118 protein-coding genes, 6 tRNA genes and 1 riboswitch (2 of these 125 only partly in view) are annotated in these 114,047 nt (G+C 48.3%); of the genes, 101 read left to right on the top strand and 23 right to left on the bottom strand.

Features of this window, described 5'->3' with window-relative positions; genetic code table 11:
* The 30 genes from lepA to Q0757_RS12710 form a co-directional block, all read left to right on the top strand.
* Positions 1-104, top strand: the end of a protein-coding gene (lepA, locus tag Q0757_RS12855; RefSeq protein ID WP_298787966.1) for a translation elongation factor 4. The gene continues 1,720 nt to the left of window position 1, outside the view; only the last 104 of its 1,824 coding nucleotides appear in the window; its start codon lies off the left edge, out of view; its stop codon occupies positions 102-104.
* Between the two features lie 59 nt (positions 105-163).
* A complete protein-coding gene (gene hemW, locus Q0757_RS12850; protein WP_298787963.1) occupies positions 164-1,306 on the top strand; it encodes a radical SAM family heme chaperone HemW in 1,143 nt (380 codons plus the stop codon).
* A gap of 79 nt (positions 1,307-1,385) precedes the next feature.
* Positions 1,386-2,420, top strand: coding sequence for a heat-inducible transcriptional repressor HrcA (gene hrcA / locus Q0757_RS12845; RefSeq protein WP_298787961.1), 1,035 nt, complete (start codon positions 1,386-1,388; stop codon positions 2,418-2,420).
* Between the two features lie 79 nt (positions 2,421-2,499).
* Complete coding sequence (gene grpE / locus Q0757_RS12840; RefSeq protein WP_298787959.1) at positions 2,500-3,099, top strand: nucleotide exchange factor GrpE; 600 nt, start codon at positions 2,500-2,502, stop codon at positions 3,097-3,099.
* A gap of 37 nt (positions 3,100-3,136) precedes the next feature.
* Complete coding sequence (dnaK, locus tag Q0757_RS12835) at positions 3,137-4,984, top strand: molecular chaperone DnaK (RefSeq protein ID WP_298787958.1); 1,848 nt, start codon at positions 3,137-3,139, stop codon at positions 4,982-4,984.
* 171 nt (positions 4,985-5,155) lie between these two features.
* Positions 5,156-6,277, top strand: coding sequence for a molecular chaperone DnaJ (gene dnaJ / locus Q0757_RS12830; RefSeq protein WP_298787956.1), 1,122 nt, complete (start codon positions 5,156-5,158; stop codon positions 6,275-6,277).
* Positions 6,278-6,295: 18 nt separating this feature from the next.
* A complete protein-coding gene (prmA, locus tag Q0757_RS12825) occupies positions 6,296-7,240 on the top strand; it encodes a 50S ribosomal protein L11 methyltransferase (RefSeq protein WP_298787954.1) in 945 nt (314 codons plus the stop codon).
* Positions 7,241-7,251: 11 nt separating this feature from the next.
* Positions 7,252-8,010, top strand: a complete 759-nt coding sequence (locus Q0757_RS12820) for a 16S rRNA (uracil(1498)-N(3))-methyltransferase (RefSeq protein WP_298787951.1) — start codon at positions 7,252-7,254, stop codon at positions 8,008-8,010.
* On the top strand, positions 8,007-9,341 hold the full coding sequence (gene mtaB, locus Q0757_RS12815; protein ID WP_298787949.1) for a tRNA (N(6)-L-threonylcarbamoyladenosine(37)-C(2))-methylthiotransferase MtaB: 1,335 nt from the start codon (positions 8,007-8,009) through the stop codon (positions 9,339-9,341). Before Q0757_RS12820 ends, mtaB begins: the two co-directional genes overlap by 4 nt.
* A gap of 28 nt (positions 9,342-9,369) precedes the next feature.
* Positions 9,370-10,038 carry a deoxyribose-phosphate aldolase gene (gene deoC, locus Q0757_RS12810; protein WP_298787947.1) on the top strand — a complete coding sequence of 223 codons (669 nt, stop codon included), beginning with the start codon at positions 9,370-9,372 and terminating at the stop codon, positions 10,036-10,038.
* 130 nt (positions 10,039-10,168) lie between these two features.
* On the top strand, positions 10,169-10,342 hold the full coding sequence (gene rpsU, locus Q0757_RS12805; RefSeq protein WP_022794945.1) for a 30S ribosomal protein S21: 174 nt from the start codon (positions 10,169-10,171) through the stop codon (positions 10,340-10,342).
* A 20-nt stretch (positions 10,343-10,362) separates the two neighbouring features.
* Positions 10,363-10,809, top strand: a complete 447-nt coding sequence (locus tag Q0757_RS12800; RefSeq protein WP_298787943.1) for a GatB/YqeY domain-containing protein — start codon at positions 10,363-10,365, stop codon at positions 10,807-10,809.
* A gap of 171 nt (positions 10,810-10,980) precedes the next feature.
* Entirely contained in the window at positions 10,981-12,333 is a 1,353-nt protein-coding gene (locus Q0757_RS12795) for a nodulation protein NfeD (protein WP_298787941.1), read from the top strand.
* Between the two features lie 7 nt (positions 12,334-12,340).
* Positions 12,341-13,345, top strand: coding sequence for a flotillin-like protein FloA (gene floA / locus Q0757_RS12790; protein ID WP_027847459.1), 1,005 nt, complete (start codon positions 12,341-12,343; stop codon positions 13,343-13,345).
* A gap of 22 nt (positions 13,346-13,367) precedes the next feature.
* On the top strand, positions 13,368-14,006 hold the full coding sequence (locus Q0757_RS12785; protein ID WP_298787940.1) for a hypothetical protein: 639 nt from the start codon (positions 13,368-13,370) through the stop codon (positions 14,004-14,006).
* Positions 14,007-14,166: 160 nt separating this feature from the next.
* Positions 14,167-15,171 (top strand): PhoH family protein, encoded by a 1,005-nt coding sequence (locus Q0757_RS12780; RefSeq protein WP_298787938.1) that lies wholly within the window; start codon positions 14,167-14,169, stop codon positions 15,169-15,171.
* Positions 15,172-15,187: 16 nt separating this feature from the next.
* Positions 15,188-15,649, top strand: coding sequence for an rRNA maturation RNase YbeY (gene ybeY, locus Q0757_RS12775; RefSeq protein ID WP_298787936.1), 462 nt, complete (start codon positions 15,188-15,190; stop codon positions 15,647-15,649).
* Positions 15,633-16,016, top strand: a complete 384-nt coding sequence (locus tag Q0757_RS12770) for a diacylglycerol kinase family protein (protein WP_022794952.1) — start codon at positions 15,633-15,635, stop codon at positions 16,014-16,016. Before ybeY ends, Q0757_RS12770 begins: the two co-directional genes overlap by 17 nt.
* Positions 16,017-16,038: 22 nt before the next feature.
* Positions 16,039-16,428 carry a cytidine deaminase gene (locus tag Q0757_RS12765; protein WP_298788188.1) on the top strand — a complete coding sequence of 130 codons (390 nt, stop codon included), beginning with the start codon at positions 16,039-16,041 and terminating at the stop codon, positions 16,426-16,428.
* Positions 16,429-16,457: 29 nt separating this feature from the next.
* Positions 16,458-17,360, top strand: coding sequence for a GTPase Era (gene era, locus Q0757_RS12760; protein ID WP_298787933.1), 903 nt, complete (start codon positions 16,458-16,460; stop codon positions 17,358-17,360).
* Between the two features lie 27 nt (positions 17,361-17,387).
* The gene (recO, locus tag Q0757_RS12755) at positions 17,388-18,137 is read left to right on the top strand and encodes a DNA repair protein RecO (RefSeq protein WP_298787931.1); all 750 of its coding nucleotides are present in this window, start codon (positions 17,388-17,390) and stop codon (positions 18,135-18,137) included.
* Positions 18,138-18,435: 298 nt separating this feature from the next.
* Complete coding sequence (glyQ, locus tag Q0757_RS12750; protein ID WP_298788186.1) at positions 18,436-19,326, top strand: glycine--tRNA ligase subunit alpha; 891 nt, start codon at positions 18,436-18,438, stop codon at positions 19,324-19,326.
* The gene (glyS, locus tag Q0757_RS12745) at positions 19,316-21,400 is read left to right on the top strand and encodes a glycine--tRNA ligase subunit beta (protein ID WP_298787929.1); all 2,085 of its coding nucleotides are present in this window, start codon (positions 19,316-19,318) and stop codon (positions 21,398-21,400) included. Before glyQ ends, glyS begins: the two co-directional genes overlap by 11 nt.
* Before the next feature lie 43 nt (positions 21,401-21,443).
* Positions 21,444-22,076: a helix-turn-helix transcriptional regulator gene (locus Q0757_RS12740; protein ID WP_298788184.1), complete on the top strand. Its 633-nt coding sequence runs from the start codon at positions 21,444-21,446 to the stop codon at positions 22,074-22,076.
* Positions 22,077-22,091: 15 nt separating this feature from the next.
* Complete coding sequence (locus Q0757_RS12735) at positions 22,092-22,907, top strand: pyruvate, water dikinase regulatory protein (RefSeq protein ID WP_298787927.1); 816 nt, start codon at positions 22,092-22,094, stop codon at positions 22,905-22,907.
* A 12-nt stretch (positions 22,908-22,919) separates the two neighbouring features.
* Positions 22,920-23,387 carry a DUF188 domain-containing protein gene (locus tag Q0757_RS12730; protein WP_298787925.1) on the top strand — a complete coding sequence of 156 codons (468 nt, stop codon included), beginning with the start codon at positions 22,920-22,922 and terminating at the stop codon, positions 23,385-23,387.
* 24 nt (positions 23,388-23,411) lie between these two features.
* On the top strand, positions 23,412-25,238 hold the full coding sequence (gene dnaG / locus Q0757_RS12725; RefSeq protein WP_298787923.1) for a DNA primase: 1,827 nt from the start codon (positions 23,412-23,414) through the stop codon (positions 25,236-25,238).
* Positions 25,239-25,460: 222 nt separating this feature from the next.
* The gene (gene rpoD, locus Q0757_RS12720; RefSeq protein ID WP_022794962.1) at positions 25,461-26,576 is read left to right on the top strand and encodes an RNA polymerase sigma factor RpoD; all 1,116 of its coding nucleotides are present in this window, start codon (positions 25,461-25,463) and stop codon (positions 26,574-26,576) included.
* An 86-nt stretch (positions 26,577-26,662) separates the two neighbouring features.
* On the top strand, positions 26,663-27,382 hold the full coding sequence (locus tag Q0757_RS12715) for a tRNA (adenine(22)-N(1))-methyltransferase TrmK (RefSeq protein ID WP_298787919.1): 720 nt from the start codon (positions 26,663-26,665) through the stop codon (positions 27,380-27,382).
* Positions 27,379-28,488, top strand: coding sequence for a Nif3-like dinuclear metal center hexameric protein (locus tag Q0757_RS12710; RefSeq protein WP_298787917.1), 1,110 nt, complete (start codon positions 27,379-27,381; stop codon positions 28,486-28,488). The genes Q0757_RS12715 and Q0757_RS12710 overlap by 4 nt, the downstream gene beginning before the upstream one ends.
* A gap of 38 nt (positions 28,489-28,526) precedes the next feature.
* On the opposite strand, the gene Q0757_RS12705 is transcribed toward Q0757_RS12710, so the two are convergent.
* On the bottom strand, positions 28,527-29,471 hold the full coding sequence (locus Q0757_RS12705; protein ID WP_298787915.1) for a 4-hydroxy-3-methylbut-2-enyl diphosphate reductase: 945 nt from the start codon (positions 29,469-29,471) through the stop codon (positions 28,527-28,529).
* Positions 29,472-29,728: 257 nt separating this feature from the next.
* On the opposite strand from Q0757_RS12705, the gene Q0757_RS12700 reads away from it, so the two are divergent.
* Together Q0757_RS12700 and Q0757_RS12695 are read left to right on the top strand one after the other, a co-directional pair.
* The gene (locus tag Q0757_RS12700; RefSeq protein WP_298787913.1) at positions 29,729-31,018 is read left to right on the top strand and encodes a DEAD/DEAH box helicase; all 1,290 of its coding nucleotides are present in this window, start codon (positions 29,729-29,731) and stop codon (positions 31,016-31,018) included.
* An 11-nt stretch (positions 31,019-31,029) separates the two neighbouring features.
* Positions 31,030-31,932: a deoxyribonuclease IV gene (locus Q0757_RS12695; protein ID WP_298787911.1), complete on the top strand. Its 903-nt coding sequence runs from the start codon at positions 31,030-31,032 to the stop codon at positions 31,930-31,932.
* A gap of 123 nt (positions 31,933-32,055) precedes the next feature.
* Here Q0757_RS12695 and Q0757_RS12690 read toward each other — a convergent pair whose 3' ends face one another.
* Together Q0757_RS12690 and ppx are read right to left on the bottom strand one after the other, a co-directional pair.
* The gene (locus Q0757_RS12690) at positions 32,056-34,164 is read right to left on the bottom strand and encodes an RNA degradosome polyphosphate kinase (protein ID WP_298787910.1); all 2,109 of its coding nucleotides are present in this window, start codon (positions 34,162-34,164) and stop codon (positions 32,056-32,058) included.
* 96 nt (positions 34,165-34,260) lie between these two features.
* Positions 34,261-35,838, bottom strand: a complete 1,578-nt coding sequence (gene ppx / locus Q0757_RS12685) for an exopolyphosphatase (RefSeq protein WP_298787908.1) — start codon at positions 35,836-35,838, stop codon at positions 34,261-34,263.
* A 192-nt stretch (positions 35,839-36,030) separates the two neighbouring features.
* Between ppx and Q0757_RS12680 the strand changes: the two genes are divergently transcribed.
* Genes Q0757_RS12680 through Q0757_RS12665 form a run of 4 tightly spaced genes read left to right on the top strand, consistent with a single transcriptional unit; the run spans position 36,031 to position 39,015 of the window.
* The gene (locus Q0757_RS12680; protein ID WP_298787906.1) at positions 36,031-36,807 is read left to right on the top strand and encodes a metal ABC transporter ATP-binding protein; all 777 of its coding nucleotides are present in this window, start codon (positions 36,031-36,033) and stop codon (positions 36,805-36,807) included.
* Positions 36,807-37,685: a metal ABC transporter permease gene (locus Q0757_RS12675; RefSeq protein ID WP_298787904.1), complete on the top strand. Its 879-nt coding sequence runs from the start codon at positions 36,807-36,809 to the stop codon at positions 37,683-37,685. The genes Q0757_RS12680 and Q0757_RS12675 overlap by 1 nt, the downstream gene beginning before the upstream one ends.
* Positions 37,686-37,733: 48 nt before the next feature.
* Complete coding sequence (locus Q0757_RS12670; RefSeq protein WP_298787902.1) at positions 37,734-38,594, top strand: metal ABC transporter permease; 861 nt, start codon at positions 37,734-37,736, stop codon at positions 38,592-38,594.
* On the top strand, positions 38,572-39,015 hold the full coding sequence (locus tag Q0757_RS12665; protein ID WP_298787898.1) for a Fur family transcriptional regulator: 444 nt from the start codon (positions 38,572-38,574) through the stop codon (positions 39,013-39,015). The genes Q0757_RS12670 and Q0757_RS12665 overlap by 23 nt, the downstream gene beginning before the upstream one ends.
* 77 nt (positions 39,016-39,092) lie before the next feature.
* On the opposite strand, the gene ispG is transcribed toward Q0757_RS12665, so the two are convergent.
* Complete coding sequence (gene ispG, locus Q0757_RS12660) at positions 39,093-40,220, bottom strand: flavodoxin-dependent (E)-4-hydroxy-3-methylbut-2-enyl-diphosphate synthase (RefSeq protein WP_298787896.1); 1,128 nt, start codon at positions 40,218-40,220, stop codon at positions 39,093-39,095.
* A gap of 315 nt (positions 40,221-40,535) precedes the next feature.
* Here ispG and Q0757_RS12655 point away from each other — a divergent pair, with 315 nt between their 5' ends.
* The 20 genes from Q0757_RS12655 to Q0757_RS12560 all read left to right on the top strand — a co-directional run bounded on the left by Q0757_RS12655 (position 40,536) and on the right by Q0757_RS12560 (position 55,909).
* A complete protein-coding gene (locus Q0757_RS12655) occupies positions 40,536-41,435 on the top strand; it encodes a DUF1002 domain-containing protein (protein ID WP_298787894.1) in 900 nt (299 codons plus the stop codon).
* A 195-nt stretch (positions 41,436-41,630) separates the two neighbouring features.
* Positions 41,631-42,278: an NfeD family protein gene (locus tag Q0757_RS12650; RefSeq protein WP_298787892.1), complete on the top strand. Its 648-nt coding sequence runs from the start codon at positions 41,631-41,633 to the stop codon at positions 42,276-42,278.
* Between the two features lie 195 nt (positions 42,279-42,473).
* Positions 42,474-44,105 carry a Na/Pi cotransporter family protein gene (locus Q0757_RS12645; RefSeq protein ID WP_298787890.1) on the top strand — a complete coding sequence of 544 codons (1,632 nt, stop codon included), beginning with the start codon at positions 42,474-42,476 and terminating at the stop codon, positions 44,103-44,105.
* A gap of 92 nt (positions 44,106-44,197) precedes the next feature.
* A complete protein-coding gene (locus tag Q0757_RS12640; protein WP_298787888.1) occupies positions 44,198-44,680 on the top strand; it encodes a DUF456 domain-containing protein in 483 nt (160 codons plus the stop codon).
* Positions 44,681-44,758: 78 nt separating this feature from the next.
* Positions 44,759-44,833: transfer RNA gene (locus tag Q0757_RS12635), tRNA-Asn, on the top strand.
* 1 nt (position 44,834) lies between these two features.
* Positions 44,835-44,911: transfer RNA gene (locus tag Q0757_RS12630), tRNA-Met, on the top strand.
* A gap of 21 nt (positions 44,912-44,932) precedes the next feature.
* Positions 44,933-45,008 (top strand) — tRNA-His (locus Q0757_RS12625).
* A gap of 24 nt (positions 45,009-45,032) precedes the next feature.
* Positions 45,033-45,109 (top strand) — tRNA-Ile (locus Q0757_RS12620).
* 30 nt (positions 45,110-45,139) lie between these two features.
* Positions 45,140-45,232 (top strand) — tRNA-Ser (locus Q0757_RS12615).
* Between the two features lie 365 nt (positions 45,233-45,597).
* Complete coding sequence (locus Q0757_RS12610) at positions 45,598-46,209, top strand: superoxide dismutase (RefSeq protein ID WP_298787886.1); 612 nt, start codon at positions 45,598-45,600, stop codon at positions 46,207-46,209.
* 143 nt (positions 46,210-46,352) lie between these two features.
* A complete protein-coding gene (locus tag Q0757_RS12605; protein WP_298787884.1) occupies positions 46,353-48,458 on the top strand; it encodes a penicillin-binding protein 2 in 2,106 nt (701 codons plus the stop codon).
* A 184-nt stretch (positions 48,459-48,642) separates the two neighbouring features.
* Entirely contained in the window at positions 48,643-48,792 is a 150-nt protein-coding gene (gene rpmG, locus Q0757_RS12600; protein ID WP_298787882.1) for a 50S ribosomal protein L33, read from the top strand.
* A gap of 85 nt (positions 48,793-48,877) precedes the next feature.
* The gene (locus Q0757_RS12595; RefSeq protein WP_298787880.1) at positions 48,878-49,441 is read left to right on the top strand and encodes a 5-formyltetrahydrofolate cyclo-ligase; all 564 of its coding nucleotides are present in this window, start codon (positions 48,878-48,880) and stop codon (positions 49,439-49,441) included.
* Positions 49,431-50,201, top strand: a complete 771-nt coding sequence (locus Q0757_RS12590; RefSeq protein WP_298787878.1) for a DUF92 domain-containing protein — start codon at positions 49,431-49,433, stop codon at positions 50,199-50,201. The genes Q0757_RS12595 and Q0757_RS12590 overlap by 11 nt, the downstream gene beginning before the upstream one ends.
* Before the next feature lie 55 nt (positions 50,202-50,256).
* Positions 50,257-51,012, top strand: coding sequence for an HAD family hydrolase (locus tag Q0757_RS12585; RefSeq protein ID WP_298787877.1), 756 nt, complete (start codon positions 50,257-50,259; stop codon positions 51,010-51,012).
* The gene (locus Q0757_RS12580; protein ID WP_298787875.1) at positions 51,005-52,186 is read left to right on the top strand and encodes a rhomboid family intramembrane serine protease; all 1,182 of its coding nucleotides are present in this window, start codon (positions 51,005-51,007) and stop codon (positions 52,184-52,186) included. The genes Q0757_RS12585 and Q0757_RS12580 overlap by 8 nt, the downstream gene beginning before the upstream one ends.
* A gap of 60 nt (positions 52,187-52,246) precedes the next feature.
* Positions 52,247-52,447: a YqgQ family protein gene (locus tag Q0757_RS12575; protein ID WP_298787873.1), complete on the top strand. Its 201-nt coding sequence runs from the start codon at positions 52,247-52,249 to the stop codon at positions 52,445-52,447.
* 4 nt (positions 52,448-52,451) lie between these two features.
* Positions 52,452-53,423, top strand: a complete 972-nt coding sequence (locus tag Q0757_RS12570) for an ROK family glucokinase (protein ID WP_298787871.1) — start codon at positions 52,452-52,454, stop codon at positions 53,421-53,423.
* Between the two features lie 36 nt (positions 53,424-53,459).
* Positions 53,460-54,878, top strand: coding sequence for an aspartate ammonia-lyase (gene aspA / locus Q0757_RS12565; protein WP_298787869.1), 1,419 nt, complete (start codon positions 53,460-53,462; stop codon positions 54,876-54,878).
* 8 nt (positions 54,879-54,886) lie between these two features.
* Positions 54,887-55,909, top strand: coding sequence for an MTH1187 family thiamine-binding protein (locus Q0757_RS12560; protein ID WP_298787868.1), 1,023 nt, complete (start codon positions 54,887-54,889; stop codon positions 55,907-55,909).
* 36 nt (positions 55,910-55,945) lie between these two features.
* Here the strand turns inward: Q0757_RS12560 and Q0757_RS12555 are convergent, their stop codons facing one another.
* Genes Q0757_RS12555 through comGA form a run of 8 tightly spaced genes read right to left on the bottom strand, consistent with a single transcriptional unit; the run spans position 55,946 to position 59,967 of the window.
* The gene (locus Q0757_RS12555; protein WP_298787866.1) at positions 55,946-56,320 is read right to left on the bottom strand and encodes a hypothetical protein; all 375 of its coding nucleotides are present in this window, start codon (positions 56,318-56,320) and stop codon (positions 55,946-55,948) included.
* Complete coding sequence (locus tag Q0757_RS12550) at positions 56,289-56,717, bottom strand: competence type IV pilus minor pilin ComGF (RefSeq protein ID WP_298787864.1); 429 nt, start codon at positions 56,715-56,717, stop codon at positions 56,289-56,291. Before Q0757_RS12550 ends, Q0757_RS12555 begins: the two co-directional genes overlap by 32 nt.
* Complete coding sequence (locus Q0757_RS12545) at positions 56,704-57,033, bottom strand: hypothetical protein (RefSeq protein WP_298787862.1); 330 nt, start codon at positions 57,031-57,033, stop codon at positions 56,704-56,706. Before Q0757_RS12545 ends, Q0757_RS12550 begins: the two co-directional genes overlap by 14 nt.
* Positions 57,014-57,466, bottom strand: coding sequence for a competence type IV pilus minor pilin ComGD (comGD, locus tag Q0757_RS12540; protein ID WP_298787861.1), 453 nt, complete (start codon positions 57,464-57,466; stop codon positions 57,014-57,016). The genes Q0757_RS12545 and comGD overlap by 20 nt, the downstream gene beginning before the upstream one ends.
* A complete protein-coding gene (comGC, locus tag Q0757_RS12535) occupies positions 57,466-57,765 on the bottom strand; it encodes a competence type IV pilus major pilin ComGC (RefSeq protein WP_298787859.1) in 300 nt (99 codons plus the stop codon). Before comGC ends, comGD begins: the two co-directional genes overlap by 1 nt.
* Complete coding sequence (locus Q0757_RS12530) at positions 57,758-57,910, bottom strand: hypothetical protein (RefSeq protein ID WP_298787857.1); 153 nt, start codon at positions 57,908-57,910, stop codon at positions 57,758-57,760. Before Q0757_RS12530 ends, comGC begins: the two co-directional genes overlap by 8 nt.
* 15 nt (positions 57,911-57,925) lie before the next feature.
* Entirely contained in the window at positions 57,926-58,966 is a 1,041-nt protein-coding gene (gene comGB / locus Q0757_RS12525) for a competence type IV pilus assembly protein ComGB (RefSeq protein ID WP_298787854.1), read from the bottom strand.
* Positions 58,963-59,967, bottom strand: coding sequence for a competence type IV pilus ATPase ComGA (comGA, locus tag Q0757_RS12520; protein WP_298787852.1), 1,005 nt, complete (start codon positions 59,965-59,967; stop codon positions 58,963-58,965). Before comGA ends, comGB begins: the two co-directional genes overlap by 4 nt.
* 307 nt (positions 59,968-60,274) lie before the next feature.
* Between comGA and Q0757_RS12515 the strand changes: the two genes are divergently transcribed.
* The 5 genes from Q0757_RS12515 to Q0757_RS12495 all read left to right on the top strand — a co-directional run bounded on the left by Q0757_RS12515 (position 60,275) and on the right by Q0757_RS12495 (position 66,977).
* Entirely contained in the window at positions 60,275-62,125 is a 1,851-nt protein-coding gene (locus Q0757_RS12515; RefSeq protein ID WP_298787850.1) for an assimilatory sulfite reductase (NADPH) flavoprotein subunit, read from the top strand.
* 27 nt (positions 62,126-62,152) lie between these two features.
* Positions 62,153-63,871: an assimilatory sulfite reductase (NADPH) hemoprotein subunit gene (gene cysI / locus Q0757_RS12510; protein WP_298787848.1), complete on the top strand. Its 1,719-nt coding sequence runs from the start codon at positions 62,153-62,155 to the stop codon at positions 63,869-63,871.
* 172 nt (positions 63,872-64,043) lie between these two features.
* Positions 64,044-64,496, top strand: a complete 453-nt coding sequence (locus Q0757_RS12505) for a GNAT family N-acetyltransferase (RefSeq protein ID WP_298787846.1) — start codon at positions 64,044-64,046, stop codon at positions 64,494-64,496.
* A gap of 127 nt (positions 64,497-64,623) precedes the next feature.
* Positions 64,624-65,931, top strand: coding sequence for a Na+/H+ antiporter family protein (locus Q0757_RS12500; protein ID WP_298787844.1), 1,308 nt, complete (start codon positions 64,624-64,626; stop codon positions 65,929-65,931).
* Positions 65,932-66,281: 350 nt separating this feature from the next.
* Positions 66,282-66,977 (top strand): Na-translocating system protein MpsC family protein, encoded by a 696-nt coding sequence (locus Q0757_RS12495; RefSeq protein ID WP_298787842.1) that lies wholly within the window; start codon positions 66,282-66,284, stop codon positions 66,975-66,977.
* Positions 66,978-67,012: 35 nt separating this feature from the next.
* Here Q0757_RS12495 and Q0757_RS12490 read toward each other — a convergent pair whose 3' ends face one another.
* Complete coding sequence (locus Q0757_RS12490; RefSeq protein WP_298787840.1) at positions 67,013-67,864, bottom strand: glycosyltransferase family 8 protein; 852 nt, start codon at positions 67,862-67,864, stop codon at positions 67,013-67,015.
* A 385-nt stretch (positions 67,865-68,249) separates the two neighbouring features.
* Here Q0757_RS12490 and cynS point away from each other — a divergent pair, with 385 nt between their 5' ends.
* The gene (cynS, locus tag Q0757_RS12485) at positions 68,250-68,696 is read left to right on the top strand and encodes a cyanase (protein ID WP_298787838.1); all 447 of its coding nucleotides are present in this window, start codon (positions 68,250-68,252) and stop codon (positions 68,694-68,696) included.
* 73 nt (positions 68,697-68,769) lie between these two features.
* Here cynS and Q0757_RS12480 read toward each other — a convergent pair whose 3' ends face one another.
* The 4 genes from Q0757_RS12480 to Q0757_RS12465 form a co-directional block, all read right to left on the bottom strand.
* Positions 68,770-69,468 carry a 3D domain-containing protein gene (locus Q0757_RS12480; protein WP_298787836.1) on the bottom strand — a complete coding sequence of 233 codons (699 nt, stop codon included), beginning with the start codon at positions 69,466-69,468 and terminating at the stop codon, positions 68,770-68,772.
* Positions 69,469-69,985: 517 nt separating this feature from the next.
* Positions 69,986-70,348 (bottom strand): DUF2513 domain-containing protein, encoded by a 363-nt coding sequence (locus Q0757_RS12475; RefSeq protein ID WP_298787834.1) that lies wholly within the window; start codon positions 70,346-70,348, stop codon positions 69,986-69,988.
* A gap of 157 nt (positions 70,349-70,505) precedes the next feature.
* Entirely contained in the window at positions 70,506-71,636 is a 1,131-nt protein-coding gene (locus Q0757_RS12470) for a 5-methyltetrahydropteroyltriglutamate--homocysteine S-methyltransferase (protein WP_298787832.1), read from the bottom strand.
* A gap of 178 nt (positions 71,637-71,814) precedes the next feature.
* Positions 71,815-72,147 (bottom strand): hypothetical protein, encoded by a 333-nt coding sequence (locus Q0757_RS12465; protein WP_298787830.1) that lies wholly within the window; start codon positions 72,145-72,147, stop codon positions 71,815-71,817.
* A 109-nt stretch (positions 72,148-72,256) separates the two neighbouring features.
* Between Q0757_RS12465 and Q0757_RS12460 the strand changes: the two genes are divergently transcribed.
* Positions 72,257-72,772 carry a hypothetical protein gene (locus Q0757_RS12460; RefSeq protein ID WP_298787828.1) on the top strand — a complete coding sequence of 172 codons (516 nt, stop codon included), beginning with the start codon at positions 72,257-72,259 and terminating at the stop codon, positions 72,770-72,772.
* A gap of 94 nt (positions 72,773-72,866) precedes the next feature.
* On the top strand, positions 72,867-74,000 hold the full coding sequence (locus tag Q0757_RS12455; protein WP_298787826.1) for a CapA family protein: 1,134 nt from the start codon (positions 72,867-72,869) through the stop codon (positions 73,998-74,000).
* Between the two features lie 115 nt (positions 74,001-74,115).
* Here Q0757_RS12455 and Q0757_RS12450 read toward each other — a convergent pair whose 3' ends face one another.
* Positions 74,116-74,757 (bottom strand): MBL fold metallo-hydrolase, encoded by a 642-nt coding sequence (locus tag Q0757_RS12450; RefSeq protein ID WP_298787824.1) that lies wholly within the window; start codon positions 74,755-74,757, stop codon positions 74,116-74,118.
* A gap of 193 nt (positions 74,758-74,950) precedes the next feature.
* A riboswitch (glycine riboswitch) is annotated at positions 74,951-75,039 on the top strand.
* Between the two features lie 155 nt (positions 75,040-75,194).
* On the opposite strand from Q0757_RS12450, the gene gcvT reads away from it, so the two are divergent.
* From gcvT to gcvPB, 3 genes are read left to right on the top strand one after another with little or no spacing between them, the layout of a single operon-like run.
* Positions 75,195-76,319, top strand: coding sequence for a glycine cleavage system aminomethyltransferase GcvT (gcvT, locus tag Q0757_RS12445; RefSeq protein WP_298787822.1), 1,125 nt, complete (start codon positions 75,195-75,197; stop codon positions 76,317-76,319).
* A gap of 17 nt (positions 76,320-76,336) precedes the next feature.
* Positions 76,337-77,698, top strand: coding sequence for an aminomethyl-transferring glycine dehydrogenase subunit GcvPA (gcvPA, locus tag Q0757_RS12440; protein WP_298787820.1), 1,362 nt, complete (start codon positions 76,337-76,339; stop codon positions 77,696-77,698).
* A complete protein-coding gene (gene gcvPB, locus Q0757_RS12435; RefSeq protein WP_298787818.1) occupies positions 77,685-79,166 on the top strand; it encodes an aminomethyl-transferring glycine dehydrogenase subunit GcvPB in 1,482 nt (493 codons plus the stop codon). The genes gcvPA and gcvPB overlap by 14 nt, the downstream gene beginning before the upstream one ends.
* 70 nt (positions 79,167-79,236) lie before the next feature.
* On the opposite strand, the gene Q0757_RS12430 is transcribed toward gcvPB, so the two are convergent.
* Entirely contained in the window at positions 79,237-79,629 is a 393-nt protein-coding gene (locus tag Q0757_RS12430; RefSeq protein WP_022793593.1) for a rhodanese-like domain-containing protein, read from the bottom strand.
* Between the two features lie 164 nt (positions 79,630-79,793).
* Here Q0757_RS12430 and Q0757_RS12425 point away from each other — a divergent pair, with 164 nt between their 5' ends.
* Positions 79,794-80,630 carry a biotin/lipoate A/B protein ligase family protein gene (locus Q0757_RS12425; RefSeq protein ID WP_298787815.1) on the top strand — a complete coding sequence of 279 codons (837 nt, stop codon included), beginning with the start codon at positions 79,794-79,796 and terminating at the stop codon, positions 80,628-80,630.
* A gap of 77 nt (positions 80,631-80,707) precedes the next feature.
* On the opposite strand, the gene dat is transcribed toward Q0757_RS12425, so the two are convergent.
* Positions 80,708-81,583: a D-amino-acid transaminase gene (gene dat / locus Q0757_RS12420; protein WP_298787813.1), complete on the bottom strand. Its 876-nt coding sequence runs from the start codon at positions 81,581-81,583 to the stop codon at positions 80,708-80,710.
* 235 nt (positions 81,584-81,818) lie between these two features.
* On the opposite strand from dat, the gene mntR reads away from it, so the two are divergent.
* Entirely contained in the window at positions 81,819-82,235 is a 417-nt protein-coding gene (gene mntR, locus Q0757_RS12415; RefSeq protein WP_298787811.1) for a transcriptional regulator MntR, read from the top strand.
* 18 nt (positions 82,236-82,253) lie between these two features.
* On the opposite strand, the gene Q0757_RS12410 is transcribed toward mntR, so the two are convergent.
* Entirely contained in the window at positions 82,254-82,625 is a 372-nt protein-coding gene (locus Q0757_RS12410) for a hypothetical protein (RefSeq protein WP_298787809.1), read from the bottom strand.
* Positions 82,626-83,089: 464 nt separating this feature from the next.
* Here Q0757_RS12410 and Q0757_RS12405 point away from each other — a divergent pair, with 464 nt between their 5' ends.
* The 22 genes from Q0757_RS12405 (at position 83,090) to Q0757_RS12300 (ending at position 104,728) form a co-directional block, all read left to right on the top strand.
* Complete coding sequence (locus Q0757_RS12405; RefSeq protein ID WP_298787807.1) at positions 83,090-84,160, top strand: Xaa-Pro peptidase family protein; 1,071 nt, start codon at positions 83,090-83,092, stop codon at positions 84,158-84,160.
* Between the two features lie 74 nt (positions 84,161-84,234).
* Positions 84,235-84,792, top strand: a complete 558-nt coding sequence (gene efp / locus Q0757_RS12400) for an elongation factor P (protein WP_298787805.1) — start codon at positions 84,235-84,237, stop codon at positions 84,790-84,792.
* Between the two features lie 139 nt (positions 84,793-84,931).
* A complete protein-coding gene (locus Q0757_RS12395) occupies positions 84,932-85,315 on the top strand; it encodes a hypothetical protein (protein WP_298787803.1) in 384 nt (127 codons plus the stop codon).
* A 30-nt stretch (positions 85,316-85,345) separates the two neighbouring features.
* The gene (locus Q0757_RS12390) at positions 85,346-85,750 is read left to right on the top strand and encodes an Asp23/Gls24 family envelope stress response protein (protein WP_298787801.1); all 405 of its coding nucleotides are present in this window, start codon (positions 85,346-85,348) and stop codon (positions 85,748-85,750) included.
* A 97-nt stretch (positions 85,751-85,847) separates the two neighbouring features.
* Positions 85,848-86,261 carry a transcription antitermination factor NusB gene (gene nusB / locus Q0757_RS12385; RefSeq protein ID WP_022793584.1) on the top strand — a complete coding sequence of 138 codons (414 nt, stop codon included), beginning with the start codon at positions 85,848-85,850 and terminating at the stop codon, positions 86,259-86,261.
* Entirely contained in the window at positions 86,258-87,118 is an 861-nt protein-coding gene (folD, locus tag Q0757_RS12380; RefSeq protein WP_298787798.1) for a bifunctional methylenetetrahydrofolate dehydrogenase/methenyltetrahydrofolate cyclohydrolase FolD, read from the top strand. The genes nusB and folD overlap by 4 nt, the downstream gene beginning before the upstream one ends.
* 4 nt (positions 87,119-87,122) lie before the next feature.
* On the top strand, positions 87,123-88,508 hold the full coding sequence (gene xseA, locus Q0757_RS12375; protein WP_298787796.1) for an exodeoxyribonuclease VII large subunit: 1,386 nt from the start codon (positions 87,123-87,125) through the stop codon (positions 88,506-88,508).
* The gene (gene xseB, locus Q0757_RS12370; protein WP_298788182.1) at positions 88,508-88,744 is read left to right on the top strand and encodes an exodeoxyribonuclease VII small subunit; all 237 of its coding nucleotides are present in this window, start codon (positions 88,508-88,510) and stop codon (positions 88,742-88,744) included. The genes xseA and xseB overlap by 1 nt, the downstream gene beginning before the upstream one ends.
* A complete protein-coding gene (locus tag Q0757_RS12365) occupies positions 88,741-89,628 on the top strand; it encodes a polyprenyl synthetase family protein (RefSeq protein WP_298787794.1) in 888 nt (295 codons plus the stop codon). Before xseB ends, Q0757_RS12365 begins: the two co-directional genes overlap by 4 nt.
* 860 nt (positions 89,629-90,488) lie before the next feature.
* Complete coding sequence (locus Q0757_RS12360) at positions 90,489-91,100, top strand: hypothetical protein (RefSeq protein ID WP_298787792.1); 612 nt, start codon at positions 90,489-90,491, stop codon at positions 91,098-91,100.
* Between the two features lie 10 nt (positions 91,101-91,110).
* A complete protein-coding gene (dxs, locus tag Q0757_RS12355; protein ID WP_298787790.1) occupies positions 91,111-93,009 on the top strand; it encodes a 1-deoxy-D-xylulose-5-phosphate synthase in 1,899 nt (632 codons plus the stop codon).
* Complete coding sequence (locus Q0757_RS12350; protein ID WP_298787788.1) at positions 93,006-93,833, top strand: TlyA family RNA methyltransferase; 828 nt, start codon at positions 93,006-93,008, stop codon at positions 93,831-93,833. Before dxs ends, Q0757_RS12350 begins: the two co-directional genes overlap by 4 nt.
* 143 nt (positions 93,834-93,976) lie before the next feature.
* The gene (argR, locus tag Q0757_RS12345) at positions 93,977-94,426 is read left to right on the top strand and encodes a transcriptional regulator AhrC/ArgR (protein WP_091611696.1); all 450 of its coding nucleotides are present in this window, start codon (positions 93,977-93,979) and stop codon (positions 94,424-94,426) included.
* A gap of 25 nt (positions 94,427-94,451) precedes the next feature.
* Positions 94,452-96,176, top strand: a complete 1,725-nt coding sequence (gene recN / locus Q0757_RS12340) for a DNA repair protein RecN (protein WP_298787782.1) — start codon at positions 94,452-94,454, stop codon at positions 96,174-96,176.
* Positions 96,177-96,309: 133 nt separating this feature from the next.
* Positions 96,310-97,080 carry a sporulation transcription factor Spo0A gene (gene spo0A, locus Q0757_RS12335; RefSeq protein WP_298787780.1) on the top strand — a complete coding sequence of 257 codons (771 nt, stop codon included), beginning with the start codon at positions 96,310-96,312 and terminating at the stop codon, positions 97,078-97,080.
* Positions 97,081-97,110: 30 nt separating this feature from the next.
* The gene (locus tag Q0757_RS12330) at positions 97,111-98,211 is read left to right on the top strand and encodes a Glu/Leu/Phe/Val dehydrogenase (RefSeq protein ID WP_298787778.1); all 1,101 of its coding nucleotides are present in this window, start codon (positions 97,111-97,113) and stop codon (positions 98,209-98,211) included.
* A gap of 203 nt (positions 98,212-98,414) precedes the next feature.
* Positions 98,415-99,830: a dihydrolipoyl dehydrogenase gene (lpdA, locus tag Q0757_RS12325; RefSeq protein WP_298787776.1), complete on the top strand. Its 1,416-nt coding sequence runs from the start codon at positions 98,415-98,417 to the stop codon at positions 99,828-99,830.
* Positions 99,831-99,850: 20 nt separating this feature from the next.
* Positions 99,851-100,858, top strand: coding sequence for a thiamine pyrophosphate-dependent dehydrogenase E1 component subunit alpha (locus tag Q0757_RS12320; RefSeq protein WP_298787774.1), 1,008 nt, complete (start codon positions 99,851-99,853; stop codon positions 100,856-100,858).
* A gap of 1 nt (position 100,859) precedes the next feature.
* Entirely contained in the window at positions 100,860-101,843 is a 984-nt protein-coding gene (locus tag Q0757_RS12315) for an alpha-ketoacid dehydrogenase subunit beta (protein ID WP_298787772.1), read from the top strand.
* A gap of 13 nt (positions 101,844-101,856) precedes the next feature.
* Positions 101,857-103,104 carry a dihydrolipoamide acetyltransferase family protein gene (locus tag Q0757_RS12310; RefSeq protein WP_298787770.1) on the top strand — a complete coding sequence of 416 codons (1,248 nt, stop codon included), beginning with the start codon at positions 101,857-101,859 and terminating at the stop codon, positions 103,102-103,104.
* A 128-nt stretch (positions 103,105-103,232) separates the two neighbouring features.
* Positions 103,233-104,219: a metal ABC transporter solute-binding protein, Zn/Mn family gene (locus tag Q0757_RS12305; RefSeq protein WP_298787767.1), complete on the top strand. Its 987-nt coding sequence runs from the start codon at positions 103,233-103,235 to the stop codon at positions 104,217-104,219.
* 80 nt (positions 104,220-104,299) lie between these two features.
* Entirely contained in the window at positions 104,300-104,728 is a 429-nt protein-coding gene (locus Q0757_RS12300; RefSeq protein ID WP_298787765.1) for a BrxA/BrxB family bacilliredoxin, read from the top strand.
* Between the two features lie 69 nt (positions 104,729-104,797).
* Here Q0757_RS12300 and Q0757_RS12295 read toward each other — a convergent pair whose 3' ends face one another.
* Positions 104,798-105,034: a hypothetical protein gene (locus Q0757_RS12295; protein ID WP_022793565.1), complete on the bottom strand. Its 237-nt coding sequence runs from the start codon at positions 105,032-105,034 to the stop codon at positions 104,798-104,800.
* Between the two features lie 169 nt (positions 105,035-105,203).
* On the opposite strand from Q0757_RS12295, the gene Q0757_RS12290 reads away from it, so the two are divergent.
* From Q0757_RS12290 to Q0757_RS12280, 3 genes are all read left to right on the top strand, one after another.
* Positions 105,204-105,566: a hypothetical protein gene (locus Q0757_RS12290; protein ID WP_298787762.1), complete on the top strand. Its 363-nt coding sequence runs from the start codon at positions 105,204-105,206 to the stop codon at positions 105,564-105,566.
* 73 nt (positions 105,567-105,639) lie between these two features.
* A tRNA-Arg gene (locus Q0757_RS12285) sits at positions 105,640-105,714 on the top strand.
* 170 nt (positions 105,715-105,884) lie between these two features.
* Positions 105,885-106,901, top strand: a complete 1,017-nt coding sequence (locus tag Q0757_RS12280; protein WP_298787760.1) for an aromatic acid exporter family protein — start codon at positions 105,885-105,887, stop codon at positions 106,899-106,901.
* A gap of 71 nt (positions 106,902-106,972) precedes the next feature.
* Here the strand turns inward: Q0757_RS12280 and prli42 are convergent, their stop codons facing one another.
* The gene (prli42, locus tag Q0757_RS12275; protein ID WP_156847924.1) at positions 106,973-107,053 is read right to left on the bottom strand and encodes a stressosome-associated protein Prli42; all 81 of its coding nucleotides are present in this window, start codon (positions 107,051-107,053) and stop codon (positions 106,973-106,975) included.
* A gap of 101 nt (positions 107,054-107,154) precedes the next feature.
* Between prli42 and Q0757_RS12270 the strand changes: the two genes are divergently transcribed.
* The 7 genes from Q0757_RS12270 to Q0757_RS12240 all read left to right on the top strand — a co-directional run.
* On the top strand, positions 107,155-108,279 hold the full coding sequence (locus tag Q0757_RS12270; protein ID WP_298787758.1) for a M20/M25/M40 family metallo-hydrolase: 1,125 nt from the start codon (positions 107,155-107,157) through the stop codon (positions 108,277-108,279).
* A 17-nt stretch (positions 108,280-108,296) separates the two neighbouring features.
* Positions 108,297-108,734 (top strand): YaaR family protein, encoded by a 438-nt coding sequence (locus Q0757_RS12265; protein WP_298787756.1) that lies wholly within the window; start codon positions 108,297-108,299, stop codon positions 108,732-108,734.
* Between the two features lie 12 nt (positions 108,735-108,746).
* On the top strand, positions 108,747-109,214 hold the full coding sequence (locus Q0757_RS12260; protein WP_298787754.1) for a low molecular weight protein-tyrosine-phosphatase: 468 nt from the start codon (positions 108,747-108,749) through the stop codon (positions 109,212-109,214).
* Entirely contained in the window at positions 109,214-110,068 is an 855-nt protein-coding gene (locus Q0757_RS12255) for a fructosamine kinase family protein (RefSeq protein ID WP_298787752.1), read from the top strand. Before Q0757_RS12260 ends, Q0757_RS12255 begins: the two co-directional genes overlap by 1 nt.
* A gap of 145 nt (positions 110,069-110,213) precedes the next feature.
* Positions 110,214-111,710 carry an NAD(P)/FAD-dependent oxidoreductase gene (gene crtI, locus Q0757_RS12250; RefSeq protein WP_298787750.1) on the top strand — a complete coding sequence of 499 codons (1,497 nt, stop codon included), beginning with the start codon at positions 110,214-110,216 and terminating at the stop codon, positions 111,708-111,710.
* Positions 111,707-113,155: an NAD(P)/FAD-dependent oxidoreductase gene (crtI, locus tag Q0757_RS12245; protein ID WP_298787748.1), complete on the top strand. Its 1,449-nt coding sequence runs from the start codon at positions 111,707-111,709 to the stop codon at positions 113,153-113,155. Before crtI (Q0757_RS12250) ends, crtI (Q0757_RS12245) begins: the two co-directional genes overlap by 4 nt.
* Before the next feature lie 64 nt (positions 113,156-113,219).
* A protein-coding gene (locus Q0757_RS12240; RefSeq protein WP_298787746.1) for a phytoene/squalene synthase family protein crosses the window boundary here: on the top strand, positions 113,220-114,047 show its 5' portion. 15 nt of this gene lie beyond the right edge of the window; the window shows 828 of its 843 coding nt (coding positions 1-828); the start codon lies at positions 113,220-113,222; its stop codon lies off the right edge, out of view.

The following is a 114,047-nucleotide window of genomic DNA, read 5'->3' as shown; positions in this document are numbered from 1 at the left end:
TGCTTGAAAAGCAGAAGGAAGGTAAAAAGCGGATGAAAAGCGTTGGTAAAGTAGATGTTCCGCAGGAAGCATTTATGTCTGTATTAAAGATGGATAAAGACTAAGCAAAGCGGGCTGCCTTCCGGGCGGCCTTTGCTTTTTCCATAAAGAAGGAGAGAAAAGCGTGGCCAAAGGATTGTACGTCCACATCCCTTTTTGCGAATACATTTGTTATTATTGTGATTTTAATAAATTTCTCATTAACAATCAGCCGGTGGATGAATATTTAGAAGCGCTGGAACGGGAGCTCGATTCCTATACGATGGACCAGCTGCAGACGGTTTATATCGGAGGCGGCACACCTACGGCTCTTTCGGCCGTTCAGGTGGAAAAGCTGATGCAGATCATGGACCGGCACGTTCCGGTGGCACAGCTCAAGGAATATACTGTGGAGGTAAATCCGGGAGATGTGGGGGAAGAGAAGCTTTCGTTGCTGAAGGCAGGTGGAGTTGACCGGCTGAGCATTGGTGTTCAGACGTTTCACGATTCCCAGTTAAACAGTATCGGCCGGGGGCATTCGGCGGACGAAGCAAAAGAAACAGTCCAGGCTGCCAGACAGGCTGGCTTTGATAATATTTCGATTGATCTAATGTTCGGGCTGCCGGGCCAGACGATGAAGGACTGGGAAGAGACGCTTGATGAAGCGATGGCGCTTGAGCCCCCGCATGTGTCTGCTTATTCCCTGAAAATCGAAAAGCAGACCCGGTTTTATAACTGGTGGAGGGAAGGAAAGATTGCTCCGCTGCCGGAGGAAGAGGAAGCGGACATGTATGAGCTGCTTGTGGAACGTCTCGAAAGCCATGGTCTTCATGCTTATGAAATCAGCAATTTTGCACGTGCCGGGCACAGCAGCCGTCACAACCGGATATACTGGCAGAATGAAGAATATATCGGTGCTGGGGCCGGCGCTCACGGTTACACCGACGGCGTGCGATATGCCAACATTAAACCGTTGAACCACTACATCCAGGCGGTTCAGGAAAAAGGGGACCCGGTCCAGACGACGCATCCGGTAACGAGAAAAGAACAGATCGAAGAGGAGATGTTTCTCGGGCTTCGTTTATATGAAGGTGTATCTACGGAGCGTTTTTATCAGAAATACGGCTGTGCCGTGGAAGACATCTACCCGGAAAGCATTCAGGAAGCGAAGCAGAAGGAGTGGCTCACAGAAGCAGACGGCCGCTTGTTTCTAACAGAGGAAGGGAAGCTGCTCGGTAATGAAGTATTTGCTTTATTTTTATTGGATGATGAGCCTGAAAACAATTGACAAAGCAAAAATCCTTTGATAGCTTATAAAATAGATTTAGCACTCGGATAAAACGAGTGCTAACAGAGGAGAATGTGTAATGCTTACCGATCGACAATTACTCATTTTGCAATCGATCATTGAAGATTATATTCAATCGGCCGAACCTGTAGGTTCAAGAAGCATCTCCAAAAAAAACAGCATTACGTTCAGTCCGGCCACCATCCGTAACGATATGGCGGATTTGGAGGAGCTCGGTTTTCTCGAAAAAACCCACAGCTCGTCCGGACGCATTCCTTCCCAGAAAGCTTACCGGCTGTATGTGGACCATCTGCTGCTGCCGTACCGTTTCAGTGAACCTGAGATGAATAACATTCAATCGCTTTTTGCCGGTAAAATACTCGAGGCTGAAGAAGCTGTAAAAGAAACAGCCGGCATTTTGTCTGAATTGACGAGCTATGCCTCTATTGTGCTCGGCCCGGAAATGTTTGAATCAAGACTCAGACAGATTCAAATTGTTCCTATCGGAAAAGAAGCAGCTGTAGCCGTCATCGTGACGGATACAGGATATGTGGAAAACCATACGGTGGCTCTTCCGCCAACGCTTGAAGCAGGGGAACTCGAACAAATTACGAACATTTTAAACGAGCGGCTGCGGGGGATTCCACTTTATCAGCTGCAGCGGGCCCTGTTTTCTGAAGTAAGAGATGTTTTAAAAAGATACGTGCTCAACTACGAAGCCGCTCTTTCGTTTACCGAGGAGGCTCTTCGAAAGTCACGGCATGAAAAGATCTTTTACGGAGGCAAAACTAACTTGCTCAACCAGCCGGAATTCAAAGACGTAGACCGTGTGCGGGCACTGCTCGAATTAATGGAGGAGGAGCATTTGATTCATGAGCTCTTAAAACCAACCATTAACGGCATGACAATTAGAATTGGCCAGGAAAACACGAATGAAGCGTTTGAGCACTGCAGCATCATTTCTGCTACGTACTCTCTGGCCGGTAAGCCGGTTGGGACCATTGGCATTGTTGGGCCCACAAGAATGGAATATCAAAAAGTCATCAGCCTGGTTAATCATCTTTCCTACGGACTTTCAAATGTGTTGGATGACTTGTACCGGAGAGACTCTTAATGATAGTATTTGTTATTGGTTGATGAACTTAATAAAGAGTCCGGTAAAATATGGCTTTTAAACGATAGCAACAGCATTTATGGAGGTGGCGCAGGTGAGCGAAAAGAACAAGCAGCAGGAAGAGGAAAAAAAAGAACAGCAGGCACCAAATGAAGAAGAATTAACCGAAGAAGACGTTGAAATTCTCGGGCCGGAAGATGTTGAAGAGGATGAACTTGAAGAGGAATCAGGCTCGCGCGAAGCAGAGCTTGAAAAAGAAATAGAAGAATGGAAAAACCGTGCTTTGCGTACCCAGGCAGACTTGGAAAATGTGCGCCGCAGAGCGAAAGCGGAAAAAGAAGAGGATGCCAAATACCGGGTCCAGCCTCTCGCCGAGGATCTTCTGCCGGTAATGGATAACTTTGAAAGAGCGATGCAGACCCAGCCGGATAACGAAAGTGCCCAGTCATTTATTGACGGTATGGCCATGGTCTACAATCAGTTCAGATCCGCACTCGAACAGCAGGGTGTGGAAGAAATCCCGGCACAGGGCGAATACTTTGACCCAACCATTCATCAGGCTGTCATGCAGGCTGACGAAGAAGGGTTTGAGTCCAATCAGATTGTGGAAGAAATGCAGAAGGGATACAGACTGAAAGATCGTGTGCTGCGCCCTTCAATGGTAAAAGTGAACAACTAATAATTCAGATATAGAGTACTGTATAGGAGGAAGAAAAATGAGTAGAACAATTGGTATTGACTTAGGTACAACAAACTCTTGTGTAGCCGTTATGGAAGGCGGCGAGGCACAGGTTATTCCGAACCCGGAAGGTAACCGCACAACTCCTTCAGTTGTAGCATTCAAAGACGGGGAACGCCAGGTTGGGGAAGTGGCAAAGCGCCAGTCCATCACAAACCCTAACACGATCAGTTCCATCAAGCGTCATATGGGTACAGATTACACTGTGGAAATCGAAGGCAAAGAATACAATCCGCAGGAAGTTTCTGCGATTATTCTCCAGAAATTAAAGTCGGACGCTGAAAGCTATCTTGGCGAGACCGTTACAAACGCAGTTATCACAGTACCGGCGTACTTTAACGACTCCCAGCGTCAGGCAACAAAAGACGCCGGCCGCGTTGCAGGTCTTGAAGTAGACCGTATTGTAAACGAGCCGACCGCAGCAGCACTTGCGTACGGTCTTGAAAAAGAAGAGGACCAGACGATCCTCGTATTTGACCTCGGCGGCGGTACGTTTGACGTTTCCATTCTTGAGCTTGGCGACGGCTTTTTTGAAGTACGTTCCACATCCGGCGACAACAAGCTTGGCGGCGACGACTTCGACCAGGTAATCATCGATCATTTGGTGGATGAGTTCCGCAAGGAAAACGGCATTGACCTTTCACAGGACAAAATGGCTGTGCAGCGCTTGAAGGATGCAGCAGAGAAAGCGAAGAAGGACCTTTCCGGCGTAACGCAGACCCAGATTTCTCTTCCGTTTATTACAGCAGACCAAAGCGGACCGAAGCACCTTGAGCTTACACTGACACGTGCTAAGTTTGATGAGCTTTCCTCGAAGCTGGTTGAACGTACAATGGGACCTACAAGACAGGCAATGAAAGACGCCGGTCTCAGCGCTTCTGAAGTGGATAAGGTTATCCTTGTTGGTGGTTCCACACGTATTCCGGCTGTACAGGAAGGTATTAAAAACTTAACCGGTAAAGAACCACACAAAGGTGTTAACCCGGACGAAGTGGTAGCCGTAGGTGCTGCTGTTCAGGCCGGCGTACTCACTGGCGATGTAAAAGACGTGGTACTGCTTGACGTTACACCACTTTCTCTTGGTATCGAAACCATGGGCGGCGTAACAACCAAATTAATTGACCGGAATACAACAATTCCGACAAGTAAATCCCAAACATTCTCAACAGCGGCTGACAACCAGCCTTCTGTGGACATTCATGTGCTGCAGGGCGAGCGTGAAATGGCCGCAGACAACAAAACGCTCGGCCGTTTTCAGCTGACGGATATTCCACCAGCTCCGCGCGGCGTACCTCAAATCGAAGTAACCTTCGATATTGATGCCAACGGTATTGTAAATGTGCGTGCGAAGGATCTTGGCACAAACAAAGAGCAGTCCATTACCATCACTTCTTCTTCCGGTCTCTCTGAAGAAGACATTGAACAAATGGTCAAAGACGCTGAAGAGAACGCTGAAGCAGACAAAAAGCGTAAGGAAGAAGTAGAAGTGCGCAATGAAGCGGATCAGCTTGTCTTCACTACAGAAAAAACGTTGAACGACCTCGGCGAAAATGTAACAGAAGAAGAAAAGCAGCAGGCTGAGGACGCAAAAGAAAAAGTGAAAACAGCACTTGAGGGCGAGGATATTGAAGCCATCCGTACAGCGAAGGACGAGCTTCAGGAAATCGTTCAGCAGCTGACAACAAAAATGTATGAACAGGCAGCGCAGCAGGCTCAGCAGGAGCAGGGCGAAGCCGGCGGCGAAAGCAGTGACGATACTGTAGACGCTGACTATGAAGACGTTAAAGATGACAATGATAACAGTGATAACAACAAAAACAGCTAACGATCTGTAGCGCTGATGAATGGGGCTGTCCCGAATAGTGGTCACTTGACTGCTTCTATTCAAGGGGATGGCCCCTTCTTTCTGTAATGAATATGTTTTTCAGATTGAAGCGTCTTCTTGTAAAATGATAAGATAACACGTATGGACAAGAGCGAGGAGTGAAGATGAACGATGAGTAAACGCGATTATTATGACGTGCTTGGCGTCAGCAAAGACGCAGATGAGCAGGAAATAAAAAAAGCATATAGAAAACTGGCACGCCAGTATCACCCGGACGTCAACAAAGAAGATGACGCCGAAGAAAAATTTATTGAAATCAAAGATGCCTACGATACATTAAGTGATCCTCAAAAGCGTTCGAATTACGATCGTTTCGGTCACGAAGATCCGAACCAGGGATTTGGCGGCGGCGGAGCCGGAGCTGGCGGCTTCGGCGGCTTTGGCGATATTTTCGATATGTTTTTCGGTGGCGGTGCTTCAAGAGATCCGAACGCTCCGAGACAGGGCGCGGATCTGCAGTATACGATGACGCTTACCTTCAAAGAAGCAGCCTTCGGTAAAGATACAGAAATCGAAATTCCAAAAGAAGAAAACTGTGAGACATGCGGGGGCGACGGTGCAAAGCCGGGTACAGAAAAAAGAACGTGCCGCCAGTGTGGCGGGCAGGGCCAGATGAACGTAGAACAGAATACACCGTTTGGCCGTGTCGTGAATCGGCGCGTATGTGACCGCTGCAGCGGCTCCGGTGTTGAAGTGGAAGAAAAATGTCCTACGTGTAACGGAAACGGACGCATCCGCCGGAACAAAAAGATCAATATCCACATTCCGGAAGGCGTCGACCACGGTCAGCAGATCCGCGTGAGCGGTCAGGGTGAACCCGGCGCAAACGGTGGACCCCCGGGCGATCTGTTCGTTGTTTTCAACGTACAGCCGCATGAATTCTTTGAACGTGACGGAGATGACGTCTACTGCGAAATGCCGCTTACATTTGTGCAGGTAACACTTGGTGATGAAATCGAAGTGCCGACACTGCGCGGTAAAGTCAAATTGAAAATACCGGCTGGTACCCAGTCCGGGACAAAATTCCGTCTCCGCAATAAAGGTATTAATAACGTACACGGACGAGGCCAGGGCGATCAGCACGTCAAAGTTCAGGTTGTGACACCGAAGAAATTGACGGACCGCCAGAAGGAACTGCTGCGGGAATTCGCAGAAATCAGCGGTGATGAAGAAACCGATGAACAGCACGGAAACTTCTTTGACCGGGTGAAACGGGCGTTTCGTGGAGAGTAAAAAGAGAGGAGCAGGTATATGAATTGGATTGAAATTTCTGTCCACACCACCCAGGAGGCGATTGACCCTGTATCATTTGTACTTCAGGAAGCAGGTGCGAGCGGGGTTGTGATTGAAGATTCGGCCGATCTGGAGCGGGAATGGGAGGAGGCAGAAGACGAATGGTTCATGCTTTCTGAAGATAATTATCCGGATGAAGGCACGCTTGTAAAAGCCTATCTCCCGATGACAAGCTACGTCACCGATACTGTGGAGGAAATTAAGCAATCCATTAATGAACTGCTCCTTTACGATATTGATTTAGGACGAAACCAGGTGGTGCTCAAAGAGATTGCCGAGGAGGACTGGGCAGAGGCCTGGAAAAAGTACTACAAGCCTGTCCAGATCACGAACAAGGTCACTATTGTGCCCTCCTGGGAAGAGTACGAAAAAAAGAGCAGTGAAAAAATCATTACACTTGATCCGGGCATGGCTTTTGGCACCGGCACGCACCCGACAACCGTGCTCAGCATGCAGGCGCTGGAAGAGTACGTTCGTCCAGGTCATGCAGTGCTGGATGTGGGCACCGGGTCCGGCGTGCTCGCTATAGGCGCATCCCTGTTCGAAGCAGGAGAAATTCTTGCGCTCGACCTCGATGAAGTAGCCGTCAGAAGCGCTAAAGAAAATATCAGCCGAAACGGGATGGCAGAAAAAATTACTGTGGCCCAATCGGACCTGCTGGAATACCAGTCGATGCAGGCAGATATTATTGTGGCTAATATTTTAGCTCCGATTATTATCCGCCTTGCGGAAGACGCGTTTAATTCCCTTCAGCCGGATGGTGTGTTTATAACTTCAGGCATCATTGAAAGCAAACGTACGGATGTTGAACAGGCTCTGACAGAAGCGGGATTTGTTATTGAGGATGTGCGCGCAGTCGAAGACTGGCTGTGCATTATCGCCCGCCGGCCACAGACACTGTAAAGGAGAGGAATATGCAGCATTATTTTGTGGATCCCTCCTCCATACAGCATGAATATATAGAAATCACGGGTAATGATGCAAAGCACATTGCCCGTGTTATGCGTATGGGCCCAGGAGAAGAAATTATATGTAAAGACAACCAGGGACGTGCCTTTGTAACTAAAATTGAAAGCGTGGGGGAAAAAAGTATTCACGTGAAAATAATCAGCGAATGGACAGGTGGAGCAGAGCTTCCTGTAAACATCATCGCGGCTCAGGCGCTGATTAAAGGCGAAAAAATGGACACCGTCGTGCAAAAAGCAACAGAACTGGGAGCCGCGGCGATTTATTTTTATGAAGGGGACCATTCTGTGGTAAAATGGGATGCGAATAAACGGCAAAAGAAAATTGATCGTTTAAACCGAATTGCTAAAGAAGCAGCAGAGCAGTCAGAGCGGATGTATATACCGGAAGTTGTTTATTTTTCCTCAGCACGTAAGGTTATAGAAGGCACGGCTTCCATTGAGAACCGGGTCGTTTTATCGGAAGCAGAGGCAAGGACGGAACAGCCCGCAAAGCTCCCTGACGTGTTCAGCCGGCGTCCGGAAACGCTGCTTGCATTTATCGGGCCGGAGGGCGGGTTTTCCCGTAACGAGCTTGCCCTGTTTGAGGAACAGAGCATTCCGTCGACGTCCCTGGGAAAGAGAATTGTCCGAAGTGAAACCGCTTCTCTGCTGCTGCTTGGAGCAGTGACATATTATTATGAAATTCAGGAGGGGAACATACAATGAGAGCAGTGGCGTTTCATACTCTTGGCTGTAAAGTAAACCATTACGAAACGGAAGCCATATGGCAGTTGTTTAAAAATGACGGCTATGAAAGAAAGGAATTCGATCAGACCGCAGACGTCTATGTCATCAACACCTGTACGGTGACCAACACCGGAGATAAAAAAAGCCGTCAGGTGATCCGGCGCGCGGTGCGTAAAAATCCGGATGCGATCATATGCGTCACCGGCTGCTATGCCCAGACCTCCCCGGGAGAGATCATGGATATCCCCGGCGTCGACATTGTTGTCGGCACGCAGGACCGCAAAAAAATGCTCGACTATATTGAAGAATACACGGTCTCCCGGGAACCGATTAACGGTGTAAGCAACATTATGAAAAACCGTGTGTACGAAGAACTCGATGTACCGGAGTTTACCGATCGCACGAGAGCGTCGCTGAAAATTCAGGAAGGGTGCAATAATTTCTGTACCTTCTGCATCATCCCGTGGGCCCGCGGCCTGCTCCGTTCGAGAAATCCGGAAGAGGTCATGCACCAGGCGGAACAGCTGGTTGACAAAGGCTACAAGGAACTGGTGCTTACAGGCATTCATACAGGCGGCTACGGTGAAGATTTGAAAGACTACAATCTCGCAGGGCTGCTCCGGGACCTTGAAACTATTGATGGATTAAAACGGATCCGTATTTCTTCCATAGAAGCAAGTCAGATTACCGATGAAGTAATTGACGTGCTCCGAAGCTCGAACAAAGTAGTAAATCATCTGCACGTGCCGCTTCAGGCTGGCTCGAATACCGTGCTTAAAAGAATGAGAAGAAAATACAGCGTGGAATTTTATGCGGAGCGTCTGGAAAAACTGCGCGAAGCCCTGCCGGAATGCGCCATCACCACAGATGTGATTGTAGGCTTCCCGGGAGAAACGAAGGAAGAATTTCAGCAGACATACGATTTTATCCGGGACCAGCGTTTCTCAGAGCTGCACGTGTTTCCGTATTCGAAACGTACCGGCACCCCGGCTGCTAAAATGAGTGATCAGGTTGAGGATGAAGAAAAAAATGACCGGGTGCACCGTCTGATTGAGCTTTCCAATCAACTCGCAAAAGAGTATGCTTCGCGTTTTGAAAATGAAGTTGTGGAAGTAATCCCGGAAGAAGAAGACAAAGAAAAACCTGGCTACTTTGTCGGCTATTCGACGAATTATATAAAGGTACGTTTCCCTGCGAATCCGGAATGGCGTGGTGAAATTGTGCGTGTGAAAATTACGAACGCAGGCTATCCATTGAACGAAGGGGAGTTTGTACGCGTGCTCGACCATGATACAGCAACGCTTGTATAACTATAACAGTTGAACTGGAGGAGAAAGTATGGCTGATCTCGCGCAATATATTGATCACACCCTGCTGAAGCCGGAAACCACATTTGAAGATATAAAACGTATCACTACGGAAGCCAAAGATAATCATTTCAAGTCTGTATGCATTAACCCGGCGATGGTGCCGTTTGCAGCTAAAGAGCTGGAAGGCTCCGAGGTGCTTGTCTGCACAGTGATTGGTTTTCCGCTCGGTGCCACAAATCCTGAAACAAAAGCATTTGAAGTGAAAAATGCCATCGCCAACGGAGCGAAGGAAGTTGATATGGTTATTAACATTGGCGCCTTAAAAAGCGGGGAAGATGATCTGGTCCGGGCAGACATTGAAGCGGTCGTACAGGCTGCAAATCAGGAGGCGCTGGTGAAAGTGATAATAGAAACAGCGCTGTTAACGGATGAAGAGAAGAAGACGGCCTGCAGCCTTGCCGTTGAAGCCGGAGCGGATTTTGTGAAAACATCCACCGGGTTCAACGGGGGAGGAGCTACGATTGAAGATGTGCGTCTGATGAAAGAGACGGTAGGCGACCGTGCCGGCGTAAAAGCGAGCGGTGGAGTCAGGGACCGCCAGACTGCTCTTGCATTAATTGAGGCCGGAGCTTCCCGGCTCGGTGCAAGCTCTGGGGTGAAAATCCTGCAGGGCGAAACCTCAAGTGAAAACTACTGACAATCTCTGCCTGCGCGCTCGTTGATTTTTTGGCATAGATGCTTTATACTATTTACCAAATGGCTAGTATTTGAGTAATAGTCTTTATTCATATATTAGTTAGATTGGTTGTTCGGAGGGAGGGAATCACATGGCAGAGACAAGAAAGAAAAAGAATGAAGATATTGATGCCGCTCTTCGCCGTTTTAAGCGTAGCCTTTCCAAAGAAGGGACAATGGCTGAAGTGAAAAAACGCAAACACTACGAAAAACCTAGTGTTCGTCGTAAGAAGAAAAGCGAAGAAGCTAGAAAACGTAAGTTTTAAGTAAAGAAGGTGCTGCATCCTTGGAACTCATGGATCGTTTAAGCAGTGACATGAAGTCAGCAATGAAAAACAAGGAAAAACAGCGTTTAAATGTCATCAGAGGCCTGCGGGCATCGATGCAGAATGAAGCCATCAAGCTCAATAAAGAGCTTGATGAAAGCGAAGCAACAGCGGTTTTAAACCGCGAAATGAAACAAAGAAAAGATTCCCTCCATGAGTTTGAAAGCGCAGGACGGGAAGATTTAGCAGAACAGACCAGGTTCGAAATGGACGTCATATCTGAATATCTTCCTGCTCCTTTATCGAATGAAGAACTGGAATCGATTGTGAAAGAAACCATTCAGGAGGAGAATGCATCTTCGATGAAAGATATGGGAACGGTGATGTCTGCGGTGATGCCTAAAATCAGCGGAAAAGCGGACGGTTCCCAGGTAAATCAATTAGTGAAAAAGCATTTATCTTCTTGATAATAAGAAAGCTAGAGATCGAATCAGGGTTTAGTTCCGGTTCGGTCTCTTTTTTTAAACATAAGCGAGTCTTCCTGCTGAAATAAACGGGAAAAAATTGAAACGCTTTTATCTTTATCCTCGTACATAAGAGTATAGACATATAACTAATGAACGGGAGGGGGGATAGAGGTGGAGCAAAGAAAAAGCAGATGGTTGTCCGTTTTTCTTGCCGTGCTTTTCATGACAGCTGCCTGGCTTCCCGCGTCTGTGGAGGGGGCCGGTGAAAATCAAACCGTATATGTTATCCCGGTTGAACAGACTGTGGAGCAGGGAATGGCTGCATTTTTGGAACGGTCGGTTCAGGAGGCGGAAGAAGCTGATGCCGATAGGATTATTTTTGAACTGGACACACCTGGAGGCGCAGTGGATGCCGCAGGGGAGATTGCTTCAATTATCAACGGCACATCTATTCCAACTACAGCATATGTAACGGATCAGGCCATGTCAGCAGGAGCGTTTCTGGCCTTGAGCGCTGACGAAATTGCCATGGCGCCTGAAACAGAAATGGGAGCTGCCCAGGTTATTGACGGATCAGGGAATGCAGCATCCGACAAGGCTCAGTCGGCCTGGGTGTCTAATATGGTCAATGCAGCTGAATCAAATGACAGAGACCCGGTGTATGCAGAAGCAATGGCGGATCCTGGAGTTAAACTGCCGGATTATCGTGCCGGAGAAGGTGAACTGTTAACGCTTACGGCATCGGAAGCAGCCTCTGATGAGGTGGGCTATGCGGAGTACATTGCCGACAGCAGGGATGATCTTCTCAGTCAGATGAACCTGGGCGGTGCTGCAGTGGAAGAAGCAGATATCAGCGCAGCCGAGCAGGTCGCAAGGTGGGTGACGAGTCCTTACGTGATTCCGATTTTACTCAGCGTTGGCATGATCGGCCTAATACTTGAAGTATTTTCACCGGGATTTGGAATTTTCGGAGGTATCGGTCTCGCATCCTTAGGACTTTTCTTTTTCGGTCATATGATTGCCGGCTTTGCTGGTTTCGAAGGCCTGCTGTTGTTTGGCGTCGGCCTGCTCCTGCTGCTGATAGAATTCTTTGTTCCTGGTTTTGGAATTTTTGGTATATTAGGTATAGGGGCAGTCGTTGGCAGCCTGTTTATGTCCTCGTTTTCTATTTCCGTCATGGCGATTTCCGTTGTACTGGCAGCTGTAGCCGCCATCATCGCAGCAGCAGTCATGGTGGTGGGCTTTGGAAAACGGGGGCCGATGAAAAAGCTGGTGCTGCAGGACACTTTTTCTTCAAAGGATGGATATGTATCAAATGAAGGCAGAACGGACTTATTGGGCAGAGAAGGAACGGCATTAACCCCATTGCATCCGACCGGTGCGGCAGAAATTGACGGGGAAAAAATTGATGTTGTTTCAGACGGCCGCTACCTCGACCGCGGAGACGCTGTGCAGGTAGTGCGTGTAGAAGGCACGCGTGTTGTAGTAAAGCCTTATTCTAACAAAGAAAGAAGGGAATCATGACATGGGAATTGATATAGGCCTCGTTATTGTATTAGCTATTATTTTAATAGCGCTCGTTATTTTATTCACCTTTGTTCCGGTTGCGCTTTGGATTTCGGCGCTTGCCGCAGGGGTGAAAGTAGGTATTTTCCAGCTTGTCGGTATGCGGCTCCGGAGGGTTATTCCGTCGAGAGTAGTAAATCCGATGATCAAAGCAGAAAAAGCCGGACTCGATATTGAGTTGAACAAGCTTGAAGGCCACTATCTGGCTGGCGGTAACGTAGACCGTGTGGTCAACGCACTAATCGCTGCCCAGCGTGCCAATATTGAACTTACATTTGAGCGTTGTGCGGCTATTGACCTTGCCGGGCGTGATGTATTGGAAGCTGTACAGATGAGTGTTAACCCGAAAGTTATTGAAACACCGTTTATTGCCGGTGTCGCAATGGACGGCATTGAAGTAAAAGCAAAAGCAAGAATCACCGTGCGGGCAAACATAGACCGCCTGGTCGGGGGTGCCGGTGAAGATACCGTTATCGCCCGTGTAGGTGAAGGTATTGTTTCGACGATTGGTTCTTCTCAAAACCATAAAAAAGTGTTGGAAAATCCGGATAGCATCTCGCAGACAGTGCTTTCCAAAGGCCTGGATTCAGGTACGGCCTTTGAGATTTTATCCATCGATATTGCCGATATTGACATTGGCAAAAACATTGGTGCAGAACTGCAGACAGACCAGGCGGAAGCAGACAAAAACATCGCCCAGGCGAAGGCCGAAGAACGCCGTGCCATGGCTGTAGCCCAGGAACAGGAAATGAAAGCACGCGTAGAAGAAATGCGTGCGAAAGTTACCGAGTCCGAAGCAGAAGTGCCAATGGCAATGGCAGAAGCACTGCGCTCCGGAAACCTTGGGGTCATGGATTATATGAATATCCAGAACGTAATGTCTGATACGGATATGCGTGAGTCGATCAGTAAATCCGGTAAAGACGACGATCAAAACGGGCCTTACAACCGTCCACACACCGATAAATAAGGGACTTTGTCCGTAGAAGAAGGTGAATGAAGCGATGGAGCAGCTGTTTGAACTAGTGTTTAATAACCTGTGGATTTTACTGCTGCTCTTCGGTGGTTTGATTACGTTTCTCGGCCGGGGGGACAGCAGCCAGCAGCAGGAGGGCAGCGACAGCGATTCGAGACGGCGCGGAGCGTTCGGAAAGCTTGAGGACCTGTTTGAAGAGTTTGAAAATGCCCGCAAGGAAAACACGCCGAATCGTCCTCAGAATGATCCCTCCGAAAGCCCTGGCAATCATCCAACGCGCCGGGTGCCGGAAGCAGAGTCAGAGCTGTACAAGGAAGAGTCAGATGAGCCTCAGAATAAAAGCAGTGCTTTAAAGGAATATGAAAAGCGCCGTGAAGAGCTTCAAAAGCAAAAGAAAAATGCAAGTCAGCGTCTTGAGCGTGCTTCGCGGCAGTCTGCTGAACGTGGAAGCATCACGTCAGACGGAGAAATTGGCGGAGCGCGGAGAAACCCGCGGTCGATAAACAAAAAAGAAGCAGCCAACGGGCTCGTATGGGCAGAGGTACTAAGCCCACCGGTCACAAGGCGCAGCGGTTATCCTTACCAGCGGCAGTCAACAATGTCGCGTGAGAGAATTGAGCCGCATCGTTCCACTAAAAAAAGCAGTAATGAGTGAGCCTGATCTTCGGATCAGGTTCTTTTTTTGCCTTAAATGTTTAAAATGTCTGCTATTTTTTGCAACACCCTCAGCGTGGTGGTAGAGTAGAATTAGCATACTAACGAAAAAACTGATAACAGCAAGGATATGATATTATACTCAAGGAGACTGAGCTATATTGACCGAAAAGAAAACGCTAGAATTACAAGTGAATGAAATGAATGACATACAGCAGCTGTTTGGTCCGAATGATGTGCACATTGAGCGGCTTGAAGAAAAGCTGGACGTTTCGATCATTACCAGAGGCGGCTCACTGATCGTGGAAGGAAATGAAAAGCAGGCAGCACTGGTGGAAGAAGTGATTGAGGCTTTGGCCAGGCTTTTGAAAAAACGGGTGCGGATCTCTGAACGGGACGTTGTCTATGCAGCGCAGCTGGCCGAAGAAGGAAAGCTTGAAAAGCTTGAAGATTTATTCCAGGAGCAGATTGCTGTAAACGCCGAAGGCAAGCCGGTCATGATTAAAACCTTAGGGCAGAAGGAATATATCGACCAGATCCGCCGTAAAGATATGATATTTGGCGTTGGTCCGGCAGGTACAGGTAAAACCTATCTGGCAGTTGTGATGGCGGTCAATGCTTTAAAGGAGGGACGGGTAAAGCGGATTGTGCTGACCCGTCCAGCGGTAGAGGCTGGAGAAAGCCTCGGGTTTCTTCCGGGCGACCTGAAAGAAAAAGTGGACCCATACCTGCGTCCGCTGTATGACGCTCTGCATAATATTTTTGGGGCGGAGCATACACAGCGGCTCATGGAGAGAGGCACGATCGAAGTAGCTCCCCTTGCCTATATGAGAGGCCGGACGCTCGACGATGCTTTTGTTATTCTTGATGAAGCACAGAATACGACGAAAGAACAAATTAAGATGTTTTTAACACGGCTCGGGTTTGGTTCAAAAATGATCGTTAATGGGGATCTTACCCAGATTGATCTTCCAAAAGGCCAGCAGTCAGGTCTGAAGGTGGCGGCGCGTATATTAAAAAACATCGATCATATTGGATTCGTTTACCTGGAGGCCACGGATGTTGTGCGGCATACACTGGTGCAGCAGATTCTTGATGCGTACGAACAGGAGGAAGGCGATCCAAAGCGTACGTTGAACCGGCCGGACAAACCAACAAACAACTAGTCAGGGGTGGACAGGCGTGAGTATTGAAGTGGATATGGTAGACGAAACGGAACAAGTGGAACCGAAGCATTGGGAGCTGGTGCAGAACATCCTGCAGTTCGCATGTGAAGAAGAAGGAGTCGTAGACGGCTCGGAGGTATCTGTGAGTTTTGTGGACAACGAGATGATTCAGGCGGTCAACAGGGAATACCGGGAAATCGACCGGCCGACTGATGTGATTTCATTTGCGTTGAATGACGATGAGATTCAGCCGCAGGCCGAAGGCATTCCGAATCTGCTCGGAGACATTATTATAAGCGTTCCTAAAGCCCGGGAGCAGGCAGAGGAGTATGGTCATTCGTTTGAAAGAGAGCTGGGCTTTCTGGCCGTTCACGGCCTGCTGCATCTGCTTGGTTATGATCATATGAATAAAGAAGAAGAACAAACAATGTTTTCGCGTCAGGAAAGGATCCTGGAAGCGTATGGATTACCGCGATAAATCGCTGCCCAGGCGCTGGAGGGACGGGTTTGTGTTTGCCGGAAAAGGCATCCGCCTTGCCTTTCGGGAGGAGCGTCATATGCGCTTCCATGTCTTTTTTGGCCTCGCAGCTGTCCTTCTGGGCTGGCTGTGCGGGCTCGCTTTATGGCAGTGGACCGTTCTATTGCTGGCAATTGCCGGCATGCTCGTACTCGAAATGGTCAATTCCGCGCTCGAGCGCCTGGTAAATCTGGTGTCTCCGGAATGGAATAAAACCGCGGGAGAAGTCAAGGACATTGCTGCCGGCGCGGTGCTCATTTATGCTGTATTTGCTGTTATCATCGGTGTGATGATTTTTATGCCTTTCCTATGGGAATGGCTGAGCTGACAAAGGGGGAAATACATTGGCTATAGAAAACGAACTGCTTGAACGGGCTAAACAGGCGAGAGAACAAGCGTACGTCCCGTATTCCAACTTTCCGGTAGGAGCGGTCTTTGTAGGAGAGGACGGTGAGTGGTACGAAGGATGTAATATTGAGAACTCCTCGTATGGGTTAAGCAACTGTGCAGAACGGACAGCCGTATTCAGTGCGCTGCGTACAGGCATGCGAAGCGGAAAAATGGTAGCTGTCATCGCCGATACGAAAGGACCGGTCGCTCCGTGCGGCGCCTGCCGGCAGGTGCTTTCTGAGTTTCTGCCGAAGGACGCCCGGATTGTTTTAGGTAACCTGCAGGGGGACATAAAAGTAACGACGATGGAAGAGCTGCTCCCGGGAGCATTCGGCCCGGATGATTTATAGTATGAAAGCAGGAAAGAAGAGGGAAAATAATGAGTGAAGAGTATCATTCCGGTTTTGCCGCCCTAATCGGGCGGCCCAATGCGGGAAAGTCCACATTAATGAATCAGGTGCTTGGCCAAAAGATTGCGATCATGAGTGATAAAGCACAGACAACAAGAAATAAAATCCAGGGAGTCTACACGACAGAAGATTCCCAGATTGTTTTTATCGATACTCCGGGCATTCATAAACCAAAGCACAAGCTGGGCGATTTTATGGTTCGTGCTGCTCTGCAGACACTGAACGATGTTGATATTATTTTATACCTGATCGATGCGTCAGAATCATATGGCCCCGGTGAGGAATATATTATTGAAAAACTGAAGCGGACAGACACGCCGGTATTTTTAATCGTTAATAAAATCGATAAAGTCCATCCGGACGAGCTGCTCAAGGTGATTGCAAGCTATTCCGAACGGTATAATTTTGCCGAGGTCGTGCCAGTTTCTGCGTTGAACGGAAATAACGTGACGACGCTTCTCGAAGAACTTACCAAATACCTCGAGGAGGGACCGCAGTTTTATCCGGAAGATCAGGTCACCGATCACCCGGAACGGTTTATCGTGAGTGAACTGATCCGCGAAAAAGCCCTGCAGCTGACTCGCGAAGAAGTTCCGCATTCGCTCGCCGTCGTTATCGATGAAATGAAGGAACGGGAAAACGGTGCGGTGTATGTGGCAGCTACTATTGTTGTTGAACGCCCGACTCAAAAAGGCATTATTATCGGCAAGCAGGGGTCGATGCTCAAGGAAATCGGGCAGCGGGCCCGGGCAGATATTGAGTCAATGCTTGGCTCAAAGGTGTTTGTAGAGCTTTGGGTGAAGGTGGAAAAAGACTGGAGAAACAGTGCGTATCTGCTTCGGGAGAACGGATATCGCGAGGACGAATATTAAGAAATCGCCTGTGAGCGGAGGAACAGCATGATTCAGAAAACAGAAGGAATTGTTTTGCGGACTGCTTCCTACGGGGAATCCAACGTAGTGTTAACGGTGTATACAAGAGAGCACGGGAAAATGGCGATGATGGCCAAAGGGGCAAAGAAACCAAGCAGCCGCCTGCGCTCGATCTCCCAGCCCTTTGTTTACGGAACGTTTGTGTACTATCCGGGCAAAGGAATGAGAACGCTCAGCCAGGGGGATGTCACAGATTCATTCCGCAGTGTGCGTGAAGATATCGTTCTCACTTCCTACGCCTCCTATTTGTCCGAGCTTCTTGATAAAGTGACGGTGGACCAGGAACGAAATCCTTATTTATTTGAGCTGTTCTGGCAGCTTCTGCGGCGCATTGACGAAGGGGAGGACGCTGAAGTGCTCATCCGGCTCTTTGAAGTGAAAATGACTGCCGTGGCAGGCATTCAGCCTGTGATCGACCGCTGTGTGAACTGCGGCCGGCAGGAGGGCACCTTTCATTTTTCCATCCGCGAAGCGGGATTTCTCTGTCATCTGTGCTGGGAGATGGATCCGTACCGGTTCCGCATTCAGCCGAAAACGGTGCGGCTCTTACGGACGTTTTTCTATATTGATGTGCACCGGATCGGTTCTGTTTCTGTATCAGCCGAAACGAAAAAAGAGCTGAAGGATGTCCTGAACAGCTATTATGATTCGTACGCGGGTATTCATTTAAAGGCGAGGCGTTTTTTGGAGCAGATGGAAAAGTGGAACGTCGAATGAGTACTTGACACACTCGCAAATGTTAAGTACTATTTCAATACAATCATAACGATGCGCAGGGAAGGAAAGTAGTAGCAATCTTCTTCAGTCTTAGCGAGTGCAGGATAGTGAGAGCTGCACGCTGACCGGTTGTGAAGGCGTTCTGGAGCGCGGAATGGATAAAGCGGCTTTTCGGCTATAGTGCCCAAAAAGCAAGTAGGGTGGAACCGCGGTGATAACCGTCCCTATACCTGAGTGACAGGTATAGGGACTTTTTTAATGAAATAAACGAAAAGCAGAAGGGGTGTTTAACATGGCAATGAATATACAGGAAATGATTTTAACATTGCAGAACTACTGGGCTGATCAGAATTGTATTATTATGCAGGCCTACGACGTGGAAAAGGGAGCGGGCACGATGAACCCGATGACGTTTCTGCGCAGCATCGGGCCAGAGCCGTGGAACGCAGCATATGTAGAGCCGTCGAGGCGGCCGGGGGACGGACGCTACGGGGAGAACCCGAACCGTTTGTATCAGCACCATCAGTTTCAGGTAGTTATGAAGCCGTCGCCGGACAACATCCAGGAGCTTTATTTAAAAAGCCTGGAAGCGATAGGCATTGACCCGCTTGCCCACGACATCCGCTTTGTGGAGGACAATTGGGAAGCTCCGACGCTGAGTGCCTGGGGCCTCGGATGGGAAGTCTGGATTGACGGCATGGAAATCACCCAGTTCACATATTTCCAGCACGTCGGCGGCATGGACGCCCACCCGGTGACAGCTGAGATTACATACGGCATCGAACGGCTGGCGTCGTATATTCAGGATAAAGAAAATGTGTTTGACCTGGAATGGGTGCAGGGCGTTTCGTACGGCGATATGTTTTTACAGGCGGAATACGAGCATTCGAAGTATTCCTTTGAAATTGCGGATAAAGAGCTGCTGTTGAATCAGTTTGCCGCAAGCGAAAAGGAAGCAGAGCGGGCCATTGAAGAAAAGCTCGTGCTGCCTGCCTACGATCACGTGTTAAAATGCTCGCATTTGTTTAATCTGCTCGATGCCCGCGGGGCGATTTCAGTGACGGAGAGAACCGGATATATTGCGCGGGTGCGCAATCTGGCAAGAAAGTGCGGGAAGGCGTATTACGAAGAACGGGAAAAACTAGGATTTCCGCTACAGAAGCAGGAGGCGATGAATTATGGCAGCTAATCACTTTTTACTTGAAATCGGCGTGGAAGAAATGCCAGCCCGTTTTGTGGAGGGGGCAGTCAAGCAGCTGAAGGAAAAAACGGAAACCTGGCTGCAGGAGCAGCGCTTAAGCTATAGCGCTGTTCATATGTTTTCCACTCCGAGACGGCTTGCACTCCGGGTGGAGGATCTGGCTGATTATCAGGAGGATATGGTGGAGGAGGCCCGCGGCCCAGCTAAAAAGATCGCTCTCACAGACGACGGGGAATGGAGCAAGGCTGCTTTAGGCTTTGCCAGAGGCCAGCAGGTCGAGGCCCAGGAGTTGTACTTTAAAGAGGTGAAAGGCACCGAGTACGTTTTTGTGGAAAAAGAACACAAGGGTCGGCCGACTTCAGAAATGCTCCAGGAGATGAAAGCAATTATTACATCGCTCACTTTTCCGAAAAACATGCGCTGGGGAAGTCACGAGCTTCGCTTTGTGCGACCGATCCAATGGCTTGTGGCATTGTACGGAGAAACAGTGATCCCCTTTACGATTACAGACCGGACAGCCGGAAATATTTCCTATGGACACCGGTTTTTGGGAAATGCCATTACGATTCATAAGCCGGAAACGTATGAGCAGCAGCTGAAAGAAGAGTACGTGATTGCAGACGCTTCTGAAAGAACTGAACTGATTCGCAGCCAGATTGAAGAGATTGAAGCAGAGAACAGCTGGCATATTCCGATTGACCAGGGGCTGCTTGCTGAAGTGAATCAGCTCGTGGAATACCCAACCGCGCTGCATGGATCATTTGATGAAGCGTATTTGGACATTCCGCGGGAGGTGCTTGTTACCTCGATGAAAGAACACCAGCGGTATTTCCCGGTGGAAAATGACGAAGGCAGTCTTCTTTCGTATTTTATTACAGTACGTAACGGTAATGCTCGGCACCTTGACCAGGTGCGAAAAGGGAATGAGAAGGTGCTTCGTGCCCGTCTGGCAGATGCCCAGTTTTTCTATGACGAAGACCGGAAAATATCGCCGGACGAAGCAGTGGAAAAATTAAATCACGTTATTTATCAGGAAAACCTCGGCACAGTCGGTGAAAAGGTAATGCGGGTGGAGGCTGTCAGCACCCGGCTTGCAGAATATCTGCAGCTCGACAGTGCGAAGGTGCAAAATGTTAAGCGAGCTGCTCACATTTCCAAATTCGACCTCGTGACATTAATGGTGGACGAATTCACCGAGCTCCAGGGAATTATGGGAAGAGAATATGCCCGTATGGCAGGAGAAAACACCGAAGTTGCCGAAGCTATTGCAGAACATTATAAACCAAAGTCCGCCGGGGATACTCCTGCGGAAAATGTTGAGGGCGCGGTTATCAGCGTAGTGGATAAAATGGACACTATTGTTTCGAGCTTTGGTGTAGGCATGGTTCCTACCGGATCGCAGGACCCTCACGGATTGAGAAGACAGGCAGCAGGTATTGTTCAGACAATCACCGGGCACCGGTTCCCGCTGACTATTCAGCAGCTGATCGCTCTGGTGATGGATGAAATCAACGAGCGTTCACTTCTTCAGCGGGAAGAAGCGGATGTCCTGAAGGACCTCGAAGAATTCTTTACCCAGCGTGTCCGCCAAAAGCTGCATGATGAAGGTATCCGTCATGACATCGCGGATGCCGTGCTGCTTCACCTTGGAGAAAGAATTGACGTAGTGACAGAAAAAGCTGTATTTATTCAGGCACGTGCCGAGGAAGCAGACTTTAAAGAAACGGTGGAGGCACTCAGCCGGGTGACCAATATCGCAAAAAACACAGACAGTGGTTCGGATATTCAGACAGAGCTTTTCCAGGCTGAAGAGGAAAGAGAGCTTTACGAAAAAAGCAAAACCTTGAATCAGCAACTCGATGAAACGCTGGTGCAGGCGGAGGTTGCCGGTGCGTACCAAGCGCTTCAGGCAGTTACGCCGGCTATCAATGCCTACTTTGATCATGTCATGGTCATGGCTGAGGACGAGCAGGTAAAGCAGAACAGGCTGCAGCAGATGGCACTGTTATCCAGGGAAATTGAACGGTTCGCCCGCTTTCGGAGCATTGTTTTTTCATCGTAAATAATGCCTCCGTGCGAAGCGCCGATGAAGGTGGGGAGTCACTATCGAATTAACAGAGCGTCAGGAAACTATCCTGCAGATTGTTAAAGACAACGGGCCGATCACCGGGGAGCACATTGCAGACAGACTTTCACTGACGAGAGCCACTCTGCGCCCGGATCTGGCCATTCTCACAATGTCAGGATTTTTAGAAGCAAGACCGAGAGTAGGATATTATTATACCGGAAAAACGGATACCGAAGAGCTGAATAATCAGCTGCAGAAGTTAACGGTCAAACATTACCAGTCGATCGCAGTGGTAGTCTCTGAATCGGACAGTGTGTACGATGCCATCTGCACCATGTTTCTTGAAGATGTCGGTACTCTCTTTGTGGTGGATAAACAAAGCCACCTGGCCGGCGTCCTTTCAAGAAAAGATCTGCTTCGGGCGAGCCTCGGCCGCCAGGATACCGAAGTAATCCCTGTAAGTATTATTATGACAAGGATGCCTAACATCACGATCTGCAAAAAAGAGGATCTGGTTGTTTATGCAGCGACCAAGCTGATCGAGCGTCAGATTGACGCGCTGCCGGTAGTGAAAGACGCCGGCGGCGGAAAGTATGAGGTGGTCGGAAGGGTCACAAAGACAAATATTACTAAAGTATTGGTGGATCTGGCCAATAACCAATTATTTTAACCCGAGGAGGCAGACATGACCACAAAACAAGAGCGCCCAGTAGTATACGTAGTGTCCGATTCGGTAGGAGAAACAGCTGAACTGGTAGTAAAAGCCGCTGCGAGTCAGTTTGGGGAGGACGGGATGGAAGTACGCCGTATTCCGTACGTTGAAGATGAGGGCACGGTCGAAGAGGTCATTCAGCTCGCCAAGGAAGCCAAGGCAATGATTGCGTTCACGCTGGTAATCCCCGAAATCAATCAGTATCTCCGGGAGCATGCGGAAGAGGCAGGTGTGGATTCCGTTGACATTATGGGACCTGTACTCGATAAAATGGTGACGCTCACGAACCAGCAGCCAAGATATGAGCCTGGTCTTGTGTACCGCCTTGATGAGGATTATTTCCGTAAGGTGGAGGCGATCGAATTTGCGGTTAAATACGATGACGGCCGTGACCCGAGAGGCATTGTCCGGGCGGACATTGTGCTGATCGGTGTCTCGCGAACCTCGAAAACACCTCTTTCCCAGTACCTGGCCCATAAGCGTCTGAAGGTGGCAAACGTGCCGCTCGTGCCGGAAGTGGACCCGCCGGAGGAATTGTTTAATATTCCGAGTGAGAAATGCATCGGGCTTCGGATCAGCGCCGATAAATTAAACCGGATCCGTTCCGAGCGGCTGAAGGCGCTTGGGCTGAGGCCGGAAGCAAACTATGCGAGTATGGAGCGTATCCAGGAAGAGCTCGACTACTCGGAAGAGCTGATGAATAAAATTGGCTGTACGGTGATTGATGTGTCCAATAAAGCTGTTGAGGAAACAGCCAATATTATCTCCAATATGTTTCAGCAGCGCTAGGAGAGAATAAGCATGGCAAAAAAAGAAGCCACAGTGTATGTGGACGCGGACGCATGCCCGCACAAAGAAACGATCGACACGTGGGGGACAGACAAAAGCGTGCGGGTCGTTTTTGTGGCGAGCAGCGCCCACGTTTCAAATAAACTGTATGAAGCAGAAACCGTGATGGTGGAAAATGAACCCGAAGCGGCGGATATGTATATTTGGAACCATGTTTCTGCCGGTGATCTGGTCATCGCCGATGATCATGGCCTGGCAGCGATTGCTCTGGAAAAAGGAGCAGCGGTTCTTTCTTTCCGGGGAAAGCGCTGGAAAAAAGGCGACGAGGAGTGGCTGCTTGCCGGCCGGTATGCCGGCGTGCTGGCCAAACAGGGGAAGCACAGAGTTAAAGGCCCTAAAGCAATATCACTTGAAGAGCGCCAACGTTTTTTTGAGGGCCTGGAGATTTTTGAAGCAGGCGGCAGTGAGTCCAATTGGTAATAGGCCCATCAGGGAGGAAACAAAGTGGCAGCGTTTATTCCAGAAGAAAAAGTTGCTGAGGTTCGGGAAAAGACAGATATTGTTGAAGTCATCAATGATTACGTACAGCTGAAAAAACAGGGCAGGCATTATCTTGGCCTGTGTCCTTTTCATGGGGAGAACACCCCGTCATTTTCTGTTTCACCGGAGCGGCAGCTGTATCACTGTTTTGGCTGCGGTGCAGGCGGCAATGCCATAACTTTTTTGATGGAGCACGACGGCCTGACATTTGTGGAAGCCATCCAGTCCCTTGCAGCCAAAACGGGTACAGAGCTGCCCGAGCTCGAAGATCAATACCCAGGCGAACGGGAACAGCACCAGGCCAAAAAGGATGCGCATCAAATGGCGGCCAAGTTTTATCATCATCTGCTGATGAATACGGAACAGGGGAAAGAAGCGTATGATTATTTAACCGCCCGGGGCATCAGTGAAGAGATTATTGAAGAATTTCAGCTTGGTTACGCACCCGAGAGAAACAACATGCTCGTCCAGCTTCTTGAAAAAAGGGATTACGACCTTGAAGAAATGGAAGAAGCCGGCCTGATTCTCCGCCAGGAATCCAGCTGGCAGTGGAATGACCGTTTTCGGGGGCGGGTGATGTTTCCTATTCATAATCAGCGCGGTCAGATTATTGCCTTTGGTGGCCGCGCGCTTGGGGAAGGTGCGCCGAAATACTTAAACAGCCCGGAAACGCCCATCTTTTTAAAGCATGAAACGCTCTACTCGTTTTCCAAAGCCCGCCAGGCGATCCGCAAACAGGATGAAGCTGTCCTGTTCGAAGGCTATATGGATGTTATTGCTGCGTGGAAAGCAGGGGTGAAAAACGGGGTTGCGGGTCTTGGCACGGCTTTTTCTAAGCGGCAGGCCGAACAGATCCGAAAAGCAACAGACAAAGCGGTAATTGCTTATGACGGGGACAATGCCGGACGGACAGCGGCGTGGAAAACCGGAGATATTCTTGAAAAGCAGGACATCGATGTACGGGTGGCACAATTTCCGGCGGATATGGACCCGGACGACTATATTCAGGCTTACGGGGCAGAAGCATTTAATGCACAGCTGTCGGAGCGTGCAGTTCCTTTTATGTCCTTTAAAGTTCAGGAGCTGCGTAAAAATAAAAACCTTCAAAATGAAGGAGACCGCCTTGCCTATATCGAAGAAGTACTCCGGGAAACATCCATGATCAGCAGTGCTGTAGAACGTGAATTTTACATGAAGCAGCTGGCAGAAGAATTTGACCTGTCGATGGACGCTCTTCGGGAAGAAGAACGCAAGGTACAAAAAAAGGAAAAACGGGAACAGGCAGCTAAGGCTCCTTCGTCTGAGCAAACGGGAAAACGTTGGCGGAGCGGAGCGCTTCCAAAAAAGCAGGTTTCGATGCGCTCAGCCTATGAAAATGCTGAACGGACGCTCCTTGCGTTTATGCTTCAGAACCGGGAAGTGGCTGAGGAGGTCAAAGAGCGTATTGGCGGAGAATTTAACATTGATGCCCATACAGCGCTCGCAGCATATTTATATGCTTATTATGATGACGACCATGAGCCTGATGTAAGCCGGTTTATGGAATACGTCGAGGAGCAGGAGCTTGTAAACCTGGTATCGGAGCTGATGCACCTTGACATTCCAGCAGAAATATCAGATAATGAAATGTCTGACTATGTTGAACAGATTAAAATTCGACCAAAACGGGAAGAATTACTGCAAAGGCAGAAACAGCTTAAAGACGCTGAAAGAAATGGTGATTCGGATACAAATCAGCGACAGTTGCTGACAAGAATCATGGAATTGATGATGCAGCTGAAGAAAAACTAGCCTGAAGCAATTTGCTTGCGCTTTTCCTTTGTGGTTGATAAGATATGATCACGATAGAAGGGAAGCGTGCCAGTTTGATGTGCACGCTCTTTCTATGTGCCTGCCGTCCTTTCAACCAGCTAAGAAAATACCAGGAAAAGAAATCGTCGGCACAGACAATTGCGGGCATGTAAAGAGACAGGGTAGGATTCAAGGTGTGAAGCTTGGAAGGAGGGAGATCGAATGGCGGAAAAACCAAGCCGTCCGCTGGCGGAAGGTGAAATGTCGGTCGATCAGGTAAAAGAACAATTGCTCGAAACGGGCAAAAAGCGTGGAACGTTAACGTATGCAGAAATAACAGAAAAACTCTCCAGTTACGACCAGGATTCTGAGCAAATGGATGAGTTTTTTGAATACCTTGGTGAACAAGGCGTTGATATTATCAACGAGGGTGAAGAAGTTCCAAGCATGGAACAGGTGGAAAAAGAAGACACCCTTGATTTGAATGATTTAAGCGTCCCTCCAGGAATTAAAATTAACGATCCAGTCCGGATGTATTTAAAAGAAATCGGCCGTGTGCCACTTCTTTCTGCGGAAGAAGAAATTAATCTTGCCACCAAAATTGAAGAGGGCGACGAAGAAGCAAAACGCCGTCTTGCAGAGGCCAACCTCCGTCTGGTTGTTTCAATCGCAAAACGTTACGTCGGGCGCGGTATGCTTTTCCTCGATTTAATTCAGGAAGGCAACATGGGTCTTATCAAAGCGGTGGAAAAGTTTGACCACAGCAAAGGGTTCAAATTCAGTACGTATGCTACGTGGTGGATCCGTCAGGCAATCACCCGTGCTATTGCCGACCAGGCGAGAACAATCCGTATTCCGGTGCACATGGTGGAAACGATCAACAAGCTGATCCGCGTGCAGCGTCAGCTGCTGCAGGACCTTGGCCGTGAACCGCTTCCGGAAGAAGTTGCCAAAGAAATGGACCTGACTCCGGATAAAGTAAGGGAAATTCTTAAAATTGCCCAGGAGCCGGTATCGCTCGAAACTCCTATCGGGGAAGAAGATGACTCCCATCTTGGTGACTTTATTGAAGACCAGGAAGCGATGGCGCCATCGGATGCAGCTGCCTATGAACTGCTGAAGGAGCAGCTCGAAGATGTGCTTGATACGCTGACGGACCGCGAGGAAAACGTTCTCCGTCTCCGGTTTGGCCTTGATGACGGACGCACCCGCACCCTTGAGGAAGTAGGGAAAGTGTTTGGTGTGACAAGAGAACGTATTCGTCAGATTGAAGCCAAAGCACTGAGAAAGCTTCGTCACCCGAGCCGCAGCAAGCGATTAAAGGATTTCATGGACTAATGAATTCATCATAGATACAAGGGGACGCATGCTTCTAATAAGCAGGTGTCCCCTTTTTTTATTTTACATAGAAGAGAGAGGAAAACATGAAAAAAGCTGTATTGCCGGACAGACTGGCTGGCATCGTAGAACAAATTGACCGGGGGGGAGTGGTTGCAGATATTGGGACGGACCACGGGCTTGTCCCGGTGGAAGCAATCGTGCGCCGGGGCGCGGAGCATGCAGTAGCAGCAGATGTGAATGCAGGCCCGCTTCAGGCTGCCTCGGACTACATTGCGGCCTGCGGATTAACAGGTAAAATTGATACCCGTCTCGGGAGCGGGCTCACGGTACTGACAGAAAATGATCGTATTGATACAGTAGTTATTGCCGGAATGGGCGGCACGCTGATCACTGAGATTTTAGAGCAGGGGAAGATGCAGCTGTGCTCCGTGCAGAAGCTGATCCTGCAGCCTAACGTTTCCGCGGGCCGGATCCGCCAGTGGCTGCTCGACAACGGCTGGCTGCTTACCGATGAGCGAATCCTGAAGGAGGATCGTCATGTGTATGAAATACTGACGGCGGTGCCGGGAGAAGCGGAAGCGCCGTACCGGGTTCATCAGGAGCCGCTCGAAAAACAGCTGCTGTTCGGCCCATATCTGCTTGAGGAGCGGAACAATGCTTTTAAGGATAAATGGATGAGGGAAAAAGATAACTGGCAGCAAATTTTAAACCAGCTGGCAAATGCCGTTCCGACAGAACAGACAACGGCAAAGAAACGAAAATTAAACCAATATATTGCATGGGCTGAGGAGGTTATCACATGAATACTGTACGTGATGTTATCCGGGTGTTTGAAGAATGGGCGCCGCCGTCGCTTGCTGTGGAAGGCGACCGGGTGGGGCTGATGATCGGGGACTGGAACCAGCCGGTGACAAAGGTGCTCACGACCCTTGACGTATCCGAAGAGGTGGTGGATGAAGCTGTTAAAACAGGGGTGGAGTTAATCATTGCCCATCACCCGCTGCTGTTTCGTCCTATAAAATCACTTGATGTGGCAAATGGCCAGGGGCCGGTAATTGAAAAGTGCATTAAGCATGATTTAACTGTCTATGCTGCTCATACAAACCTCGACATTGCTCCAGGGGGCGTGAATGACATGATGGCAGAAGCGCTCGGTTTAACGAACACGGAGGTGCTGGCTGTGACAGGCGAAGACCAGCTGTATAAGCTGGTGGCCTTTGTACCGGAGTCTCACACGGAAGAAGTAAGACAGGCAGTAGGGGACGCGGGCGCCGGCTATATCGGTGGGTATAGTCACTGTACATTTTCCGCTTCGGGGACTGGAACATTTATCCCCGGGGACGGCACGGATCCTTTTTTAGGCGAGCAGGGAAAAATGGAATTCGCGGACGAAAAGCGGATGGAAACGATCGTGCCGGCCTCACTCCGGCAGTCTGTGGAAGCTGCTTTAACTGCAGCCCATCCGTATGAAGAACCGGCGTATGATATGTATCCACTGGCCCTTCCAGGAGAGCCTTACGGACTCGGCAGAGTGGGAGACCTTCCGGAGGAAATGACGCTTGAAGCGTTTGTGGAGCAGGTAAAAAAAAGCTATGACGTGCCGTTTGTCCGCGTGGTGGACGGAAAAGCCGACCGGGTCAAACGCGTGGCCCTACTCGGAGGCGATGGCAACAAATACTGGAAGCAGGCGCTTTCGAAGCAGGCGGATGTGTACATTACCGGCGATATTTATTTCCATACAGCCCAGGATGCGGCGATGGATGGCCTTACGATGATGGATCCCGGCCACCATGTGGAAAAAATCATGAAAAAGGGTGTGCAGAAGGAAATGCAGCACCGCAGTCAGGACCGGCTGCAGGTGGAATGGGTGGCTTCTGCTTTGTCCACTGAACCATTCCGGCTGGCATAATAGAAAAAATCCCTCCGCGCTCAAGCGGAGGGATTTTTTTATGATTTTGCTTTGATTTTTGGAAGAATTTTTGATTTATCAATATGAGACTCAGTGTCCCATGTGGATGAATCGTTTGGATCGTACTGGTCGATAAACAGGATGACTTCCTTTGTGATTAATGTCGGCGTGGAGGCACCTGCTGTTACCCCTACAGAGTTAACATTTTCAAGCCAGCTTAAATCCAGCTCGGTTAAGTTGCTGATCCGGTACGCTATGGTACCTGCCACCTGCTCGGACACCTGGGCCAGCCGGTTGGAGTTGTTGCTTTTCGGATCGCCGACAACGAGCACAAGATCTACATCCTTCGCCTGTTCAGCTACCGCTTCCTGGCGGACCTGGGTGGCATTACAGATTTCATTGTGCACCTCTGCGTGTGGATAAATTTCTCTCGCCCGATCCATAATGTCGGATACGTCCCACTGGCTCATGGTCGTCTGGTTAGTCATAATAATCCGTTCCGACCGAATGTTTAAGCTTTCAAGATCATCGAGCGTTTCCACTAAATGCACAATGTCCGGAGCGACACCGACAGCGCCTTCCGGCTCCGGATGCCCTTTTTTGCCGACATAGATAAACTCATAGCCCTGATCCCGCTTTTGCCGTATTAAGTCGTGGGTGACGGTAACATCGGGGCAGGTGGCATCAATGGTCGTCAGTCCTTTTTCTTCGGCAAGCTCGCGTACTTCCGGAGAAACGCCGTGAGCTGTAAATACGACTGTACCTTTATCCACCTGCCGGAGTATTTCAAGCCGGTTGGGCCCGTCGAGGGATATGACCCCTTCTTCTTCAAATGCGTCAGTCACGTGCTTGTTGTGTACGATCATGCCTAAAATATAGATTGGGCGCGGAAGCTCCTGGTTACCGGCGGCTTTTTTCGCCATTACCATCGCATCGACAACGCCGTAGCAGTATCCACGTGGTGAAATTTTCGTTACTTCCATAAAGGCCTCCTGTTTCATAATTTGAACCGTGAGGTCTTGCGTGTACGCGCTGACTTTACGTATGCAGTCATGTAAAACGATTCTGGATTCATTATACTACCTAAGTGCCTGGTTGAAAAGAAAGGACGGCTGGCTGAATGCAGTCCTTTAATATTTTGTGAACAGAAGCAGCAGAGAAGCTATGGTTTCTATTTTAACTATGATAAAATATGGAGATGCAAAAAATGCGTAAATGAAAAGAGAGTTAGGTGAACAGCGTGGAAAATCGCTTTAAACAATACAATATTCCGGCATACGCCCTCAGGCTGCTGGATAAAAAACGAATTCAAAAACCAACGGATATTCAGGAACGGCTGATCCCTTCTGCGATTAACGGAAAGGATGTTATCGGCCAGTCGCAGACCGGTTCAGGCAAGACGCTTGCGTATCTGCTGCCGATCCTTAGCAGAATAGACACCTCCAAAGCGGAGGTGCAGGCAGTCATAACAGCCCCTACCCGGGAGCTTGCCGGCCAGATTTTCGGTGTCCTGAAGGAACTTACGGAGGAAGATGAAACGTCTTCGGTACGTGCCAAGCAGGTGTCGGGGGGGACGGATCGTTCAAGAGTAATGGAACAGCTCCGCAACCCGCCGCATATTATTGTAGCTACACCGGGCCGCCTGAAGGACATGGTAGGAGAAAATGTTATCAATGTACACACAGTCAGCATGCTCGTCATTGATGAAGCGGACCAGATGCTTGATATGGGCTTTCTGGAAGAAATTGATCCGGTGGCCGGCAAAATGGCAGATAACCTGCAGATGATGGTATTCTCTGCCACAGTGCCGGAGAGCCTGCAGCCCTTCTTAAGAAAATATATGAACAATCCCAAGCATGTACACGTAAAGCCGGAGCATGCGACGCCGAAAGAAATGACGCACTACGGTATCGCTCTCAGGCACCGCAGCCGTCTTGATGTGACGATGGAGCTTGTGGACCGGCTGCAGCCGTTTCTCGCCATCATATTCGCAAGCACAAAGGACGAAGCGGATGAACTGGCCGGAGAGATGTTTAAAAAACAATATCCGGTAGAGGTTCTGCACGGCGGTCTGCCTTCGCGGCAGCGCAAACAGGTTATGAAACGGATTCAGAATCTTGAGGTCCAGTATCTGGTAGCTACCGATCTTGCTGCCCGTGGTATGGATATTCCGGGCATTTCTCACATTATTAACTACAGCCTGCCGAAGGAATTGGAATACTTTATTCACCGGACGGGCCGTGCGGGAAGAGCCGGACTGACAGGGGAGTCTTATACTCTGATGGGAGAAGAAGACCGCAAAGCCGTTCTTTCTCTTCAGAAGCAGGGTATCCGCTTTACGTTCATGGACTTTCGTAAAGGAGCATGGACCGAGCTGTCCAAACCGCTGTTTGCCTCCAAACAGACGAAGCGAAAGCCCGCACCTGCTCCTGATTCCATGCCGGTGAAAAAGCCGAAAAAAGTGAAGCCGGGCTACAAGAAAAAAGCGATGGCAGACCAGACGGCCTCCCGCCGGCACAAACGAAAATAATAACTGAGGTGATGACTGTGCTTTTAGGCTCACACGTATCCATGAACGGAAAGAAAATGCTTCTTGGTTCAAGCGAAGAAGCGGCTTCATACGGAGCGACAGCGATGATGATCTATACAGGAGCGCCGCAGAATACCCGGCGTAAGCCTATCGAAGAATTAAATATCGAAGACGGGCACGCCCACATGAAGGAAAACGGCATCGAAGAGGTAGTGGTCCATGCGCCGTATATTATCAATATCGGCAATACGACCAAACCGGAAACATTTCAGCTGGGCGTCGATTTTCTGCGCAATGAAATCAGCAGATCCGAGTCCCTTGGGGCAAAGCAGATTGTTCTTCACCCGGGCGCGCACGTCGGCGCCGGAACAGAAGCGGGCATTAAGAAAATTATTGAAGGCTTAAATGAAGTCATTCACCCGGACCAGAAGGTTCAGATCGCGCTTGAAACAATGGCGGGAAAAGGATCGGAATGCGGAATAAGCTTTGAAGAGCTCTCAGAGATTATCAGTGGAGTGACTCACAATGATAAACTGAGTGTCTGCTTTGATACATGCCACACGCATGATGCGGGCTACGATATTGTGGGGAACCTGGACGGCGTTCTGGAATCATTCGACCATTACGTCGGGCTCGACCGGCTGAAGGTGCTTCATATTAACGACAGCAAAAACGAACGCGGGGCAGGCAAAGACCGTCACGAAAATATTGGCTACGGCTATATCGGCTATAACACGCTGGCAGAAATTGTGCACCACGAGGCGTTTGCTTCTGTGCCTAAAATACTGGAAACACCTTATGTAGGCACGGACAAGAAAAACAAAAAACCACCGTACAAGCATGAAATTGCGATGCTCAGACAAAAAGAATGGAAAGCGAACTGGCGGGACGAATTAATGCCGGCCGAAGTATAAATATCAATTGCATGAATGTGTGACGCGTTCATGCTTTTTTTGCAGATGCAAAAACAAAGTATTTCCGTATAAAGATGATAAAAGCACGCCCCGCATGAATCCTATGTGCAGGGCGTGCTTGTTTTATTCGTTATTCATATCAAGAAATCTCGATGCCCATTCAAACAACACCAGCTGGCTGTTAACGGCGGGCTCTCCGGCCGCAGGCTCGACGTAATGATAATAGCCGCTGCTGTCCTGCTCCCGTGCCTTCACATTGTCCTGCAGAATCAGCTGTAAAATAGCGTGGAGCCGCTTTTTTAAAATGGGCTCGTAGACGGGAAACATAATTTCGATTCGTTTTTCCATGTTTCTTGTCATCCAGTCAGCCGAGGACAAATAATAGTCATCACGGCCGCTGTTGGCAAAGTAAAAGATACGGGTATGCTCTAGGAAACGACCGACGATGCTTCGCACGGTGATGCTTTCGCTTACTCCGGGAATGCCTGGCTTCAGGCAGCAGATACCGCGCACAATGAGTTCAATGCGGACACCGGCCTGAGAGGCTTCATAAAGTTTAATAATGAGCTCTTTATCTGTTAACGAATTCATTTTGGCGATGATGTGGCCGCTCCCATTCCGATTGTGGCAGTCAATTTCCTGCTGGATCAGGTGGAGGAGTTCATCGCGTATACCGTCCGGAGAAGTGCTGATTTCATTCCAGGACGGCTGCTGGGAAAAGCCGCTTAAATGATTGAAAAAGTTAGTGGCATCTTCACCGAAGGAGGGGCGGGTCGTAATCATTCCCATATCGGTATACACTTTAGCAGTGGAATCGTTATAGTTGCCGGTACCAAGGTGTACATACCGCTTGATGCCGCCTGCTGTCTTCTTGACAACCAGTACAATTTTACTGTGGGTTTTCAGCGACGTAATGCCATAAATGACATGCACCCCGGATTTCTCGAGGGTTTTTGCCCATTGAATATTATTTTCTTCATCAAAGCGGGCCTTCAGCTCCACAAGGACCGTCACCTGTTTACCCTGCTCTGCCGCTCTTGCCAGTGCAGCAATGATGGGGGAGTCTCCACTGACCCGGTAGAGGGTCTGCTTTATGGCTAAAACGTCCGGATCGTCGGCAGCTGTGGAAATAAAGTCGATAACAGGCTGGAACGATTCGTAAGGGTGATGCAGCAAAACATCACGGTCGTCAGCAGCGTCAAACACATCGGCCTCGGCAATCAAATCCTCCGGTGGCTGGGGAATAAGCGTTTCGTACACGAGATGCTCCCATTCCGGCGCGAGTTCATCGCAGAGCGGAAATAAAAAGGTTAAATCAATCGGCCCCTTCAGTGTATACACGTCATCCGGATGAACCTCGAGGGCTTCAAGCAGAAACTCGAGAATATAGTCATCCATCATGCCGTGCTGGCATTCCAGACGAACGGCGGCTCCCCATTTACGTTTTTTTAATTCCTTTTCAATTTCCCGGAGCAGATCGCGGGCACCTTCCTCATGAATGGTTAAATCCGCATTCCGGGTGATTCGGAACGGAGAAGCACTTACGACAGTAAACCCTTTGAAAAGCATATGGATAAATTCCGCGAGCACCTGTTCAAGGAGAATATACTCCCGGCTGCCGTCGGATGACGGAAGCACAAGGAAGCGGGGGAGCACCCCGGGCACCTGTACAATGGCGATGCTCTCTTTTTCATCCCCAGCGTCCTTCTGCAGCCGGACGGCCAGGTTCAGGGATTTGTTTAATAGCATGGGAAACGGACGATAGGCATCCACAGCCATTGGGGTCAGCACCGGCATAATATTGGACATGAAATACTCCTGGACATATTTATACTGGTCGCTGTTTAATTCAAGCGTCGAAAGAAAACGAATATTTTCCGAGGCTAACAGCGGAACAGCCGTTTCCGTAAAAAAATGATCCTGCAGCCGCACGAGCTCTGAATTTTTTTTGGTGATGGCTGAGAGCTGCTGCTTCGGAGTAAGTCCGGCTTTGTTTTCCGGCTTATTAAATCCTGCTTTCACCTGGTCTTTTAACCCCGCCACCCGGACCATGAAAAATTCGTCCAGATTGGAGCTGAAGATACCTAAAAACCGCAGGCGTTCAAGGAGCGGATTGGTCTCATCAAGCGCCTCCTCGAGCACCCGCTCATTAAATGCAAGCCAGCTGATCTCACGGTTGTTATAGTATGCTGGATTTTCAAGGTCAATATTTGTCTGAGTCGTTTCGGTCATGGTAGAATCCGCCTTTCTTTACACCCTGGTCACTCCTGGGCCAATTGTATCAACGAAATGTTAAGTGCATGTAAAGATTCACGAAAAAAGCATTGTTCAGCTGGAAAAAGCAGAAACCGGCGACTGTTCGTGGAAATGAAGCACGATCTCGCGGTTAATCATTTTTTCCAGATGTTTTTTATACTTATCAGCTTTGGCTTCTTCAAAGGTGGAATTCATGCCCTCGCGGCAGTATATATGGAAATGAAGCTCTTTGCCGTTCCTTTCAACGCCCAGCCCGGAAACGATATTGCGACGCGTGCGGTTGAGTGAGTACGAGAACTTTAAAATACTTCCGAGAAATTCGAGACGCTTCAAGCTGTTTTTCTGCATATACGGCCGGAACGGTTTCACAAACTGTTTGAACATCGATTTAGATTTAAAGGAAGAGACCAGTGACATGGCGATCCGTTCCTCATGCGTAATCCCGTCGATGGAACGGTTGGTCAAAATGTAAAAGGTATGCTGGCTGCTTGCCTCGGAGCTGATGTATTCCCCGATATAAAGAACCTGGGCTGCACGGTTCAGCAGACGCTGGTTATCTTCATGCAGGTATGATTTTGGAATATAGGGCTCAAGGCTGTTATACATCGAAGAAGCAATGTTCCCAACTTCATCCACGTAATCCGGGTTAATCTCAAACTCCCGGTTCAGCTGGTAAAAGCTTTCCTCGATTACGTCCGGAAAATGAGGGTACATTTTATCCCGGAGCAGCTCTTCAAACAGCAGTCCGTCGCGAAGGCCCTTATTGCTGATCAAATAGTAGGAGGCATCGATATGTTTATAAAGCTGGGAAATGATCCGGACCGCCGGAATAATAACGTCCGCCCGGTCTTTGGAAAGCCCTTCGATATTTTCCCGTTCGGATAAGCTCGATTTTTCAAGCAGCTCCATCGTTTCGGCAATATCGTCACCGGTCATGGAATACTGATGCAGGCCGGCAAGAGGGTAGTTGATGGAAGACTGGTGAACCAGAACCATATTCCGGGAGCTGCCGCCGATACCGACAACCGGAAAGTTTTCTCCTTCTTCCTTCAGCCAGGACACTTTTTGAAATTGTTTTTCAATCCATTTATTCATCTGCTTCAGGTTGCTGGAGGTAATTTTGTCATCGTCTGGAAGAAACTTCTGCTTTAATGTCAGGGCGCCGAAAGGAAAGCTGTGGGTGCGCACGAGCTCCCTGTTTTTAAACATGGTTACCTCTGTACTGCCGCCCCCGATATCAATTGTGATGCCTTCAGACAGGCTGGTCGAATTCACTACCGCAAGATACCCGTAGGAGGCTTCTTCCTCGCCGGAAAGAACACGGATGGGAAAATCGATGCGTTCTTCAATATACTGGAGAACTTCTTCGCGGTTGGAGGCACCGCGCACAGCTGCGGTGGCCACGGCATGAGTAGTCTGAACGTCGTGAAAGCGGAGAACTTCTTCAAACTGCTGAAGGGTATGCAGCAGAATATTCCGTCCTTCCTGGGTAAGCGCATTCTGATCGTCAATATGATTGCTCAGGCGGGCAACGGTTTTTAAATTATGAAGCTCGCGGTATCCCCGTTTTTCGTCGACCTCATTAATTACGAGCCGGATCGAGTTGGAGCCTATATCAATAACGGCGACTTTTTCTTTCGCTTGAAACATCTTCATCATTCCTTAGAATTGGATTTGATTTCGTTGACCTGCTTTACTACTAACTATCATACAAAGAATAACCATGAATTGTATACACGATTAAGCAAAGAAGATTTACAGAAGCAAAAAGGTTTTGTATACTTTTCCTATCGATAAATCGTAACGATTCTTAATTGTTTTTGGAAAGAAGGAGGCTTCCTGGTGGAAGATTCAACGAATACGCTGCTTGAAGTGAATCATCTTTCGTTTCGCTACGAGTCAGAGCTCGTGCTTGACGATGTCAATATGAAGATAAACTACGGAGATTTTGTAGGTCTGGTCGGTCCGAACGGGTCGGGAAAATCCACGCTCGTCCGGATTCTTTTAGGCCTGCACAAGCACTACAAAGGAGAAGTGCGCTGGTTTGGGACGCCGGTGCGCCAATTTCACCAATGGCCGAAGATCGGCTATGTTTCCCAAAAAGCAAATCGTTTTAATGCTGGATTTCCGGTAACTGTATATGAAGTCGTAGCTATGGGGCTGTACGGCAAAAAGGGCCTGCTCCGGTTTTTGAACCGTAAAGACAGGCAGCGCATTCACGAAGCGCTCGAGCAGGTGGATATGCTCGGCTTTAAAAAGAAAAATATGGGAAGGCTTTCCGGAGGACAGCAGCAGCGGGTATTTATTGCACGTGCTCTTGTGAGCGATCCTGAGGTGCTCATTCTGGACGAACCGACCGTCGGGGTGGATGCTTCCTCCGCCCAGGCGTTTTATGAGCGGCTGAGCCACTGGAACAGGGAGAAGGGGATTACTCTTATCCTTGTTACCCATGATGTAGGAGCAATGACAAAATACGTGACGAAAGTAGCCTGCCTGAATCAGCAGCTTCATTTTCACGGTACGACGCGGGAGTTTGAAGAAAGTGATCTTGCCGGCGCATATGGACATGACGTGCATATTATCCATCACGAGCACGATCACCATGCAGGGGGCGCCTGATGGTTTTTCTGGAATTTGACTTTCTAAGATATGCGCTTATCATCGGGCTCATGCTCGGGGTGGTCGCTCCGGCTGCAGGCGTGTTTGTGGTGGTTAGAAAGACACCGATGATTGCCGATGCGATGTCGCACACAGCACTGACCGGCATCGCTTTTCATCTTTGGCTCGCGTCGTTCTGGGTATGGCTCAGCGAATGGAATCCTCTTTATACCGGTATTTTATTTACGTTCATCGTATCGTTTGTAATTGAATATCTGCGCCGGAGGTTTCAAGCGTTTCAGGAGCTTTCTATTCCGGTAGTAATGGCTTCAGCCATTGGGCTCGGAGTTGTATTTATTTCCCTGGCGGATGGCTTTAATAATGATTTGTTTAACTATTTATTTGGAAGCATTCTTACGGTAAATGCCGCAGACGCAGTGGTGATTGGTGTTATATCTGTCGTATCGCTGCTGTTGTTTGTGCTGTTTTATAAAGAATTATTATTTCTGGCCTTCGACGAAGAGCAGGCCACGGTAAACGGCATCCCGGTGCAGAGAGTGAATTTATTATTTGCGGGCATCGCGGCGGTCATAGTTGCTTCTTCCATCTCCATTTTGGGAGTACTGCTCGTTTCCGCTTTAATTACTCTGCCGGCAGCAGCGGCGCTCCGGGTCGCCTCCACCTTCAAAAGCATGTTTGTATATGCCGTGATTTTTGGGGAAACAGCCGTGATAGCCGGATTTCTGATATCTTATTATTTTGATCTGAGCTCAGGCGGCACGATTGCAGTCCTTTCATTTCTTATATGGGCGGTCGTTGTGCTGGCTGAAAAAGTCGCCGGACGGCTGCGTCAGCGTTCATGGAAGGAAGCGGAATGGGTGGACAAAGCAAATCAATAGCAAAGAAAAGCAACCCTTGTGTAAAATAAAGAATAGAGAGTGACGGCTATGTTTGATATGAATTTTGTGGAACGAAGCATTATAGCAGCAGTGTTGATTGGCCTGACGGCACCTTTGATCGGCTCGTTTTTAGTCGTGCGCCGGTCCTCACTGATAGCAGATTCTCTCGCTCACGTCACGCTTGCCGGAGTGACAGCAGGAGTGCTTGCCGGTAATCTGCAGGCTTTTTGGGATATCAATCCTTTATATACCGGCTTTTTATTTGCGTTTGCCGGCTCGTTGATCATCGAACGGGTGCGCCATACCTACGGAGGCTTCCAGGAGCTTGCTGCCCCGATTTTAATGGCAGCAGCGGTAGGGCTTAGCGCCGTATTTATGTCTGTATCCGCTGACGGGGTGACGGAATGGTACGGCTATCTGTTTGGAAGCGTCGTTTCCGTACAGATGGAGGATCTCTGGTTTATCGGATTAATGACGATTGCTGCCCTCGGGCTGCTTGCAGCATTTGGCAGGGAATTGATGTTTCTTTCCTTCGATGAAGAAATGGCAGCAGCAGCCGGAATTCCGGTTAAAATGCTAAATGTGCTGCTTGCCGTTCTGCTGGCGATTGTTATTTCAGCGTCGATGCAGGTGGTCGGTGTACTGCTTGCCGGGGCGTTGATTACGCTTCCGGCAGCGGCCGCGATGCAGTGGGCCTCCGGCTTTAAACGGATGCTTCTGATTGCTGTTATCATTGGGGAAGCCTCCGTGGCAGCCGGGGTGACCGGGTCCATCTTTTTTGGCATTGCTTCTGGCGGAGGCACTGTAGTGACAGCCGCTCTTATACTTTTTGTTACTTTAGCTCTCAGAACTTGGATCAACTGGAAAAGAAACAGGAGGCTAAAATATGAACGTCACCAAAGCGCTTAATATGATGAAGGAACAGGGATTTAAATATACAGCCAAGCGTGAAGAACTGCTTCAGCTTTTTTCAGATGAAAGACGCTATCTGACTGCAAAGGAAGTACTCCACTCCCTGCAGACAAATTATCCGGGAATGAGCGTGGATACCGTCTACCGCAACCTCTCTCTGTTTGAAGAAATGGACATTCTCGAAATGACAGAGCTTGAGGGAGAAATGCATTTTCGTTTTTCCTGTTCGACCACGGCCCACCATCATCATCTTATCTGTCTTGAGTGCGGAAAAACGAGAGAAATTGAAACGTGCCCGATGGACTGGCTCAATGAAAATGTCGATGGCGGCTTTGAAGTGACGGGGCATAAATTTGAAATTTACGGACTTTGTGCCGAATGTAAAAAGGCGAAACAAAAGGAAGCAGCGCCGGCATAATCAAAGGATCTGCAGCAGGATAAACAAAAAAGAGCTCCACCCGTAAATGATGGGTGGAGCTCTTTTGCATCGAATGCTTAGTTTGTCAGCTCTTTTTCTTTAGCTTCCCGTTCTTTTTCTGCTTCTTTAGCATAATGCTCTTCAGCAATTTTATCGACTTCAATCTTCAGTTCCTCCACCATGGTTTCCTCCGGAACCTTCCGGATGATTTCCCCGTGGCGGAAAAGAAGACCTTCACCCTTTGCACCGGCAATACCGATATCGGCCTCTCTTGCTTCGCCGGGACCGTTAACTGCGCAGCCGAGCACGGCTACTTTAATCGGAGCTTTGATGGTGGAAATATATTCCTCCACATCATTGGCGATGCTGATCAGATCAATTTCAATACGTCCGCATGTCGGGCATGAGATAAGCGTCGCGGCGTTGGAGGCAAGGCCGAATGTTTTCAGCAGCTCGCGTCCAACCTTCACTTCCTCTACCGGGTCCGCACTGAGCGAAATACGAAGCGTGCTTCCAATTCCTTTACTTAGTATAGCGCCGAGACCGGCGGAGCTTTTGACTGTGCCTGCGAATTGAGTGCCCGATTCAGTGATTCCCAGGTGAAGCGGGTAGCTGAATGCCTGGGCCGCTTTTTCATAAGCTTCAATAGCTAGATGCACGTCTGAGGCCTTCATCGAAACGATAATATCGTAAAAGCCGAGCTCTTCAAGGATAGAAATATGGTAGAGAGCACTTTCGACCATTCCGTCTGCAGTTGGATATCCGTATTTATCAAGGATCCGTTTTTCGAGGGATCCGGCGTTTACGCCGATACGGATTGGAATACCCTTGGCTTTGGCTGCCTCAACAACCTCTTCTACTTTTTCCCGCTTTCCGATGTTACCGGGATTGATCCGGATTTTATCGGCGCCGCCTTCAATGGCTTTTAAGGCCATCTTATAGTCGAAGTGAATATCGACAACGAGCGGAATGTTAATGCGCTGTTTAATTTTCGGAATTGCTTCAGCATCTCTCATCTGTGGGCATGCGACACGGACAATCTGGCATCCGGCTTCTTCAAGGCGGTGGATTTCCGCGACGGTCGCTTCCACATCGTGAGTTTTTGTTGTGGTCATGCTTTGTACTACTACTTCGTTACTTCCACCGATCGTCACATTACCTACTTTGACTGCTCGGGTTTCGCTGCGGTGGGTTATTTGGCTCATGTATCCATTCGCCCCTTTATATTGGTGAATTTATTTCGTGCCTCGTCTAATGCAACAACAATGGTTGATAGTGGTCTATAACACATCGTAATTGTATCAGTGGGTGTATACTCTTGGCAAGCAGTTGCTTCCAGAGAGCGAAAATCAGAAATGCAGAAGCCGCCATTTTGTAAAATGATGAGAAACTAACAAAAGAGTGCGGGCAGTGTAACTTTTTTCCGGGGCTTACGACTATAGATGCGACGAATATAAATATATTGGTCATGAAGGAATAGGGTTGGAAATGAAAGGGCATAAGAAGGAGAGTTGAGCATAATGAAGTGGTGGCAGCAGACATTAGCAGCCGGGGTAGTTACGTTAGGGGTTCTTGGGGTGAGCCAGGAGGCGTCTGCAGACGCTGCAGCAGGAGATGTAACAGTGACACTCGGCCAGGATCTGTCTTCAGAGCAAAGAAGTTCGCTGCTTGAAGAAATGGATGTAACTGAAGGGGAAGTACCGGTGGTCGAGGTTACAAACGAAGAAGAATACCAATATCTCGGAGATTATTTAAGCAGCTCTGAAATCGGTTCGCGCGCTCTCTCCTCTGCGAAAATTACCGCAGTTGAAAACGGCGGGGGTATCGATATTGAAACGAATAAAATAGATACGGTTACAGAAGGAATGTATGCAAATGCGCTGGCAACAGCGGGCGTAGAGGACGCAGAGGTTTACGTGACGGCTCCGTTTGAGGTATCCGGGACGGCCGCGCTGACCGGGATTTTAAAGGCCTACGAACAGCAGAACAATGTGAACATATCCGAGGATCAAAAGCAGGTGGCAAATGAAGAGATTGCCAAAACATCTGAGCTCGGCGAAGATATTGGAAAAGAAGAAGCAACAACACTGATTACACAAATCAAGCAGGAAATAAACAACACAGAGATCAATAACACGGAGGATATCCGGGTCATTGTGCAAAATGTTTCAGGCGATATGAATATTGAACTGAGCGAAGAGCAGACAGATGAGCTTGTATCCTTATTCGACCGGATGCAGAACTTAAATATTGACTGGTCACAGATGGAGAAGCAGCTTGATAAAGCTTCGGAAAACATCGACAGCTTTGTAAACAGTGAAGATACGCAGAATTTCCTTTCGCGCGTGGTTGCTTTCCTCGAGCAGATGCTTGATTCTGTCCAGGGATGGTTTAACAGCGACTCCGGGGAATCGGCATAATATTAGTATAAAAGAGAAGGGGCCGAAGGGCCTCTTTTTTATGCAGAGAAGACGCTTTCAGCTGACAGCTGGCAGACAAAAGAGTTACAATAAATGTGAAACGATTACGAGAGTTTACGCGTATATATGATAATCAGGCGTTTAGGGGCCGTATTGCTTAATGAATACAGAAGTTTATGGAAGGGAGTATATACAATGGAATGGTTAGCGAACCCGAGTATAGGCTTTATTGTCGTTTTTCTTGGGACGATGTTTTTAATCTCGGAATTTCTTGTGAAGTCCAAAAGCTTATTTTTTATTCTGGGAACAGCTTTTATGGTCTTATTCTTTTCCTACCATCTTGAAGGGGCAGCCGGCATCTGGGTGCTTGTACTGTATGCAGCCGGGCTTGGGCTGATCCTGCTTGACGGCAAGCTTATTGGAGACGGGACTGTCTCTATTGTAGGGCTCCTGTTAATGGGAGTATCCATCGCTGTACCAACACCCACTATTATATACGGGGTACTCGTTATTTTCGGCTTTTTGGCCGGTGCCATTGCAGCGATGTTTTTCCTCAAGGTTTTCCCGCGGCGGGACCTGTGGTCAAAGCTGATGCTAAAGGACAGTTTGACGAGCGAACAGGGCTATAACTCAATGAACCAGACATACGGAGGACTGGTCGGTAAAACGGGGACCACCGTTACTCCCTTCCGCCCGACTGGTACGGTTGAGATTGAGGGAGAGCGTTACAGTGCTACAAGCGGCGATCAGTGGCTGAATGCTGAAGAGGAAATTGAAGTAATGTCTGTGGATGGTACGCGTATCCGGGTCAAGCGCCTTGAAAAGGCTGTGAAAGAACAGTAATTTCCATATTAAAGGTTGTTTATCGAAAAAGAGGAAGCTGCGGCTTTCTCTTTTTTTACGGGAGAAAATCAAAAGTTAAATAACTTTGGAAAAACATAATATTTCCTTTACAAACCATTCAATTTACTTTAAAAATAGATTGGGTGCGGCAAAAAAACTGCCAAAATTCATAAAGCGACTAAGGGGATGTAGAGTTTGGATATTCAAACGATTTTGTTTACTTTTTTTGGTGGTTTGGGGATATTCCTGTTCGGAATCAAATACATGGGCGACGGCCTGCAGAAAATTGCTGGCGACAGGCTCCGGGATCTTCTGGATAAATTCACTTCCAACCCATTTATGGGCGTGCTGGTTGGGATTATCGTAACTATACTTATTCAATCAAGCTCTGGAACTACAGTACTTACAGTCGGTCTTGTCAGCGCAGGCTTTATGACACTGCGGCAGGCAATCGGCGTTATTATGGGGGCAAACGTCGGAACAACGGTAACGGCATTTATTATCGGGATTAAACTCGAAGAATATGCTCTTCCAATCATATTTATTGGTACAGTAATGATCTTTTTCTTTAAAAACAAAAAAGTAAGCAACATAGGACAAACCTTTTTCGGCTTTGGTTCCCTGTTTTTCGGACTTTCACTTATGGGGGACGGAGTGGCACCGCTCGAAGAACTGCCGGCATTTAACGATTTAACCATCAGCATGAGTAACAATCCGCTGTTGGGATTATTGGTAGGGGTCATCTTTACAGTAGGACTGCAGAGTTCCTCGGCGACGATCGGACTGCTTCAGGAGCTGTATACCCAGAATGCTATATCGCTCGACGCCGCACTTCCAATCCTGTTCGGGGATAATATAGGTACAACTGTAACGGCGGTTATTGCAGCTATTGGAGCTTCCGTGGCAGCAAAGCGTACAGCCTTGACGCACGTTATCTTTAACCTGATCGGGGCGACGATCGTACTCATTCTGCTTGTTCCGTATACGGCTTTTATTAGTTTTTTGCAGGATGCGCTCAATTTAAACCAGCCGATGACGATTGCGTTTGCTCACGGTATATTTAACATCTCAAACGTAATTATCCAGCTGCCGTTTGTAGGGGCTCTTGCGTATATAGTGACCAAGCTCGTCCCTGGAAGTGACGAAGAGATTGAATATAAGCCGAAGCATCTGGATCCAAGCTTTATTTACCAGTCTCCGGCGATCGCTTTGGACCAGGCGAAGCTCGAAACACTCCGGATGGCCGATTATGCGGGAAGAGGCTTAAGGAAAAGTGAAAGCTATCTGGAAACAAAAAATAAAAAAGATGCTGAAAAGATTGTGCGGTATGAAGAAGCAATCAACAACCTGGATAAAGATATTACGGATTATTTGATCGGTATTTCCGCGCGTTCCCTGTCTAAAGAAAATTCACGCAAGCACTCCGTAGTGATGGACACCGTACGTGATATTGAACGCGTCGGCGACCATATGGAAAACGTGATGGAGCTTGTGGACTATCAGCTGACCAACAAAGTGACGCTTTCAGAAGAAGCGTACAAGGATTTAAATGAAATGTTCACGCTGACGATCAGCACATTTAACCGTGCAGTTGAAGCACTTGAAAAAGATGATTATGAAATTGCCCAGCAGGTTGCCAGGCAGGAAGAAGACATCGATAAAATGGAGCGGAAACTGCGTAAAAAACACATACTCCGCCTGAATGAAGGACGATGCTCCGGCTCTGCAGGTATTGTGTTTGTGGACATGATCAGTAATCTTGAACGGATCGGCGACCATTCAGTGAATATTGCTGAAACGGTACTGGATGACCGGGAAGTGTCATAAAAAAGAAGGAGGACCGCCTCCTTCTTTTTTATTGATTATATAAAGAGAAAAGCGGCTATAGAATACCATTATGGCTGCAAAAGGAGGAACGTATGGAATTTATCTGGTATTTGCTGGGGATTGCCTGCTACGCGCTGGCGCTTGTCGCGGTTGTTTATCCGATTCTGCCGGGCGGGATTTTTCACGCAGCAGCTGCGCTTTTGTTTGCACTGGGCTACGGATTTACGGATATCGGTGTTGTATACTGGATGATACAGGCGGTTATTGCTGTGCTGCTGTTTGTAATTGATTACGCGGCTAACTATTATGGAATCCAGCGGAGCGGTGGCACCAAATACGGCATTTGGGGGAGTCTGATCGGACTGGTCGTCGGCCCGTTTATTATTCCGGTCGCCGGTATTCTGATCGGCGCGCTTGCCGGAGCCGTTATTGGAGAGTTAATTGGTGGACAGAAATCGTGGAAACAGCTTGGTAAAATTGGAGTGGGATCTGTTGGCGGGTTTATCGCAAGCGTTGTTATAAAGGGCGGTATATTGCTAGTGAACGCCATTTATATTATAATAATTCTTGTTTAAAGAAATACAAAATTCTGTTTGACGCGTTTTTAGGGAAATGATATAGTAATTACTGTCGTAAAAACGGCAGTAACACATTCCGCAGTAGCTCAGTGGTAGAGCAATCGGCTGTTAACCGATTGGTCGCAGGTTCGAATCCTGCCTGCGGAGCCATGGCGGCGTAGCTCAGCTGGCTAGAGCGTACGGTTCATACCCGTGAGGTCGGGGGTTCGATCCCCTCCGCCGCTACCAATATATTTACATACTCATACGGCGGTTGTGGCGAAGTGGTTAACGCACCGGATTGTGGTTCCGGCATTCGTGGGTTCAATTCCCATCAACCGCCCCATTTTTTTGTCTGCAATACTGTTAAGGACCCTTAGCTCAGTTGGTTAGAGCAGACGGCTCATAACCGTCCGGTCGTAGGTTCGAGTCCTACAGGGTCCACCACCTTAAGAAGCGGTGGGTAAATATGTATATGGAGGAATACCCAAGTACGGCTGAAGGGGACGGTCTCGAAAACCGTTAGGAGCTTTACGGCTCGCGAGGGTTCGAATCCCTCTTCCTCCGCCATAATTATTATGTTAAACATCGATTTCTATATAGCGGCACCGAAAGCTTTTCCGTCCTGCACGGGAAAGTTTTTTTGTTTTGAAAAAAGCCCTGACCGGGACGGCGTCAGCCGGGGATAGAGCCGGTATTTGTTATTTGGTTTTTCCAAATGCAGCGGAGGCTGGTGCGATTTTTATGTTTAAAGAAGAAGCATACGGGAATAATCAACCGTGGCAGGCTTTCTAGTTTGAATAAACCGGAAAGCTGATTTGAAAAATAAGAATTGTTTTGGTAAAGTAAAAGTAGACTAAGTGTAATTTTGTATACTAAATTATTACAGAGTCACTTTGAACAAACCACCAGAACTTTCAAGGAGGGCATTTTGTATGAGTACACATCAACTACCAGATCTACCTTTTGCACCAAACGCATTAGAGCCTCATATCGATGAGCAGACAATGAACATTCACCATGATAAACACCATAACACGTATGTAACAAAATTAAATTCAGCCTTGGAAAATCACAGCGACCTTCAAAACAAAAGCGTTGATGAACTGATCAGCGATTTGAACGCTGTTCCTGAGGATATCCGCACCGCAGTAAGAAACAACGGCGGCGGCCATTCCAACCACTCCATCTTCTGGAAGCTTCTCAGCCCTAACGGCGGCGGCGAACCAAAAGGCGAAGTGGCAAATGCCATTAAGAGCAAATGGGGAAGCTTTGACAAATTCAAAGAAGCATTCGGCGCGACAGCTACCGGACGTTTTGGTTCCGGCTGGGCATGGCTCGTATTAAATAACGGCGAGCTTGAGCTTATGGATACGCTCAACCAGGATTCCCCGATCATGGAAGGCAAAACGCCTCTCCTCGGCCTCGACGTCTGGGAGCACGCGTATTACCTGAAGTATCAAAACCGTCGTCCGGATTATGTAGCAGCATTCTGGAATGTTGTAAACTGGGACGAAGTTGAAAAGAACTATCAGGCAGCTAAATAATATATTTTAAGAATCCGTTCCCCATTGCCGGGAACGGATTTTTTTCTGTTTATGGATGGAGCTGAAGTTCGGCATCGGCTTTTTTCTATGCTATACTTAAATGGAAACAAGCAAACTTACATATATTAAGAGAGGGATTGCGTGTGGCTTCCAGAAAAAATAAAAAACCTTCCATTCCTTTTCGATTGAACGTTCTTTTTTTCGCTGTCTTTATATTGTTTTCAATATTAATTCTGCGGCTTGGATACGTTCAGATCGTTGAAGGGGATACGTATGAAGAGGACGTGAATGAAACGGCTTCCACCTCAGCGAGCCGTGTCGATGCCCCGCGCGGGATTATGTATGATCGCAATGGAACGGAGCTGGTGGACAATAATCTTATTCTGACGTTAACGTATACAAACCAGAGAAGCTATGAGGATGAAGAACGCATCCAGACGGCTGAAGAACTGGCTGAACTGATTGAATTTGATGAAGAGGAAACAGATCGTGACAGCATGCCGGAAAGAAACCTGCAGGACTACTGGCTTTTAACGCGCGAAAATGAAGCGGAGAAGCTAGTCTCAGACAAAGAAGAACAACGGCTGATGGAAAACGGCAAAGATCCATATGACGTACAGCTTGACCGGATTACAGAAGAGCAATTGAATGACATCAGCGATGAAGAGCTGGAGGTTGTAGCAATCTGGAGTGAAATGATTTCCGGGTACTACGATTCGCCGCAGCGCGTCAAACGGGATTTGACAGAAGGAGAGGCCACCGCCATCAGCGCACGCCTCGATGAACTGGAGGGCGTGGATGTAACCAGGGACTTCCGGCGTGATTACCAGTACACGCAGGCCTTTCAGAGCCTTTACGGGAAGGTGGGATCAATTCCTGAAGAAACGGTAACCGAGTTTCTTGCTAAAGGGTATCAGCGTTCCGATGAGGTCGGCCAGAGCTTTCTCGAGCAATACTATGAAGACACGCTGAGGGGCAAAAAAGGAACCGTCAACGGGGAGGATGATGACGCTGAGGAAACGAACAACGGAAGCCGTGGCAATGACCTCGTGCTGTCGATTGACATGGATCTGCAGCAGGAAGTGCAGACAATACTTGATAATCAGATGGCACAGTCGGAAGGCTCCTTTCCAAACGATCAGCAGGCATATGTGACTGCGATCGACCCGAACACGGGGGAAATACTTGCCATGAATGGCTATGACAACCAGCTGGGAAATATAACCAATACGTATGAGATGGGTTCGACGATCAAGCCGGCGACAGGCATGATTGGTCTCCAGGAGGAAGTCATTACAGAAGATACGAAAATCAACGACAGTCCCATTGACCTTCCTGGTCCAGGGGGAAAAGTCAGCTCTTCACACGAAATCGGGACAATAGATGTTGTCGGTGCCATTCAGGAATCCTCCAACGTCTTTATGTCCGAAATTGCGATGCGGCTGATGGGTTACGAATATGGGAGCGGCGACGGTTTCAACGATCAAAAGGTGGACGAGGCATATGTGACGATGAGAGACTACTACCATCAGTTCGGGCTTGGGGTGGAAACCAGCGTCGATCTGCCGTCAGAAGCTACCGGTTTAAATGCTGGGAAAGATGTGCCAGGCAGCTTGTTGTTCTTCTCCTTCGGCCAGCTGGATACGTACACGCCGCTGCAGCTGGCACAGTATTCCGCGACTATTGCTTCGGACGGCAAACGGATGGAGCCGCACCTGGTGAAAGAAATCCGTGAACCTAACCGCAATACCGATGAAATGGGAGCGGTGCTTCACCAGTTTGAACCGAACATGCTGAACCGGGTTAATATTGACAAAGAATACTTTGATATCGCCCAGGAGGGCATGTACGACGTGGTAAACACCGAGCTTGGAACCGCGGACAGCTATTTCACCGATGTAAATATGGAAATTGCCGGTAAAACCGGTACGGCTGAGCGAAGTGTCCGCAGGGAAAGTGATGATGAAGTAGTAAAGGTAAACAACCAGACCTTTATCGCCTACGGGCCGTATGAAGATCCGGAGATTGCGATTGCGGTAGTTGTCCCTAACACTTATTCAAGTGATAATGGCGGGCGCTCAGGTATTGCCAACAGCATTGCCGCTGATACAATGCAGGCATATGTGAATCTTAAAGAGGAACGTCCGGGCGCTGGAAGCGGCCAGGATGAGAATGAAGAAGACGGCGGGAACGCGGAAGACAGTGACGAAGATGAGGAAGAAACCGGGGGCGACGAAGAAGAACAGTAATTCCTCCGGGATGAAAAACTGCGGCAAATCGATGTGCTGCTAACATTTTTCACTGATTTGCCGCTTTTATAAAAAATCTTCTTAACTTTCCTTAGAAAAACTAACACTACAGACTTGAAGCACAAATAGGAATCTGATAGTATTACTAAGTATGAAAAATGTACGAAAGTAGGGAGGGAATCACATGCGTGTACAAGTAACACTTGCCTGCACAGAGACCGGTGACCGTAATTACATCACCAGCAAAAATAAACGCACAAACCCTGAGCGTATTGAGTTGAACAAATATTCTCCTCGTTTAGGAAAGCACACTCTTCATCGCGAAACGAAATAAGCAGCAGGAGATTACATCTCCCAGCTGCTTTTTCTTTTGTCTTTAAAGCATTCTAAAATGAAAAAGGCACGGGAGGGGAAGACAATTGAATAAACATATGCTCCGGCAGCAGGTAAATAACACCTATCAAACTCTTTCCGCGAATGAGCGCCTAAAGGCAGAAAAGAAGATTTACGAGTATTTATTCCAATGGAACGGCTGGAAGCAGGCGGAAACAATAGCCGTGACTGTTTCACTCAAAAATGAAATAAATACCGGTCCTATTATTGAAGCCGGATGGCAGCAGGGAAAACGGATGTGTGTCCCTAAAATCGAGCCTGAACAACGCGGAATGGATTTTTATGAAATCCAGCAATTCGATGAGCTCGAGCGTACGATCGGTCAGATTTACGAGCCTAAAAAAAACGTCTGCCCCCTAGTGCCTCCGGAGCAGCTTGACCTTGTTCTTGTCCCTGGTCTGGCGTTTAACAGACAGGGATACCGCATTGGGTTCGGGGGCGGCTACTATGACCGCTTTTTAAACAGGGGGGATTTTTCTACGGCTGCCCTGATTCATCCATTTCAGCTTCAGGACCGTATTCCGGTGGAAGCGCACGATGTGCCGGTCCAAACCCTGATCAGCAGCGAGGGGCTTATTCATGTGGACTGAAGCAGCGCTTGGTTCAGCATTTGTGCTGTTTTTGCTGATAATTTGGCGGAAACGAGCATTAACACCTGTCGCTACCGTGTCAGCAGGGGTGCTAGGCACGCTTATTTACACGTGGACAGGGTGGCCGGGGACGGCAGCTCTGCTCACTTTTTTTGTGAGTTCAACAGCTCTGTCCCGTTTGAATAAACAGGAAAAGGAGCAGCGGGACAGCTGGCAGGTATGGGCAAATGGAGGACCCATGCTTATGTTTGCTGCTTTGTTCAGTGTCACTTCGTGGGAAGGGCTTGTAGCCGCTGCTGCTGGTGCAGCGGCGGCGTCAAATGCGGATACGTGGGCATCAGAGATCGGCCGCCGGTTCGGGGGCAGGCCGCTTCATGTGCGCAGCCGAAAACGGATAGATAACGGCTTTTCCGGAGCGGTCTCCGGAGCAGGAACGCTGGGGGCTGTCGGCGGTGCTTTCCTCGTGGGAGGGGTGGTCTGTTTCGTCTCTTTAGAGCCGGCCGTCTTTATGTTTATCGCTGTAGGTATTGCTGGCGTGTGCGGCTGCTTTATCGACACATTTCTCGGAGCCTACGCAGAGCGGCTGAATCGTTGCATCGTGTGTGGATCCTATACGGAAGCCGACGTTCACCATGAAAGGAAAACCATGCACGTCTCGGGCGTTTCATGGATGACAAACAACGCTGTGAACGCGTTAAGTTCCTTTGGCGGCGGTATGGTGGTTGTAGTACTGTATATTGTTTCTTTCTTTTCCTTTTGATTTCGCCTTTAGCGGGAGGTTGCTATAATGGAAGGAAGAAAGGTGGCACAAGTACATGCGCTGGACAACGATTTGTTTCGACCTCGACAATACCCTTTATGATCACGAAAAAGCTTTTCAGAAAACAACTAAAGCTGTGTTTGTTTCCATCAGACAGCAGTTAAATAAAGAAGCTCCGTTTGTTCATGAAGACAGGTGGTTCGAGGTGTTTAAATATCACTGTGATTTGTTTTGGCAGGAATATGAAGAAGGCATTCTTACGCAAAAGCAGTACCGTATCAAGCGGTATCTAGAAACGATGCGCGTGTTCGGGCTCCCGGGATCTGACCGGGAAGCTCTGGATTTTCATCAGGAGTACGAGCGGCGGCTGCCGGAATTCAGCGAACTGTTTGAGAGTGTACCTGATTTGTTGGAATCGCTCACAAAAAGCAGCATCCGCCTCGGCATTATCACAAATGGTTCAGAGGAGATGCAGAAGGAAAAGTTTTATCAGCTGAAGCTTGATCGCTGGATCGACCACCACCATCTTTTTATTTCTGAAACGGCTGAAGCCCCGAAGCCGAAAACGGCCATTTTTGACGAGGCGCTGCAGCTTTTGGGCAGCCGCAAAAAACGGGCGTTGTTTATCGGCGACTCGTGGGCCCATGATATACAGGGAGCGGAAAATGCAGGATGGGAAGCTATCTATGTGAACACCCGCGGGGAGAAAGCGGGGCATTCATCGAACACAGTAAAAGAGTTTAGTGAATTCAATCAGGCAGCCTCATATTTAAGAGAAATAGTGGAAGAAGGACGGCGTTCAGATGTCTAAACGGGAAGCTCATCAGTTTTGGAAATTCACAGAGCAGCTTATGGAGGAAGAATCCTTCCGCCTGATTGATGTCGGCCCGGACCGGAAGCGGATATGGCTCCAGGGGGATGTCGATGGACAGCCTTGGATTGTGCGTGTGGCTCGGGTGGAATATGAACGTCTAGGGCGGCTGGAGGACGACAGGCACGAAGCGGAGAAAAGCTTTCACGGGTGGAAGAGGCGGCTCGCCTTAAGAAAAGCAAAATTTGCAAACGTATATATTACTTCCTATCCTCCGGCGGATATGGCAGAGCCGCTGGAGAGCGGGGACTCGGATGCCCGTTCCTTTTTATTCGCCAATGACAACGGGCGGGGTCTGGCGGATGCGCCCCCGGCTGTCAGTACGTATCTAAAAACCAGTGAATGGACATGGGGAGGACTGGAAGAAGAGCTTGAAGCCGAAGAGCACGAACAAAGAGCCTCCTTTTACCGTCGTCAGGCAGAAAAAAGGCAGCGGGAGCTTGAAGAGCAGGACATGTCCTTTTTCTCGAGCGGAAAGCCGATTGTGACCTATACGGTGCTGGCATTACTTGCTGTCATTTTTTTAGTGCTGGAACGCTCCGGAAGCAGTATGAACCTCAACACCCTCATCGAGCTTGGCGCGAAATACAATCCGGGGATTGTCGACGGGGAATGGTGGCGCCTAATTACTGCTATGTTTCTGCATATTGGTTTTCTGCACTTGTTTATGAACAGTCTGGCATTGTTTTTTATTGGCGGCATCACAGAACGTATTTACGGAACAGCACGCTTTATTATAATTTATTTTGCTGCAGGTGTATTTGCATCAACAGTCAGCTTTGCGATGAATGAACAGGTGTCAGCCGGGGCCAGTGGTGCTATCTTCGGCTGTTTTGGAGCCCTTTTATACCTGGGTCTTGCCCACCAGCGGCTGTTTTTCCGCACGCTTGGCATGAACGTGCTTGTTATTCTCGGGATTAATCTGGTATTTGGATTTACCGTGCAGGCAGTGGATAACGGTGCCCATATTGGCGGCCTTGTCGGCGGATTTATCGCCTCCGTATTTGTGCATCTGCCGGGACACCGCTGGCAGTTTGTACGTGTAGGGGCGTTGGCGTTTTTTGTTCTTGCCTTTGCCGTCTTTTTTGCGATCGGTATGTATCGGTGGAATTAATCAGAATACGTAGTAGAAAAACGCCTTTCGCTTGATATAATGAAAGGAAGCAGGATAACTATGGAATCCATGACAGAAATCCGGATGTGGCTGCGCACAGTCGGAGCTTTTATCTATACGAAAAATCGTTTAATGGATCTAGATTTAATGGAAGAAGAAATTAGAGAGGCCTACAAAAACGGACTTTTGGATGTCAGGATGTATCAGACTGCTTTGTTAACGATAAAAAGAGAACGACGAATCGAGCAGGAAAAGGGGTAGACAAATGGCTGGAAAATACGTGATCGGAATTGATATCGGAGGCACCGCGGTAAAAATGGCGCTGTTTGACCAGAACGGCGGCATGCAGCACAAATGGAGCATTACCACCAGCAAGGAAGAAAACGGAAAATACGTTCTCGATGAAATTGCAGCATCGATTGAGCATGAACTGAATGGAAAAAATATTCCGCTTACGGAAGTCGCCGGCGCCGGCGCGGGGCTTCCCGGCTTTATCGACATAGAAAACGGCATTATTGAATTCGCAACAAACATAGGATGGAAGGATTACCCGGTTGCACGTATTCTCGAAGAAAAGCTCGGTTTTCCCGTCGCGCTCGATAACGATGCGAACCTGGCAGCGGCGGGTGAATACTGGAAAGGGGCTGGCACGGACGTCCAGGATATGATTTTTATCACCCTTGGCACGGGGGTCGGAGCCGGCATTGTGCTGAATGGGGACATTGTGAACGGCAAAGATAATATGGCTGGTGAAATTGGCCATGTCACCGTAAAACCGGAGGGCGGCCGGCTTTGCAACTGCGGTAAACGCGGCTGCCTGGAAACCATCTCTTCGGCAACGGGTATGGTACGCGGAGCCCTCGAACATATAGACGAAGCAGAAGGCTCTCCGATTTATGATGTGCACCAGCGCGGAGAAGAAATGACGACCAAGGATTTGTTCGCCTATGCCACCTCCGCTGATCCATATTGTGCCGGTGTGATTGACCACGCCATGTATTATTTGGGGCTTGCTGTCGGCAATTTGGCCAACACCCTGAATCCGGAGAGAATCGTGATCGGAGGCGGAGTGGCCGCTGCCGGAGACGATTTACTGCAGACACTGCGCGCTCATTTTGATATGTTCGCGCTCGACAAAGTAAAAAGAGGAACGGATTTTGTCATTGCCGATCTCGGTAACGACGCCGGGGTGGCGGGAGCCGCATGGCTGGCTAAAAATCATTATATGAATAAATAAGATAGAAAAAATGATTGTTAAAAAGGGGCTAAAAACATGGAAAACTACCGTGTGGAACGTGACTTTTTAGGAGAAAAGAGAGTGCCTAAAGATGCTTATTACGGAATTCAGACGTTGAGGGCAAAAGAAAATTTTCCAATAACCGGCTATCCGCCGCACACGGAATTGATTAAAGGGTTCGGTTACGTAAAAAAAGCAGCAGCCACTGCCAACGCGGAAGTTGGCTTTCTGAATGAATCTATTGCCAAGGCAGTTGTAGAAGCAGCGGATGAAGTGATCGAGGGCAAATTTGATGATCAATTTATCGTGGACTCCATTCAGGGCGGAGCAGGGACTTCCTTTAATATGAACGCAAACGAAGTTATTGCCAACCGGGCCATTGAATTACTGGGCGGCGAAAAAGGGGATTACCTGCGGGTCAGCCCGAATACTCATGTGAACATGGCCCAGTCCACCAACGACTCGTTCCCGACGGCGATTCACATTTCAGCGCTGCGCCTTTCACAGGGCTTGGTCACTGCGCTCGATAATTTGATTGAAGCGATGGGGGACAAAGAAGAAGAGTTTGACAATGTCATTAAAATGGGGCGTACGCATCTGCAGGATGCTGTGCCGATCCGCCTCGGCCAGGAGTTCGGTGCCTACCGCCGGGTGCTGACGAGAGACCTGCGTCGCATTAAACGGTCAGTAGATCATTTGTATGAAATTAACCTTGGGGCAACAGCGGTCGGCACAGGACTCAACGCGATGCCTGAATACATTGGCCGCGTGGCAGAAATTCTTGCTGAGCAGACCGGGATGCCGTTTTACAGTGCCACTGATCTTGTGGACGCGACGCAGAACACGGATTCCTACACCGAACTGTCAGCGGCTCTCAAGGTACATGCGATTAACCTTTCCAAGATGGCGAACGACCTGCGGCTGATGAGCTCCGGGCCTAGAACCGGCCTGAATGAAATTAACCTTCCTTCCCGTCAGCCGGGCTCCTCGATTATGCCGGGGAAAGTAAATCCGGTCATGTGCGAATTAATCAATCAGATTTCTTTCCAGGTTATCGGCAATGACCATACGATCAGCCATGCTTCGGAAGCCGGTCAGCTCGAATTGAATGTAATGGAGCCAGTGCTCGTCTTTAATCTGCTTCAGTCCCTGTCAGTGCTCCAGAATGGTTTAAAGGTGTTTCGCGAATTTACTATTGAAGGAATTACAGCCAATATTGAACACTGCCGGAACATGGTGGAACGAAGCGTAGGTATTATTACAGCCATCAATCCGCATGTTGGGTATGAAACAGCTGCGAGAATAGCAAGAGAAGCGATTGAAACGGATCAGAGTGTACGTTCGATCTGCATCGAACGGGGAATATTATCGGAAGAAGAGCTCGATGAAATTTTGGATGCCAAGGAAATGACCAAACCCGGAATTGCCGGTTCGCGATTCATGTACGGCGAGTAACAGCCGGCATGAAAATTCGCGGGCTTTCCTATCAGCGCGGCGTATTTTTCTTTGGGGCTTCCTTTATCAGCAGAGCCTATGTCGACAGCGAAGGAAAGATACATGCCGAACTGCTTCCACTTTCCCTGCGGTCTTATTCAAGAGTGGCAGCAGTAGTTACAGGTGCGATGCCTGCCTGGTACAAGCTCACAGCCGCAGCCTGGCTCATAGCGGCCATTTTTCAGCTGCTGCCTTTATATTCGTTTTTACTGTTTGTCATGGGCACTCATTTTATTTTTCCACAGCAGCTCAAAAAGTTCCACGGGGCAGAGCACAAAGTCTTCAGCTTCACGGGCGTGCCTGGAAAAAGCTCGTGGAGAAGAGTGAGAAGGGCAGCGATTACAAACCGTCACTGTTCCACCAATATTGTATTTATATACTTCGTTTTATTTCTTGTCATGGCGTCTCCGGTTTATATTGCTTCTTCCCCGGGAAATGTTTTTATAGCTGTCAGTGCTTATATATCTCTGCCGATGGCTTTAGCGGCAGAAGAAGTGCTTCAGCGGCACTTTGCCGGGAGCAGAAACACATGGCTGAAGCCTTCGTACTGGCTTCAACGAAATGTTACATGTTCTGTGCCGGAGAAGGTGCACATTCAAACTGCGATTGCAGCGTTTCGGATGCTTGCTGAGCGTGAATTCCCGCACCGGCTTGGAAGAAAACGAAAGGAGCAGATATCCATGGCAATTGTTGATGTGACAGTATCGCCTGTAGACAAGCAGGGGACTGGGATGTCGGACACAGTAGCAAAAATTCAGGACGTGCTGGAAAAATATAATGATAAAATTGATATTGAAATGACGCCAATGAGTACGCTTCTCGAAGGAAATATTGATGATCTGCTTCAGGCCGTCAGAGAAATACACGAGATTCCTTTTCAGGAAGGCTATCAGCGTGTATCAACAAATATTCGTATTGACGACCGCCGTGATGCAGAAGGCAGGCAGATGAAAAAGAAAATGGAATCAGTACGCAATGCACGAAAGCAATAACCAATACGAAAGCCGGCAGAATAGAATCTGCCGGCTTTATTTATGTTCCGGGTAAGAAAGAGCTTCATAAACAGAGGCTTTCCAGTCTGCGGAATAAGTTACCTGTTTGGAAAATCCCAGACGGTGACGGGCGGTGAATTTGATTTCGCCGTTCTCTGATTCCACCCATTCCACAGTTCCATCCGGCATCGAAACGGCTCCGGTTTCAGATGGAGCTTCAATATAAATATTTTCAGCATTGCGGATCATCCATTTTACGTCCAGAGAACCAAACTCCTCGTTCTGCTGCAGAAGCTGAAGCTTTAAAAGCCCGGCAGCCAGCACCATAAATAAGAAAATGAATAAAAGAAAGAAAATGGTGGAGGGGAGAATAAAGCCTTTACGAAGGGAAAAGCTTCTTTGTTGCTGCATGATAGGAAAGAAACGATTGAATGTACTGCCCATCGTTTAAAATCACCTCCACATCTGCCCCGTACTTTTCTGTCTCCACAAAAAATGAAGAAGCTCCCTGAAGCATAATTTCAAATCCTTCGTTGTCCACCCGGCGTATGACCCGTCCGTTAGACATAAAATATTCATACGTATGTTGTCTGGACTTAATATAAAACCGTTGCTTATCATACGCTAATGATTGAGCGTTCTGCATATCCTCCTCCATCTGCTGAACAAATAAGCGTGCTTCAGTGTCCGGGACCGGAACCTCAGTTAAAAACAGGCTGCTGAATTTAGCGGCGGCCAGCGCCCACAGACTGAAAAGCAAAAGAGTAATAATCATTTCAGGAAGTGTGACTCCCTTATTGTTTTGCAAGGACGTAAACACACTGTTTGTTTCGGCTCCCTTCGATCGAGGTACACACTTTATAGCCTTCTTCGTGTTCTTTAATGTGAACATGAATCCTTCCTTTCGCATAAGCGGCAGCAGTGACTGCAGCAGAGGCAGACTGGTGAATGCGCCCTGCTTCCTTTTCCATCACATACAGCTGCTCGTAATACAGCTGCTGACTGCTCCAGGTCTGATAGGTCTGATGAAGAAGAGGGAGCATAAATAGAGTGACTGCGAACAGAAGCGATAGGGCGCTGACAGCTTCAATCAGCGTGAATCCTTTACGGGGATGTTTCAACACGGAGCCGCCCCCTTCCGATTTGAAATATAAACCGGTACGACCGGGACGGGCCGTGAAGGGATATGGTGCCTGCTTTTTTAATATTTCCCTTCCCCGTGTAAGACAATGTATGAAACTGCAGCTTAGATGCAGTGGGAGAAAAAAAGCCTTCGGGGATAGTTCGCCTGATTAAAGGTTCACTGCGGTCGTTGCCTGAAATGGCATAGTAGCCCTCCTCCTCCTTCCAATCGAGACGGGTGGATGTATTGTGAGTATAAGCATAGTGCTGGCTGTAGACGAGATCGGCCTGAAGCTGCTGAACAAAATGGTCTTCACGGGTGCTCTCGTAGGCCGAAGAGAAATGAATAAATGGAACGCCGGCCAGCACACTTAATAGGAGCAGTACTATGATAGTCTCCGGAAGCGTATACCCCTTTGAACTGAAAATGGGCATCAGGATCCTTTACTTACGGCTCCGTTGTTATATACAAGCGGAGTATTGTCCGGGCAGGTGATCGTTTCTACATAGTCAGCTTCAACAAGGTCCTGAAGGGAAGCCGGTTCGCTGCCGTATTCAACCTCATAAGCAGCAGCCTGCGTTTCTAAAAGCTGGATGGTGGCTTCACATCCTTTGGACTGGGCAACCTGGTTATTTGTACCGATATTCGGGATAGCAATTAAAAGAAGCACAGTAATGATGAGCAGTACAATCAGCATTTCCACCATAGTAAAACCTTTATTGTTTTTAAGCATATGTTTTTTCCTTTCTGGCAGGGCGGGATTGGTGAAGCAGCTGCAATAAAGAAGCAATGTCTTCTTCTTTATGCATTTCAAGTTCCGTCAAGCGTTTTTCGAGTGCCAGGAGTTGTTCAGAAAGATAATCGTGAGGGGTGTGCATGAATGGTCGCTCCTTTTATTGTATGGAAGTAATCATGTGATACATAGGTAAAAATACAGCAGCAAAAAGACTTAAAATCAGAATGCCAACCGAAAAGAAAAGAATGGGCTGGGCGGTCATGGTCATCCGTTGGATGTCTGCTTCAAGTTTGTGCTGTGTATGGCTGCTGTATTGCACCAGCACCTGGCCTAGCGCTCCGATGGACTGGCCGTATTGTACCGCCTGTCCGAGACTTTCAAGATACCATGGCCGCCGGAACGTTTCCGGCAGAGGCGTCCCGGCAGCGAGCATCTGTTCTAAGCGCACCCCTTCCTCCTGAATCAAAGGGGAATGCTTTTGGTTTTTTAACACCGTACAGCTCTCGGAGAGAGATAATCCATTCAGTAGCAGGTAGCCGAATTGTTCAGCAAAAGAGGCAGTAGTTCTCATAGTAATAAAAGCCTGGAGAAACGGCAGCCTGGTCCAGAAAAGAGCTCGTGCTGAGGCGGGCTTCGGACGGACAACGAAAGTATAAAATGCCCCAAGGCCTGTCAGCAGAACAAAAACAAGGGCAAAGACGAAAGGGGCTGCAGAAATCATGTTCATCACCATTCGGGTGTAAAAAGGAAGGTCCATGCTCAGCTGTTCAAACAATTCGAGAAACTGTGGAAAAAGATAGCGGACAAATACATAAGCGAGAATGATCAGAAGCCATAGGAGAAACAAAGGGTAATACAGAACTTTACGGAAACTGCTCCAGGCCTCCAGGCGGCTCATGTAATGATCACCCGCTGCAGTTAATCCTTCAGAGAGCCGGCCGGACTGCTCCGCGAAATAAACGAAAGCAGTAATATCAGAGGGGAAATGGTGTTCAAGTAAAAGCTCATGCAGCTCCCGGCCGCTTCGAAGTTGTCTTCGTATGCTGCGCAGGGAAGCAGTAACGAAAGCTGGCTGTTCCCAGGAAAGCATCTGGATGGATTGATCCAGATGATACCCGCTGCCGAGCAGCTCACCCAGCTGTTGAAGAAATAATGCTTTAGTCTCCGGCTTCCAGGTTTTTTTTAATGGCTTGTTCATGGCTGAACCCCGGCAAAAGCTTCCCTGCCGAATAAGCCGAGTGCATACCCCCGCCTCAGCTGCTCATTTATCCGGGACGAATGGAGTGGTTTATTGGAATGAAGCATGGAATGGATATCCTTTCGGGTGGAAAAATCAAATAGCGCCAGGCGCCCGGGGGTTGAAAGAGAAATTGTGGGAATAAGCCGCTGGTGGGCAATGAAGGTGGTTGTTTCAAGGAGGTCAGTTTTTGAAAGACCTAGGTCGAGCAGTCTGCGGAGAACCCCAAAGGTACTGCCGGCATGAAGCGTAGTGAGCACAAGGTGGCCGGTGAGTGCAGCACGGAGTGCGAGCTGTGCTGTTTCAGTGTCGCGTATTTCCCCGATCATAATAACGTCGGGGTCATGCCGCATGGACGCCTTCAGGAGAGAGGCATAGGTAAGCCCGGCTTTTTCGTTGACCTCGGTTTGGATGCAGCCGGGTACCCGGAGCTCTACAGGATCTTCGATTGTAATGATACGCTGCGATTGGGAGGTAAGCAGATGCTCGAGCATAGCGTACAGGGTAGTGGATTTTCCAGACCCGGTGGCGCCGGTCAAAAGAACCAGTCCTTTACGGGAGGCAAGCACGTCTTCGAATGATCGTGCAGCGGTGGAAGTTAAAAACAGCTGCGGGAGGGTAAACTGAAAGGTCTGCGGAAGCAGTCGGATAGAAAAGCTTTCCATACGATCGGAAGGCATGGTGGAAAAACGGAGATGTACAGGAGGATGAAGCGAGCGGTACGTAAGCGAGCCGTCCTGCGGACGCCTTCGTTCGCCGATGTCCATGCCGGCTCTGAACTTTAAGTGCGTTATAAGCCGGTGAGCAAAAGCCGCAGAATACGTATCTGAAAGCTCAAGGCGTCCATGAATACGAAAATAGAGAGAAGCTTCTGAATAAGCCGGCAGTAGATGAATATCCGATGCGCCGGCGGCTGCTGCCTGGTGGATCAACTGCCGTGTAAATGATTCGATGTTGGTCAAGGCCTCACCTTCTTTCTGAAAAGTAATTTTATTATATGGCAAAACAAAGGAATAATCTACCATTTTTTTCAATGCATTAATCTTTTGAAGAAAGCGTAACGGAAGCAGGGATGTGATAAAATATAAATGATTGCCCAATATTCTGTTAGGAATTTAAAACCAACTTGACACATAAGAATTATACGGATAAAATTGACCATAATAAAATGACCAGTTTATACACATGGATAAGATAAAGCTAAAGAGAAAATTATTTTGTCCTTAGAACGACAGGATTGCAGTTAAATTTATTTGTGAGGTGGAGAGAGTGCAATTGCAGGTTACGAATAGTCCTTTTAGCCAGGAGCAGGTAGATTTACTGAACCAGCTCCTGCCGACATTAACAGAAAATCAGAAAATTTGGTTAAGCGGGTATTTGGCTTCTCAGGCGACTTCAGGCGCTGCACCAGCAGCTGAAGGGCCGGCTGTCCAGGAATCGGCTGCACCCCAGGCATCCCAGGCGGAGGCGGCTTCCAAGGAGGTAACCATTTTATTTGGCTCCCAGACCGGTAACGGTCAGATGATTGCAGAAGACAGCTCAAGAAGGCTGAAAGATCAGGGCTACAATGTAACTGTGAGCTCGATGGATGATTTTAAGACAAAAAATATGAAAAAGGTGGAAAACCTATTAGTTATCGTGAGTACACACGGAGAAGGCGATCCTCCGGACAACGCTATTTCCTTCCATGAGTTTCTGAACGGGCGTAAAGCCCCGAAACTTGAAGATGCACGCTTTTCCGTTCTCGCGCTTGGGGACACCTCCTACGAATATTTCTGCCAGACAGGTAAAGATTTTGATCAGCGGCTTGAAGATCTTGGAGGCACCCGTCTGTATCCAAGAGTAGACTGTGATGTTGATTTTGACGACGATGCCGAAGAATGGATCCAGGGCGTCCTTTCAAGCCTGAATGAGCTTCAGGAGGAAACGGCGCAGGCGGCAGCAGCCCCTGCCGGAGCGGCTGCTTCAGCTGCTCCTGCCACAGAACAGCCGGCGTACTCAAGAACTAACCCGTTCCGGGCGGAAATATTGGATAACATTAATTTAAACGGCCGGGGATCGGCAAAAGAAACCCGTCACGTAGAGCTTTCGCTTGAAGGGTCGGGACTGACCTTTGAATCTGGGGACAGCCTCGGGATGTTTCCGGAAAATGACCCGCTTCTGGTGGACCAGCTGATTCGTGAAATGGACTGGAATCCGGAAGAAACCGTAGTATTGAATAAACAGGGCGATATTCGCTCGCTTCGTGAAGCACTCCTCTCTCATTTTGAAATCACGGTTTTGACTAAACCACTGCTTGAAAAAATGAGCAAGCTGACAAACAACGAAAAAATTCAGGAACTGCTCGATACAGAACATGCGGATGACCTGCGCTCCTACCTGGAAGGACGCGACCTATTGGATCTATTAAAGGATTACGGGCCGTGGCAGGGCGGAGCTGCAGACGTGGTGGGTAATTTACGGAAAATACCGCCGCGCCTGTACTCAATAGCAAGCAGCCCATCCGCAAACCCTGATGAAGTGCATTTAACAGTGGGGGCCGTTCGCTACGATGCTCATGGAAGACCACGGACAGGTGTCTGCTCCGGTCAGTGCGCAGAACGCACGGAGCCGGGGGATACCCTGCCTATTTATATTCAGCACAACCCAAATTTCAAACTTCCGGATAACCCGTCTGCCCCTGTTATTATGGTAGGACCGGGAACTGGAATTGCTCCGTTCCGCTCATTTGTTGAAGAACGCGAAGAAGTGGAAGCGGACGGCAAATCATGGCTGTTCTTCGGGGACCAGCATTTCCGGACGGACTTTCTGTATCAGACAGAATGGCAGCAGTGGCTTGAGGAAGGCTCGTTGTCAAAAATGGATGTAGCCTTTTCGCGTGATAACGAAGAAAAGGTATACGTTCAGCACCGGATTCTTGAAAACAGTGAAGAAGTTTATCAGTGGCTGCAGGACGGGGCGTTTTTATACATCTGTGGAGATGAAAAGCGGATGGCCCATGACGTGCATGAAGCCCTGGTGTCAGTGCTTGAAAAAGAAGGAAATATGACCCATGAAGAAGCTGAAGCATACATGCTCGACCTGCAGCAGCAAAAACGCTATCAGCGTGACGTATATTAATAACTACCGGGGAGGAACCAAACGCATATGTCAGAATACAGCAGCTTAAAAAACATTCAGGATGCCCCGTTAGATGGCATGGAGCACTTGAAAAAAGACAGTAACTTCTTACGCGGTACGCTTGTTAAAACGATGGCAAATCCTATCACTGCGAGCATTCCTGAAGCAGATGGAAAGCTGATGAAGTTTCACGGCAGCTACATGCAGGACGACCGGGACCTGCGCAACGAGCGCCGCCAGCAAAAGCTTGAACCGGCATATCAGTTTATGCTCCGTGTCCGTCTGCCGGCAGGCGTCATTACACCGGAACAGTGGCTCACAATGGATGAAGTGTCGCATAAATACGGCAACGGCACTCTCCGGCTTACTACCCGGCAGACGTTTCAAATGCACGGGATTCTCAAATGGAATATGAAAAAGAATCTCCAGGAAATTAACGCAGCTATGATGGATTCGATTGCCGCATGTGGGGACGTTAACAGAAACGTTATGTGCAATGTGAACCCGAATCAATCCGATGTGCACGGGGAAGTGTATGAGTATTCCAAACAGATCAGCGACCATCTGCTGCCGCGCACGACGGCCTACCATGAAATATGGCTTGACGAAGAAAAGGTGGCGGACAGCAAGGAAGAAGTGGAGCCGGTTTACGGCGAAACGTACCTCCCAAGAAAATTCAAGATCGGTGTGGCAGTTCCGCCGTCCAACGACATTGACGTTTTCTCCCAGGACATCGGCTACATTGCTATTGTGGAAGACGGCGAGCTGAAGGGATTTAACGTGTCAGTCGGCGGCGGTATGGGAATGACGCACGGCGAACCGGATACGTATCCGCAGCTTGGACGTGTGATCGGCTATGTACCGAAGGAAGAAGTGGTGAATGCTTCAGAGAAGCTTCTGACAATTCAGCGCGATTACGGCAATCGTTCCAACCGGAAAAATGCCCGTTTCAAATATACAATTGACCGCTACGGGGTCGAATGGCTGAAAAGCGAATTGAATGAACGGCTTGGCTATGAAATAGAGGCGGCCCGTTCCTATGAATTTGAAAGCAACGGAGACGAGTACGGATGGATTAAAGGCAACGATGGTAAGTGGCACTTCACTCTGTTTATCGAAAATGGGCGGATCAAGGACGAGGAAAACTATCAATTAATGACCGGGCTTCGGGAAATAGCCAAAATCCACACCGGCGATTTCCGAATGACGCCGAATCAAAACGTTGTCATATCCGATATAACAGACTATAAAAAAAGGCAGATCAGCAAATTGATTGAGGATTACGGTCTGACTGACGGAAAGCACTATTCCGCTCTCCGCCGCAACTCGATGGCCTGTGTTTCCTTCCCGACCTGTGGACTTGCCATGGCGGAAGCAGAGCGTTATCTTCCTTCGCTGGTCGATAAACTCGAGGTTACGCTTGAGGAACAGGGCCTGCGGGATGAAGATATTATTATCCGAATGACGGGCTGTCCAAATGGCTGTGCCCGTTCGGCGCTCGGAGAGATTGGCTTTATCGGAAAAGCACCCGGGAAATACAATATGTATTTAGGCGCAAGCTTTACCGGTGACCGCCTGAGCAAGCTTTACCGGGAAAATATTGGGGAAGAGGAAATTTTAAGTGAACTCGAACCGATGATTGCCCGTTTTGCGAAGGAACGTTACGACGGAGAGCATTTTGGGGATTTTGTCATCCGTGCAGATTATGTTAAAGCCACTACAGACGGAACAAATTTTCATGACTGATAAAAACGGGGGCGCGCAAAAGCGGCTCCCGTTTTTATATGAATGTAAAAGGGATATTTTTCCTCCGCCCTTTTGCTTTCGGGGTTGTATCATGTTTCTGTGTGCCATAAGATGAAATATAGTGCGATAAAACAATTAAACGCAAGGTAATAGAACTATGCAGGAGGCCGTCATGAGTATAAGAATACGAACCGTAGAAACAGAAGATATCCCCAGTCTCGCAGAAGCCATGCAGGCGTATATTGTGGACCATTACGAGCATCCCGATCCGGGCATCGGCAAATTAAAGACACTGATTAAAAAGCTTCTGGCCCAGCCGGAAATCGGCATCCAGTTTATCGTGGAGCATTACGGCGACTTGATCGGTTTTGCTACCCTGTATCAGACGTTCAGCACCTTACAGGTTAAAAAAACAGCCATTTTAAACGACCTGTATATCTATCCAGAATTCCAGGGTCAGCATTACGGAAAAGAGCTTCTTGAGTTCGTCCTTTCTTACGTGCAGTCAGAGGATTATGCCGGTATGGTGCTTGAAACAGACCGCAGCAATAAAAAAGCACGCAGACTTTACGAATCGCTTGGCGGGGCTAAGAGCGCATGGACGCACTACGAGTGGGAATTTTAAATAAAGCAGAACATTTTACTCTGATAAAGTTTGAGCAGACTAAAGGATCTATGCTAAAATCTTCTTTGTGCGTTTAATCTGTATCCATGTACATAAACGATAAAAGAAGAGAAACGAGGGAAACAAAGTGGAGTACGCAGTTATAGTTTCAGTCCTGGTGCTGATTGTGCTCAGTCTGTTCCGGCTGAATGTTATTCTTGCACTGATGGGTGCAGCAGTGACGGCAGGGCTGCTGGCCGGTCTATCATTTACCGATTCCATTGAAATGCTCGTATCCGGTATGGGCGGGAGGGCTGACACCGCCCTCAGCTACATTCTTCTCGGTGTTTTTGCAGTTATGATTGGCTATTCGGGGATTACAGGGTTTTTAGTGACAAATCTGGTAAAGCTGTTAAAAAATAAACGGGCAGCTTTGCTTTTGACCATTGCAGGAGTGGCCTGTTTATCGCAGAATCTTGTGCCGGTACATATTGCATTTATCCCGATACTTATACCGCCGCTTCTGCATTTATTTGATCATATGAAAATTAACCGCCGGGCGGTAGCTGTAAGCTTGACCTTTGGCTTAAAGGCGCCGTATATGCTGATCCCTGTCGGCTATGGACTGATTTTTCAGGAGATTATTCAGGAGAGCATGAACGACAACGGCATGAATATTGCGTTCGGGCAGATTTGGCAGGCGATGATTATTCCAGTCGGCGGCATGGTGATCGGCCTGCTGATAGCTATTTTCGTTACGTACCGTAAAGATAAAGAAATGGAAGCGGGAAACGTAGACGTTACAGAAGCAGGGGCTTCCCTGAAGAACACTAATAAATTTCAGTGGTCACATTTGTTAACACTGATAGCGATTGTATCTGCTCTTTTAGTACAGGTATGGACCGAATCATTGGTAATCGGTGCATTGACCGGTATTGCAGCTATGTTTATTTTCCGGGTTGTTCCGGTGAAAGAAGCTGACCAGACGGTGAACGACGGCGTTCGAATGATGGGGATGATCGCCTTTGTGATGCTCCTTGCCTCCGGATACGCGACTGTTCTGCAGGACACCGGAGCAGTAGAGCAATTAGTTGCAGTGACGTCTGACGTTCTTGGAGGCAGCCAGCTTCTCGGAGCAGTTGTGATGCTTTTGACAGGCCTATTGATTACAATGGGGATAGGCTCTTCATTCGGGACGATTCCAATCCTTGCAGCCTTGTTTGTGCCACTTAGCGCCTCACTCGGCTTCTCTCCGCTTGCCACCGCAGCTTTAATCGGCACAGCGGGTGCGATTGGGGATGCAGGCTCACCGGCCTCTGACAGCACGCTTGGACCGACAGCCGGCCTGAATGCCGATGGACGCCATGATCACATATGGGATACATGTGTGCCGACATTCCTGCACTTCAACATTCCGCTGTTTATCTGCGGACTGGCCGCAGCGTTTCTGCTGTAGCATTCCTGCAGCAAATACATTGCAAAATCAGTTCAAAACAGGTAAAGTGAAACATGAATAAATAATGTATGTTTTATAAGGACGATAGAAATTTTTGGACAATAGGGCTGAAAATAAGTCGTTACACTCACAGGAAATGAAGCCCCGGGTGTCGTCCCAGGCGGCAATGTAAAATTTAATAATCAGTAAATGATGCAGGATCGTTAGACAATTGAGCTAAACGGTAAGCTACAAAGGATATTTTTCCTCTGTGGCTTTTTTTATGCTTTTATAAGCTTTCGTTTTGTCCGGAAAGACTGGAAGAGCGGGGGCAAAACAAGATGAGGCTTGGAAGAAAGGGAGAAAATGTGATGTCAGAAGTAAAGGAAGTACAATCAGCGATAGCTGGATATATTGGAAAGGTTTTGAGGGAAAGCTTTGGAAAAGGACCTATCTCTGTACATACTACGTGGGCCCCGCCTTATTTTTGTGTCCACATTCGTGATTTTTTGGTACCGATGGAACAAATTTTAATTCAAAAAAATGAAGGCAGGAAAGTTGAAGAGTTGAGGGAGATGCTGATGAGCGTTCTCTATGCTGATATAAAATCAGAGCTCGAAGCAGTGACCGGAAAGGAAATACTCGATATTTACACTGACTGGAACCTTGACCAGCTTTCCGGGGTGATTTTCGGTACTGTGGAGGCGCCAGCGGAATCCGGAATTGTAGAAAAGTGGCAGGAAGAGTTAAACAGCGTTGTGAAAAAAGCGGGAGAAAACAAAGAAGGTCTCTCTGCGTTTGTGAACACAAAACCTTTAAATCACCGCGTAGTGCTGATTGAACGAACGAATGTATTGACACCGGTAGAACGTCAGCTTCTTGAAGAAGGGCATGCAGAGGAAATTGAAGCAGCAAAAACAACACTCGTTAAAAGCATCATCGATGAAACAGATTTACTGGCACGGATGCCGCGGGAAGTGATCGATCCATTTATTATCTGGGACGTGGATAAAGACATCAATTATTTAATATTTGTCTGCAGCAGTAAGGAGCCCGAAGCAAAATAATGCCGCTCCTTTTGATTAAAAGAGCGGCACCGGTATTACAGGGAAGTAGGCTTCACGACAATTTCGTCTTTTTGGGCAGCATATTCATGATACAAATGCTTTAAAGGGTGCTTGGTATCTGGCTGCCATGGCTTTTCCGGCCCGGTAAAATGAATGACAGCCGGCTTTTCGACAGCACTCATCACCTTTTTTCCCTGGCGGGTGTCAGGAACAGCCTTCAGGAACATATCAGTCATTGTATTCCATTTAGGATGAAGCTCGAACCAATGATTGTAAAGCACGGCGTTTAAGCCGTCCTGATCGTGATAAAGCATCCGGCTCTCATGCTTTTGGATAAACTGGACGACCTGGTCGGTCACCTGGTGTTTTTTCCAATTTGGCACGTGAATCATCATAACCCCGGAATTAAAATATTTAGCTTCCGGCGGCATAAACAAATCATCGTTGCGGTAGAATCCGCCGAAGTTTTCTGCTGCGGCCATAACCTGGCGCCGCAGAGGGATCTTCCACAAAATAGTAATGTCTTCCTGGACGATGGTGTCGCAGTCGATATACAATATCTTGTCTACATTCGTAAACAAGTATGGAATGGATAACCGGTAATAGGCAGCATTGGTAATATGATAGGAATATTTGTGATTTGCCTGAAAAAGATTTTTATATCTGTCGGTGTCGATGGCATGAAAAACGACACGGGAATTAAAGTAAGCTCCGAGCTGCTCGAGCATTTGTTTTTGATAGCTGCTCCAGCCGGTTTCAATAACGTGGAATTCAATTCTCTCCGGCCTTGCAGTGTTCGTGAGAAGAGAAGTAAAGGACACAGCTGTATGCTCAGCATAATTAGCATCAGCTACAGTGGTAACAATATAGGGAGAAAAATAAGACATAACAAGCACTCCTTCGTGGGGTAGTAGTAATAATCTGTTTCAGTCACAGAAGCACCCGGTGCATGCCTGGAACTAAAAAGAAACAGCTGTCAGGCTTTTTCTTTTCAGCTTATGATTAGCTCCCAATGGTCTAACTCATTGCTGCTGAAGCTGGTTATATTCACTTTTAAAAACCGGCATAAAAATATGCAGGTAGCTATACATATATCCTTAATGCATCTTTTTGAAACAAAATTACGGTAAATTAACAAAAAATAGGCTGTTGGAACTAAGCTTAGCGCAGTTTGAATTCCAGCCGCCTAAAAGAAGATGGCAAAAATCATATATTGTGGTAATGCCTGCATGTTAAAGTAAAGTAGAATAGAATAAGGAAGGAGAGAAAATAATGGAAATGAGTGAAGTCACCGCCAAGCTGATAGAAGCAAAGAACCGGAAAAGAGCTACTTATCAGGATCTAGCGGAAGCCGTGGGCCGTAACAAAACCTGGGTTGCTGCTGTAATTCAGGGTCAGGCATCAATGGACGAAAAGGAAGCAGACGCGCTCATTAACTACCTCGAAGTTCCTTATGAAGAAATTAAGCATGAATTGATGGCTGTTCCATACAAAGGTTCTCTAAACGAGGATGTTCCGACAGATCCGCTTGTTTACCGGTTTCATGAAATTACTCAGGTATATGGAACGACATTAAAGGAAATTATCCATGAAGAATTCGGTGATGGTATTATGAGCGCCATCGATTTTAAAATGGATGTAGAACGCGAAGAGGATCCAAAAGGAGACCGGGTCGTCGTCACGTTAAACGGCAAATTTCTTCCATATACAAAGTGGTAAACGAATAAAAAATAGAGACGCCTTTCCATTTCGAAGGAAAGGCGTCTCTTCATTGATAAAGCTTATAAGTAGATTAATCTACTACGGTTACTTCAACGCTTCGGCGGCCGAAGGAATAAGCTTCGGACTTACTTGGAACGTGAACGTCAATGCGGTTTCCATTTATCGCTCCGCCGGTATCCGCTGCCGTATAAGTACCCATACCTTCAATTTGCACTTCAGAGCCGAGTGGAATAACATCAGGGTCTACAGCGATGACTTTCGCATAGCGGTTGGTATTTAAATTCACGCCGGTAGCTGTAATGCCGCTGCAGCCTGCGCAGTCTGCTGTATAAGCAGTAGCTTCAACTGTCATGGATTCTCCGCCGGAGGTGTCTGCAGAGCTGCTGCTTTCGGAGGTGGAAGCAGATTCGACCGCTTCATCATCGCTGTCGTCTGCTTCAGAGTCTGCTTCAGTATCATTGTCACTGGAGCTCTCCCCATAAAGCGCTGCTTTTGTATTCGGACCGATGATACCGTCGACCGTAAGGCCTTCAGCAGCCTGAAAATCGCGGACAGCTGCTGCTGTGATCGAACCAAAAATCCCGTCTACTTCATAATCATAATATCCTTTATCATCGAGTACCGATTGGGCTTGGGATACAGAGTCACTGGAGTCTCCCTGGACCAGCAGGCTGTCTGATGCATCACTTACCGCTGGTGCTGCAAAAGCTAGAGCTGTACCAAGAATTGCGCCGCCGATCCAATGTGAAGCTTTCGTAGATTTCATCATGGTTGAAAAATTCCTCCTTGGAAGGTATAAAATTTTTATTTAATGAGCATTAAGGGTGAATGAGCGTAAACAAATTAATAGTTGGATGCGTATGTCAAAGTAATCTATCGCACGTTTGTAAATTTAACTTGAAGAAGAAGAACTTTCAAGCGAATAGGACGAATGTAATGCAAACGTAACAAGATTAAGCTTTATGAAATATATGAGAAATTATGTGTAATATTTACAAAACCCTTATAAAACGAGGGTTTTAAAGCGATTAAATTTAAAATTTCAGTGAGGAAACGAACATAATGTTACAAATGAATAATGTGAGAAAAATAACCTGATTCTTGTGTTTCATGAGGAATGAACTAATTTATATAAATCAGTAAACCTCTTAAAAATGCTGCTGAAAAAGAGCTTATGCCGGACAAGAAAAGTATTCAGCCGGAACAACAAAAAACCTCCTGAAGTATCAGGAGGTTCGCGGGAAGCTATGTGGGTAAAGCATAAACCATGAGAAATTAGTTGTGCTTCAGTCGCTGCTTAAATGCTGGTAAAGTGTGGTTTTAAGTAAATCTGTCAAAACGGTCAGGGGGATGTTGGACATCGACCATCCCTTTTCCATGGCTTTTTCCTGTGTTTTGTTCCAAATATTGTCGTCTTCAGCAACATCAATGAAATCATGGCCGGCAAATGTAATCTTAATATTATGGTAGCTTGTCACCTGTTTACTCAAGGTTTTGTGCCGGGTTGCCTCGATCAGGCCTCCTTCGGTGAGCAGATACATGTAATAATCGGTTTCTTCGTTTTTAGATGTCAGGCTGAAGCCGGGTTTTTGCTCCTTCAAATCAATCAAAAGCTTCCTGATTGATTCCATGTCTCTTTCCATAACCATTTTATCTTCCACCTTTTTTATACTTACTGAAATTATAATATCGGGACTGGCCTAAATGCCAGAAAAGATTTAGGCAGCCGGGTGCCTTGGCAGGGAGAATTATCGTACGCGCCTGTTAAAAAGAAGCCGGGGAACGCCGGCTTCTTTATCAAGATACCTATTTCCAGACGTCTTCGGCAAGTGAAACGACATGGCGCACCTTTGCCCATTGCTCTTCTTCAGTGAGAATATTACCCTCTTCGGTGGAAGCAAAGCCGCATTGAGGGCTTAAACCGAGCTGTTTAAGCGGTACATGTTTTTTAGCTTCCTGCAGTCTGGATTTGATTAAACCAGCATCTTCGAGTTCAGGAAATTTTGAAGTGATTAAACCGAGCACCACCTGCAGATCACTGCGGTTTACGTACTTTAATGGCTCAAAGCCCCCGGAGCGTTCGTCATCAAATTCCAAAAGAAGAGCATCGACGTTTAATTTACTGAACATGTATTCTGAAACGGCATCGTAGCTGCCGCTGGAGGCATACGTGGACTTGTAATTGCCGCGGCAGACGTGCATATAGATCCGCATATCCTCAGGCTTATCAGCAATTGCTTCATTGACGGTGTTTACAAACATCTCCAGCGTTTCTTTCGGATCCAGGCCCCGTGCTTCAAGCAGACCGCCGGAAAGGACGAGGTCCCTGTCCTTTTCAGCGCCGAGAAATAAAGACCAGGTCGTATCATCAAACTGAAGGTGGCGGCAGCCGGCTTCGTACAGAGCCTGTATCGTATCCTTATAAACCTGCACGAGGTCGGAAAAAAGCTCCGCTTCCGACTGATAGACATTTTTTTCTTCTTCAGTTACCGTCCGGAAAATAAACATGCTTGGACTTGGGACTGTCACACGGGCAGCATGCTCGCCTTTCAGACTGTGCAGAAATTCGTACTCGCGCACCACAGGGTGATCGCGGAAGGCTAACTTATTAACAACCTTGACCCCTTCGGCTTTTGTTTCCGTATTGTCGCTGAATACAAGCCCCTGGTCCAATTTAATAAATTCTGCTCCCTCGACCTCCTGCATAAAATCGAGATGAAACCAGGCGCGGCGGAACTCACCATCTGTAACGACCGGCAGGCCGGCTTCTTTTTGCTTTTTTACAAGAGCAGTAATTTCTTCGTTTTCAATGTTCCATAGTGCTTCGGCGCTTAACTCTCCCTCTGCGTACTGCTGCCGTGCTTTTTTGAGTCGCTCCGGACGAAGAAAGCTTCCTACGTGTTCTGCGCGAAACGGTGCATTTGTCAAACCATCCACTCCTCTGTAATATGTATGGATTCAGAACCAGGACAGGGAAAAGCCGGACTTTCAGCTTCTCCTGTATATAATTTGCCTACTAATAGTATATGGAAGCAGGCGACGGTTTGTCTACAGAAACCATCAGAAGCAGGATATGCTTCCAGGAAAATGAAAAGCAGTCCGTATACGGTCTCTGTTAAGAGCGTCGCTGAAAGACCACGACCGGTTCGCCTCGTTCATTTGTATGACAATCAGCATGGTAAGCGGAAAATAAACGGTAAAGTCCGGTGAACCCTTTCAGTTTGATTACAAATGCAATATCCTTCATCTTCAGCCTTTCCCCAGTGAGAGCGTAAATCGTTTTTTTCGGACGAAAGCTGTTGTCCATTTTATCAGCACTCTGCTTATCGATTTCCTGAAAAACAAGAATACTTTTAAGCTGCCTGGCAAACTCGCCTTCTGCCTTTATGGCAGCGGCTTTTTTCTTTCGCGCCCGGTTGAGCGCAGATGGTTTTTCCACGGGGGTCATTGTAATATTCCTCCTGACAATAGTTTAGCTGTTTTCTTCCCATACCCCGGCAGCTCTGTCATTCAATCCCGTAAAACATTATGGAGGGAGTTTATGAAAAAAGAAAATCGTGAATAAAACAATCATCTCCCGCAGAAAGAAGGAACGGCCTGTGATTGAAATTTTGATTGAGCACGTACCGAGTACACTGCTGCATCTGCTGACCGGTGCAGTGGTGATGTATATATTTTACGGAACGACGGATTTAACTATTACGCGGCGCTTAAGGGTGATGGCGTTTGGTGTGATGGTGCTTGTGCCGGATATTCCGAAGCTGTTTGGCAACTATATTTTTCATACGCTGCTGACGCTGCCGTTTATTGCAGCAGCATTTGCCCCGGTTGTCCGCCGCATGCTCGGGGGAGAATTCCTAAAAGCCTGGATAGCTGCTTTTTTCACGCTGGCCCTTGGTTCTATGCTGATTGACTTTCTGGGAAACGGTACTCAATTTTTATTCCCAGTAACCTCGAAGAATTTTTCCTACCATCTGATTGACCAGGAATGGTGGGTGATTGTGCCGCTTGCGGCTGTTCTGGGGACGCTTGCTGTGCGTGGGAGGAAAAATGGTCCGCCAAGGCAGGCATAAAAAATGCATGAAAACCTCTTCAATTCCAATGAATATATTAGTAAACTTATAGTATATTTAGACTAGAAATTCTATTTGTAGAAAAGAGGATGTCATGCGAAAACTTTATTATGGATTAGCGTGCGGGATTTTCCTTTTGAGTGGCTGCAGCAGTGCTCAGGAAACTACCGAAGAAAATGGTAATTCAGAGGCGCAGAATGAAAAGTCAGAGTCACAGACAGAAGAAGAGTCCGGAAAACAGGAGCAGAAGGACGAAAATGTTACGATTGGCGCGGCAGGAGACGTTTTGCTGCACGGACGTGTCTATAAAAGAATGGAAGAGGACGGAGAGTATGACTTCACCCCGGCACTTGAGGCTGTTACTCCGATGCTTGAAGAACCGGATTACACAATTGTGAATCAGGAATCAATCCCCGGGGGCGAAGAGCTTGGCTTATCAGCTTATCCTTCCTTTAACAGTCCATACGCGATCGTGGATGACCTTCAGGATGCCGGAGTGGACATGCTCTCCGGAGCCAATAACCATACGCTTGACCGTGGCATGGAAGCTGTAAACAATGCGATTAATCATTATGAGCAGACAGGAATGGATTATGTAGGAGTATATAAGGATGAAGAAGATGCAGCGAGGCAGCGTATCATAGACGTAAAGAATATAGATATGGGTGTGCTTTCCTATACATACGGGCTGAACGGCATCGAGGTGCCGGAGGGAGACGAATATGTCGTTCAGGAAATTGATAAGCAGCAAATACAGGAAGACATTGAAGCAATAAGAGATAAGTCCGACATTGTAGTCGTCAATATGCACTGGGGAAATGAATATGAGCGGCTTCCGAATGAAGAGCAGAAAGAGCTGGCCCAATTTCTTGCAGACCAGGAAGTGGACGTAGTTATCGGTCATCACCCTCACGTGCTTCAGCCAATGGAATGGGTGGAGGGTGAAGAAGGCAACGAAACGCTTGTTTATTATTCTCTAGGTAATTTTTATTCCGGTCAGGACCACGATTATACCGATACAGGCGGCATTGCCACATTCGAGGTGGAAAAAGACGGTGACGAGGTGAAAATCACGGAGCCTAATGTTGATTTTACCCAGGTCGTGCCGGGACCTGAAGACCAGTACACCGTAAAGCCGATGGCCGAAGCAGATCATCCGGCGAATGGCGGCGAAACAGAAGAAGAACTGCATGAGCACGTGTATCAGTGGATCGAGGATCAGGAATAATGTATACAGAAGTAAGGTAATATCCGCCTGTAGACAGGTGGAGAGCTTACATAATTTCAATTACTGTATTGAAATAGTAAAGAACCTCTGTTTAAAATCAGAGGTTCTTTACTGATTATGCACCAAACCCATTAATGAACGGATTGGAGTCCATTTCGGTTTCGATATCGGTAAAGGGCCCATGGCCGCAGGCTACTACCGTATTATCCGGGAGCTCAAGCAGCTGCTCGTGAATAGAGGCTAACAGTGTATCCATATCGCCTCCGTAGAGATCGGTCCGGCCGACGCCGCCTGAAAATAATACGTCGCCGGAGAACACCGTGTTTGTTTCTTTGTGCCAGTAAGACACACTGCCCGGCGAATGACCCGGCGTATGAAGCCATTGGAATTCAAAGCTGCCGAATTGAAGCGTTCCTTCAGCCTGAAGCAGGTGATCAGCGGGTTTTGTAGTGAATGCAGCCTCCGGCATCATACGTCCGGAGCCGTTTTTCTGTGGATCTCCGAGCCAGTCGCTTTCCTGTTCATGAAGGTAAACAGGAATATTGTAGGCGTCCCGCACGGCATCAAGCGCTCCGATATGGTCAAAGTGGGCATGGGTTAACAGAATGACGACAGGGTGCAGGTCGTTTTCCTGAAGATAGGCGAGGAGTTTATCGGCATCTCCGGCCGGATCAATAATCACAACATTTTTATCATTATCATAAAGAACATAGCAGTTAGTCTGCAGTGGTCCTAGCGGAAGCTGTTTCCAGTTCATAGTTTCCCTCCAATTTTTATGCTGATTTTAGTATAAACAATATTTCATCGGGAAGAAATGGCCGATCCAAAGTGAGGGACGAATAATAAAAACAAATTTATCGGGAATGTTCGGTTTAATTTTTTTCAGCATTGGTTTTTATCTGAATTAGTGATAGAATATGAGCAAATAAAGAAGTACATATAATGCGCGGATGATGGTAAGGGGAGAGACTGCCAGGCAGCGCCGAAGGAGCAAGCCGTAACAGGTGAATCTCTCAGGCAAACAGACTCTTACTGGACGCTCCTCTGGAGAGCGCTTCTTTTAGAAGCCACCCACGAAGACACTCTTTCCGTACGACGGAAAGGAGAAACTTTCTGGTTATAGGACAGAGCTTCCATAGTTTATGGAGTTCTGTCTTTTTTATGCTTTTTACTGTTTTGATTTTTCAGAAAATAATGAATGAGGTGATTTTCTTGGCGGAATTAAAACGAACTCCTTTGTATCCTGTGTATGAGAAATACGGAGCAAAAACGGTCGATTTTGGCGGATGGGAAATGGCTGTTCAGTTTTCCGGCATCAAGAACGAACATGAGGCAGTGCGCACAAAGGCCGGTCTTTTCGACGTTTCCCATATGGGCGAGGCGATTGTAGAAGGGGATGGGGCCGCTGAGTTTCTGCAGTATATGCTCACAAACAACATAAAAAATGCAGAGCCCGGAAAAGCACTGTATACTGCCATGTGCTATGAAGATGGAGGCACGGTTGACGATCTGCTTGTGTATCAGCTTGAAAAAGAAAAATACATGCTTGTGTTAAACGCAGCCAATATTGAAAAGGATCTGGAGTGGCTGCGCGACCATGTGACGAAAAGCGTAACTATTACCGATATATCAGAGGATACAGCATTACTTGCTGTGCAGGGCCCGATGGCAGAAGCGGTGCTGCAGAAAGTAACCGATGCTTCTCTTGCAGAGGTACTGCCTTTTCGTTTCGCTGCCGGAGCTTCGGTAGGGGAAACGGGAAATGTCATCATGTCAAGAACCGGCTATACCGGGGAAGACGGCTTTGAATTATACTGTCCGGCCGCGGATGCGGTCCGCTGCTGGGAGACAATCATAAAAGCAGGAGAACCTGAAGGGATCATTCCATGCGGTCTTGGCGCGCGGGACACCTTAAGGTTTGAAGCAAAACTCCCGCTGTACGGTCAGGAGCTGAGCGCAGATATTTCGCCGCTTGAAGCAGGCATTGGCTTTTGCGTCAAGCTGAAGCAGGAAGATGATTTTATTGGTAAAGAAGCTTTAAAAAAACAAAAAGAAGCGGGCTTAAAACGAAAACTCGTCGGCATCGAAATGGTTGATAAAGCAATCCCGCGTCCGGGTTACAAGGTACATAGCGACGAGGGAGTGGAAATCGGATGGGTCACTACCGGCACCCAGTCGCCTACGCTGAAAACAAACGTGGGACTTGCACTTCTGAATATCGAATGGATAAATCTGGATCAGGCTGTCGAAGTGGATGTACGGGGCAAAGCTAAACGGGCGAAAGTGGCAGCTGTGCCTTTTTATAAACGGGAAAAATAAACAGAGGAGGCATCAGAATGGATTATCGCTACCTGCCGGTAACCGGCGAGGATAAGGAAGAAATGCTTAAAACAATCGGTGTGGATTCGATCGGTGAATTGTTTGAGGACGTGCCGGAAAATATTCGTTTTTCCGGGGAGATGAATCTGCCGAAGGCTCTTGGAGAAACGGACCTTCTAAAGGAAATGAAACGCCTGAGCGACAGAAATACTAACGTGCAGGACTGCATCTCCTACCTCGGGGCGGGAGTGTACGAGCATTATATACCAACGGTCGTTGATCACGTGCTCCGGCGATCGGAATTCTACACCGCGTATACTCCGTACCAGCCGGAAATTTCACAGGGCGAGCTGCAGGCAATCTTTGAATTTCAAACGATGATCAGCGAACTTACAGGGATGGATATCGCCAATTCGTCTATGTATGACGGGCCAACGGCGCTTGCGGAAGCAGCACTGATGGCCGCAAGTGAAAACAGGGGAAAACGACGCACCATCGTCGTCTCGGAAACGGTTCACCCCGAAGCACTAGATGTATTGAAAACATATGCTGCAGGCCCTGGACTTACCGTGAAAATTGTTCCCGAAAAGGAAGGGCACACGGACCTGGATAAGCTTGAAGACATGATTGATGCTGATACGGCAGGAGTGATCGTACAGTACCCGAACTTTTACGGTACTATTGAAGATTTAGCTGCTGTAAGGCAGGCAGCTGATAAAGAAAACTCACTGATGATTGTTTCGGCAAATCCCCTGGCGCTCGGTGCCCTGACACCGCCAGGACGTTTCGGGGCGGATATTGTGGCAGGAGACGCCCAGCCGCTTGGTATTCCAATGCAGTTTGGCGGCCCGCACTGCGGATTTTTTGCCACGACTAAAAAGCATATCCGGAAGGTGCCCGGGCGTCTCGTCGGACAAACGGAGGATGAAGACGGAAGCCGCGGCTACGTACTGACGCTGCAGGCAAGAGAGCAGCACATCCGCCGGGATAAAGCGACCTCCAACATTTGCTCGAACCAGGCTTTAAACGCGCTGGCGGCTTCTGTGGCGATGACGGCACTAGGAAAAAAAGGCCTGCGGGAAACGGCCGAACGAAATATTAAAGGCGCTCACTTTTTAAAGCAGCTGCTCAAGCAAAAAGGGATACAGATTATCCATGAGTCACCGTCGTTTAATGAATTTGTCATCAATCTCGGCCGCCCGGCAGCGGAGGTAAATGAACAACTATTCCAGCATGGAATCATTGGCGGTTATGATTTAGGGGAGGTCTCTAAAGATAAAAACGGACAAATGCTTATATGTGTGACTGAGCTTCGGACAAAGGAACAGCTTGAAACCCTTGCCAATCATTTGGAGGTGCTTATACATGAAACAGTCTAGCCAGCCGTTAATTTTCGAACAAAGCAAACCAGGCAGGGTAGCGTATTCCCTCCCGGAAACGAATATACCTGAGCAAAGCCTAAGTGATATTTTGCCGGAGGCGAGCATCCGGGAGGAAGAGCCGTCTCTGCCGGAGGTGTCCGAGCTGCAGTTAATGCGTCATTATACGGCGCTTTCGAATCGAAATTACGGAGTAGATTCGGGCTTTTACCCCCTCGGGTCCTGCACGATGAAATACAATCCGAAAATTAATGAAGAAACGGCCCGTATGGCCGGTTTTGCCGCTGCGCACCCGTATCAGCCGGAGGCGCAGGTGCAGGGAAATCTCGAAATGATGTACGACCTGCAGCAGGCACTTGCCGAAATAACCGGCATGGATGAAGTGACGCTGCAGCCGGCGGCCGGCGCCCAGGGAGAGTGGACCGGCCTGATGCTGATCCGGGCGCTTCACGAGGCTAACGGGGAAACAGAACGCACAGAAGTGATCGTTCCCGATTCTGCGCACGGAACGAACCCTGCTTCAGCAACGGTGGCAGGATTCGATCACGTAACGGTCCGGACCGATGCACGCGGACTGGTGGACCTTGAGCATTTAAAAGAAGTAACGAGTGAAAAAACAGCTGCTCTCATGCTTACGAATCCGAACACACTCGGTTTGTTTGAGGAAGATATTATGGAAATGGCAGATACGATTCATCAGGCCGGCGGCCGACTCTATTATGACGGAGCCAACTCCAATGCCATCATGGGTATCACAAGACCCGGGGACATGGGATTTGATGTTGTTCACCTGAATCTGCATAAAACATTCACCGGCCCTCACGGAGGCGGGGGCCCCGGCAGCGGGCCGGTTGGCGTAAAAAAAGAGCTGATCCCTTATCTGCCCGGACCGGTGCTTATGGAAGACAGCGGTAAGTACTACTGGGACAAAGACCGTCCGTATTCCATCGGCCGCGTGAAGCCGTATTACGGCAACTTCGGTATTAACGTGCGTGCCTACACGTACATCCGTACGATGGGCGCAGAGGGACTCAAAAAAGTTTCGGAGTATGCTGTATTAAATGCCAATTATTTAATGAGACGGCTCGAGCCGTATTTTGACCTGCCGTATGGCCGCCACTGCAAGCACGAATTTGTGATTTCGGGCAGCCGCCAGAAGAAGCTCGGCGTACGTACGCTCGATATGGCTAAACGCCTGCTTGATTATGGCTACCATCCGCCGACCATTTATTTTCCGATCAACGTCGAAGAGTGCATGATGATCGAACCGACAGAAACCGAAGCGAAAGAAACGCTGGATGCATTCGCAGAGGCCATGATCGGGATTGCCAAAGAAGCAGAGGAAGACCCGGAAATGGTGCAGGAAGCACCTCACACTACTGTAGTCGGCAGGCTGGACGAAACGCTCGCAGCACGTAAACCAGTGCTGACATACAATACCGAAACGTCGCTCAAGTCTATGAAATAAAATAAGACGGGGTGGCCCCCTGTCTTCAAAAATATAAAAAAGGAAGAGCATCTCCCGCTCTTCCTTTTAACTATGCGCTTTTTTTCTTTTTGCTGATTTTTCCTGTCCAGCGCTTGAAGCCGCCTTTCAGGTGATAGATGTCCCGGTTCCCTTTATGCTTTTTGATCAATTTTGCCGCTTGCTTTGAACGCATACCTGACTGACAGTATAAATAAACAGGCTGGTCTTCCCGGATTTCCACCATCCGCTGCTTCATCTGGGAAACAGGAATATTCCGGGCCCCGAGGATGTGGCCGCCGTCATATTCCTTCGGCTCCCGCACATCGATAAGCTGGGCTTTACGATAGCCTTTTATAAAATCTTCCTGTGGTAATGCAGTTAAGTCCTTCGGACCGACAAACCGGCGCACAATAAGAAAAACTAATACCGCAATAAGCACTACCCATAACCATTCAAATATCATATATATTATTTCACCTCTTTCCAGGTCGATTGCAAATTAATTATAACGCATAACCCTGTTGTTTTGCTAGATTTCTAATTAACGGGCGGTCATTTTTATATATGGAAAGCAGTGATCTCTGCTACAATGGAAATGGAAAAATCGAGAAAGAGAGATGAACATTAATGGCAAAAGATACTTGGCTTTTTATAGATTCGGGTAATCAGTCACCGGCCTACAACATGGCACTTGATGAAAAGCTCCTGCAGTGGCACAGCGAAGGGCAGATTCCGCCGGTGATAAGGTTTTACGGATGGAATCCGCCGACACTGTCGGTCGGCTATTTCCAAAAGGCGAAAAAAGACATTGATATGGACGCGGTGGAAAAGCACGGTGTAGGCTTTGTGCGCCGGCCGACGGGAGGCCGGGCTGTTCTGCATGATCAGGAGCTGACCTACAGCATTATTGTGTCAGAAGATCATCCGGAAATGCCGGAAACGGTGACTGAAGCCTACCGCGTGCTTTCGGAAGGGATTCTGCAGGGATTTTTAAAGCTTGGTCTGGATGCTTATTTTTCCGTTCCGAAAACGAAGGAGGAAGAGGATTCATTGAAAAATCCCCGTTCGGCTAACTGTTTTGACGCCTCATCCTGGTATGAGCTGGTCGTAGAGGACCGGAAAATTGCAGGAAGCGCCCAGACAAGACAGCGCGGCGTCATTCTTCAGCATGGCTCGATTATTCTGGATCTTGATGAGGATAAATTGTTCGATTTGTTTAAATACCCGAGCGAGCGAGTGCGGGAGAGGATGCAGAAATCATTTAAAAACAAAGCTGTAGCCATTAATGAGCTGACAGACACCCCGTTTACACTGGCCGATCTGCGCGCAGCATTTAAGGAAGGATTTGCCGACGGTCTGAATGCCGGCCTGGAAGAATATCAGCTGACCACTGCCCAGGAACAAGAGGTGCAGGAGCTGGCTGCTGAGCGCTATCAGGCAGAGGAATGGAATTTCAGGCGCTGATACGGGCATAAAATAACGGAATTAAAATACAAAAGACCGCTCCGCAGCGGTCTTTTGCTGATTATACATAGCAATACTCAGTTATAGGTCACAAGCGGCTGGGTGTCGCCTGCTTCGAATAGTTCGACCTCCCGGCGGAATTCTCCAAGAAGTTCTCTCGTCACCGGAGAATTCCCGTACTCGGCTTCAAAGGAGCCCTGAACGGATCGCACAGGCACGATTTCAATTGAAGTGCTCGTCATAAACATTTCGTCAGCCTCCTGGGCCTCCTTAATGGTAAATGGACGTTGTTCAACGGGAATATTCAGCTGCTTTGCAAGCTGAAGCACATAGCGCTTAGTAATGCCTTCAAGAATATAGTTGCTCTGTGGGTGGGTAATAATCGTTTCATTTTTAACAATAAAGGCGTTAGTGGAAGAACCCTCCGTAATAACGTCCCCGCGGTGCTGGAGCGCCTCGGCGCAGTGGTGGTCTTCTGCAGCCCGTTTAGCGAGCACGTTTCCGAGCAGATTAATGGTTTTTATGTCACAGCGAAGCCAGCGGATGTCATCAGTGGCGTACACATCAATACCGTCGGTCTGTTTAGCAAACGGCACCCCAGCCGTCTTTGTAAAGCCGGTTAACACAGGGGCGGTACCGCGTTCATACAGATGATCCCGGGCCTGGACCCCTCTGGTCAGCTGAAAGTAAATATAGCCCGTGGTAAGCTCGTTTTTATCGATCAGCCGGCGGAGAAGCGATTTCATGGTATCGGGGGAATAGGGAACCACCAGGTCGAGTTTAGAAGCGCTGTTCTGGAAACGCTCAAGATGACCCTCCTGGAGGAACAGTTTCCCGTTGTACACCCGGATCACTTCATAAATGCCGTCGCCAAAATAATACCCGCGGTCTTCGAATGAAATAGCGGCTTCCTCTTTTGGAATGATGGATTCGTTATACATCACATAGCTCATGAATGCTGCCTCCTTCAATACTTTATATTGTACAAGATTGCACGGACGAAAAAAAGAAAAGCTCTTCAAAAGGGAAAGAATTATTCAGAAAACAAAAAAGTTTCTTAGGGGCAATTTTGAAATAAGGGTTAATTATAAGAGAAAGAAGGTTTGTTTTTTAGAAATAGTTTCGTTAAAATGAAGAAAGCCAATTTTTTTGTGTGACGGTTTTTATCATATTTATTGGAGGGTCTCGATGCCGACTCCTAGTATGGAAGATTATTTAGAGCGGATTTATCAACTGATTGAATCGAAAGGGTATGCGCGGGTCTCAGATATTGCAGAAACGCTCGAGGTACATCCTTCTTCGGTAACAAAAATGGTTCAAAAACTCGATAAAATGGAATATCTGATTTATGAACGGTATCGGGGACTTGTACTGACTTCAAAAGGAAATAAAATAGGCAAGCGCCTGGTTTACAGACACGAGCTGCTTGAGAAGTTTTTACATATTATCGGGGTGGAGGAAGATAAAATATATGCCGATGTGGAAGGAATTGAACATCATCTCAGCTGGGATGCGATCGACCGCATCGGGGACGTTCTTCAGTATTTTGAAGAGGATGACGAACGTGTGCAGTCGCTGCGCGATATTCAGCGTTCGTACGAATAAAAAGATCAGGCGTTTGTTTTACGCCCGATCTTTTTTTCGGTTTTTATTTCCCTGAATTACTTTCAGGTTTGCATCATTCCGCCGTCTGCTGGAGTTTTTAGCGGATTTTTTCTTCTGCTGCTTCTGGGCCTGTTTAAAATTTTTCGCCTGAGTGCCCTTCGCTGCCCCGGATCGTCCGGATGCGGCATTGGAGCCGGCTTGGTATTGGTTCATCATCGCTCGCTTCATGATAACTCTTGTGAAAAGAAAATATAATCCAACCGCGATGGCTGCACCAATAACAAGGTAGAGAAGCAGACCGAGCGGATCTGTTACGAGCCGGTAACCCACCCCTAAAATGGCAAGTCCCAGCACAACAGTGGCAATGGGATTCTTCAGCGCTTGCTGCATGGAACACACCTCTCGTTTCATTAAAATTTTCATCCGTTATCAGGGGGCATGGTGAACTGTATCGAAATTAAGCAATTAGTATAGTGCATTAAATAGTGAAAATCAGAAATGCCCTGGCTCTCTTTTTCCCGTACGGAACAGTTTTATTAAGAAGATTTACTTCAATACCCGCTGTGTGCTGCGGTAAAACTATAGGCGGAAAATAACAGCAGTTCGCAGAGGCATAAAGCGTGAGGGGATGCATAGAGCATTAATCGAAATAGTACTTAAATTTTACAATAAAGATTTAAAATGCGCTACTTTTAACTATTCCTTTACGGTAATCATATTATTCCCATATTTTAATGAAACTACACGTAATATATAAAAGAGCTCCCTTCTCGCTGCTGATGCCTGTTTCCCTTCCGCGCGTTGTGTTACGATTAACAAGGAAGCAAAGTTAATCCAAAAAGAGGTGTCGGTAAATGCATGAGATCACAGCACGTATTCGGGAAGACCTTGAGCATAAAAAGCTTGATGCACTTGTCATACAAAGTCCCTACAACCGCCGTTACGTAAGCGGTTTTACCGGTTCGGCAGGTACGCTGATTATCACAAAAAAATCGGCACGGCTGATTACAGATTTTCGTTATGTCGAACAGGCTAATGACGAAGCCCTTGATTTCGACGTGATCGAGCAGAAGGGTTCGGCATGGGATATGGTCGAAGAGATTGCCCAAGAAGAAGAAGTGAGTTCTATTGGATTTGAAAAGCAGCATGTAACCTACGCGCAGTTTGAAGATATGAGAGAAAAATTGAGCGGATCCCTTTCTCCGGTATCAGGCATCGTGGAGAAGCTTCGGGTTTATAAATCAAAAGAAGAAGTGGAAAAGCTGCAGACAGCGGTCAATATCGCTGAAGATGCGTTTGAACACATTAAATCGATCATTGCTCCAAACATGACCGAGCTCGATGTCAGCAATGAACTGGAGTTTTATATGAGAAAAAACGGAGCAGCAGGATCTTCGTTTGATATTATCGTTGCTTCGGGATGGAGAGGTGCTCTTCCTCACGGTATCGCTTCCGATAAAGTAATAGAAGACGGGGAGCTGGTGACGCTTGACTTCGGGGCCTATGTGGACGGCTACTGCTCGGACATTACAAGAACGCTCGCTGTCGGCGAACCAATTGATGACATGAAAAAAATATATCAAACCGTATATGAAGCCCAGATGAAAGCCGTGGAGCAGGTTGGGCCGGGAATGACCGGGAAAGAAGCAGACGCAATCGCGCGGGAGCATATTAATAAAGAAGGGTTCGGCGACCGCTTCGGACACAGCCTCGGCCACGGTCTTGGCATGGAAGTGCATGAACAGCCCGGTGTTTCCCCGAAAAGCGATGTCGAGCTCGAGCCGGGCATGGTAATTACCATTGAACCGGGGATTTATGTTCCGGAGCTTGGCGGCGTTCGAATAGAAGACGACGTTCTTATTACCGAAACGGGCAGCCGGAAGCTCAGTTACTCTGCAAAAGAGCTGACGATTGTTGGCAATTAACCGGGAGTGCGTATAAAAAACCGGACAGCTGTGATATAGTAATAATCGATCAATTGAAGAGTGGAGGAACGTTTATGGTTTCAGTTAACGATTTTAAAACAGGACTCACCATTGAAACAGACGGCGATATCTGGACAGTTGTCGAATTCCAGCACGTAAAGCCTGGAAAAGGGGCAGCATTTGTCCGCTCGAAGCTTCGCAGTCTGCGTACGGGTAACATCCAGGAAAAAACTTTTCGTGCTGGTGAAAAAGTAAATAATGCACATATTGAACGCCGGAAAATGCAGTACCTTTATGCAAGCGGTGATGTGCATACATTTATGGACATGGAAACGTTTGATCAAATGGAGCTGACGAGCGAGCAGCTGAAATATGAATTAAACTTTCTAAAAGAAAACATGGAAGTATCCATTACCAGTTATGGTACAGAAACGCTTGGTGTTGAAGTACCTAACATGGTAGAGCTCGAAGTTAAAGAAACAGATCCGAGCATTAAAGGAAACACCCAGTCCGGAGGATCCAAGCCGGCAGTGGTGGAGACCGGCTACCGTCTGCAGGTTCCTATTTTTATTGAAGAAGGCGAGCGGATCGTCGTCGATACAAGGACTGGGGCATACGCCTCCCGTGCTTAAAAACTAACGGCCTGCCATTGGGGAGGCCGTTTTTTCTTGAACAATACACACAGGCGGCTGTGGACCGATGAAATTGCAGAATCACCGTGATATAATGAAATGGAATTTTGAGCGGTAATACGGAAAGAGAGGCTATTATATGGAATGGAATGATTTAACGGAAGGCGCAAAAGCGGTACTCGAACAGACCCGCAATATGAAAAGCGACCAGATTCAGATCGTGGAATTTGAAATAGGGTTTGAGCACCAGTACGGGGAACCCGGCCATGAATATACGGTGTCCATTCAGGAAGAGGATTACCAGAGCATTAAACAATTTGCTGAAGAAAACGAGTACGGGGAAAAGTATCATATGGCCCGGAACAAGGATATTGTCAAATTGATTCTGCTTGAAAAAGGAAAAATTCCTGATAATCTTTCCGAATATCCCGTCTTCCGCCAGTATAAGTATGAGTATGTACAAAAACAGAAAGAAGCGGAAGAAAAAGAAAGAGCAGAGGCAGAGGCGGAGCAGGAAGAATAAAATCATGCTGCATAGAAAGCGGGGAGCGCTGTGAGCGAATACACGCTGCTTACGATAGGTGAAGAAAAAGAAAGCCTGGGAAATATTGAGATCGCCCGGGACGTGATTGAAGTAGTGGCAAGCATTGCCGCGCTCGAAGTCGAAGGGGTATACGACCTGCAGGGCAGCATCGCAGATGATGTTGCAGAGCGTTTCGGCCGGAAATCATACGGAAAAGGCGTGAAGGTGGACCTGAGCGATAGCGGTGCGGTGGTGACAATCAGCATGCTGATTCACTACGGAAGCTCTGCGCCCGTCACGGCTAAGCAGGTCCAGGAAAACATTCAGCAGACCGTACGGGGAATGACAGATATTCACATCGATGCGGTGAACGTACACATTATCGGCCTGCAGTTCCCTGAAGAAGAGCAGTCGTTACAGGAACAGGAAAAATGACCAGGGAGGGCTGCCCCGCAACCGCTTTTCGGGGGAGCCGTCCTTCTTTCATTTACGAATACGGCTCCGGGTACATAGGAGAAAAGGAGAACACGAAATGAACCGACGTTTAGCCAGGCTTCGGTCCGTACAGGCACTGTACCAGATGGATATTACAGATGTTGATGCAGACCAGGCAATAAAAAATTCCATGCTAGAGGATGAAGAAGCAGATGAATTTCTGATTTCTGCGGTGCATGGCGTATGGGAACACCTTGTAGAAATTGATGAACGGCTCGTAGACCAGCTTGAACACTGGACACTGGAACGGGTTGGTAACGTGGACCGGGCTATTTTAAGAGAATGCGTCCATGAAATGTTATATGTGCCTGATATTCCGCTTCACGTCAGCGTCAATGAAGCTATTGAACTGGCCAAAGCATTCGGTGGTGTAGAGGCAGGGAAATTTGTCAACGGCGTATTGTCGAATATTTTAAGTGACTGTGAACGGGAAGGGAGAGAAAGCGAATGAGCGCCCAGCTGATCAGCGGCAAAGAAGTAGCAGCTTCTTTGCGTGAAGAAATTAAGCAGGAGGTCGCCTCCTGGAATAATGGAGAGCAAATACCGGGACTTGCCGTAGTTTTAGTAGGAGACAATCCGGCTTCGAGGTCGTATGTTAAAGGAAAACAGAAGGCGTCTAAAGAAGTCGGAATCCATTCAGAATTAAAAGAACTGCCTGAGTCGGTGACTGAAGAAGAACTTCTGCAGATTGTAAAGGATTATAACGACAATGCGGATATCCACGGAATTCTTGTGCAGCTGCCGCTGCCGGATCATATTTCGGATAAAAAAGTAATTGAAACTATTTCGCCGGATAAAGATGTTGATGGCTTCCACCCTATTAATATCGGCCGGATGATGACTGGCCAGGAAGCATTCCTCCCTTGTACGCCGTACGGCATTATTAAAATGCTTGAATACGTCGGCGTTTCAATTGAAGGCAAACATGCTGTTGTTCTTGGACGAAGCAACATTGTTGGTAAACCGATGGGGCAGCTGCTTTTAAATAAAAATGCCACGGTTACCCACTGCCATTCGCGCACAAAAGATCTGGAGTCATATATGCAGTCGGCAGATATTTTGATCGCGGCCATTGGCCGGCAGGAATTTGTAAAAGGAAAGGATATTAAACCGGGAGCTGTCGTGATAGACGTTGGGATGAATCGCAAGGATGACGGCAAGCTGTGCGGAGATGTTGATTTTGAGGAAGTGAGCGAAAAAGCCTCGTATCTCACACCGGTACCGGGAGGCGTAGGTCCGATGACGATCACGATGCTCCTCTACAACACGCTGCAGTCAGCTAAACGCTTTCAGCGGCAGGAGGCATGACGTCATGCAGTCACCTGCAGATAAATGGCTCTCCGTTTCCCAGCTGACGGGGGCGATCAAGCGCTCTATCGAACAAAACCCGGGGCTGCAGAAGGTATGGCTCCGCGGAGAAATCTCGAACTTTAAAAAGCACAGCAGGGGACATATGTATTTCACCCTGAAGGACGAGCAGGCGAGAATATCGGCAGTGATGTTTGCCGGAAAAAACAAAAATCTTTCCTTTATGCCGGAAAATGGCATGAAGGTGCTCGTTACAGGCAGTGTCTCTGTGTATGAGCCTTTCGGGCAGTACCAGATGTATGTGAACGCGATGGAGCCGGATGGTATCGGCCAGCTGTACGTACGCTTTGAACAGCTGAAAAAACAGCTGGAGACAGAGGGACTGTTTGCAGCGGAGCACAAGCGCGCGCTCCCTCCAATCCCAAGACATATTGTCGTCATTACGTCGCCGACGGGGGCGGCCATACGTGACATCGTTTCCACGCTGAAGCGGCGTTTCCCGCCGGTGAAAATCACGCTGTTCCCGGTGCTGGTGCAGGGAGAGCAGGCCCCGGGGTCAATCACACGGGCTCTTGAGAGAGTCGAAAAAATGAGCAGCGCGGATATGGTCATCGTTGGTCGCGGAGGCGGCTCGATCGAAGACCTGTGGGCGTTTAATGAAGAAGTGGTGGCACGGGCTATTCGCAACGTAAGCGTACCGGTTATTTCCGCTGTGGGGCATGAAACAGATGTTACGATTGCCGACTTTACGGCGGATGTGCGCGCAGCCACGCCGACAGCGGCTGCCGAGATAGCTGTCCCGATGATCAGCGAGCTTGAAGAAAAAGTCCGACAGCTGCAGAACCGCCTGCACCGGCAGATGCATTATAAAGTTCAGGAACAGCGCACCCGGCTTGCCAAGCTCCGCCGTTCGTATGCATTTAAATACCCGGCCCGCCTGTTCGAGCAAAAAGAACAGGACCTTGACCGGATGATGGAACGGCTCGAAAAGCAGGCGGTGCAGACAGTGAAAACAAGCAGACAAAAGCTTGAAGACACAGAAAAGCGGCTTATGCGCCAGCACCCCGAGCGCTTAATCGAACTTGAACGCCAAAGAATGTACGAAAAGCGGGCCCGGCTGCAAAAAGCGATGAATCAGCAGGTGGAACGGAAAAAAGCCACCTTTGCAAAATCGCTGCAGGCGCTTGAACTTCTGAACCCGCTGGCCATTTTACAGCGCGGGTACAATGTTGCTTACGATGAGAATGATAAGGTGCTGACTTCGATTGCCCAGGCAGACGAAGGAAGCAGCCTGCGGATGTATATGACAGATGGATACCTGCAATGTGAAGTTAAAGAAAAAGGGGAAGACGGCTTTGAGGCACTTTCCCGTCCGGAAAAGGAGCGGTAATCTTGGCAGAACAAGAACAATCATTTGAACAGGCAATGGAAAAGCTCGAGCAGATCGTAGAACGGCTTGAGGAAGGCGAAGTGCCTTTAGAAAAAGCGATCACGATGTATCAGGAGGGTATGACGCTTTCCAACACGTGTCACGAAAAGCTGCAGAAGGTTGAAAAACAGATGGACGAAATTGTGGACGAAAATGGAGAGGTAACACCGCTTGAAAACGAGGAACCGGGCGAATGAGTGGGGAGCTCCAACATTTTTTCGATACATACCGGCCGTCTGTCGACCGCGCTTTAACTGACCGTGTAGGTGCATTGAAAACGCCGGAGACGCTGAAGGATGCAATGCTTTACTCCCTTGAAGCGGGAGGAAAACGTGTGAGGCCGCTGCTTTCACTGGCCGTGCTTCAATGCTACCGCCCGGTGAAAGAAGAGGATCTTCCGGCTGCCTCTGCAGTGGAGCTGATTCATACGTATTCACTCGTGCATGATGATCTGCCGTCGATGGACGATGATGACTGGCGCCGGGGACAGCCGACGAATCACAAAAAATTCGGGGAGGCCGCTGCCATCTTAGCCGGCGACGCCCTGCAGACGACAGCCTTTTCCTTGATTGTGGAAGCAAAACGGCCTGCTTCTGCCGCTGCCAGACTGCAGCTGGTACAGGAGCTGGCTGCTGCTTCCGGGAGCGAAGGCATGGTCGGCGGTCAGATGGCCGACCTCGAAGGGGAGAAGCAGAGCCTTAACCTGGAGGAGCTCGAATACATTCATCATCACAAAACGGGAGATCTTTTGACCTTTGCCGTGGTCTCCGGAGCGTTAATAGCAGAAGCGGCAGACGAAGATGTGGAAAACTGGCGGGCGTTTGGCCGGGAGCTCGGTCTCGTTTTTCAAATCAAGGATGACATTCTGGATGTCGAAGGATCTCTTGAGGAGATGGGGAAATCCTCTGGAAGCGATGAAACGAAAGAAAAAAGCACCTATCCAAAACTGCTGACACTGGGAGGGGCAAAAGAGAAACTTGCCCACCATATTGAACAGGCAGAAAACGTGCTGGAGCGCATGACAGTAGATACGTCTCTTTTAACAGCGTTTCTTCAATATATTGGACAGCGTAACCACTAAAACAGAACGAATTAGTTTTCAGAACAGACAAACCATGCTAAAATAATTTTGAAAAGTTGAATGGTGCAGTATCCTAGTCGGTTCTCCATTTTCGAAGGCGGGCCTAAAAATCCGCTGAAGGGCACATCGATGAAGTTCCTGGCATCGGCTTGCGGCGCCCAGCCCTGGGTCGGTGCTGGGAGTTAAGGCGTAAGGGCGATCCACAATGGCATGTGGGCGCGAACCCTTTCGCCGTGGAGGCTGCGGTGATGCATCCGGGTCATCCTGGAAGACGGATACCGTCCCGGGTGCATGCTGCGGTAAGACCTGTTGCAAAGGCCAAGGGAAGGCCTTTCAACAGCGTAGCCTGCCTTGAGTGGAACAGCGGGGAGGTTGTTCAATTGGTATCATACCGGTAGGCCAACTGGTATGGGACCCAACAACTGAAACCTGTTCTGCAAAAGAGGATAAGAAAGTGGCACGGAACTGCCGGGGAAAACTCCTAGGCTGTTTGACGCACGTCCGGAGTGGATTGCAGTGTGGTCTGAGTGGTAATTCAGTCGAACTGCCGGTGACGGCGTTCACCAGGCCTTAAAGGGAAACCACCGATTCGGCGACGAATTGGCTGCCTGGTGGGAAATCCTACTGGACCTAAGCCACAAGGTTTACGCTCCGGGCGACCATTCAACTTTATACATAAGCAGTTGAAGAAGCGCTGGGAGGCGCTTCTTTCTTTTACGCGGGTGTTAAACGGTGAGGAAAGGAAAAAAGCTTGAATGTACGTTATTTAGGGTATAAACAATCAGGCCAGGGCATAAAATGATATTAAAAGAATGAGATGTACGTTATGATAAATACAAAGAATTTGGTGATAAGTGAACATGAATAATTTATGGAGAAAATCGCTCCAGTGGAGTACGTTAATTGGGTTTGTCACCCTGATACTTGCAGCAATCTTCTCAGTAGTCTCGACAGCAGTGCTTTCGGGAGTTGGCTGGGCGATCGGCATGGTCGTCGTACTGATCATCGTATTTACCGGTGTAATCTTTGACGTGATCGGCGTAGCTGCCACCGCGGCAAAGCCACGGCCGTTCAATGCCATGGCTGCCAAAAAAGTGCCGGGGGCTTCCCACAGTGTATTTATTCAGAGGAATGCCGACCGGGTCGCGAACTTTTGTGCCGACGTGATCGGTGATATCAGCGGGGTTGTGAGTGGGACGGCCAGCTCGGCCGTTGTCGTGCAGCTTGGTATGACGATTGGGACAAATAACAGCTCCAACGGCCAGCTGATTCTGAGTACTATATTCACAGCTGTCGTGGCAGCGCTCACAGTCAGCGGAAAAGCACTTGGGAAAACATTTGCGATCACGTACGCGAACAATATTGTTTTTCAGGTAGGAAGAATCTTGTATTTTATTGAGAATAAGTTAAAAATTAAGTTAATTCCAAAGAAAAGAAGATGGAAATCATCAACAGAAAAACATAGCAGGTAGGGGGATTCAAATGAACCTGGAAACGATCCAAGACCCTGGATTCATGAAGCAGTACAATGATAAAGAACTAAAAGCGCTGGGTGAAGATATACGGGCGTTCCTGATTGAAAAATTATCCGTTACCGGTGGTCATCTCGGTCCCAATCTCGGAGTAGTGGAATTAACGCTCACCCTTCACCAGCTGTACAATACACCAAAAGATAAACTTATCTGGGACGTTGGGCACCAGTCATACGTGCATAAAATCTTAACCGGACGTGCGGATCGCTTTGATTCACTGCGCCAGTACCAGGGGCTTTGCGGCTTCCCTAAACGTTCAGAAAGTGAACATGACGTATGGGAGACCGGCCACAGCTCAACGTCACTGTCCGCAGCAGAAGGAATGGCGCTTGCAAATCAGCTGAAGGGCGAGGACGCCAAAGTTGCCGCTATCATTGGTGACGGTGCTCTTACCGGAGGCATGGCCCTCGAAGCACTTAACCATATCGGTCATGAACAGACGGATGTCACTATTATTCTAAACGACAATGAAATGTCTATTTCTCCGAACGTAGGGGCGCTTCACAGTATGCTCGGCCGCATTCGCACAGCCGGTACTTACCGAAGAACGAAAGAAGACGTCGACCATATGCTGCGCAGAATTCCTGCGTTCGGCTCGAAGCTTGCTTCCTACGCCGACCGGATGAAAGACAGCATGAAGCAGATGGTTCTGTCCGGCATGTTTTTTGAAGAGCTTGGATTTACGTATCTCGGCCCGGTCGATGGCCATGATCTTGATGATCTGCATGCCAATATTAAATACGCCAGAGACACTAACGGCCCGGTGATTGTGCATGTGCTGTCCAAAAAAGGCAAAGGCTACACACCGGCGGAAAACGATGCTAAAGGGACCTGGCACGGACTTGGACCATATAAGATCGAATCCGGTGAAGTGATTAAAAAACCGGCAGCCGCGCCTGCCTACAGTGCTGTCTTCAGCAATACCCTGCAAAAAATAGCAGAAATGGATTCCCGTCTTGTGGCTGTGACCGCTGCTATGGCCGGTGGCACGAAGCTCGACACGTTTGCGGAAAAATTTCCGGATCGCATGTTTGACGTAGGTATCGCTGAACAGCACGCCACGACAATGTCAGGTGCGCTTGCGACGCAGGGAATGAAGCCGGTATTCGGGGTGTACTCCACGTTTTTGCAGCGGGGATACGACCAGCTGGTGCATGACGTCTGCCGCCAGAATCTGAATGTGCTCTTTGGGATCGACCGTGCAGGCCTCGTCGGTGCTGACGGGGAGACGCACCAGGGCGTTTTTGATATTGCATACCTGCGGCACCTCCCAAATATGAAAATACTGATGCCAAAGGATGAAAATGAACTGCAGCACATGCTGTATTCGGCTTTTCATAATGACGATGGCCCAACAGCCGTCCGCTATCCGCGCGGTAACGGGCTCGGGGTGGAGATGGACGAAGAGTTTCAAATGATTCCTTACGGCAAATGGGAAATCGTCCGGGAAGGCACAGACTGTACGATCCTCTCGTTTGGGACAATGCTTCCGATCGTAGAGGAGGCAGCTGCCGAGTTAAGCGGACAGGGAACCAGTGTCCGTATCGTTAACGCCCGTTCAGCCAAGCCGCTTGACGACGCAATGCTTGAAGAATTAGCTGAAGAAGGCAAACCAGTACTGACAGTGGAAGAAGCAGCACTAAAGGGAAGCTTTGGAAGTGCAGTGCTTGAATACATGGCCGACCATGAGCATGACTCGCTTCCAGTCCGCCGGATGGGCATTGCTGACTACTACGTCGAGCACGGCAGCGTGCCGGAGCTTTATGAGGAACTGGGTCTCACTCCAGAGAAAGTAGTGGAAAAAGTGACGGCGATGACCAGTAAAGAAAGAACAAATATCCGGGGATGAATAAAGAACGAATTGATACGCTGGTAGTGCAGAAGGGACTGTTTGATTCCCGGGAAAAAGCCAAACGGGCAATCATGGCAGGTCTTGTACTGGCAGATGATGAAGTGGTGGACAAGCCCGGGACAAAAATCAGTGATGAGGCAGCTTTGCGCCTGAAGGGCAAACAGATGCCATACGTCAGCCGCGGCGGTTTAAAGCTGGAAAAAGCCATTCAGTCGTTTCAGCTGGAGCTGCAGAACGCCGTGGTACTCGATGTCGGGGCCTCCACCGGAGGCTTCACGGATTGTGCGCTGCAAAACGGAGCTTCTATGGTATATGCTTTGGATGTCGGCTACAATCAGCTCGCCTGGAAGCTGCGCCAGGATCCACGGGTAGAGGTAATGGAAAGAGTGAATTTCAGGTACCTCGATAAAAATCAGCTGTCGCGTGGGCTGCCCGGGATGCTGATCGCTGATGTATCCTTTATTTCCCTGGAAAAGCTTTTCCCAGTGATGCCGCAGGTGCTGGACGAAGGCGCCGGCTTTTGCGTACTCATCAAGCCACAGTTTGAAGCGGGACGGGAGAAGGTAGGCAGAAAAGGAATCGTCAGGGACCCATCGGTGCACAGGGAAGTACTGGCAAAAACAATACAGTCAGCCGAAAGCGTTGGTTTAGCACCGGAAGCGCTCGATTTTTCCCCGATTACCGGGGGAGACGGCAATATTGAATATCTGCTGTACGGATCGGTATTAAGCGATAAGCCGTCTCCTCCCGGGGAGGAGCGAATAGAGGCGGTCGTCCGGGAAGCACACGAGTCATTCAAGAAAAAACTGGAACCTTCGTAAACGCCGATGCCCGTCGGCGTTTTTTTTATTTGGACTATGGTTTCAAAAGAATTTTTAAATCAACGCATGCTATTTACTCATAAACTTGTATAATTATAATGAAATAGTTATGATGAAAGTAGTTTTGCACGGGAGGTTTCGGGATGAATAAGGGACAGAGACACATAAAAATCAGGGAACTAATTTCAAATACAGACATAGAAACGCAGGATGATTTAGTAGCAAGACTCCGGGGAGATGGCTACAACGTAACTCAGGCGACGGTGTCGCGGGATATTAAAGAGCTTCATCTTGTAAAGGTGCCGATGATTGACGGCAGATACAAGTACAGCCTGCCTGCCGATCAGCGCTTTAACCCCATGCAGAAACTAAAACGGGCACTTGTGGACAGCTTTGTCGGCATTGATCATTCGGAGAATTTAATTGTCATGAAAACACTGCCGGGAAACGCCAATGCGGTAGGGGCCCTGATTGATAACCTGGACTGGGAAAACATTATGGGCACCATTTGCGGCGATGATACGATTCTCATTATCTGTAAGCAGAAGGAACATTCACCGGAGATTGTAAACCGATTTTTAGAAATGCTTTAATGCTAATTGGAAATGGGGTACAGAAATGCTTGAAGAAATTTCCATCAAGAATTTTGCCATTATCGAGGAGTTAACCGTTTCATTTGAAAATGGCTTAACAGTATTAAGCGGTGAAACGGGCGCCGGGAAATCCATCATCATTGATGCGATCGGCCTGCTTATCGGTGGAAGGGGATCGGCTGAATATGTGCGCCACGGAGAAAAACGGGCGGAAATGGAAGGGCTGTTCCGCCTGGAGGATAACCACCCCGCAGTTGAGAAATTAGAGGCCGCAGGCATTGATATTGAAGATGACATGGTCGTTCTGCGCCGGGACATTACGCATCAGGGCAAAAGCATCTGCCGGATCAACGGCAAATTAGTAACGCTTGCTGTATTGAGAGAAACCGGCCACAGCCTCGTAGATATCCACGGTCAGCACGAGCACCAGGACCTGATGCATGCTGAGCGTCACCAGCAGATGCTCGACCGGTTCGGAAAAACAGAGCTTGAAGAAGCACTCGAAGATTATCAAAAGCGCTACCACCGTTTTGGACAGCTGCAGTCAAAATTAAAGCAGCTGAAGGAAAGTGATCAGGAAACAGCAAACCGGCTGGATTTTATTCAATACCAGCTTCAGGAAATTGAAGCCGCCGGCCTGCAGCCGGGAGAGGACGAAGACCTGGAAAAGGAACGTCATATTCTGGCTAACAGTGAAAAGCTGTTCGAGGCAATCCGGGGGGCCTATGACCACCTGTACGGCGAAGGGAAGGCGCTTGACTGGGCAGGAATGGCAGTATCAAGCGTAGAAGAAGCCGCAGAAATCGATACAGATCTCGGAGAGCTTTCCGAGTCAATCAGCTCAGCTTATTACATGATGGAGGAGGCAACGTTTACGCTCCGGGATAAAGCTGATTCCATGGCGTTTGATCCTGAAAGATTAAACGAAGTGGAGAACCGGCTCGATGAACTGAATAAGCTGAAGAGAAAATACGGAGATTCCGTCGAAGAAATCTTAGTTTATGCCTCCAAAATCGAAGAGGAAATCGATTCACTCGCCAATAAAGAAGAGCGAATCGCCGAATATGAACAGGCGCTCTCCCAGGCAGCGGAAGAGCTGATTGCTGAGGCTAAAACATTAACTGATTTGCGTCGGCAGGCCGGCCACTCGCTTGCCGGGAGTGTTCAGCAGGAGCTTCAGGCGCTGTACATGGAAAAGGCTACGATGGAAGTGCAGATCTCACCTCTTAACCGGGGGAAAACCTATCAGACACCTGATGGGGAGACGTGGGTATTTAATGATAAGGGAGCGGACAAGATCGAGTTCCTTATTTCAGCCAATGCCGGTGAGCCTTTAAAGCCGCTCGCAAAAGTAGCGTCCGGCGGGGAAATTTCCAGAATCATGCTGGCATTGAAAACGATTCTTTCCGGCTTCCAGCACGTTACCTCCCTGATTTTTGACGAGGTTGATACAGGTGTAAGCGGCCGTGTCGCCCAGGCGATTGCGGAAAAAATCCATCTGGTGTCCAGAGGCTCCCAGGTGCTTTGCATCACCCACCTGCCACAGGTTGCTGCGATGGCAGACAGTCATTTGTATATTCAAAAAGAAGAAAAAGAAGAAAGAGTACAGACGATTGTCACTCCGTTAACGTCAGATTATAAGATTGATGAAATCGCCCGGATGATTTCCGGAGTTGAAGTGACGGCACTAACGAGAGAGAATGCGACCGAGCTGTTAGAAATGGCTGAGAAAGCTAAAAGCAATGTGTAGTCCCAATAGAATGTGTCCACCTGAAAAAGACAACTGTCGAAGTTGTCTTTTTCTATGCGACACGCTATGGTAAAATAATGTTGAGAGGGAAAAGGAGTGCAGCAAAAGCCTGCGGCAAAAGGAGTGGGAAGACATGATACGGGTCGTGGTGGCCGACGATAACAAGGAACTCGTCGAAGTATTAATCGAACATATAGAAGAACAGGAGGACATGGAAATAGCAGGCACAGCCCATAACGGGGAAGAAGCACTTGAGGTGGTGGAGCAGGAGCAGCCCGAGGTCTTACTCCTTGATATAATTATGCCGCACCGGGACGGGCTTTCTGTATTAACGGCACTGAAAAATAAACATACTGTTAACACGAAAGTTATTATGTTAACTGCATTCGGCCAGGAGGATGTAACGAAAAAAGCAGTGGATCTTGGGGCTGCTTATTACGTTTTAAAGCCATTTGATATGGAGGCGCTGATGGCAAATATCCGGGATGTACACAGAGAAAGCCTAAATTCCCAGGTGCTGACGGAAGAGGCTCCGAAAAAAACTGCCAGCCGCCAGTCAATGGAAGAGCGTATCAAAGACATTATCCAATATGTCGGCATTCCTTCCCATATTAAAGGCTATGTATATATGCAGGAAGCAGTGAAGCTCGTAATGGAGGATATGCAGATGATAAATGCAGTCACTAAGCAGCTGTACCCTGAGATTGCAAGAAAGTTTCAGACGACGCCAAGCCGGGTCGAACGGGCGCTCAGACATGCCATCGTTGTTGCATGGGACCGCGGACATACGCAGGCGATTTCCGATCTGTTCGGCTGGAGTCAGGACGGGGCTCTGCCCTATAAGCCTTCAAACAGTGAATTTGTCGCGGTAGTAGCTGACCGGCTGCGTACAGAGCAGATATAAATATGAATTTATACAAAAGGAGAACGAAAAATGGAATTGTTTGAGCGTATGGAGCTGCACGATTATGAACAGGTAGTGGTCTGCCAGGACCGGAACTCAGGATTAAAAGCAATTATTGCCATACATGATACGACACTCGGCCCGGCTTTGGGGGGCACAAGAATGTGGACGTATGAGAACGAAGAAGCAGCATTTGAAGATGTGCTGCGCCTTGCCAAAGGAATGACCTATAAGAATGCAGCAGCCGGCCTGAACCTCGGCGGGGGCAAAGCTGTGATTATAGGAGATGCGCGCACAGATAAAAATGAAGAAATGTTTCGTGCATTCGGGCGTTACATTGAGGGCCTTGCCGGGCGCTATATTACGGCAGAGGATGTCGGCACCACAGAGCATGATATGGATATTATCCACGAAGAAACGAATTTTGTGACTGGTATTTCACTGTCGGCTGCTTCCGGATCGAGTGGAAATCCTTCTCCGGTCACGGCCCGGGGCGTGTATCAGGGCATGAAGGCAGCGGCAAAGGAGGCCTTCGGTACCGATGATCTTGCCGGCAGAACGATTGCAGTTCAGGGTGTGGGGCACGTATCGTTTGAAATGTGCAGATTTCTTCATGAAGAAGGAGCATCATTAATTGTGACCGATATCCGGGAGGCTTCGGTGGAGCGTGCCGTTCATGCCTATGGGGCAAAAGCAGTGGCACCGGAAGAAATTTACGATGTTCCGTGCGATATTTTCAGCCCGTGTGCGCTTGGAGGGGGATTGAACAAACAAACCATTCCCCGTCTTCAGGCAAAGGTAGTGGCGGGAGCAGCCAATAATCAGCTGCAGACAGAAGAGGACGGCATCCGTTTAGAGGAGCGGGGCATCGTTTACGCCCCAGATTACATTATTAATGCAGGCGGCGTCATTAACATCGCCGACGAGCTCTATGGTTACGACCGTGAGCGGGCCCTGAAGAAAGTCGACGGTATCTACGATAATATTGTCCGTGTATTTGAAATCGCGAGACGCGACGGTATTCCATCGTTCCAGGCCGCAAACCGGCTGGCCGAAGAACGCATTGAATCCATCAAACGTTCAAGAAAACAGTTTCTGCCCCACTCGCGGCATATTTTAACGAATCGGTAAAGCAGCCTGAGCGCTGCTTTTTTATTTTAGCACCGGCGTCTGTTTTCCGGCATATCGAAAGGATGTGCTATAATAATCTCCAAATGTCAAAACTTCTCTTTACCAGATCTATTTTCGTGCTATGATGAAACGGAAAAATCCATTAAAATAAAGTAGAGATAAACGAATAAAATCCTGGGTGAAAGCCCGCAGGAGGAATTTTTATGGCTAAAGAATATGACCTGGTCATATTAGGAGCTGGTACTGGCGGATATGTGGCCGCTGTGCATGCAGCAAAAAGAGGATTATCGACGGCGGTGGTAGAAGCGCGTGATATCGGCGGCACCTGCCTGCACCGTGGATGTATCCCAAGCAAATCGTATTTAAAAAGCGCAGAGGTATACAAAATGGTGCAGGAAAGTCTGAGCTACGGCGTCGAAGCAGACAATGTGAGCCTGCAATTCGGAAAGGTACGCGAAAAAAAGAATCAGACGGTGCAACAATTACATAAAGGGGTTCAGCAGCTGCTGTCCAAGCACCAGGTGGATGTATATTACGGTCACGGGCGCATCCTCGGAGCTTCCATCTTTTCTCCAACAGCAAGCACTATCTCAGTGGAAACAGAAACTGAAGGGGAAAATATTATGCTGCAGCCCAAGCAGATTATGCTCGCCACCGGTTCACGTCCGGCTACTGTCCCGGGGCTCGAAATTGATGGTGAATACATTTTATCCTCCGAAGAACTGCTCGAGGCAGAAAAGCTCCCTTCATCGATGGTTATTGTCGGGGGAGGAGTTATCGGCGTGGAATGGGCTTCAATGCTTCAGGATTTCGGCGTGGAGGTACAGTTGGTGGAGCTCGGCGACCGCGTGCTTCCGATGATGGACCACGCTGTGTCGAAAGAGGCGGAAAAACGCCTGAAACGAAAAGGCGTCCGTATTTTTACAAATACAGAGCTCGATCCTTCTTCACTCACGAAAAACGGGGAAATAACGATCCATACAACGTCCAAAGAGGTACTGACGGCCGGGAAAATGCTCGTCGCTGTAGGAAGGACCGGCAATACGGGGGATCTGGGACTCCACAATACGGAAGTCGAAGTACAGAAAAGCTTCATCCAGACGTCGGGCATGTACCAGACGAAGGAATCACATATGTATGCTATCGGCGACGTCATCGGCGGCATGCAGCTGGCCCACGTGGCTTCGCGTGAAGGCATCATCGCTGTAGAGCATATGCTTGGAAATCACCCGGAGCCTCTTGACTATAAAAACGTTCCTTCCTGCGTCTACTCGGATCCAGAAATGGCTTCGGTAGGCTGGACAGAGCATGAGGCCACAGACGCCGGCCTGAATATCAAAACAAGCAATGTTCCTTTTCAGGCAATAGGCAAGGCCCTGGTGGAAAATGATCCGGAAGGATTTATGAAAATGATTGTGGATAAAGAAACAGAAGACGTGCTCGGCGTTCATATTGTCGGAAAAAAAGCGACCGAATTGATTAACGAAGGAGCACTTGCTGTCTATATGAATGCCTCGCATCTTGAAATACAGGGAGCGGTGCACGCGCATCCGACACTGGCGGAAATTTATGCTGAAGGTGCCCTGGCGGTAGACGGAAAAGCTATTCACCACGGATGAAATAACAAGGAGGAACGAATATGATTCAGGAATACAGTACCCACCGGGAAGTAGGCTTAAGCGACGAAGAAGCGCTCACAATGTATGAAATCATGCTGCAGGCAAGACGTCTTGATGAACGGATGTGGCTGCTGAACCGTGCCGGTAAAATTTCATTTGTTGTCTCCTGCCAGGGCCAGGAAGCGGCCCAGGCAGCTGCAGCTATGGCGCTTGACCGCGATAAGGACTACCTGCTGCCGTATTACCGGGATTTTGGTCTTGTCATGGCATTTGGGATGACTGCGAAGGATTTGATGCTGGCGGCTTTTGCCAAGCAGGGGGACCCCAACTCTGAATCCAGACAGATGCCGGGCCATTTCGGCCAGCGAAAAAACCGTATTGTGACTCAGTCCTCTCCGGTAACTACACAGATTCCCCATGCTGCCGGGTTTGGACTTGCAGCTAAAATGAAAAATAAGGATTTTGTGACGATGGTTACGTTTGGTGAGGGTTCCTCCAACCAGGGAGACTTTCATGAAGGCATGAACTTTGCCGGCGTCCACGATCTTCCAGTCGTGTTTTTCTGTGAAAACAATAAATACGCTATCAGCGTACCTCTCAGCAAACAGCTCGCCTGCGAGCATGTTGCTGACCGCGCAAAGGGATATGGTATGCCGGGGGTCACTGTGGAGGGCACACGGCCGTTTGAGGTGTATAAAGCTATGAAAGAAGCAGTGGACCGGGCGCGGGACGGTAAAGGCCCGAGCCTCGTTGAAGCGCTAGTAGCAAGGCTGACGCCGCATTCAAGTGACGATAACGATAAACTGTACCGGAGCGTCGAAGAAATGGATGAAGAAAAGCAGACCGACGCTGTCGTGGCTTTTGCGGATTACCTGCGGAATGAGGGGATCCTTACCGAAGAAAAAGAACAGACCATGGAGCAGCGGATCCGCGAGGAAGTGGATGCCGCAACGGATGCCGCTGAAGCAGCAGAATACCCTGCTGTGGAAACGCTTGGGCAGTACGTTTACGAGGAAGAAGGGAATTAATATGGCAGTCATGTCTTATATTCAGGCAATCAATACAGCGATGAAGGAAGAAATGGCACGTGATGAGAACGTGTTCGTTCTGGGCGAGGATGTCGGTCTGAAGGGCGGGGTGTTCCGTGCGACCGAAGAGCTGCACAGCACGTACGGCGACGAGCGTGTCATCGACACTCCGCTCTCCGAATCAGCAATTGCCGGAGTGGGTATTGGGGCTGCGATGTACGGCCTCCGCCCGGTAGCAGAAATGCAGTTTGCGGACTTTATTATGCCGGCAGTCAACCAGATTGTCTCTGAAGCAGCAAAAATCCGGTACCGCTCCAACAATGACTGGTACTGTCCGATTACGATCCGGGCGCCTTTTGGCGGCGGAGTGCACGGTGCTCTGTATCATTCACAATCAGTGGAGGCGCTGTTTGCGAATACGCCGGGGCTGAAAGTGGTCATTCCGTCCACCCCCTACGACGCGAAAGGACTGCTGAAGGCTTCGATCCGGGATAACGACCCGGTGTTATTTTTTGAGCATAAGCGCGCGTACCGGATGCTTAAAGACGAAGTGCCGGAAGAGGACTACACTGTGCCAATCGGAAAGGCAGCAGTCAAACGGGAAGGGACGGATGTTACCGTGATTACATACGGATTGTGTGTGCATCTGGCCAACCAGGCCGCTGATACACTTGCCGCAGAAGGCATCGATGTGCATCTGGTGGATCTGAGAACCGTCTATCCAGTCGACAAGGAAGCAGTCAAAGAAGCCGCGGCGAAAACCGGAAAGGTGCTCCTTGTCACCGAGGATAACCTCGAAGGAAGCATCATGAGTGAAGTGTCGGCCATCATTTCCGAACACAATTTATTTGACCTTGATGCGCCGGTCCGGAGACTTGCAGCTCCCGATGTGCCGGCCATGCCTTACGCTCCGACACTGGAAAAAGAATTTTTAATGAATACGGATAAAATCACGAAAGCGATACGAGATTTGGCGGAATTTTAGGAGGGTATCAAGGATGCGCAAAGAAGTAACAATGCCGCAGCTTGGGGAGAGTGTCACCGAAGGCACGCTGTCCCAGTGGCTTGTAAAACCGGGCGATAAAGTAAAAAAATATGATCCGATCGCAGAAGTGCTGTCAGATAAAGTGAGTGCAGAAATTCCCAGCTCGTATACAGGTGAAATCAGCGAGCTCGTTGCTGAAGAAAACGAAACAGTGGCTGTAGGCACGCTCATCTGCTATATGGAAACAGAAGAAGCGGAGCCGGCCGAGGTAAAAAAGGCTGAAAAGCCTTCTGCAGAAACGGAGCAAACGGCCTCGGCACAAACAGATGGAGAAGAAGAGAAGTCGATGAAAAAAAGGTATTCGCCGGTTGTATGGCGACTCGCCCAGGAAAACGGCCTGAACCTTGACGATATCGAAGGATCCGGCAGACAGGGGCGCATTACAAAAAAGGATGTTGAAAAAGCGATCCGGGAAGGCGCAGAAAAAATCAAGCAGGAGGAAGCTGCACCTTCGCCATTTCCTATCTATTCAACAAAGCCTTCTGAAAATCAGGAGGAGCGTGAAGGCGACACGATTATTCCGGTAACCGGAGCAAGAAAAGCAATTGCAGACAATATGGTGAAAAGCAAGCAGGAAATTCCCCACGCCTGGACGATGATAGAGGTGGACGTGACAGATCTGGTAGCGTACCGGAACAGCGTGAAGGATGAGTTTAAACAAAAAGAAGGCTTTTCGCTTACGTATCTGCCATTTTTCATGAAAGCTGTTTCTGAATCTCTGCAGCTGTTTCCAAGCCTTAATTCCACCTGGGACGGCGATCGGATTATTCAGCGCAAGGAAGTGAACCTGTCGATGGCTGTAGCCAGCGAGGAAGCTTTGTACGTGCCGGTCATTAAGCAGGCAGACGAAAAAAACATTCGCGGCCTCGCCCGGGATATGCAGTCTCTTGCCACCAAAGTACGTCAGGGCACCATTAAGGCTGAAGAAATGAGAAGCGGGACGTTCACGGTGAATAACACCGGGTCCTTTGGTTCTGTACAGTCCATGCCGATTATTAATCACCCGCAGGCGGCCATTCTTTCTGTGGAATCGATCGTGAAACGACCGGTAGTCATGCAGGGGGATATGATAGCAATACGCTATATGGTTAACCTATGTCTCTCCCTGGATCACCGGATTTTAGACGGTCTGCTGTGCGGACGGTTTCTAGCTGACCTAAAGCAGCGGCTTGAAAATTATAAAGGCACGGAAAACATTTAAGAGAGTCTTCCTTGGGAAGCTCTCTTTTTTAATCACAAAAAAGAATCATTCTTATTTACAAATGGATTACCTTGCGCTAAAATCAATGTACATACAAAACGTAATCATTACGATAAAGAGGTGCAACGATGAATAAACTATTTATTTTAGGAGCAGCTGGAGCAGCATTCGCTTCTTTAAGCGCCTGCGGTTCGGAGGATAACCAGGAAGAACAGGGGAGCGAAGGCGAGGAAAAGCTTGAAGTGTACACCACGCTTTTTGCCTGGGAGGACTTTACAAAACAGATCGGCGGCGACCATGTAAATGTAGAAAACGTCGTACCGGCCGGGTCGGATGCGCATACATATGACCCGACGCCGCAGACACTCACAGACATTGCGGAGGGCGATATGTTTGTGATGACCGGAAACGGAATGGAAGGGTTTGCCGACGAAGTGGAGAGCACGATCGGCAATCAGGACGTGCAGATTGCCAGGGTGGCAGAAGCTGCGGGCGGGGAAGAAGCCCACGAACATGAAGAAGGAGAATCTGAAGAGGAGCATGCGGATCATGCTGAAGAAAGCCACAGCGGGGAAGAGCACGACCACGGCGGCGCAGACCCCCATATTTGGATTGATCCGGTTCAGGCGAAGGAAGCAGCCGGAGTGATTAGGGACGAGCTGATTGAGGCGGACCCGGATAATGAGAACGCCTACGAAAATAATTATGAAGAATTGGCAGCGGAGCTCGATGAACTGGATGAGCGTTTTGAGACCCTTGTGGATGAAAGCAGTAAAAATCAATTTATTGTTTCCCATGCAGCATACGGATACTGGGAAGAACGATACGGCCTGGAGGAAATCGCTGTTAACGGCGTGAACGCCCAGAATGAACCTTCCACGCAGGAAATCAATGAAATTATCGATACAGCAGAAAAAAACGATCTGAATGCCATTATGGTGGAGGAAAATATTCCGTCTGACACCACAGACGTTCTTCAGGAAGAAATCGGGGCGGAGGTTTATACGCTAAATAACCTCGAATCAGCCAGCGAAGAAGAGATTGCTGATGGCGCGGGCTACATCTCATTGATGAATCAGAATATCGATAACCTTGAAAAAGCATTGAACGAATAACTTTTCAAGCTTCTCACTTGTGATTCCCTGTTCTTATCCGCTACAATATAGGTATCCGATGAAGGAAAGGAAGGATTTTAATGAATTTTGATTTTTACGTTAATGATATAGTACAAGCTTCCCGGGATGAAATCGAAGAAGCGGGCTACCAGTCTCTTCGTACTCCGGAAGAAGTCGATGAAGTATTGAACAAGGAAGGCACAACACTCGTTATGGTAAACTCTGTATGCGGCTGTGCCGGAGGCATTGCCCGTCCGGCGGCAGCGTACATGACGAATTATGATACGAAGCCGGACCGTCTTGTGACCGTATTTGCAGGTCAGGATAAAGAAGCGACCGAGCAGGCCCGTTCTTATTTCACAGGATTTCCGCCATCGTCTCCATCATTTGGTCTCCTAAAAGACGGAGAGCTGGTACGCATGGTTGAACGTCATGAAATTGAAGGCCATGAGCCGATTCAGGTTGTTCAACAACTTGAGGAAGCGTTCGATCAGTACTGCACAAAATAAAAAGTGCCCTCCGGGGCGCTTTTTATTTTGTAAAAAAGAGCTCCTCCCTAAAGGAGGAGCCCATTGGATTTATTTTTCCAAATGATAAATGTTGCCGTCCTGCTCTACAGTAGTATCAACATCCGGAAATACAATTTCGCTCGTTTTCGGCTCAAATTCCTGGGAAGTTTCAAACCCGACCCGGAAGTCATTACTTTTTGTTGAAGGGCCTTCTTCCTTTGTCACACTGTACCAGAGTGTTTTGCCGTTGGAAGCGATCGTTGTCTGTGGTTCTCCTACATTAGCTTTAAAAGTTACTTCTGCCATATGCTATCCCTCTTTCTTCGTGTATGATCTATTAAGTTTTGTTCCCCCCACCGCTTTTGATTTAAACGTCAATTGCAAAAATAAGAAAAGACAGGGAAGTACCTTGACGCTCCGCTTTATATTCATGGTATACTGTTTCGGAATACATAAATGAAAAGGGCGGAGACAAATGATTCAGACGTACTATGAAAAAATACAGGAATACTTAAACATGGACGAAGAAATTTCGTACGACGAGTTCCGCGATTACTACCAAAACGTCATCGATGAACTTGACGCAAACGCCTCCGGCTACGGAGAAGAGCAGGTGTGGAAAGCCTTATTTATTACCGAAAGCATCATGTCCAACGCGGAAGACCGGGAGAAACGGACGAAAAAAAAGCAGGAGTCAAAGAAATTCGGCAAAATGCAGGAACGCTCCAAAGTGTATTCCCAGCATTTCACCAAACGCCTGAAGGAAGCAGGATACAGTGAAGAGGATATCAACGAACAGTTTGAAAAAATGCTCGAAGGATCTTCCGGGGAAGCGTAATTAAAAAATGGGTTGACTTTCATATTCGTTCATTGGTATAGTATTCATTGTCTTGTTAAAACATATGACAAAAGCGCCTATGGTGAAAGGGATATCACTCGAGATTCCGGTTCTCGCATTCCAGGTTCGAGTCCTGGTAGGCGCACCAATGAATAAATGTGTAAGCAAAGGAGCTGTCTCCTTTGCTTTTTTATTTGGTTTTTGGGCTAAAATCAGCACAGAAGAGGTGCCAGGGCCGAAAAGCGCCAGTCAGTTTCCCTCTGCCGGTGTTTACGATATAATATAAGTACGAATGAACAAACAGAGAGGTTTTTTTAGATGGGGAGATTCCGAATTGGATATCGGACGCTGAAAACAGCAGTAGGCACAGCTATATCCGTATACATTGCCCAGCTGCTGCAGCTGGATTACTATATATCAGCAGGCGTCATTACCATTCTTTGTATTACAACGACTAAGAGGGGCTCCCTGACTGTCAGCATCGAACGACTCGTTTCCTGCGTGATTGGGCTCGGGGTCGCGAGTGTATTCTTTGAACTGATAGGATATAATCCAGTGGCTATAGCTGCACTCTTTCTGATCAGCATTCCACTAAGCGTAGCAGCAAATGCTGCCCGTGGTATCGTCACAAGCAGCGTTATCGTGCTGCACCTTTACACAGAAGAACAGGTGAGTGCAGGCATCTGGATGAACGAGCTCGCGATTATTTTCGTCGGTATTGGGGTAGCATTAATCATGAATCTTTATATGCCGAGCAGTGAAAAAAGCCTGGCCCAGGACCAGTTAAGCCTCGAAGACGCTTTTCGTAAAATATGGGAGGAGTACGCAAACTACCTTCGTTTTGGCGATAACATCTGGGACGGGGCAGAATTTTCGGATGCAGCGAAGATCATTGATGAAGCTAAAGGGAAGGCCCTAAGGGATATAGACAACCATTTTCTGCGGGATGATGACTACTTTTACCACTATTTTCGTATGAGAGAAAAGCAGTTTTCGGTACTCGAAAGTATTCTGCCGTTTATTTCTTCGATTGACCAGTCCGTGCCCCAGGGCCACAAAATGGCTGATTATATGGATGAACTAAGCGACGCCGTCTCCCCGGGCAATACTGCCGGCTATTTTTTATACCGTCTTGACGAAATGAAGTATGAAATTCAGCAGATGGAGCTGCCAAAAACAAGACATGAATTCGAAATACGCTCATCCCTCTTTTATATTTTGTATGAAATTGAAGAATACCTGCTCATTAAAAAAATGTTTAAGCCCGATCCGAAGCGGACCCATACAATATCGGGCAAAAGACTACACAGGCAGATGGCACGCAGAAATAAATAAAAAGCAGAACGAGCGGGCATGTACACCCGTAAGTTCTGCTTTATCAAATACATACAAAAATTGGCGTTCGTTTAAAACATCACCGCTCCGCCCATTAACAGGCTGCTGCCGACAAGCGCAAAGATCATAATGTAAATAATGACTTTCTGCATTTTAACCCCCGCTTTCAATGGAAACTAATGCTCAAATTATAACACAGCAGGCGAAAAATATATAATAAACCTAAGCAATCCGTAAAGGAGTTATAATAGTGATGGCAAATCAGGAACGTTTAATACAGGAATTTATCGAACTGGTGAAAATTGACTCGGAAACAAAGCATGAAGCCAAAATTGCAGATGTCATTAAACGGAAATTCCAGGAGCTTGGACTTGAAACAAAAGAAGATAACGCCAAAGCCACCACCGGCCACGGGGCGGGGAATCTGGTCTGTACGCTGAAAGGCACAGACAGCGCAAAGCCGGTGATTTATTTCACATCCCATATGGATACAGTTGAACCGGGAAAAGGTATTGAACCTGAGGTGCAGGATGAATATATTGTTTCGAAGGGAGAAACAATCCTCGGTGCTGATGACAAAGCGGGAATTGCGTCCATGCTTGAGCTGGTAAAAATGCTTCAGGAAGAAGACGAGCCTTACGGAGACATTCAGTTTATCATTACGGTCGGGGAAGAGTCCGGGCTTGTGGGTGCAAAGCATCTGGATACCGGCTTGGTGCATGCCGATATGGGCTATGCGCTTGACAGTGACGGCCCGGTAGGCACTCTCGTCACCTCGGCGCCGTATCAGACAAAAATGCATGCGACTATTTACGGAAAAAAAGCACACGCAGGGGTGGAGCCGGAAAAAGGCATTTCAGCCATCAGCGTGGCTTCTAAAGCCGTAACCAAAATGCCGCTTGGACGAATCGATGAAGAAACAACGGCCAATATTGGAAGCTTTGCCGGGGGCACCCAGACGAATGTCGTGTGTGATGAGGTCGTGATTTCTGCGGAAGCACGCTCCTTTAAACCGGATAAGCTGAGCAGACAGGTGGCAGCTATGAGAGAAGCCTTCGAAGAAGCAGCTGAGGAGATGGGGGCTCAGGCTTCTATTGATATACAGCCAATGTATGAAGGTTATGTGCTGGCTGAATCGGATGATGTGGTGCAGCGTGCTGTTCAGGCTGCCCATCGGCTCAATGTGGAGCCGAGAACTGTACAAAGCGGAGGCGGCAGCGATGCAAACGTAATTTCGGGCTACGGCATTCCTACCATCAATCTGGGTGTCGGCTATGAAAACATCCACACTACGGAAGAACGGCTGCTCATTAAAGAATTTGTGAAAGTACCAGCATTTATGGCGGCTATTGTAACCGGGCCGGCAGAAAATGCGTAAAGGAGGAAAATATACGCGTGGATATTCAGCGCCTTCAGGGAAATATTAAATCACCGCTGCCTAACGTAAAGGATAGAAAAGCCGAAAAAAATCCATTTTCAGAAATGATGCAGACCGAACAGGCCAAAACATTCAACCGTCAGATGGGTATCATGCTTGAACAGCTTGACCAGCAGGGCCGGCGTCTGATGGAGCACCAGACCATTCCGGAATTAAAAGAGTATAAACGCCTTGTAAGGGAAATTATTACAGAACTGAAAGACCATGGCTTGAATCTGCATGAAGAAAGGTCGTTTGGCAGTGATGGCAGGCTCAAAACCCATCAGCTGATTGAAAAAATTGATAAAAAATTAGTGGAAATGACAGACCAGATGCTGCAGCAGGAACAGGAGCCGCTCTCCCTCCTCGATATGACCGGGGAGATAAAAGGCATGATTATTCATCTCTACGGGTAAAGGAGAGAAGCTATGAGTATAAAGGTGTTATTTATCTGTTTAGGGAACATCTGCCGTTCGCCAATGGCAGAAGCGCTTTTTCAAAAGCATCTGCAGGAAGCGGGAGTGGAAAATAAAATCAGCGTGGACTCGGCCGGACTCGGTGATTGGCATGCAGGCTCTTCTCCGCACGAAGGAACGATCGGTGTACTCGAACAACACGGTGTATCTGCCGGCCCGGGGACAGCCCGGGTAGTGGAGGCCGGAGAAGAAGCCGATTATATTGTGGCTATGGATGATCAGAACCTTGATATGCTTCAGGATTTTCACGTTTCCACTAAAGACGGCAGAGTATGGAAACTGTTGGACTTTCATCCTGAGCGCCGGAGGGAAGACGTGCCTGACCCTTATTTTGATAATAATTTCGGCCATGTGTTTGAACTGATTAATACGAGTACCTTTCATTTACTACAATGGATTAGAGAGCAGGAGAATGTATAATGGAGCATATTCAAAAAGCGATACGGTACGTGGATCCACAGGCAGAAGTGACCAATATAGCAAGCCTCTCCGGAGGAAGCATCAGCTCTGCCTACCGGGTGGATACAAACCGGCGCTCCTATTTTCTGAAATGGCATGAAGAGGCACCGTATGATTTTTTCCGCCAGGAAAAACGCGGACTCGAATTCCTGCGTGAATCGGAAGCGGTGCATGTGCCTGACGTACTGCACTGGTCCAAGAAATTTATTATTATGGACATTATTCAGGGAAGCGGAGACAGTCGCACTGATGAGTGGCTTGGGATCGATCTGGCCAATCTCCACCAGTCTTCAGGGGATTATTTCGGCCTCGAGGAGGATAACTTCATCGGGGAGCTGCCGCAGGAAAATTCATGGGAAACGAGCTGGGTGCGTTTTGTGAGGGATCACCGCCTGAGGCCGCAGATGGAAATCGCCAGGTCCCTCGGTAAACTGACTGACGAACGGTCCCGCCGCCTTCGCTACATTCTGGACCACCTCGGAGAGTGGATACCCGATGACCGGCAGCCGGTAAAGCTGCACGGAGACCTTTGGGCCGGCAACTGGCTCACAGGAGAAGAAGGACGTCCGTATTTGATCGATCCTGCCTGCTGGTATGGGGACTACGAATTTGATCTTGCCTTTACCCGTCTGTTTGGAGGCTTTTCGGAACGGACGTATGAGGCTTATGAAACCATTCAGCCGGTGGAAGCTGAATTTGAGGAGCGGATGCCTCTCTATCAGCTGTATTATTTGCTCGTTCATTTAAACGTGTTCGGGGAAATGTACGGGGCGCAGGTGGACCGGGTGCTTGCATTATACAGCAGAACCAGCTGAACGGGACCTTTCTTTCTGAAAGGTCTTTTTTTATGCTTTTACAATGTCTATTTTCCGGGGCTTTTGGGCAGGTTGAGAATGCAAAAAAACGGGAATAAAACTTTGGACATGAACATAAGGTTTTGACAGAGAGGGGCTTTTTGGAGTGAGAGAGACACGAATTGCGGTTATTGGGGCGGGCCCCGGAGGACTTACCGCTGCCATGCTGCTGCAAAGTCAGGGTTTTCAGGTAAGTGTGTTCGAAAAGGACGATAAGCCAGGCGGGCGCACGTCCCACGTGGACGTTGACGGGTACCGCTTTGATAAAGGTCCGACATTTTTAAGCATGCCTCATATTGTTGAGGAAATTTTTTCAGCAACCGGAAGGGACCTGGCACACTACATTTCCTGGAATTACTTGGACCCGATGTATGAATTATTTTTCGAAGATTCAAGCTTTCGGCCGACTTCCAATAAGCAGGAAATGAAACGACGGATCGCTGCTTCCTTTCCAGGTGACGAAAAGGGGTACGATCGTTTTATGCATGATCTGGGAAAACGTTGGGATGCGCTTCTGCCGGTGCTTGAGCATGAGCACGGGTCGCTCCTGGACTATATGAAGCCCCGTACGCTTAAAGCCCTTCCGCACCTGGCACTCGGCAAGTCTGTCTACGACGTGCTGAGCCAGTATTTTTCCGATGAGCGGCTGAAGCTTTCTTTTACCTTTCAGTCCAAATATTTAGGAATGTCACCATGGGATTGCCCGGGGGCGTTCAGCATTCTTTCCTACATGGAGCATGAGTACGGGATTGTTCACCCTACGGGGGGATTGAATCAGATACCAAAAGCAATGGCTAAAGCATTTGAAGAAGACGGCGGACATCTTTATCTGAATACGCCGGTTAAAAGCATCCGCACAAAAAAACAACAGGCTGTGGGGGTGGAGCTTGAAAACGGGGAAGTGTTTGGAGCAGATGAAGTGGTGGTTAATGCGGATTTTGCCTACGCTGCTACCGAATTGTTTGATGAACCGCTGAAAAAATGGAAAAAAGAAAAAGTGGCTGAAAAAGACTATTCCTGTTCGGCGTTTATGCTTTATGCCGGCGTGGACACTACCTATTCCGAAGCAGCACATCATTCTATCGTTTTTTCCAATGATTATAAAAAGAATGTAGAAGAAATGATTCATGAAAAAATTGTTTCGGATGATCCGTCGATCTATATTCATAATCCGGCCGTGACCGACGACACACTGGCGCCAGCAGGAAAATCGCCAATTTATATGCTTGCCCCGGTTCCAAACAACCAGAGCGGCATCGACTGGGAGAACAACAAGGACAGCTTTCGGGACCTGGTGCTTGACCAGGTGGAAAGTCGTTCGCATTTTAAAGGACTCCGGGATCATATTGAAGTGGAAAAAATTTATACGCCCACAGACTGGCAGATCGACAGTAATGTGTACGAAGGAGCCGTGTTTAATTTGTCCCACCGCTTAAATCAAATGATGTATTTTCGTCCGCATAACAAATTCGAAGATGTCGGGAACTGCTGGCTGGTTGGCGGAGGCACGCATCCGGGCAGCGGCCTGCCGACGATTATTGTATCCGGCAGGATCACTGCTCAGGCACTGACTGCTAAATATTCCAGGGAGCGGGCGCAATGAAAAATATTATCGTGGGAAGCGGTATCGGCGGACTTGTAACAGCTCTCTACAGAACCCAGGCGGGCGAAAAAGTAACGATAGTGGAAAAGGATAAAGAAGCAGGCGGAAGAATCAAATGGGTGAAGCAGGATGGGTTTAAAGTCGATGAGGGACCAACGATCGTCCTGTTGCCCGAAACAATTAAAGCCATACTTGCGGAAGCGGGGATGGATCCGGAAGTGCTTGATATGGAACGGATCGATCCTTTGTACCGTATGGTTTTTTCCGACGGAACAGAATTTTACAAATGGAGTGATCAGGAAAAACAGAAAGACGAAATGGCACGGACCTTTCCGGGAGAAGAAGAGCATTTTGAAAGATTTATGCGTGATATGAAGAAAAATTTCCTGCAGGGGGAAAAGGATTTTTTATCCCGTTCATTTATGCGCAAACGGGAGTTTTTCACTGCAGCTAATATCCGTTCCCTATGGCAGATGAAGGCCTATCAGTCGGTGAGAGCGCAGGTGGCTGATTATTTTACAGACCCCCGGCTCCGGGACGCATATTCCCTGCAGACGCTTTACATTGGCGGCAATCCTGCCACTACCCCCGGTATTTACTCCCTGGTCTCCTTCAGTGAACAGTATCACGGCATCTGGTATATCCACGGAGGCTATGCGATGCTGATCGAAAAAATTAAAGAAGAGCTGGATCGCCGCGGAGTGACATTTCGGTTTGAAGAAACGGCATTAAGCATCCAGGCGAAGGGACAGGTATTTACTGCCCTGAAAACGGATAAGAGGGTAGAACCGGCAGACCGGCTGATCTGCAACTGTGAGCTCCCAGTGGCAGAACAGCTGGTGGAAAATAAATCACAAAAAAAATACACTTCTTCATCAGGATGCTTGCTAATTTATTTGGGATTAGACAAAATATATACAAAGGCATCTATACACCAGTTTTTTATGGGCAGCAATTTTGATCATCAAATGAAGCAGATTTTTGACAAGAAGGAGTTACCGGAAGAGCCGAGTATTTATGCATTCCACCCGTCATTAATAGACTCTACCCTCGCCCCGGAAGGTAAGAGTGTACTGTATCTGCTCGTTCCCGTGCCATCAGGAGACAACGTCGACTGGGAGGTGCAGGAAGAGTTTATTCAGTCTATTTTGGAGACGGTCGAAAAAAAAGGGTTCCCGCACCTGCGTTCTTCGATTCAGTGGATGCAGATCCGTACGCCCCAGGATGCCGGCAGATATGGGCTGTATGAAGGGGGCAGCTTTGGCATCGCTCCGAGCTTTGCCCAATCAGGCGCTTTCCGTCCGCAGCTTAAGCCGTTCTCTTACAGCAACGTATACGCGGTAGGCGCTTCTACGCATCCCGGTGGCGGTGTCCCAATTGTCATGCAGGGAGCAAAACTGTTAGCAGAGCATCTCGAGACAGGGATAAAGCAGGATATGTTCTGATAAACACCCGGCAGGGGACCAACCATCACTTGGCTTCTGACACGCGGGAGAGGGGATGAGAAGTATGAAATCAACGTTAGAAGAAGCATACGAAGAATGTCATCGTATTATTACAATGCACAGCAAAACTTTTTCGAAGGCATTTGATATTCTGCCGCTTGAAAAAAGGCGGGGTGTCTGGGCCGTCTATGCTTTTTGCCGCACGGTCGATGATATTGTGGACGAGGGGGAAAACCCGGAAGAGGAATTAAAGGAATTTGAAACCATGTTCAACCAGTTTGTCCGCGATCCATTTTATCAGCCGTCCCTGCAATGGATTGCACTGAGAGATACTTTCGAACGATTCGATATGGAAGTACAGCCTTTTTTGGATATGATCCAGGGGCAGTATATGGATTTAGAAAAAATTTTTTATTACACACTGGAAGAAGTTGAAGGATATTCCTATTATGTAGCAGGAACTGTAGGGCTGATGCTTCTGCCTATCCTTTCCCCGGAGCGTTTTGAACACCTGAAGCCGGGCGCAATCGCCCTTGGAAAGGCGATGCAGCTGACAAATATTCTGCGCGATGTAGGCGAAGATCTGGAGCGTGGGCGCATTTATTTCCCTGTTGAAATACTTGAAAAGCACGGCTATACCACCAGAGATCTTTACGCGCACCGCCTGAACCCGTCATTTGTCCGTGCGTGGGAGGAGACTGCCGCACGCGCAGAGGAGCTGTATACAGAGGCGCTTGAATCTATTGAACAGTATCCAAAGGATGCGAGGTATCCCGTCAAAGGCGCTGCTTATATGTATCAGGCAATTTTGGAATCGGTACGGAAAAACGATTACCAGGTGTTTAAAGAGCGGGCCTACGTTTCTAAACGGGATAAATGGAGTATCTTAAAA

This window comes from uncultured Marinococcus sp. (genome assembly GCF_947493875.1).
GTDB lineage: Bacteria > Bacillota > Bacilli > Bacillales > Marinococcaceae > Marinococcus.
This window is presented reverse-complemented; position numbering and strand designations above follow the sequence as displayed.

What these genes read in the sequence shown, in the direction of transcription:
- hrcA (WP_298787961.1), top strand. Translation starts at nt 1,386, where the DNA reads ATGCTTACCGATCGACAATTACTCATTTTGCAATCGATCATTGAAGAT.
- grpE (WP_298787959.1), top strand. Translation starts at nt 2,500, where the DNA reads ATGGAGGTGGCGCAGGTGAGCGAAAAGAACAAGCAGCAGGAAGAGGAA.
- dnaK (WP_298787958.1), top strand. Translation starts at nt 3,137, where the DNA reads ATGAGTAGAACAATTGGTATTGACTTAGGTACAACAAACTCTTGTGTA.
- dnaJ (WP_298787956.1), top strand. Translation starts at nt 5,156, where the DNA reads ATGAGTAAACGCGATTATTATGACGTGCTTGGCGTCAGCAAAGACGCA.
- prmA (WP_298787954.1), top strand. Translation starts at nt 6,296, where the DNA reads ATGAATTGGATTGAAATTTCTGTCCACACCACCCAGGAGGCGATTGAC.
- Q0757_RS12820 (WP_298787951.1), top strand. Translation starts at nt 7,252, where the DNA reads ATGCAGCATTATTTTGTGGATCCCTCCTCCATACAGCATGAATATATA.
- mtaB (WP_298787949.1), top strand. Translation starts at nt 8,007, where the DNA reads ATGAGAGCAGTGGCGTTTCATACTCTTGGCTGTAAAGTAAACCATTAC.
- deoC (WP_298787947.1), top strand. Translation starts at nt 9,370, where the DNA reads ATGGCTGATCTCGCGCAATATATTGATCACACCCTGCTGAAGCCGGAA.
- rpsU (WP_022794945.1), top strand. Translation starts at nt 10,169, where the DNA reads ATGGCAGAGACAAGAAAGAAAAAGAATGAAGATATTGATGCCGCTCTT.
- Q0757_RS12770 (WP_022794952.1), top strand. Translation starts at nt 15,633, where the DNA reads ATGGATTACCGCGATAAATCGCTGCCCAGGCGCTGGAGGGACGGGTTT.
- era (WP_298787933.1), top strand. Translation starts at nt 16,458, where the DNA reads ATGAGTGAAGAGTATCATTCCGGTTTTGCCGCCCTAATCGGGCGGCCC.
- recO (WP_298787931.1), top strand. Translation starts at nt 17,388, where the DNA reads ATGATTCAGAAAACAGAAGGAATTGTTTTGCGGACTGCTTCCTACGGG.
- glyQ (WP_298788186.1), top strand. Translation starts at nt 18,436, where the DNA reads ATGAATATACAGGAAATGATTTTAACATTGCAGAACTACTGGGCTGAT.
- glyS (WP_298787929.1), top strand. Translation starts at nt 19,316, where the DNA reads ATGGCAGCTAATCACTTTTTACTTGAAATCGGCGTGGAAGAAATGCCA.
- Q0757_RS12735 (WP_298787927.1), top strand. Translation starts at nt 22,092, where the DNA reads ATGACCACAAAACAAGAGCGCCCAGTAGTATACGTAGTGTCCGATTCG.
- Q0757_RS12730 (WP_298787925.1), top strand. Translation starts at nt 22,920, where the DNA reads ATGGCAAAAAAAGAAGCCACAGTGTATGTGGACGCGGACGCATGCCCG.
- rpoD (WP_022794962.1), top strand. Translation starts at nt 25,461, where the DNA reads ATGGCGGAAAAACCAAGCCGTCCGCTGGCGGAAGGTGAAATGTCGGTC.
- Q0757_RS12715 (WP_298787919.1), top strand. Translation starts at nt 26,663, where the DNA reads ATGAAAAAAGCTGTATTGCCGGACAGACTGGCTGGCATCGTAGAACAA.
- Q0757_RS12710 (WP_298787917.1), top strand. Translation starts at nt 27,379, where the DNA reads ATGAATACTGTACGTGATGTTATCCGGGTGTTTGAAGAATGGGCGCCG.
- Q0757_RS12705 (WP_298787915.1), bottom strand. Translation starts at nt 29,471, where the DNA reads ATGGAAGTAACGAAAATTTCACCACGTGGATACTGCTACGGCGTTGTC.
- Q0757_RS12695 (WP_298787911.1), top strand. Translation starts at nt 31,030, where the DNA reads ATGACTGTGCTTTTAGGCTCACACGTATCCATGAACGGAAAGAAAATG.
- Q0757_RS12690 (WP_298787910.1), bottom strand. Translation starts at nt 34,164, where the DNA reads ATGACCGAAACGACTCAGACAAATATTGACCTTGAAAATCCAGCATAC.
- ppx (WP_298787908.1), bottom strand. Translation starts at nt 35,838, where the DNA reads ATGTTTCAAGCGAAAGAAAAAGTCGCCGTTATTGATATAGGCTCCAAC.
- Q0757_RS12675 (WP_298787904.1), top strand. Translation starts at nt 36,807, where the DNA reads ATGGTTTTTCTGGAATTTGACTTTCTAAGATATGCGCTTATCATCGGG.
- Q0757_RS12670 (WP_298787902.1), top strand. Translation starts at nt 37,734, where the DNA reads ATGTTTGATATGAATTTTGTGGAACGAAGCATTATAGCAGCAGTGTTG.
- Q0757_RS12665 (WP_298787898.1), top strand. Translation starts at nt 38,572, where the DNA reads ATGAACGTCACCAAAGCGCTTAATATGATGAAGGAACAGGGATTTAAA.
- ispG (WP_298787896.1), bottom strand. Translation starts at nt 40,220, where the DNA reads ATGAGCCAAATAACCCACCGCAGCGAAACCCGAGCAGTCAAAGTAGGT.
- Q0757_RS12655 (WP_298787894.1), top strand. Translation starts at nt 40,536, where the DNA reads ATGAAGTGGTGGCAGCAGACATTAGCAGCCGGGGTAGTTACGTTAGGG.
- Q0757_RS12650 (WP_298787892.1), top strand. Translation starts at nt 41,631, where the DNA reads ATGGAATGGTTAGCGAACCCGAGTATAGGCTTTATTGTCGTTTTTCTT.
- Q0757_RS12640 (WP_298787888.1), top strand. Translation starts at nt 44,198, where the DNA reads ATGGAATTTATCTGGTATTTGCTGGGGATTGCCTGCTACGCGCTGGCG.
- Q0757_RS12610 (WP_298787886.1), top strand. Translation starts at nt 45,598, where the DNA reads ATGAGTACACATCAACTACCAGATCTACCTTTTGCACCAAACGCATTA.
- rpmG (WP_298787882.1), top strand. Translation starts at nt 48,643, where the DNA reads ATGCGTGTACAAGTAACACTTGCCTGCACAGAGACCGGTGACCGTAAT.
- Q0757_RS12590 (WP_298787878.1), top strand. Translation starts at nt 49,431, where the DNA reads ATGTGGACTGAAGCAGCGCTTGGTTCAGCATTTGTGCTGTTTTTGCTG.
- Q0757_RS12585 (WP_298787877.1), top strand. Translation starts at nt 50,257, where the DNA reads ATGCGCTGGACAACGATTTGTTTCGACCTCGACAATACCCTTTATGAT.
- Q0757_RS12580 (WP_298787875.1), top strand. Translation starts at nt 51,005, where the DNA reads ATGTCTAAACGGGAAGCTCATCAGTTTTGGAAATTCACAGAGCAGCTT.
- Q0757_RS12575 (WP_298787873.1), top strand. Translation starts at nt 52,247, where the DNA reads ATGGAATCCATGACAGAAATCCGGATGTGGCTGCGCACAGTCGGAGCT.
- Q0757_RS12570 (WP_298787871.1), top strand. Translation starts at nt 52,452, where the DNA reads ATGGCTGGAAAATACGTGATCGGAATTGATATCGGAGGCACCGCGGTA.
- aspA (WP_298787869.1), top strand. Translation starts at nt 53,460, where the DNA reads ATGGAAAACTACCGTGTGGAACGTGACTTTTTAGGAGAAAAGAGAGTG.
- Q0757_RS12560 (WP_298787868.1), top strand. Translation starts at nt 54,887, where the DNA reads ATGAAAATTCGCGGGCTTTCCTATCAGCGCGGCGTATTTTTCTTTGGG.
- Q0757_RS12555 (WP_298787866.1), bottom strand. Translation starts at nt 56,320, where the DNA reads ATGCAGCAACAAAGAAGCTTTTCCCTTCGTAAAGGCTTTATTCTCCCC.
- comGD (WP_298787861.1), bottom strand. Translation starts at nt 57,466, where the DNA reads ATGCCCATTTTCAGTTCAAAGGGGTATACGCTTCCGGAGACTATCATA.
- comGC (WP_298787859.1), bottom strand. Translation starts at nt 57,765, where the DNA reads ATGCTTAAAAACAATAAAGGTTTTACTATGGTGGAAATGCTGATTGTA.
- Q0757_RS12530 (WP_298787857.1), bottom strand. Translation starts at nt 57,910, where the DNA reads ATGCACACCCCTCACGATTATCTTTCTGAACAACTCCTGGCACTCGAA.
- comGB (WP_298787854.1), bottom strand. Translation starts at nt 58,966, where the DNA reads ATGAACAAGCCATTAAAAAAAACCTGGAAGCCGGAGACTAAAGCATTA.
- cysI (WP_298787848.1), top strand. Translation starts at nt 62,153, where the DNA reads ATGTCAGAATACAGCAGCTTAAAAAACATTCAGGATGCCCCGTTAGAT.
- Q0757_RS12505 (WP_298787846.1), top strand. Translation starts at nt 64,044, where the DNA reads ATGAGTATAAGAATACGAACCGTAGAAACAGAAGATATCCCCAGTCTC.
- Q0757_RS12495 (WP_298787842.1), top strand. Translation starts at nt 66,282, where the DNA reads ATGTCAGAAGTAAAGGAAGTACAATCAGCGATAGCTGGATATATTGGA.
- Q0757_RS12490 (WP_298787840.1), bottom strand. Translation starts at nt 67,864, where the DNA reads ATGTCTTATTTTTCTCCCTATATTGTTACCACTGTAGCTGATGCTAAT.
- cynS (WP_298787838.1), top strand. Translation starts at nt 68,250, where the DNA reads ATGGAAATGAGTGAAGTCACCGCCAAGCTGATAGAAGCAAAGAACCGG.
- Q0757_RS12480 (WP_298787836.1), bottom strand. Translation starts at nt 69,468, where the DNA reads ATGATGAAATCTACGAAAGCTTCACATTGGATCGGCGGCGCAATTCTT.
- Q0757_RS12475 (WP_298787834.1), bottom strand. Translation starts at nt 70,348, where the DNA reads ATGGTTATGGAAAGAGACATGGAATCAATCAGGAAGCTTTTGATTGAT.
- Q0757_RS12465 (WP_298787830.1), bottom strand. Translation starts at nt 72,147, where the DNA reads ATGACCCCCGTGGAAAAACCATCTGCGCTCAACCGGGCGCGAAAGAAA.
- Q0757_RS12455 (WP_298787826.1), top strand. Translation starts at nt 72,867, where the DNA reads ATGCGAAAACTTTATTATGGATTAGCGTGCGGGATTTTCCTTTTGAGT.
- Q0757_RS12450 (WP_298787824.1), bottom strand. Translation starts at nt 74,757, where the DNA reads ATGAACTGGAAACAGCTTCCGCTAGGACCACTGCAGACTAACTGCTAT.
- gcvT (WP_298787822.1), top strand. Translation starts at nt 75,195, where the DNA reads ATGAATGAGGTGATTTTCTTGGCGGAATTAAAACGAACTCCTTTGTAT.
- gcvPA (WP_298787820.1), top strand. Translation starts at nt 76,337, where the DNA reads ATGGATTATCGCTACCTGCCGGTAACCGGCGAGGATAAGGAAGAAATG.
- gcvPB (WP_298787818.1), top strand. Translation starts at nt 77,685, where the DNA reads ATGAAACAGTCTAGCCAGCCGTTAATTTTCGAACAAAGCAAACCAGGC.
- Q0757_RS12430 (WP_022793593.1), bottom strand. Translation starts at nt 79,629, where the DNA reads ATGATATTTGAATGGTTATGGGTAGTGCTTATTGCGGTATTAGTTTTT.
- Q0757_RS12425 (WP_298787815.1), top strand. Translation starts at nt 79,794, where the DNA reads ATGGCAAAAGATACTTGGCTTTTTATAGATTCGGGTAATCAGTCACCG.
- dat (WP_298787813.1), bottom strand. Translation starts at nt 81,583, where the DNA reads ATGAGCTATGTGATGTATAACGAATCCATCATTCCAAAAGAGGAAGCC.
- mntR (WP_298787811.1), top strand. Translation starts at nt 81,819, where the DNA reads ATGCCGACTCCTAGTATGGAAGATTATTTAGAGCGGATTTATCAACTG.
- Q0757_RS12410 (WP_298787809.1), bottom strand. Translation starts at nt 82,625, where the DNA reads ATGCAGCAAGCGCTGAAGAATCCCATTGCCACTGTTGTGCTGGGACTT.
- Q0757_RS12405 (WP_298787807.1), top strand. Translation starts at nt 83,090, where the DNA reads ATGCATGAGATCACAGCACGTATTCGGGAAGACCTTGAGCATAAAAAG.
- efp (WP_298787805.1), top strand. Translation starts at nt 84,235, where the DNA reads ATGGTTTCAGTTAACGATTTTAAAACAGGACTCACCATTGAAACAGAC.
- Q0757_RS12395 (WP_298787803.1), top strand. Translation starts at nt 84,932, where the DNA reads ATGGAATGGAATGATTTAACGGAAGGCGCAAAAGCGGTACTCGAACAG.
- nusB (WP_022793584.1), top strand. Translation starts at nt 85,848, where the DNA reads ATGAACCGACGTTTAGCCAGGCTTCGGTCCGTACAGGCACTGTACCAG.
- folD (WP_298787798.1), top strand. Translation starts at nt 86,258, where the DNA reads ATGAGCGCCCAGCTGATCAGCGGCAAAGAAGTAGCAGCTTCTTTGCGT.
- xseA (WP_298787796.1), top strand. Translation starts at nt 87,123, where the DNA reads ATGCAGTCACCTGCAGATAAATGGCTCTCCGTTTCCCAGCTGACGGGG.
- Q0757_RS12365 (WP_298787794.1), top strand. Translation starts at nt 88,741, where the DNA reads ATGAGTGGGGAGCTCCAACATTTTTTCGATACATACCGGCCGTCTGTC.
- Q0757_RS12360 (WP_298787792.1), top strand. Translation starts at nt 90,489, where the DNA reads ATGAATAATTTATGGAGAAAATCGCTCCAGTGGAGTACGTTAATTGGG.
- dxs (WP_298787790.1), top strand. Translation starts at nt 91,111, where the DNA reads ATGAACCTGGAAACGATCCAAGACCCTGGATTCATGAAGCAGTACAAT.
- Q0757_RS12350 (WP_298787788.1), top strand. Translation starts at nt 93,006, where the DNA reads ATGAATAAAGAACGAATTGATACGCTGGTAGTGCAGAAGGGACTGTTT.
- argR (WP_091611696.1), top strand. Translation starts at nt 93,977, where the DNA reads ATGAATAAGGGACAGAGACACATAAAAATCAGGGAACTAATTTCAAAT.
- recN (WP_298787782.1), top strand. Translation starts at nt 94,452, where the DNA reads ATGCTTGAAGAAATTTCCATCAAGAATTTTGCCATTATCGAGGAGTTA.
- spo0A (WP_298787780.1), top strand. Translation starts at nt 96,310, where the DNA reads ATGATACGGGTCGTGGTGGCCGACGATAACAAGGAACTCGTCGAAGTA.
- Q0757_RS12330 (WP_298787778.1), top strand. Translation starts at nt 97,111, where the DNA reads ATGGAATTGTTTGAGCGTATGGAGCTGCACGATTATGAACAGGTAGTG.
- lpdA (WP_298787776.1), top strand. Translation starts at nt 98,415, where the DNA reads ATGGCTAAAGAATATGACCTGGTCATATTAGGAGCTGGTACTGGCGGA.
- Q0757_RS12320 (WP_298787774.1), top strand. Translation starts at nt 99,851, where the DNA reads ATGATTCAGGAATACAGTACCCACCGGGAAGTAGGCTTAAGCGACGAA.
- Q0757_RS12315 (WP_298787772.1), top strand. Translation starts at nt 100,860, where the DNA reads ATGGCAGTCATGTCTTATATTCAGGCAATCAATACAGCGATGAAGGAA.
- Q0757_RS12310 (WP_298787770.1), top strand. Translation starts at nt 101,857, where the DNA reads ATGCGCAAAGAAGTAACAATGCCGCAGCTTGGGGAGAGTGTCACCGAA.
- Q0757_RS12305 (WP_298787767.1), top strand. Translation starts at nt 103,233, where the DNA reads ATGAATAAACTATTTATTTTAGGAGCAGCTGGAGCAGCATTCGCTTCT.
- Q0757_RS12300 (WP_298787765.1), top strand. Translation starts at nt 104,300, where the DNA reads ATGAATTTTGATTTTTACGTTAATGATATAGTACAAGCTTCCCGGGAT.
- Q0757_RS12295 (WP_022793565.1), bottom strand. Translation starts at nt 105,034, where the DNA reads ATGGCAGAAGTAACTTTTAAAGCTAATGTAGGAGAACCACAGACAACG.
- Q0757_RS12290 (WP_298787762.1), top strand. Translation starts at nt 105,204, where the DNA reads ATGATTCAGACGTACTATGAAAAAATACAGGAATACTTAAACATGGAC.
- Q0757_RS12280 (WP_298787760.1), top strand. Translation starts at nt 105,885, where the DNA reads ATGGGGAGATTCCGAATTGGATATCGGACGCTGAAAACAGCAGTAGGC.
- prli42 (WP_156847924.1), bottom strand. Translation starts at nt 107,053, where the DNA reads ATGCAGAAAGTCATTATTTACATTATGATCTTTGCGCTTGTCGGCAGC.
- Q0757_RS12270 (WP_298787758.1), top strand. Translation starts at nt 107,155, where the DNA reads ATGGCAAATCAGGAACGTTTAATACAGGAATTTATCGAACTGGTGAAA.
- Q0757_RS12260 (WP_298787754.1), top strand. Translation starts at nt 108,747, where the DNA reads ATGAGTATAAAGGTGTTATTTATCTGTTTAGGGAACATCTGCCGTTCG.
- Q0757_RS12255 (WP_298787752.1), top strand. Translation starts at nt 109,214, where the DNA reads ATGGAGCATATTCAAAAAGCGATACGGTACGTGGATCCACAGGCAGAA.
- crtI (WP_298787748.1), top strand. Translation starts at nt 111,707, where the DNA reads ATGAAAAATATTATCGTGGGAAGCGGTATCGGCGGACTTGTAACAGCT.